This is a genomic window from Pseudomonas sp. MF09156, from assembly GCF_059862305.1.
Map to the genome: position 1 here is coordinate 1 of NZ_JCBCUR010000011.1, position 114968 is coordinate 114968.

Annotated in this window: 95 protein-coding genes and 4 tRNA genes (1 of these 99 running past the window's edge); 49 read left to right on the forward strand and 50 right to left on the reverse strand. The window is 61.3% G+C overall.

What is annotated here, in order from left to right; genetic code table 11:
- Window positions 1–417 precede the first annotated feature (417 nt).
- The 6 genes from pqqA to AC19YY_RS21160 all read left to right on the forward strand — a co-directional run bounded on the left by pqqA (window position 418) and on the right by AC19YY_RS21160 (window position 8413).
- Complete coding sequence (gene pqqA / locus AC19YY_RS21135) at window positions 418–489, forward strand: pyrroloquinoline quinone precursor peptide PqqA (RefSeq protein WP_003243383.1); 72 nt, start codon at window positions 418–420, stop codon at window positions 487–489.
- Window positions 490–592: 103 nt separating this feature from the next.
- On the forward strand, window positions 593–1756 hold the full coding sequence (ercA, locus tag AC19YY_RS21140) for an alcohol dehydrogenase-like regulatory protein ErcA (RefSeq protein ID WP_169954417.1): 1164 nt from the start codon (window positions 593–595) through the stop codon (window positions 1754–1756).
- Entirely contained in the window at window positions 1740–3131 is a 1392-nt protein-coding gene (locus AC19YY_RS21145) for an ATP-binding response regulator (protein WP_169954416.1), read from the forward strand. The genes ercA and AC19YY_RS21145 overlap by 17 nt, the downstream gene beginning before the upstream one ends.
- Window positions 3132–3255: 124 nt before the next feature.
- Complete coding sequence (locus AC19YY_RS21150) at window positions 3256–4734, forward strand: DASS family sodium-coupled anion symporter (RefSeq protein WP_169954415.1); 1479 nt, start codon at window positions 3256–3258, stop codon at window positions 4732–4734.
- A gap of 869 nt (window positions 4735–5603) precedes the next feature.
- Entirely contained in the window at window positions 5604–7265 is a 1662-nt protein-coding gene (locus AC19YY_RS21155; protein ID WP_500604809.1) for an MFS transporter, read from the forward strand.
- Window positions 7262–8413, forward strand: a complete 1152-nt coding sequence (locus AC19YY_RS21160; protein WP_169954413.1) for an HlyD family secretion protein — start codon at window positions 7262–7264, stop codon at window positions 8411–8413. Before AC19YY_RS21155 ends, AC19YY_RS21160 begins: the two co-directional genes overlap by 4 nt.
- A gap of 43 nt (window positions 8414–8456) precedes the next feature.
- Here the strand turns inward: AC19YY_RS21160 and copD are convergent, their stop codons facing one another.
- Both copD and copC read right to left on the reverse strand, forming a co-directional pair.
- Window positions 8457–9314, reverse strand: coding sequence for a copper homeostasis membrane protein CopD (gene copD, locus AC19YY_RS21165; RefSeq protein WP_500604810.1), 858 nt, complete (start codon window positions 9312–9314; stop codon window positions 8457–8459).
- A gap of 3 nt (window positions 9315–9317) precedes the next feature.
- The gene (gene copC / locus AC19YY_RS21170) at window positions 9318–9683 is read right to left on the reverse strand and encodes a copper homeostasis periplasmic binding protein CopC (RefSeq protein ID WP_169954411.1); all 366 of its coding nucleotides are present in this window, start codon (window positions 9681–9683) and stop codon (window positions 9318–9320) included.
- Window positions 9684–9798: 115 nt separating this feature from the next.
- Between copC and AC19YY_RS21175 the strand changes: the two genes are divergently transcribed.
- Window positions 9799–10419 carry a TetR/AcrR family transcriptional regulator gene (locus AC19YY_RS21175; RefSeq protein WP_029298440.1) on the forward strand — a complete coding sequence of 207 codons (621 nt, stop codon included), beginning with the start codon at window positions 9799–9801 and terminating at the stop codon, window positions 10417–10419.
- Window positions 10420–10530: 111 nt separating this feature from the next.
- On the opposite strand, the gene preA is transcribed toward AC19YY_RS21175, so the two are convergent.
- From preA to hydA, 3 genes are all read right to left on the reverse strand, one after another.
- Window positions 10531–11805 (reverse strand): NAD-dependent dihydropyrimidine dehydrogenase subunit PreA, encoded by a 1275-nt coding sequence (preA, locus tag AC19YY_RS21180; protein WP_169954410.1) that lies wholly within the window; start codon window positions 11803–11805, stop codon window positions 10531–10533.
- A complete protein-coding gene (locus AC19YY_RS21185; protein WP_500604811.1) occupies window positions 11806–13173 on the reverse strand; it encodes an NAD(P)-dependent oxidoreductase in 1368 nt (455 codons plus the stop codon).
- A 147-nt stretch (window positions 13174–13320) separates the two neighbouring features.
- Window positions 13321–14760 carry a dihydropyrimidinase gene (gene hydA / locus AC19YY_RS21190; protein WP_500604812.1) on the reverse strand — a complete coding sequence of 480 codons (1440 nt, stop codon included), beginning with the start codon at window positions 14758–14760 and terminating at the stop codon, window positions 13321–13323.
- Window positions 14761–15362: 602 nt separating this feature from the next.
- On the opposite strand from hydA, the gene AC19YY_RS21195 reads away from it, so the two are divergent.
- Both AC19YY_RS21195 and AC19YY_RS21200 read left to right on the forward strand, forming a co-directional pair.
- Window positions 15363–16850 carry an NCS1 family nucleobase:cation symporter-1 gene (locus AC19YY_RS21195; RefSeq protein WP_500604813.1) on the forward strand — a complete coding sequence of 496 codons (1488 nt, stop codon included), beginning with the start codon at window positions 15363–15365 and terminating at the stop codon, window positions 16848–16850.
- Between the two features lie 155 nt (window positions 16851–17005).
- Complete coding sequence (locus tag AC19YY_RS21200) at window positions 17006–18286, forward strand: Zn-dependent hydrolase (RefSeq protein ID WP_169954406.1); 1281 nt, start codon at window positions 17006–17008, stop codon at window positions 18284–18286.
- Between the two features lie 38 nt (window positions 18287–18324).
- Here the strand turns inward: AC19YY_RS21200 and AC19YY_RS21205 are convergent, their stop codons facing one another.
- Window positions 18325–18486 carry a hypothetical protein gene (locus AC19YY_RS21205; protein WP_169954405.1) on the reverse strand — a complete coding sequence of 54 codons (162 nt, stop codon included), beginning with the start codon at window positions 18484–18486 and terminating at the stop codon, window positions 18325–18327.
- 212 nt (window positions 18487–18698) lie between these two features.
- Here AC19YY_RS21205 and AC19YY_RS21210 point away from each other — a divergent pair, with 212 nt between their 5' ends.
- A complete protein-coding gene (locus AC19YY_RS21210; protein ID WP_500604858.1) occupies window positions 18699–19385 on the forward strand; it encodes a peptidase C39 family protein in 687 nt (228 codons plus the stop codon).
- Between the two features lie 47 nt (window positions 19386–19432).
- Here the strand turns inward: AC19YY_RS21210 and pbpG are convergent, their stop codons facing one another.
- Together pbpG and folD are read right to left on the reverse strand one after the other, a co-directional pair.
- Window positions 19433–20356 carry a D-alanyl-D-alanine endopeptidase gene (gene pbpG / locus AC19YY_RS21215; protein ID WP_169954404.1) on the reverse strand — a complete coding sequence of 308 codons (924 nt, stop codon included), beginning with the start codon at window positions 20354–20356 and terminating at the stop codon, window positions 19433–19435.
- Window positions 20357–20562: 206 nt separating this feature from the next.
- A complete protein-coding gene (gene folD / locus AC19YY_RS21220) occupies window positions 20563–21417 on the reverse strand; it encodes a bifunctional methylenetetrahydrofolate dehydrogenase/methenyltetrahydrofolate cyclohydrolase FolD (RefSeq protein ID WP_169954403.1) in 855 nt (284 codons plus the stop codon).
- A 280-nt stretch (window positions 21418–21697) separates the two neighbouring features.
- Here folD and AC19YY_RS21225 point away from each other — a divergent pair.
- The 10 genes from AC19YY_RS21225 (at window position 21698) to AC19YY_RS21270 (ending at window position 31094) form a co-directional block, all read left to right on the forward strand.
- A tRNA-Arg gene (locus AC19YY_RS21225) sits at window positions 21698–21774 on the forward strand.
- A gap of 32 nt (window positions 21775–21806) precedes the next feature.
- Window positions 21807–21882: transfer RNA gene (locus tag AC19YY_RS21230), tRNA-His, on the forward strand.
- Between the two features lie 58 nt (window positions 21883–21940).
- Window positions 21941–22025: transfer RNA gene (locus AC19YY_RS21235), tRNA-Leu, on the forward strand.
- 77 nt (window positions 22026–22102) lie between these two features.
- Window positions 22103–22178, forward strand: a tRNA-His gene (locus AC19YY_RS21240).
- Window positions 22179–22579: 401 nt separating this feature from the next.
- Complete coding sequence (gene tig / locus AC19YY_RS21245) at window positions 22580–23890, forward strand: trigger factor (protein WP_500604814.1); 1311 nt, start codon at window positions 22580–22582, stop codon at window positions 23888–23890.
- A gap of 92 nt (window positions 23891–23982) precedes the next feature.
- Window positions 23983–24618 carry an ATP-dependent Clp endopeptidase proteolytic subunit ClpP gene (gene clpP, locus AC19YY_RS21250; RefSeq protein WP_029298421.1) on the forward strand — a complete coding sequence of 212 codons (636 nt, stop codon included), beginning with the start codon at window positions 23983–23985 and terminating at the stop codon, window positions 24616–24618.
- 112 nt (window positions 24619–24730) lie between these two features.
- Window positions 24731–26014 carry an ATP-dependent Clp protease ATP-binding subunit ClpX gene (gene clpX, locus AC19YY_RS21255; RefSeq protein ID WP_029298419.1) on the forward strand — a complete coding sequence of 428 codons (1284 nt, stop codon included), beginning with the start codon at window positions 24731–24733 and terminating at the stop codon, window positions 26012–26014.
- 160 nt (window positions 26015–26174) lie between these two features.
- Window positions 26175–28571 carry an endopeptidase La gene (gene lon, locus AC19YY_RS21260; protein ID WP_169954402.1) on the forward strand — a complete coding sequence of 799 codons (2397 nt, stop codon included), beginning with the start codon at window positions 26175–26177 and terminating at the stop codon, window positions 28569–28571.
- A 148-nt stretch (window positions 28572–28719) separates the two neighbouring features.
- Window positions 28720–28992 (forward strand): HU family DNA-binding protein, encoded by a 273-nt coding sequence (locus AC19YY_RS21265; protein ID WP_003174819.1) that lies wholly within the window; start codon window positions 28720–28722, stop codon window positions 28990–28992.
- 230 nt (window positions 28993–29222) lie between these two features.
- Window positions 29223–31094, forward strand: a complete 1872-nt coding sequence (locus AC19YY_RS21270; protein ID WP_500604815.1) for a SurA N-terminal domain-containing protein — start codon at window positions 29223–29225, stop codon at window positions 31092–31094.
- Window positions 31095–31157: 63 nt separating this feature from the next.
- Here AC19YY_RS21270 and AC19YY_RS21275 read toward each other — a convergent pair whose 3' ends face one another.
- Entirely contained in the window at window positions 31158–32333 is a 1176-nt protein-coding gene (locus AC19YY_RS21275; RefSeq protein ID WP_500604816.1) for an MFS transporter, read from the reverse strand.
- A 126-nt stretch (window positions 32334–32459) separates the two neighbouring features.
- On the opposite strand from AC19YY_RS21275, the gene AC19YY_RS21280 reads away from it, so the two are divergent.
- Together AC19YY_RS21280 and AC19YY_RS21285 are read left to right on the forward strand one after the other, a co-directional pair.
- Entirely contained in the window at window positions 32460–33404 is a 945-nt protein-coding gene (locus tag AC19YY_RS21280) for a LysR family transcriptional regulator (RefSeq protein ID WP_169954399.1), read from the forward strand.
- A 44-nt stretch (window positions 33405–33448) separates the two neighbouring features.
- The gene (locus tag AC19YY_RS21285) at window positions 33449–34237 is read left to right on the forward strand and encodes a DUF2242 domain-containing protein (RefSeq protein WP_500604817.1); all 789 of its coding nucleotides are present in this window, start codon (window positions 33449–33451) and stop codon (window positions 34235–34237) included.
- A 268-nt stretch (window positions 34238–34505) separates the two neighbouring features.
- Here the strand turns inward: AC19YY_RS21285 and AC19YY_RS21290 are convergent, their stop codons facing one another.
- Both AC19YY_RS21290 and AC19YY_RS21295 read right to left on the reverse strand, forming a co-directional pair.
- Complete coding sequence (locus tag AC19YY_RS21290; protein WP_169954397.1) at window positions 34506–35546, reverse strand: AraC family transcriptional regulator; 1041 nt, start codon at window positions 35544–35546, stop codon at window positions 34506–34508.
- 4 nt (window positions 35547–35550) lie between these two features.
- Complete coding sequence (locus AC19YY_RS21295; protein ID WP_169954396.1) at window positions 35551–36681, reverse strand: carbon-nitrogen hydrolase family protein; 1131 nt, start codon at window positions 36679–36681, stop codon at window positions 35551–35553.
- 211 nt (window positions 36682–36892) lie between these two features.
- Between AC19YY_RS21295 and AC19YY_RS21300 the strand changes: the two genes are divergently transcribed.
- Entirely contained in the window at window positions 36893–38932 is a 2040-nt protein-coding gene (locus tag AC19YY_RS21300; protein WP_500604818.1) for an oxidoreductase, read from the forward strand.
- A gap of 57 nt (window positions 38933–38989) precedes the next feature.
- On the forward strand, window positions 38990–39880 hold the full coding sequence (locus tag AC19YY_RS21305) for a 1-aminocyclopropane-1-carboxylate deaminase/D-cysteine desulfhydrase (RefSeq protein WP_500604819.1): 891 nt from the start codon (window positions 38990–38992) through the stop codon (window positions 39878–39880).
- Here the strand turns inward: AC19YY_RS21305 and AC19YY_RS21310 are convergent.
- From AC19YY_RS21310 to AC19YY_RS21320, 3 genes are all read right to left on the reverse strand, one after another.
- Window positions 39877–40422: a cytochrome b gene (locus AC19YY_RS21310; RefSeq protein ID WP_099169023.1), complete on the reverse strand. Its 546-nt coding sequence runs from the start codon at window positions 40420–40422 to the stop codon at window positions 39877–39879. The genes AC19YY_RS21305 and AC19YY_RS21310 overlap by 4 nt on opposite strands.
- A gap of 114 nt (window positions 40423–40536) precedes the next feature.
- On the reverse strand, window positions 40537–41364 hold the full coding sequence (gene phnX / locus AC19YY_RS21315) for a phosphonoacetaldehyde hydrolase (protein WP_500604820.1): 828 nt from the start codon (window positions 41362–41364) through the stop codon (window positions 40537–40539).
- A gap of 78 nt (window positions 41365–41442) precedes the next feature.
- A complete protein-coding gene (locus AC19YY_RS21320; RefSeq protein ID WP_500604821.1) occupies window positions 41443–42552 on the reverse strand; it encodes a 2-aminoethylphosphonate--pyruvate transaminase in 1110 nt (369 codons plus the stop codon).
- A gap of 112 nt (window positions 42553–42664) precedes the next feature.
- On the opposite strand from AC19YY_RS21320, the gene AC19YY_RS21325 reads away from it, so the two are divergent.
- Complete coding sequence (locus tag AC19YY_RS21325; protein WP_432755461.1) at window positions 42665–43525, forward strand: LysR substrate-binding domain-containing protein; 861 nt, start codon at window positions 42665–42667, stop codon at window positions 43523–43525.
- Window positions 43526–43679: 154 nt separating this feature from the next.
- On the opposite strand, the gene AC19YY_RS21330 is transcribed toward AC19YY_RS21325, so the two are convergent.
- From AC19YY_RS21330 to AC19YY_RS21345, 4 genes are all read right to left on the reverse strand, one after another.
- Window positions 43680–44195, reverse strand: a complete 516-nt coding sequence (locus AC19YY_RS21330) for a flavin reductase family protein (protein ID WP_170043131.1) — start codon at window positions 44193–44195, stop codon at window positions 43680–43682.
- 8 nt (window positions 44196–44203) lie between these two features.
- Complete coding sequence (locus tag AC19YY_RS21335) at window positions 44204–45232, reverse strand: methionine synthase (protein ID WP_076962641.1); 1029 nt, start codon at window positions 45230–45232, stop codon at window positions 44204–44206.
- A 26-nt stretch (window positions 45233–45258) separates the two neighbouring features.
- On the reverse strand, window positions 45259–46242 hold the full coding sequence (locus AC19YY_RS21340) for a DUF1852 domain-containing protein (protein ID WP_500604822.1): 984 nt from the start codon (window positions 46240–46242) through the stop codon (window positions 45259–45261).
- A gap of 276 nt (window positions 46243–46518) precedes the next feature.
- Window positions 46519–47397, reverse strand: coding sequence for a LysR substrate-binding domain-containing protein (locus AC19YY_RS21345; RefSeq protein WP_169954389.1), 879 nt, complete (start codon window positions 47395–47397; stop codon window positions 46519–46521).
- Window positions 47398–47663: 266 nt separating this feature from the next.
- On the opposite strand from AC19YY_RS21345, the gene AC19YY_RS21350 reads away from it, so the two are divergent.
- Window positions 47664–48989 carry an MFS transporter gene (locus AC19YY_RS21350; protein WP_170057941.1) on the forward strand — a complete coding sequence of 442 codons (1326 nt, stop codon included), beginning with the start codon at window positions 47664–47666 and terminating at the stop codon, window positions 48987–48989.
- A 118-nt stretch (window positions 48990–49107) separates the two neighbouring features.
- Entirely contained in the window at window positions 49108–49815 is a 708-nt protein-coding gene (locus AC19YY_RS21355) for a YebC/PmpR family DNA-binding transcriptional regulator (RefSeq protein ID WP_057441529.1), read from the forward strand.
- 133 nt (window positions 49816–49948) lie between these two features.
- On the opposite strand, the gene AC19YY_RS21360 is transcribed toward AC19YY_RS21355, so the two are convergent.
- The 4 genes from AC19YY_RS21360 to AC19YY_RS21375 are packed head-to-tail and all read right to left on the reverse strand — an operon-like array spanning window position 49949 to window position 53663.
- Complete coding sequence (locus AC19YY_RS21360; RefSeq protein WP_500604823.1) at window positions 49949–51253, reverse strand: protein kinase; 1305 nt, start codon at window positions 51251–51253, stop codon at window positions 49949–49951.
- Window positions 51254–51288: 35 nt separating this feature from the next.
- On the reverse strand, window positions 51289–52401 hold the full coding sequence (gene zapE, locus AC19YY_RS21365; protein WP_172314147.1) for a cell division protein ZapE: 1113 nt from the start codon (window positions 52399–52401) through the stop codon (window positions 51289–51291).
- Between the two features lie 12 nt (window positions 52402–52413).
- Window positions 52414–53160, reverse strand: a complete 747-nt coding sequence (locus AC19YY_RS21370) for an anti-sigma factor family protein (protein WP_172314145.1) — start codon at window positions 53158–53160, stop codon at window positions 52414–52416.
- Window positions 53157–53663: a sigma-70 family RNA polymerase sigma factor gene (locus tag AC19YY_RS21375; RefSeq protein ID WP_169954384.1), complete on the reverse strand. Its 507-nt coding sequence runs from the start codon at window positions 53661–53663 to the stop codon at window positions 53157–53159. Before AC19YY_RS21375 ends, AC19YY_RS21370 begins: the two co-directional genes overlap by 4 nt.
- 205 nt (window positions 53664–53868) lie before the next feature.
- On the opposite strand from AC19YY_RS21375, the gene AC19YY_RS21380 reads away from it, so the two are divergent.
- The 4 genes from AC19YY_RS21380 (at window position 53869) to AC19YY_RS21395 (ending at window position 58467) form a co-directional block, all read left to right on the forward strand.
- Window positions 53869–55476 (forward strand): amino acid adenylation domain-containing protein, encoded by a 1608-nt coding sequence (locus AC19YY_RS21380; RefSeq protein ID WP_500604824.1) that lies wholly within the window; start codon window positions 53869–53871, stop codon window positions 55474–55476.
- Window positions 55473–56750, forward strand: coding sequence for an FNR domain-containing protein (locus tag AC19YY_RS21385; protein WP_500604825.1), 1278 nt, complete (start codon window positions 55473–55475; stop codon window positions 56748–56750). The genes AC19YY_RS21380 and AC19YY_RS21385 overlap by 4 nt, the downstream gene beginning before the upstream one ends.
- A gap of 101 nt (window positions 56751–56851) precedes the next feature.
- Window positions 56852–57934 carry a catalase family peroxidase gene (locus AC19YY_RS21390; RefSeq protein ID WP_500604826.1) on the forward strand — a complete coding sequence of 361 codons (1083 nt, stop codon included), beginning with the start codon at window positions 56852–56854 and terminating at the stop codon, window positions 57932–57934.
- Window positions 57931–58467 carry a cytochrome b gene (locus AC19YY_RS21395; protein ID WP_170057948.1) on the forward strand — a complete coding sequence of 179 codons (537 nt, stop codon included), beginning with the start codon at window positions 57931–57933 and terminating at the stop codon, window positions 58465–58467. Before AC19YY_RS21390 ends, AC19YY_RS21395 begins: the two co-directional genes overlap by 4 nt.
- Here AC19YY_RS21395 and AC19YY_RS21400 read toward each other — a convergent pair.
- Window positions 58365–59630 (reverse strand): MFS transporter, encoded by a 1266-nt coding sequence (locus AC19YY_RS21400; protein WP_500604827.1) that lies wholly within the window; start codon window positions 59628–59630, stop codon window positions 58365–58367. The two genes, AC19YY_RS21395 and AC19YY_RS21400, sit on opposite strands and share 103 nt — an antisense overlap.
- 97 nt (window positions 59631–59727) lie before the next feature.
- Here AC19YY_RS21400 and AC19YY_RS21405 point away from each other — a divergent pair, with 97 nt between their 5' ends.
- Window positions 59728–60183, forward strand: a complete 456-nt coding sequence (locus AC19YY_RS21405) for a winged helix-turn-helix transcriptional regulator (protein WP_169954378.1) — start codon at window positions 59728–59730, stop codon at window positions 60181–60183.
- Between the two features lie 26 nt (window positions 60184–60209).
- Here the strand turns inward: AC19YY_RS21405 and AC19YY_RS21410 are convergent, their stop codons facing one another.
- Together AC19YY_RS21410 and AC19YY_RS21415 are read right to left on the reverse strand one after the other, a co-directional pair.
- Complete coding sequence (locus AC19YY_RS21410) at window positions 60210–61361, reverse strand: M14 family metallopeptidase (protein WP_500604828.1); 1152 nt, start codon at window positions 61359–61361, stop codon at window positions 60210–60212.
- 479 nt (window positions 61362–61840) lie between these two features.
- The gene (locus AC19YY_RS21415; RefSeq protein ID WP_169954376.1) at window positions 61841–62188 is read right to left on the reverse strand and encodes a DUF6124 family protein; all 348 of its coding nucleotides are present in this window, start codon (window positions 62186–62188) and stop codon (window positions 61841–61843) included.
- Window positions 62189–62318: 130 nt separating this feature from the next.
- On the opposite strand from AC19YY_RS21415, the gene AC19YY_RS21420 reads away from it, so the two are divergent.
- Window positions 62319–62963 carry a LexA family protein gene (locus AC19YY_RS21420; RefSeq protein ID WP_500604829.1) on the forward strand — a complete coding sequence of 215 codons (645 nt, stop codon included), beginning with the start codon at window positions 62319–62321 and terminating at the stop codon, window positions 62961–62963.
- Here the strand turns inward: AC19YY_RS21420 and AC19YY_RS21425 are convergent.
- Genes AC19YY_RS21425 through AC19YY_RS21440 form a run of 4 tightly spaced genes read right to left on the reverse strand, consistent with a single transcriptional unit; the run spans window position 62960 to window position 68512 of the window.
- A complete protein-coding gene (locus tag AC19YY_RS21425) occupies window positions 62960–64912 on the reverse strand; it encodes an acetyl/propionyl/methylcrotonyl-CoA carboxylase subunit alpha (RefSeq protein ID WP_500604830.1) in 1953 nt (650 codons plus the stop codon). The two genes, AC19YY_RS21420 and AC19YY_RS21425, sit on opposite strands and share 4 nt — an antisense overlap.
- On the reverse strand, window positions 64909–65715 hold the full coding sequence (locus tag AC19YY_RS21430) for a gamma-carboxygeranoyl-CoA hydratase (protein ID WP_170043118.1): 807 nt from the start codon (window positions 65713–65715) through the stop codon (window positions 64909–64911). The genes AC19YY_RS21425 and AC19YY_RS21430 overlap by 4 nt, the downstream gene beginning before the upstream one ends.
- Window positions 65716–65729: 14 nt before the next feature.
- On the reverse strand, window positions 65730–67337 hold the full coding sequence (locus AC19YY_RS21435) for a carboxyl transferase domain-containing protein (protein WP_170043117.1): 1608 nt from the start codon (window positions 67335–67337) through the stop codon (window positions 65730–65732).
- An 11-nt stretch (window positions 67338–67348) separates the two neighbouring features.
- Window positions 67349–68512, reverse strand: coding sequence for an isovaleryl-CoA dehydrogenase (locus AC19YY_RS21440; protein WP_038441790.1), 1164 nt, complete (start codon window positions 68510–68512; stop codon window positions 67349–67351).
- 171 nt (window positions 68513–68683) lie between these two features.
- On the opposite strand from AC19YY_RS21440, the gene AC19YY_RS21445 reads away from it, so the two are divergent.
- Window positions 68684–70369, forward strand: a complete 1686-nt coding sequence (locus AC19YY_RS21445; RefSeq protein WP_500604831.1) for an AMP-binding protein — start codon at window positions 68684–68686, stop codon at window positions 70367–70369.
- 671 nt (window positions 70370–71040) lie between these two features.
- Here the strand turns inward: AC19YY_RS21445 and AC19YY_RS21450 are convergent.
- From AC19YY_RS21450 to AC19YY_RS21460, 3 genes are all read right to left on the reverse strand, one after another.
- Window positions 71041–71940 (reverse strand): hydroxymethylglutaryl-CoA lyase, encoded by a 900-nt coding sequence (locus tag AC19YY_RS21450; protein WP_169954369.1) that lies wholly within the window; start codon window positions 71938–71940, stop codon window positions 71041–71043.
- Window positions 71941–71953: 13 nt separating this feature from the next.
- Window positions 71954–72355, reverse strand: coding sequence for a MerR family transcriptional regulator (locus AC19YY_RS21455; RefSeq protein WP_154220670.1), 402 nt, complete (start codon window positions 72353–72355; stop codon window positions 71954–71956).
- Between the two features lie 70 nt (window positions 72356–72425).
- Window positions 72426–73355 carry a LysR family transcriptional regulator gene (locus tag AC19YY_RS21460; RefSeq protein WP_169954368.1) on the reverse strand — a complete coding sequence of 310 codons (930 nt, stop codon included), beginning with the start codon at window positions 73353–73355 and terminating at the stop codon, window positions 72426–72428.
- A gap of 151 nt (window positions 73356–73506) precedes the next feature.
- Between AC19YY_RS21460 and AC19YY_RS21465 the strand changes: the two genes are divergently transcribed.
- Complete coding sequence (locus tag AC19YY_RS21465) at window positions 73507–74736, forward strand: acyl-CoA dehydrogenase (RefSeq protein WP_029298342.1); 1230 nt, start codon at window positions 73507–73509, stop codon at window positions 74734–74736.
- 104 nt (window positions 74737–74840) lie between these two features.
- Here AC19YY_RS21465 and AC19YY_RS21470 read toward each other — a convergent pair whose 3' ends face one another.
- The gene (locus AC19YY_RS21470) at window positions 74841–76181 is read right to left on the reverse strand and encodes a substrate-binding domain-containing protein (RefSeq protein ID WP_500604832.1); all 1341 of its coding nucleotides are present in this window, start codon (window positions 76179–76181) and stop codon (window positions 74841–74843) included.
- Between the two features lie 136 nt (window positions 76182–76317).
- The gene (gene xthA / locus AC19YY_RS21475; protein ID WP_169954366.1) at window positions 76318–77130 is read right to left on the reverse strand and encodes an exodeoxyribonuclease III; all 813 of its coding nucleotides are present in this window, start codon (window positions 77128–77130) and stop codon (window positions 76318–76320) included.
- Between the two features lie 187 nt (window positions 77131–77317).
- On the opposite strand from xthA, the gene AC19YY_RS21480 reads away from it, so the two are divergent.
- The 6 genes from AC19YY_RS21480 to AC19YY_RS21505 all read left to right on the forward strand — a co-directional run bounded on the left by AC19YY_RS21480 (window position 77318) and on the right by AC19YY_RS21505 (window position 86898).
- Complete coding sequence (locus AC19YY_RS21480; RefSeq protein WP_169954365.1) at window positions 77318–77968, forward strand: GNAT family N-acetyltransferase; 651 nt, start codon at window positions 77318–77320, stop codon at window positions 77966–77968.
- 64 nt (window positions 77969–78032) lie between these two features.
- Window positions 78033–79760, forward strand: coding sequence for an autotransporter assembly complex protein TamA (locus tag AC19YY_RS21485; protein ID WP_169954364.1), 1728 nt, complete (start codon window positions 78033–78035; stop codon window positions 79758–79760).
- Window positions 79757–83431 carry a translocation/assembly module TamB domain-containing protein gene (locus tag AC19YY_RS21490; RefSeq protein WP_500604833.1) on the forward strand — a complete coding sequence of 1225 codons (3675 nt, stop codon included), beginning with the start codon at window positions 79757–79759 and terminating at the stop codon, window positions 83429–83431. Before AC19YY_RS21485 ends, AC19YY_RS21490 begins: the two co-directional genes overlap by 4 nt.
- A gap of 220 nt (window positions 83432–83651) precedes the next feature.
- Window positions 83652–84125, forward strand: a complete 474-nt coding sequence (locus AC19YY_RS21495) for a MarR family winged helix-turn-helix transcriptional regulator (protein ID WP_169954362.1) — start codon at window positions 83652–83654, stop codon at window positions 84123–84125.
- 41 nt (window positions 84126–84166) lie between these two features.
- Window positions 84167–85369 (forward strand): HlyD family secretion protein, encoded by a 1203-nt coding sequence (locus AC19YY_RS21500; RefSeq protein ID WP_169954361.1) that lies wholly within the window; start codon window positions 84167–84169, stop codon window positions 85367–85369.
- Window positions 85369–86898: a DHA2 family efflux MFS transporter permease subunit gene (locus tag AC19YY_RS21505; protein ID WP_169954360.1), complete on the forward strand. Its 1530-nt coding sequence runs from the start codon at window positions 85369–85371 to the stop codon at window positions 86896–86898. Before AC19YY_RS21500 ends, AC19YY_RS21505 begins: the two co-directional genes overlap by 1 nt.
- Window positions 86899–87030: 132 nt before the next feature.
- On the opposite strand, the gene lpxH is transcribed toward AC19YY_RS21505, so the two are convergent.
- Window positions 87031–87780, reverse strand: a complete 750-nt coding sequence (gene lpxH, locus AC19YY_RS21510; RefSeq protein ID WP_170057959.1) for a UDP-2,3-diacylglucosamine diphosphatase — start codon at window positions 87778–87780, stop codon at window positions 87031–87033.
- A complete protein-coding gene (locus AC19YY_RS21515; protein WP_169954358.1) occupies window positions 87777–88280 on the reverse strand; it encodes a peptidylprolyl isomerase in 504 nt (167 codons plus the stop codon). Before AC19YY_RS21515 ends, lpxH begins: the two co-directional genes overlap by 4 nt.
- Before the next feature lie 247 nt (window positions 88281–88527).
- Between AC19YY_RS21515 and AC19YY_RS21520 the strand changes: the two genes are divergently transcribed.
- Together AC19YY_RS21520 and cysS are read left to right on the forward strand one after the other, a co-directional pair.
- Complete coding sequence (locus AC19YY_RS21520; protein WP_432755480.1) at window positions 88528–90228, forward strand: glutamine--tRNA ligase/YqeY domain fusion protein; 1701 nt, start codon at window positions 88528–88530, stop codon at window positions 90226–90228.
- 41 nt (window positions 90229–90269) lie between these two features.
- Complete coding sequence (gene cysS / locus AC19YY_RS21525) at window positions 90270–91652, forward strand: cysteine--tRNA ligase (protein WP_169954356.1); 1383 nt, start codon at window positions 90270–90272, stop codon at window positions 91650–91652.
- A 73-nt stretch (window positions 91653–91725) separates the two neighbouring features.
- On the opposite strand, the gene AC19YY_RS21530 is transcribed toward cysS, so the two are convergent.
- From AC19YY_RS21530 to AC19YY_RS21540, 3 genes are all read right to left on the reverse strand, one after another.
- Window positions 91726–92274, reverse strand: a complete 549-nt coding sequence (locus tag AC19YY_RS21530) for a dihydrofolate reductase family protein (protein ID WP_500604834.1) — start codon at window positions 92272–92274, stop codon at window positions 91726–91728.
- 227 nt (window positions 92275–92501) lie between these two features.
- Window positions 92502–92861 carry a DUF6124 family protein gene (locus tag AC19YY_RS21535; RefSeq protein ID WP_170057961.1) on the reverse strand — a complete coding sequence of 120 codons (360 nt, stop codon included), beginning with the start codon at window positions 92859–92861 and terminating at the stop codon, window positions 92502–92504.
- 322 nt (window positions 92862–93183) lie between these two features.
- A complete protein-coding gene (locus AC19YY_RS21540; RefSeq protein ID WP_500604835.1) occupies window positions 93184–95004 on the reverse strand; it encodes a sigma-54-dependent Fis family transcriptional regulator in 1821 nt (606 codons plus the stop codon).
- Between the two features lie 328 nt (window positions 95005–95332).
- Between AC19YY_RS21540 and AC19YY_RS21545 the strand changes: the two genes are divergently transcribed.
- Genes AC19YY_RS21545 through AC19YY_RS21570 form a run of 6 tightly spaced genes read left to right on the forward strand, consistent with a single transcriptional unit; the run spans window position 95333 to window position 101262 of the window.
- Window positions 95333–96427: an ABC transporter ATP-binding protein gene (locus tag AC19YY_RS21545; protein WP_169954354.1), complete on the forward strand. Its 1095-nt coding sequence runs from the start codon at window positions 95333–95335 to the stop codon at window positions 96425–96427.
- Window positions 96427–97524 carry an ABC transporter ATP-binding protein gene (locus tag AC19YY_RS21550; RefSeq protein ID WP_500604836.1) on the forward strand — a complete coding sequence of 366 codons (1098 nt, stop codon included), beginning with the start codon at window positions 96427–96429 and terminating at the stop codon, window positions 97522–97524. The genes AC19YY_RS21545 and AC19YY_RS21550 overlap by 1 nt, the downstream gene beginning before the upstream one ends.
- Complete coding sequence (locus AC19YY_RS21555; RefSeq protein ID WP_500604837.1) at window positions 97521–98387, forward strand: carbohydrate ABC transporter permease; 867 nt, start codon at window positions 97521–97523, stop codon at window positions 98385–98387. The genes AC19YY_RS21550 and AC19YY_RS21555 overlap by 4 nt, the downstream gene beginning before the upstream one ends.
- Before the next feature lie 10 nt (window positions 98388–98397).
- The gene (locus AC19YY_RS21560) at window positions 98398–99198 is read left to right on the forward strand and encodes a carbohydrate ABC transporter permease (protein ID WP_017735079.1); all 801 of its coding nucleotides are present in this window, start codon (window positions 98398–98400) and stop codon (window positions 99196–99198) included.
- Between the two features lie 10 nt (window positions 99199–99208).
- Window positions 99209–99481: a DUF2160 domain-containing protein gene (locus AC19YY_RS21565; RefSeq protein ID WP_029293327.1), complete on the forward strand. Its 273-nt coding sequence runs from the start codon at window positions 99209–99211 to the stop codon at window positions 99479–99481.
- 38 nt (window positions 99482–99519) lie between these two features.
- Window positions 99520–101262, forward strand: a complete 1743-nt coding sequence (locus AC19YY_RS21570; RefSeq protein ID WP_169954352.1) for an ABC transporter substrate-binding protein — start codon at window positions 99520–99522, stop codon at window positions 101260–101262.
- A gap of 233 nt (window positions 101263–101495) precedes the next feature.
- Here the strand turns inward: AC19YY_RS21570 and nuoN are convergent, their stop codons facing one another.
- The 11 genes from nuoN to nuoC form a co-directional block, all read right to left on the reverse strand.
- Window positions 101496–102959 carry an NADH-quinone oxidoreductase subunit NuoN gene (nuoN, locus tag AC19YY_RS21575; protein ID WP_029293335.1) on the reverse strand — a complete coding sequence of 488 codons (1464 nt, stop codon included), beginning with the start codon at window positions 102957–102959 and terminating at the stop codon, window positions 101496–101498.
- 7 nt (window positions 102960–102966) lie between these two features.
- Window positions 102967–104499 carry an NADH-quinone oxidoreductase subunit M gene (gene nuoM, locus AC19YY_RS21580; protein ID WP_029293337.1) on the reverse strand — a complete coding sequence of 511 codons (1533 nt, stop codon included), beginning with the start codon at window positions 104497–104499 and terminating at the stop codon, window positions 102967–102969.
- Window positions 104500–104538: 39 nt separating this feature from the next.
- Window positions 104539–106392 (reverse strand): NADH-quinone oxidoreductase subunit L, encoded by a 1854-nt coding sequence (gene nuoL / locus AC19YY_RS21585; RefSeq protein WP_500604838.1) that lies wholly within the window; start codon window positions 106390–106392, stop codon window positions 104539–104541.
- Window positions 106389–106697, reverse strand: a complete 309-nt coding sequence (gene nuoK, locus AC19YY_RS21590; protein WP_003219560.1) for an NADH-quinone oxidoreductase subunit NuoK — start codon at window positions 106695–106697, stop codon at window positions 106389–106391. The genes nuoL and nuoK overlap by 4 nt, the downstream gene beginning before the upstream one ends.
- Before the next feature lie 2 nt (window positions 106698–106699).
- Window positions 106700–107203: an NADH-quinone oxidoreductase subunit J gene (gene nuoJ, locus AC19YY_RS21595; RefSeq protein WP_017476146.1), complete on the reverse strand. Its 504-nt coding sequence runs from the start codon at window positions 107201–107203 to the stop codon at window positions 106700–106702.
- Window positions 107204–107212: 9 nt separating this feature from the next.
- Window positions 107213–107761, reverse strand: a complete 549-nt coding sequence (gene nuoI / locus AC19YY_RS21600) for an NADH-quinone oxidoreductase subunit NuoI (RefSeq protein ID WP_003174725.1) — start codon at window positions 107759–107761, stop codon at window positions 107213–107215.
- Between the two features lie 11 nt (window positions 107762–107772).
- Entirely contained in the window at window positions 107773–108780 is a 1008-nt protein-coding gene (gene nuoH / locus AC19YY_RS21605; RefSeq protein WP_017737147.1) for an NADH-quinone oxidoreductase subunit NuoH, read from the reverse strand.
- Window positions 108777–111491: an NADH-quinone oxidoreductase subunit NuoG gene (gene nuoG, locus AC19YY_RS21610; protein ID WP_169954351.1), complete on the reverse strand. Its 2715-nt coding sequence runs from the start codon at window positions 111489–111491 to the stop codon at window positions 108777–108779. The genes nuoH and nuoG overlap by 4 nt, the downstream gene beginning before the upstream one ends.
- A gap of 135 nt (window positions 111492–111626) precedes the next feature.
- Complete coding sequence (gene nuoF / locus AC19YY_RS21615; protein ID WP_169954350.1) at window positions 111627–112982, reverse strand: NADH-quinone oxidoreductase subunit NuoF; 1356 nt, start codon at window positions 112980–112982, stop codon at window positions 111627–111629.
- Window positions 112979–113476 carry an NADH-quinone oxidoreductase subunit NuoE gene (nuoE, locus tag AC19YY_RS21620; protein WP_029293358.1) on the reverse strand — a complete coding sequence of 166 codons (498 nt, stop codon included), beginning with the start codon at window positions 113474–113476 and terminating at the stop codon, window positions 112979–112981. The genes nuoF and nuoE overlap by 4 nt, the downstream gene beginning before the upstream one ends.
- 2 nt (window positions 113477–113478) lie before the next feature.
- Window positions 113479–114968, reverse strand: the 3' portion of a protein-coding gene (nuoC, locus tag AC19YY_RS21625) for an NADH-quinone oxidoreductase subunit C/D (protein ID WP_090402815.1). 295 nt of this gene lie beyond the right edge of the window; only the last 1490 of its 1785 coding nucleotides appear in the window; the start codon falls outside the window, past its right edge — the gene reads right to left on this strand; its stop codon occupies window positions 113479–113481.

Here is a 114968-nt window from a genome sequence, read left to right on the forward strand (position 1 = left end):
TGGGCACCCCGGCATGGATGCCGGGGTAGCCGCGACACGGCCAGGGATGGCCGATCGCGGCGGGCCCACGGAGCAATGCCTGACTGCGGGCATGCCGAGCCTAGGCGAGGCACCGAGTGGTGGGGCAGGAGCCCTTTTGGTTACTTTTGGGGCTCTTTTCCAAAAGTGACCCGCCGTAAGGGCGGAACCCTAAGTGGCCGTGACCGCAGCAACGGATATGTACACAAACCTAAGAGCCACGAAAGAGATATGTAGTTACCCATGGCCATCGCAGGCAAGCCAACTCCCCAGTTTGATCGATGTCCATCCGAGACTAACGTCTGCGACCGGCTCGTTCGAAAGTAGCATTCGCCCGCCAGCCCACCCATGCATTAATGCCTATACCGGACTTTCCCGGCATAACAAGAGGAACGCCCCATGTGGACCAAACCCGCCTACACCGACCTGCGTATCGGCTTTGAAGTGACGATGTATTTCGCCAATCGCTGAAATTTCAACGGGGATGTGGGCCACCCATTGGTCTGATTGCATTCGCCAGCGGATGCGTTAGTGTGGCCCGTATCTTCCAAAAACAATAAAAACAGGCTTACCAATGAGCCAGAGTCTCAGCCAACTGCGTAAATTCGTTTCCCCAGAAATCATCTTCGGCGCCGGTTCCCGGCACAATGTCGGCAATTACGCCAAGACCTTTGGTGCGCGCAAGGTCCTGGTGGTCAGCGACCCCGGCGTAGTGGCTGCCGGTTGGGTCGCAGATGTGGAGGCCAGCCTGCAGGCCCTGGGTATCGAGTACTGCCTGTACACCGCCGTGTCACCCAACCCGCGTGTGGAAGAAGTGATGCAGGGCGCCGAGGTCTACCGCGAGCACCATTGCGATGTGATCGTCGCCGTCGGCGGCGGCAGCCCGATGGATTGCGGCAAGGCCATTGGCATTGTGGTTGCCCATGGGCGCAGCATCCTCGAGTTCGAAGGGGTGGACACCATCCGCGTGCCCAGCCCGCCGCTGATCCTGATCCCGACCACCGCCGGCACCTCCGCCGACGTGTCGCAGTTCGTGATCATTTCCAATCAGCAGGAACGCATGAAGTTTTCCATCGTCAGCAAGGCGGTGGTGCCGGATGTGTCGCTGATCGATCCGGAAACCACCGCCAGCATGGACCCGTTTCTCTCGGCCTGTACCGGGATCGACGCGCTGGTGCATGCCATCGAGGCCTTTGTGTCCACCGGCCACGGCCCGCTGACCGACCCCCATGCGCTGGAGGCTATGCGCCTGATCAATGGCAACCTGGTGCAGATGATCGCCAACCCCAGCGATATCGCCCTGCGCGAGAAAATCATGCTCGGCAGCATGCAGGCGGGCCTGGCGTTTTCCAATGCGATCCTGGGTGCGGTGCATGCCATGTCCCACAGCCTGGGCGGTTTTCTCGATTTGCCCCATGGCCTGTGCAACGCGGTGCTGGTCGAGCATGTGGTGGCGTTCAACTACAACTCGGCGCCGGAGCGTTTCAAGGTGATTGCCGAGACTTTTGGCATCGACTGCCGGGGGCTCAACCACCGGCAGATCTGCGGGCGGTTGGTGGAGCACCTGATTGCGCTCAAGCATGCCATTGGCTTCCATGAAACCCTGGGCCTGCACGGGGTGCGGGTGGCGGATATTCCGTTCTTGTCGCAACACGCCATGCACGACCCGTGCATCCTGACCAACCCGCGCGAGTCGAGCCAGCGTGACGTCGAGGTCGTCTATGGCGAAGCTCTCTGACGATCAACAGCGGGCCCTGGCCGGGCTGCTGGGGCTGGGTGATCATTCGGCACGCAAGAGCCACTACCCCGAGCTGACGGCGCGGTTGGATGAGCTGGAGGCCGAGCGCAAACGCTATATCCGCCTCAACGATGAGCTGGAGCAAAGGGTCGCGGCACGCACCGATGAACTGCTCGACGCCAACCACAACCTGCAACAGCAGATCGCCCGGCGCGAGCGCATCGAACAGGACCTGCGCGACGCCCGCGACGCTGCCCAGGCCGCCAACCGCAGCAAGGACAAATACCTCGCCGCCGCCAGCCACGACCTGCTGCAGCCGCTCAATGCCGCACGCTTGTTGATCTCCACCTTGCGCGAGCGAGAGCTGCCCAGCGTGGAAAAGGTCCTGGTGGAGCGTACGCACCAGGCGCTGGAAGGGGCGGAAGACCTGCTGGCGGACTTGCTGGATATTTCCCGCCTCGACCAGGCGGCGGTCAAGCCGGACATTGCCCTGTATCGCCTCGACGAACTGCTGGCGCCGCTGGTTTCGGAGTTCCAGTCGGTGGCGGCGGCGGCCGGGTTGAACCTGCGTGTGCACATGGGCCGCTATGCGCTGCGCACCGACCTGCGCCTGTTGACACGCATCCTGCGCAATTTCCTCAGCAATGCCTGCCGCTATACCGAGCAGGGTTGCATCCTGCTGGGGGCGCGGCGGCGCGGTGATCGCCTGCGCCTGGAGGTGTGGGACACCGGCCGTGGGATTGCCGCCGACAGCCTGGAGTCGATTTTCCTCGAGTTCAACCAACTGGACGTCGGCCGGGCGGCGGATCGCAAGGGCGTAGGCCTGGGCCTGGCGATTGTCGAGCGTATCGCGAAGATCCTCGGCTGCCAGGTGAGGGTGCGCTCATGGCCGGGGCGCGGCTCGATGTTCAGTATCGAGGTGCCGCTGTCCGAGGAAATACCGCTGCCCATCAGCCTCGCGCCACCCCAGGCCGGTGCTGGCAACCCATTGCCGGGGCGGCGCCTGCTGGTGCTGGATAACGAAACCAGCATCCTGGAGAGCATGCGCGCGTTGCTTGGGCAGTGGGGCTGCGAAGTGGTGACCGCCACTGATCAGGCGGGCGCGTTGGTGGCGTTGCAGGGTAGGGCGCCGGAGCTGATCCTGGCCGATTACCACCTCGATCATGGTGTGGTCGGCTGCGAGGTGGTCAAGCAGTTGCGCGAGCATTTCGACCGCAGGATCCCTGCGGTGATCATCACGGCCGACCGCACGGACCAGTGCCGGCGTTCGTTGCAGCGCCTGGAGGCGCCGTTGCTCAATAAACCGGTGAAGCCGGGCAAGCTGCGGGCGGTGTTGAGCCAGCTACTGGGTGCCGCGCCTGACACGACGGCCTGAATGTGGGAGCAGGCAAGCTGCTCCCACAGGCTTAAATCGCGTGTGCCTTGATACCTGTCAAAACCCGCCGCGACGCTTTGCCTCATGCTGCAGGCCTTGATTGTCATGGCCGACGGAGATTTCCATGAGTGCCCCCGCAACACCTGCTGTTTCTTTCAAGCTGCCCATGGGCCTGGTGATCGCCGTGCTGGTGATGATCGGCGTGCTGTTGTTGCCGTTGCCCGCCGATTTGCCGGTAGCCGGCCACCGGATGTTGGCGATCCTGGCGTTTGCCGTGGTGGTGTGGATCACCGAGGCGGTGTCCTACGAAGCCAGTGCGATCATGATCACCTCGTTGATGGCCTTTCTGCTGGGCACCGCGCCGTCCCTGCAGGACCCGACGCACCTGATCGGTTCCAGCCCCGCCATCAGCATGGCGCTTACCGGGTTTGCCAACCCGGCCCTGGCCCTGGTGGCCGGTGCGTTGTTTATCGCCGCCGCCATGACCCACACAGGCCTGGACCGGCGTATCGCCCTGGTCACCCTGACCCGGGTTGGCACCAGCACCCGCGGGATTCTGGTGGGGGCGATTGCGGTGACCATCCTGCTCAGCCTGGTAGTGCCCAGCGCCACGGCGCGCAGTGCTTGTGTAGTGCCGATCATGATGGGGGTGATCGCCGCGTTTGGCGTGGACAAACGCTCCAATATCGCCGCCGGGATCATGATCGTCGTCGCCCAGGGCACCAGCATCTGGAACGTCGGGATCCAGACCGCGGCGGCGCAGAACCTGTTGACCGTGGGCTTTATGGACAAGATGCTCGGCCAGCGCGTGTCGTGGATCGACTGGCTGATCGCCGGGGCGCCGTGGGCGTTGATCATGTCGGCGGTATTGCTGTTGCTGGTGCTCAAGTTGCTGCCTCCGGAAACCAACAGCATCCCCGGTGGCAAGGAGGCCGTGGCGCAATCTCTGGCCGATATCGGCCCGATGACCGGGCCGCAGAAGCGCCTGCTGACGGTCTCGCTATTGCTGCTGCTGGCCTGGGCCACGGAAGGGCGCCTGCACAGCTTCGATACCACCTCCACCACCTACGCCGGCCTGGTGTTCCTGCTGCTGCCGGGGATTGGGGTGATGACCTGGAAAGACGTGCAGTCGCGCATCCCCTGGGGCACGGTGATTGTGTTTGGCGTGGGCATCAGCCTCGGTACGGCGCTGCTGACCACCCAGGCCGGGCAATGGCTGGGCGCGCAGGTGGTGGGGCATACCGGCCTGGATCAACTGGGTCCGCTGGGGGTGTTTGCGATCCTTGGGGCATTCCTGATTGTGATCCACCTGGGCTTTGCCAGCGCCACTGCGTTGACCTCGGCCTTGCTGCCGATCCTGATTGCGGTGCTGCAAACCCTGCCGGGGGACTTCAGCCGGCTGGGCATGACCATGTTGCTCGGGTTTGTGGTCAGCTATGGCTTTATCCTGCCGATCAATGCCCCGCAGAACATGGTGTGCCTGGGCACCGGCACCTTTACCGCGAGGCAGTTTGCCAAGGTGGGCTTGTTGGTGACCTTGATTGGCTACCTGTTGATGCTGGTGTTCGCCGCCACCTATTGGAGCTGGCTGGGCTGGATCTAAAAGCCCCAGTGTGAGCCCGCTCCCAAAGGGGGGGCTGGGTTGGGCATATAGTTTGTGCCACATCGCAAATCAAATGTGGGAGCTGGCTTGCCTGCGATGGCGGTGTGTCAGCCACTGGAAATAGCGCCTGAACCGCCGCCATCGCGGGCAAGCCCGCTCCCACAGGGGGACTGGGCTGGGCATATAGTTTGTGTCACATCGCAAATCAAATGTGGGAGCTGGCTTGCCTGCGATGGCGGTGTGTCAGCCACTGGAAATATCGCCTGAACCGCCGCTATCGCGGGCAAGCCCGCTCCCACAGGAGGGCTGGGCTGGGCATATAGTTTGTGCCCCATCGCAAATCAAATGTGGGAGCTGGCTTGCCTGCGATGGCGGTGTGTCAGCCACTGGAAATATCGCCTGAACCGCCGCTATCGCGGGCAAGCCCGCTCCCACGGGGGGGGCTGGGCTGGGCATATAGTTTGTGCCACATCGCAAATCAAATGTGGGAGCTGGCTTGCCTGCGATGGCGGTGTGTCAGCCACTGGAAATAGCGCCTGAACCGCCGCTATCGCGGGCAAGCCCGCTCCCACAGTGGGGCTGGGCTGGGCATATAGTTTGTGCCACATCGCAAATTAAATGTGGGAGCTGGCTTGCCTGCGATGGCGGTGTGTCAGCCACTGGAAATAGCGCCTGAACCGCCGCCATCGCGGGCAAGCCCGCTCCCACAGGGGGACTGGGCTGGGCATATAGTTTGTGCCACATCGCAAATTAAATGTGGGAGCTGGCAAGCCAGCTCCCACAAAGATGACAAGATGAACCCCGCTCAGGTCTACTACGCTCTGAGTCATGGTTTTACCGGCCTCGTGCGTCGGTCATCAAGGTCACGAATGGATAAATACACCCCGCATACCTGGCAACCCCACGAGCGTCCGAGCTTGCCGGGGTCGCCGTCGACGCCCCATCACCCCACGCTCAAACGCTGGGCCTTTGCCCTGGTTGGCGTGCTGGTGGCAATCACCGGCGGCCTGGGCAATGCACTGGTGATCGCCAACCTGCCGTATCTGCAAGGGGCATTGGGCGCGACCACCGCCGAAATGGCCTGGCTGCCCGCGGCCTATGTGATGACCAACGTGTCGATGAACCTGCTGCTGGTGAAGTTCCGCCAGCAGTTCGGCTTGCGCGCGTTTACCGAAGTGTTCCTGGTGCTCTACGCCCTGGTCACCTTTGGCCATCTGTTCGTCAATGATCTCAGCTCGGCGATTGCCGTGCGTGCGGCCCACGGCATGGTGGGTGCGGCCCTCAGTTCCCTGGGTTTGTACTACATGGTCCAGGCGTTTCCCGCAAAGTGGCGGCTCAAGGCCCTGGTCTTGGGCCTGGGCACCGCGCAACTGGCCCTGCCGATGGCACGGCTGTTTTCCGAGGACTTGCTGCAAATTGCCGAGTGGCGCGGCCTCTACCTGTTTGAACTGGGCATGGCGCTGACCTGCCTGGGCTGTGTCTTCCTGCTCAAGTTGCCACCGGGCGACCGCTTCAAGACCTTTGAAAAGCTCGACTTCCTGACCTTCGCCTTGCTCGCCTCGGGGGTGGCGTTGCTCTGCGCGGCACTGTCCCTGGGGCGTATCGACTGGTGGCTGGAAGCGCCGTGGATTGGCGTCGCTTCTGCCTGTTCACTGGTGCTGATCATGGCCGGCCTGGCCATCGAACATAACCGCGCCAACCCGTTGCTGATGACCCGCTGGCTGGGCGGCGGGGTGATGATTCGCCTGGCCCTGGCGGTGATCCTGATCCGCATGGTGCTGTCCGAGCAGTCCACCGGCGCCGTCGGCTTTTTGCAGGCGCTGAACATGAGCAGCGAGCAGATGCGCACCTTGTACCTGGTGATGCTGCTGGGGGCGATCAGTGGCCTGGTGATCAGCGCGTTGACCATCAACCCGGCACACCTGCTGATGCCGCTGGTGATATCCCTGGCCCTGATGGCCACAGGTTCGGTGATGGACAGCTTCTCCAGCAACCTGACTCGCCCGCACAACATGTACCTGAGCCAGTTTTTGCTGGGGTTTGGCGGTACCTTCTTCCTTGGCCCGACCATGGTGCTGGGCATGCGCAATGTGCTGGCCAACCCGCGCAACCTCGTGAGTTTCTCGGTGTTGTTCGGTATTTGCCAGAACCTTGGAGGGCTGATGGGGGCGGCGTTGCTCGGCACCTTCCAGATCGTGCGGGAGAAGTTCCACTCCAGCATGATTGTCGAACACCTGACATTGTTGGACCCGCGCGTAGCCGCCCGGGTGCAGAGCGGTGGCTCGGCCTATGGCTCGGTGATTGCCGACCCGGAACTGCGCAACCTGATGGGCATTCGCAGCCTGGCCACGGCGGCCACCCGTGAAGCCAATGTCATGGCCTATAACGACGTGTTCATGCTGATCGCGATCATCGCGATCCTCACCATGTTGTGGATTTTTACCCGCAGCCTGTGGCTGATGAGCACCACCAAGAAAGCTGCCGCCAGCGCAGCGCCTTCCGTTCAACCTAGCGGCGCACTTCCTTCATGAGCGAACCTACGGCTACCACCACGACCACCAATGCCATTGCTTCCACCCCGGAGGGCACCACGCCGCCTGGTGCCACGGTCACCGAACAGCGTTCGTTGGGGGTGCGTGTCGTCTCGTCCCTGGGCTTTGCCGCGATTGCGATCGTCGGCGTGTTGATCGTGTTGTACGCCTGGCAATTGCCGCCTTTCAGCAGTGCCGTCGAAACCACCGAAAACGCCCTGGTGCGCGGCCAGGTAACGATCATCGGCCCGCAATTGAGCGGTTATGTGTTCGAGGTGCCGGTGCAGGATTTCCAGTACGTCAAGGCCGGGGATCTGCTGGTGCGCCTCGACGACCGCATCTACAAGCAGCGCCTGGACCAGGCCCAGGCGCAACTGGCGGTACAGCAGGCGTCCCTGGCCAACGTGGTGCAACAGCGCAACAGCGCCGAGGCGACCATCAAGTTGCGCCAGGCGGCCCTGGCCGACAGCCAGGCTCAGGCGCGCAAAAGCACCGCCGACCTGCGCCGCAACGAAGAACTGATCAGCGACGGCTCGGTATCGCGCCGCGAACTGGACGTGACCCGCGCCGCCAACGCGCAGACCATCGCCGCCGTGGCCCAGGCCCAGGCCAGCCTGGAAATCGCCCGCCAGGATCTGCAGACGGTGATCGTCAATCGCGGCTCGCTGGAAGCCGCCGTCGCCAGCGCCGAGGCCGCCGTGGAGTTGGCGCGGATCGACCTGTCGAACACCCGTGTGCTCGCACCCAGGGACGGCCAGTTGGGGCAGATCGGCGTACGCCTGGGGGCCTACGTCAACTCCGGCGCGCAGTTGATGGCGCTGGTGCCGAACCAGCTGTGGGTGATCGCCAATATGAAAGAAACCCAGATGGACAACGTGCAGGTAGGCCAGCCGGTGACGTTCACCGTCGATGCCCTGAACCACCGCAAGTTCCACGGCACGGTGCAGCGTATCTCGCCGGCCACGGGAGCCGAGTTCAGCCTGTTGCAGGCCGATAACGCCACCGGCAACTTCGTCAAGATCGCGCAGCGGGTGCCGGTGCGGATCACGGTGGACCCGGATCAGGAACAAAGCGAACGCTTGCGGCCGGGGTTGTCGGTGGTGGTCAGTATCGACACGGCGGGGCGCTTGAAGAACAGCCCGCCCTGACCCCTGGCAGGAGCCGACTTGCCGGCTCCTGCAGAGGTTTTGTTTATGGGGTCATGAGCATCGGTGGCAGGGTGCCCAACAGCGAAACGGCCGCCACGGCCGCCGCGCCCAGCAGCCATTCCAGCAACACGCTGGCCTGCAATTGGCCCGGACGTTGCTGGCAACCCTTGATCCGTAGCCGGTTGAGCAATGCCAGGCCCAGCATGCCCGCCACCAGCAGCACCTTGATCAACAGGATCAAGGCAAACCCGCTGAACAGCGGGGTAGGCCACAATTGCCCGGTAAGCACGCGGACATTGATCAGCCCGCTGACCAGCAAACCCGCTACCAGCCCGTAACCGACACCACTGAAGCGCCGCAGGACCTCTTCCAGGTCGGTGCGCTGCGCTTGGCGCAGGATCAACACCAACAGCAGCAACCCACCGAGCCAGGCCCCGACGCAGAGCAGGTGTACCACCTGATTGAGGATCAGCAATTGGCCGTTCAGGCCACTGAGCATGGCGCCATGGCCCACCGGGGCCAGGGTTGCCAAAAGCAGTACCGTCAGTGGCAGGCGCAGGCGGCTCCAGGGCGTCAGCAAGCCCAGCACCAACAAGCCATTGAGCAGCAGGTGCGCGCTCCAGACCTGGCCGAAGAAGGTCTTGCCCAGCACCAATTGCACGGTGGCCAGGTCCAGCGCCAGCAGTTCCCTGCCGGCCATGCTGGCACTGATCAATAGCAACCACGCCACGCCGCTGCCCATGGCCAGCCAGGCCAGTAGCGTGGTGATGCGCGCCAATTGCCGATCCAGTGCCGGCTGGGGTTTGTTGCCCAGGAGCACGGGCCGGAACACACAAGCCCCGAACATCAGCAGCACCGCCAGAAAGTGCAGGAAACGGCACAGCACCAGCAGGGTTGCCATGGGTTATTGGCCGACCTTGAAGCTGTAGCTGCCTTCGCTCTTGTGGGTATCGACCGAGACCGCATGCCACTCCACCTTGTAAGTGCCGGCAGCCAACGGCGCGGCAGGGGTCACCACCAGGGTTTTCTTGTCGGCGTCCGGGGTTTCCAGGCCTTTGACCGCCACTTCGGTGCCGTCCTTGCTCAGGGAAACCTTGGTGAACGTGGCTTCGACACCTTCAGAGAACACCAGGCGCAGGTCGGCGGGCGCGGCGACGGTGCTGTCGGCCGCCGGCGTGGTGTTTTTCAGGTGGGCATGGGCAAAAGCCGCCGAAGCGCCCAGCAGCGAGGCCAGCAAGGTCACCGTGGTCAGGGTTTTCTTGATCAACATCGTGCACTACCTATCAATGGGAGGAGTGGGCAGTGTACGAAGTTTCCACTCGGGCTGTCGCCCCGATCTAGAGCGGATGGTAGTCTTCAAGGCATGTCGTTGTCAGGGAGCCCCTATGGGCAATCACAAGATCGGTATCCGTCGGGTCAACGTCGAAAAAATTCTGCTGGCGGCTGAGAAGGTCTTCGCCGAAAAGGGCTACGGCAGCACCGCCATGGCCGACATTGCCGAACAGGCGCAACTGCCGCGCTCCAACCTGCATTACTACTTCAGCACCAAGAGCGAGTTGTACAGCGCGGTGCTGTTCGACCTGCTGGAAGTGTGGAAGCAGGACGCCCTGTGTTTCGAGATGTTCGATGACCCGAGGGTGGTCCTCAGCAGCTACATCCGGGCGAAGATGCAGCATTCGCGCAGTCGCCCCTATGGCTCCAAAGTCTGGGCCAATGAAATCATCCACGGTGCGCCGACCCTCGGTGAAGCGTTGGATGCAAGTCTGTACGACTGGGCCAAGATGAAGGAAGCGAAAATCCGCCAGTGGGTGGAAGACAAACGCATCCTCGCGGTGGAGCCGTCGAGCCTGCTGTACATGATCTGGGCCTCGACCCAGCACTATGCCGACTTTGATCATCAGGTGATGATCCTCAACGACCATCAGGCGTTGTCGGATATGCAGTTCGAACGGGCGGTGCAGACGGTGACCAGTGTGATTTTGCGGGGGATTGGCTTGGAGCCCTGAGTTTGTGGTGCGGTTGAGGGCCTCATCGCAGGCAAGCCAGCTCCCACATTTTGATTGTGTGAACCCGATCAAATGTGGGAGCTGGCTTGCCTGCGATAGCGATTTAAAAGGCTACACCGCCTCTCGGTAGGGGTTGCGTGGGTCCTGCGTCCAATTCAAAAACGGCTTGCCGGTGTCCATCGGCACCATCTCGATGCAGTCCGCCACCGGGCAGGTGATCTGGCACAGGTTGCAGCCCACGCATTCGTCGTCGATCACTTGGTACACGTGGGTCCCATCGGCCTGCTTGAGGCTGGCAATGGCCTGGTGCGAGGTGTCTTCGCAGGCAATATGGCAACGCCCGCAGCCAATGCAGGCGGCCTGGTCAATTTTGGCGATGACCTGGTAGTTGATGTCCAGGTATTTCCAGTCCGTGGTGTTGCCCACGGCGCGCCCGGAGAAATCCTGCAGGCTGTTGTAGCCCTGGCTGTCCATCCACCGCGACAAGCCATCCTTCATCTCGTCGACAATGCGAAAGCCATGCAGCATCGCCGCCGTGCATACCTGCACCGCGCCGCAGCCCAGGGCAATGAACTCTGCGGCATCGCGCCAGTTGCCGATGCCGCCGATCCCGCAGATCGGCAAGCCCTGGGTCTGGGGGTCACGGGCAATTTCAGCGACCATGTTCAAGGCAATCGGCTTGACCGCCGAGCCGCAGTAGCCGCCGTGGGTACTCTGGGTGCCGACGATCGGCAGGGCGACCATGCGCTCCAGATCGACGCTGGTGATGGAGTTGATGGTGTTGATCAGCGATACCGCATCGGCGCCCCCGCGATACGCGGCACGGGCGGCCACGCGAATGTCCGTGATATTGGGTGTGAGCTTGACGATCACCGGCAGCGAACAATAGGTCTTGCACCAGCGTGTCACCTGCTCCACATACTCCGGCACCTGGCCCACGGCCGCGCCCATGCCCCGTTCCGGCATGCCGTGGGGGCAACCGAAGTTCAGCTCGATGCCGTCGCAACCGGTGGCCTCCACCAGCGGCAGGATGTTTTTCCATGACTCTTCGACGCACGGCACCATCAGCGACACGATCAGCGCGCGGTCCGGCCAGTCCTTTTTCACCTGGGTGATTTCCCGCAGGTTGATTTCCAGGGAGCGGTCGGTAATCAGCTCGATATTGTTGATACCCAACACTTCACGGTTGGCGCCAAAGTGCGCCGAATAACGGGACGAGACGTTGACCGCCGCCGGGTCTTCGCCCAGGGTCTTCCAGACCACACCCCCCCAGCCGGCCTCGAAGGCGCGCACCACGTTGTAGGCTTTGTCGGTGGGTGGTGCGGAGGCCAGCCAGAACGGGTTGGGGGCTTTGATACCGGCGAACACAATCGATAGATCGGCCATTTACGCAGCCTCCACATTGAGCATGAGTTGAGCGTGCATGGCCTCGGCGGCCAGCTTGCCGTGTTGCACGGCCTGGACGGTGAGGTCTTGCCCGAGGCTGACGCAATCGCCACCGGCATACACGCCGGGGATGCTGGTTTGCAGCTGCGCATCGACAAAGATCCGTTCGCCCTGGCGTTGCAGTTGCTGGGCCAGTGGGTCGTGCAAGGCCTGGTCGTCGAAGCCTTGGCCGATGGCCTTGAAGATCGCATCTGCCGCCAGCTCGAAAGTTTCGCCGGTGGGGTGCAGGCGGCCGTTTTCCAGGCGCGTGCGGGCAAAGCGCATGCCGCGTACCTGGCCCTGGTCGTCCAGCAGCACCGTGTCGGGTTGGGCCCAGGTCAGCAGGCGCACCTGGTTGGCCTTGGCGATATCTTGCTCATGGCCGGTGGCGCCCATGTCGGCAAGCCCACGGCGGTAGACCAGGTTGACATCGCGCGCGCCCAGGCGGGCCATTTGCACGGCCATGTCGATGGCGGTGTTGCCGGCACCCAGCACGATGCAGCGGTCGGCCAGGGGCAGTTGGCTGAGGTCGTCGGCCTGGCGCAGTTCGCGGATGTAATCGGTGGCGGCGAGCAGGCCGGGGGCGTCCTCATGGGGCAGACCCAGGTGTTTGCTGGCGGCCAGGCCCAGGCCGAGGAACACCGCGTCGAACTGCTGGTGCAGGTCGCTCAGGCTCAGGTTGTCACCCAGGCGCTGACCGTGGCGGATTTCGATGCCGCCGATCTGCAGGAGGAAATCCAGCTCCCTCTGGGCGAAGTCATCCACCAGTTTGTATTTGGCGATCCCGTATTCGTTGAGGCCACCGGCCTTTTCCCGGGCTTCGAAAATCACCACGTCATGCCCATGCAAGGCACTGCGATGGGCGCAGGACAAACCTGCCGGCCCGGCGCCGACCACCGCGATGCGCTTGCCGGTAGGGGCGGCGCGCTGGAACGGGTGTTGCTCGAAGTGCGCGTGGTCGATGGCATAGCGTTGCAACAGGCCGATCAGCACCGGGGCGCATTCTTCGCTGTGGTTGCGCACACAGGCCTGCTGGCAGAGGATTTCGGTCGGGCACACCCGGGCACAGCTGCCACCGAGGATGTTGGCCGAGAGAATCTTTTGCGCTGCGCCCTGGACGTTGTCGGTGTGGATGTTGCGGATGAAGGACGGAATGTCGATCTCGCTGGGGCACGCGTTGACGCACGGTGCGTCGTAGCAATACAGGCAGCGCGAGGCTTCGAGGTGCGCCTGGCGGGCGTTGAGGGGCGGTGCCAGGTCGGTGAAATGGCTGGCGAGGGTCGCCTTGTCTTCGTCGGGGTGGGGGAGGTGGTTCAGGGTCTGGATCACGGTAGTGTCCTCACGGTTTTTTTGCCTCTGGCGGGCATTGATTTTTTTGTTGTTTGCACTGGCCTCATCGCGGGCAAGCCCGCTCCCACATTTGAACTGTGTGAACCCGATCAAGTGTGGGAGCTGGCTTGCCTGCGATCGGCGATGTCAGCGTTTCACCGCGGCTGGCTTGGAATGCTCCGCACGCTTGCGCAACTGCTCGAACACCGCCGGATACGCCGGCCGCTCGACATAGCGCCCGGCACCGCGCTCGGCGCGCAGGTCGCCTTCGACCCAGACCAGCTTGCCCTGGCTGATGGTGTGGCTGGGCACGCCGCGTACGGTCTTGCCTTCGAAGATGTTGAAGTCCACCTGCTGATGGTGGGTCTTCGCCGAGATGGTTCGCGAGCCCTGGGGATCCCACAGCACCAGGTCGGCATCGGCGCCGACCCGGATCGCACCTTTGCGCGGGTAGAGGTTGAAGATCTTCGCCGTGTTGGTGGAGGTCAGCGCGACGAACTCCTGCATCGACAGTCGCCCGGTGTTGACCCCTTCGTCCCACAGCAGCGCCATACGGTCCTCGATGCCGGCGGTACCATTGGGAATCTTGCTGAAATCGTCACGCCCGGCGGCCTTTTGTTCGGCGCAGAAGCAGCAGTGGTCGGTGGCGGTGGTGTGCAGGTTGCCCGATTGCAGGCCGCGCCACAGCGCGTCTTGGTGCCCGCGTGGGCGGAAGGGCGGGCTCATCACGTAGCCCGCAGCGGTCTGCCAGTCGGGGTGCTGGTACACGCTGTCGTCCAGCAGCAGGTGCCCGGCCAGGACTTCGCCATAGACCGCCTGGCCCTTGGCGCGGGCGTAGGTGATTTCGTCGAGGGCTTCCTGGGTCGAGACGTGTACCAGGTACAGCGGCGTGCCGATGGTTTCGGCAATGCGGATCGCGCGGCTGGCGGCTTCGCCTTCCACTTGTGAGGGGCGCGACAGCGGATGGGCCTCGGGCCCGGTGATGCCCTGTGCCATCAGCTTGCGTTGCAGGTGATACACCAGCTCGCCGTTCTCCGCATGCACGGTGGGCACCGCGCCCAGTTCCAGGCAGCGCTCGAAGCTGGCGACCAGGGTGTCGTCGGCGGCCATGATCGCGTTCTTGTAGGCCATGAAGTGCTTGAAGCTGTTGATGCCGTGATGGCTCACCAGCTCGGCCATTTCCTCGCGCACCTGTTCGCTCCACCAGGTGATCGCCACATGAAACCCGTAGTCGGCCGCCGACTTCTCGGCCCAGCCACGCCACTGGTGAAAGGCTTCCAGCAACGACTGCTGTGGGTTGGGAATCACAAAATCGATGATCGACGTGGTCCCGCCCGCCAGGCCCGCTGCCGTACCGCTGAAAAAGTCCTCGCTGGCCACGGTGCCCATGAAGGGCAGTTGCATATGGGTATGGGGGTCGATACCGCCGGGCATCAGGTATTGGCCGCTGCCATCGAGTATCTCGGTGCCGGCGGGAATATCCAGATCAGTGCCAATAGCGCGGACTAGACCGTCTGCGCACAAGACATCGGCTTTATAACTTTCATCATGGGTAACAACGGTAGCGCCACGGATCAACAGAGACATGCCGAGTTCCTCAGAGGCTTGACCGGCTTATGCCAGTTCTAAGTGTTGTAGTGCTGCACACCGTGCAAGATTTATTCTTGTCAGTGGTGACAGGAATAGAAACTAGCCCGAGTTTTTCGAATGATCAAGATTATTTTTTATAAACATATATCCAGATTAAGTTGTTGAAATATATAGATAAAAATCTGAAATCACCAAAATGTAGCGTCCATTCACCATTTTGACGCACTTGACAGGTTCCCAATATGAGCAACATTTCCTATTGCAAATCAGACGCTTGAGAGTTGCCTCTTGACGGCGGGTAGTAATAAAAATAATTGTGTTGCACCAGATTGAGTCCTGATTGTTCGGACAACTTCTGCGTTATTTGGCCTGAGTAACGTTGAAAGTGCCGTGGGACTTTTCGGTAAATAAAATAAAGCTGATAAACATCAGCCAGTTATATAAGCGGTACGGATGGGGTGACGGCTTGCGGCACGGTAATTGAGTGCGCTGGCGGTTGGCCGGGTCCGTGATGTCATGTTGTCCATGCGGGACTACGGCCATCCAGCGTTGAGCGCCGGATGAGCAACAATAATTTTAAAAAAAACCGTGGAGCGGCCATGCAACAGAACAGATCGCAAGTCATAGAACGCGACGGCCTGTATGAACTCGACGCCGGCAGCGACGTCCTCGACAGTCCCCGCTACAACCACGACATGGCACCGACCAAGGTGCACGAACGAACCTGGAACAAGTGGCACATCACGGCGCTGTGGGTCGGCATGTCGATCTGCGTACCGACCTACACCCTGGGTGGGGTGCTTACCGCGTACTTCGGTTTGTCGGTGGGCGAGGCGCTGATGGCGATCCTGCTGGCCAATATCGTGGTGCTTATCCCCCTGACGCTCAACGCTTTTCCCGGGACCAAGTACGGCATTCCGTTCCCGGTGCTGTTGCGCTCATCCTTCGGCATCCTTGGTTCCAATGTGCCGTGCCTGATCCGTGCGCTGGTGGCGTGTGGCTGGTTCGGTATCCAGACGATGTTCGGCGGGCTGGCGATCCACTTGTTCCTCGGCTCGATTTTCGAGGGCTGGAAGAGCCTGGGCGGCACCGGCGAGGTGATCGGCTTCATGATCTTCTGGGTGCTGAACCTGTGGGTGGTGCTGCGTGGCGCCGAGTCGATCAAATGGCTGGAAACCCTGTCGGCGCCGCTGCTGGTGGCGGTGGGTATCGGCCTGCTGGTGTGGGCGTTGCCCAATGTGTCGCTCAGCGAGCTGATGGCGATCCCGCCCAAGCGGCCCGAAGGCGCGAGCCTGACGGGTTACTTCATGGCCGGGCTGACGGCGATGGTCGGGTTCTGGGCCACGTTGTCGTTGAATATTCCCGACTTCAGCCGCTATGCCAAAAGCCAGAAGGACCAGATCCTGGGGCAGATTTTTGGCCTGCCGCTGACCATGTTCCTGTTCGCCGCATTGGGCGTGATCATGACCGCCGCCTCGGTGAAGCTGGTGGGGGTCAGCGTCTCCGACCCGGTGACCCTGATCGGCCACATCCAGAGCCCGGTGTGGGTGGCGGTGGCGATGGCGTTGATCATCATTGCCACGCTGTCGACCAACACGGCGGCGAATATTGTCTCGCCCACCAATGACTTCCAGAACATCGCGCCCAAGCTGATCAACCGCACCACCGCCGTGGTGCTTACCGGCCTGGTGGGGCTGGCGTTGATGGCCCATGAACTGCTGAAAAAACTCGGCCTGATCGTGTCCGATGTCAGCCTGGAAACCGTGTATTCCAACTGGCTGCTGGGTTATTCGAGCCTGTTGGGGCCGATTGCCGGGATCATGGTGGTGGACTATTTCCTGATCCGCCGCCAGCAACTGGACCTGGCGGGGTTGTACCGCGATGACGTGTATCCGGCGTGGAATGTGGCGGGGTTTATCGCCTTTGGCGTGCCGGTGGTGCTGACCTTGCTGTCGCTGGGTAGCGATGCATTCAGTTGGTTCTACAGCTATGGCTGGTTCACCGGCTCGGCGTTGGGCGGGTTGTTGTATTACGGCCTGTGCGCCAAACGCAAAACCAGCCCGGTCGCTGCCAAGACATCCCTGTAAGCGATGTGGAATGCAATCAACTGTGGGAGCGGGCTTGCTCGCGAAGGCGGTGGGTCAGTGATGGATATATTGACTGATACACCGCCTTCGCGAGCAAGCCCGCTCCCACATCTGTACCGCGCCAATCATAAGAAATACTGCCCGAGGAGATCCCCATGAACGCTGCCATCGACGTTCTGCAATCGACCCATCAGCACATCAACCGCGACCGCCTGTGGCAGTCGTTGATGGACCTCGCCAAGCTTGGCGCTACCCCCAAGGGCGGTGTGTGTCGACTGGCCCTGACCGACCTGGATCGCCAGGCCCGCGATCTGTTTGTGCAATGGTGCGAGGATGCGGGTTGCACCGTGACCGTCGATGGTGTGGGCAATATCTTTGCTCGTCGCCCTGGGCGCAACCCGGCGCTGGCGCCGGTGATGACCGGCAGCCATATCGACACCCAGCCGACTGGCGGCAAGTTCGACGGCTGCTTCGGTGTATTGGCGGGAGTGGAGGTGTTGCGCACGCTCAATGACCTGCAGATCGAAACCGAGGCGCCGCTGGAGGTGGTGGTGTGGACCAACGAAGAAGGCTCGCGCTTCCCGCCATGCATGATGGGCTCCGGGGTGTTTGCCGAGAAATTCACCCTGGCAGACACCCTGGCCAAGACCGATGCCGAGGGCGTCACGGTGGGCGATGCGCTGAATGCGATTGGCTATGCGGGCACCCGGCCGGTCAGTGGGCACAAGGTAGGGGCTTATTTTGAAGCCCATATCGAGCAAGGCCCGATCCTTGAAGATGAGCGCAAAACCATCGGCGTGGTGCTGGGGGCGCTCGGCCAGAAATGGTTCGACCTGACCCTGCGTGGTGTCGAGGCCCACGCCGGGCCGACGCCGATGCACCTGCGCAAGGACGCCCTGGTCGGTGCTTCGGCAGTGGTGGCTGCGGTCAACGCCGCAGCCCTCGGCCATCAGCCCCATGCCTGTGGCACCGTGGGTTGCCTGCAAGCCTACCCGGGCTCGCGCAATGTGATCCCTGGCGAGGTGCGCATGACCCTGGACTTCCGCCACCTGGAGCCGGCACGCCTGGACTCGATGATTGCCCAGGTGCGCCAGGTGATCGACGACACCTGCGCCAAGCACGGCCTGACCTTCGAAATGGTGCCTACCGCCGACTTTCCACCGCTGTATTTCGACAAGGGGTGTGTCGATGCTGTACGTGAGGCGGCCAATGGCCTGGGGCTGTCGAACATGGATATCGTCAGCGGTGCCGGGCACGACGCGATCTTCGTTGCCGAATTGGGGCCGGCGGGGATGATATTCGTGCCGTGTGAGGGCGGGATCAGCCATAACGAGATCGAAAATGCGGCGCCGGATGACCTGGCGGCGGGGTGTGCGGTATTGCTGCGGGCAATGGTGGCGGCTTCGGCGGCCGTGGCCAACAAGCGGGTGGCCTGAACCTGTAGGAGCCGGCAAGCCGGCTCCTACATTATTTATCAGGCGTGATGGGCGACAGGCTTATGGGCCTTGGCGCGTGTCGCGGCCTTGGGCTGTGGATGATGATGCCGGCGGGTCACGCGCAATACCCCCCACAACATGGCGCCGGCGACGGCCAGCCAGCCAAGCACCAGCAGGAAAATCGTGGTTGTCAGGCTCATGAGTGCCTCCTTTTGCCCTGTGCAGGGCACACACTGTCTTTGCAATGGACAGTCTAGCTGCCTCCCGGTTGCGTGCTATTGACCAATGGTCGTGTCTGTCCAACTTGTTTGCTCTATCCCGGGCTTTTTACTACTGCCCAAGGCTATACCGGCGTTCAAGAGCGCCCTATGATCAACGCCCCAGCCCGCAGATGATCAAGAGAGTGAAGAAGTTGCGTTTACGGTCGAGTCTCAAAAAATCCTCGCTGGTGGCTGCCTGCGTCCTCGGATTGGCCGCGTGTGCCGGGCATCCCACCCCCTCGAAAATCCACGATCTGCCCGAACGTGTAGAGCTCAACGGTGTGCCGGCGTTTCGTGGCGACACCTACCAGGGTGGCCCAGCCGCCTTGGCCAGCATGCTGTCGCAACAAGGCATTGTGATTACACCGGGCTTGCTGGATAAGCCATTGCACCTGCCGGGTGGGGAAGCGGACCTTGAGCGCAATATGCAGATACTGGCGCGTGAGTACGGGATGCTGGTGTATCCGCTGGATGCCAAGCTAACCGCGCTGTTGGCGCAGGTGGCGGCGGGGTATCCGGTGATGGTGCGCATCACCGAGGGCTCGACACTCTGGGCTGAGCCGCGTTATGCGGTACTGGTGGGCTTTAACCAGCAGAACAGTACGGTATTGCTGCGAGTCGCAAGGGACCGGCGACGCCCGGTGGCGTTCAGCGACTTCGAGTCCGCCTGGAGCAGCGCCGGGCAGTGGGCGGTATTGGTCCAGCGCCCAAGCCAGTTGCCGGCCAATCTGGATGCGGGGCGGTGGCAGCAGGCCGCTAACGCAACCGCCCAGGCCGGCCAGGAGCAGGCGGCAGCCCAGGCACTCAAGGTATTGGCCGAAAGACCGAAGCAGCCATAAAGCAAACGGCGCCCGAGGGCGCCGTTTTTGTACCTGCCAATCGTGTATCAATGGGACTGGGCGACCCCGGTCTGGCGGGCCTTGAGATTCTTGTCGGCCTTGTATTGCAGGGCCACGTCCGGCACCGAGCCACTCTTGCCGGTTTCAATCCACTTGCGGATGCGGCTGGCATCGGCAAAGTGCGTGAACTTGCCGAAAGCATCGAGGATCACCAGCGATACCGGACGATTGCCCATGCTCGTCACCAGCACCAGGCAGTGGCCGGCCTGGTTGGTGAAGCCGGTCTTGGTCAGCTTGATATCCCAGTTGGCCCGGTTGACCAGGTGATCGGTATTGGAAAAGCCCAGGGTGTAGCTGGGCTTGCGGAACGACACGGTTTTTTCCTTGGTGGTGCTCAGTTGCGTGAGCAGCGGGTATTTGTGCGCGGCCTGCACCAGCTTGCTCAAGTCGCGGGCGGTGGACACGTTATGGATCGACAGGCCGGTGGGCTCGACATAGCGCGTGCTGTTCATGCCCAGGGCCTTGGCCTTGGCGTTCATCGCGGCAATAAATGCTGCATAACCGCCCGGATAGTGGTGGGCCAGGCTGGCAGCGGCACGGTTTTCCGAGGACATCAGGGTGATCAGCAACATCTCCTTGCGCGGCATCTCGCTGTTGAGCTTGACCCGTGAGAACACGCCTTTCATTTCCGGGGTGTCGCTGATGTTGATGGAGATGTACTCGTCCATGTTCTGCTTGGCGTCCAGCACCACCATGCCGGTCATCAATTTGGTGACGGAGGCAATCGGCACGACTACGTCGGGGTTGCTGGCGTAGATCACCTTGTTGGTTTGCAAATCCACCAGCATCGCGCTACCCGAAGCGATATGCAGCTGCGAGGTATCCCGTGGGGCCAGGGTGGTTTCACTGGCGTTGGCGACAGTGCCTGCGAATGCGAAGAACAGGCTGACGAGAGAGAGACGAATATTCACGCGGATGGACTCGCTAAAAGATAGAAAAATACCGGGTGCGACCGGCTTAATGAAAAATGACGTTACATATTATTAGTATGGGCCAGAAACTGTCGAATGTTCTTCTAATACCAGACGAAAGCTCTTAAAAACAAAGAAAAAACGACTTTTTTGCGGGCAATAAAAAACCCCGCCATAAGGCAGGGCTTCTTTAGTGCGGCGGGTTATTAGCTGTGCAGCGTTTCGGCCGCGTACAGGGTGTTTTCCAGAAGGCACGCACGGGTCATCGGGCCTACGCCACCCGGCACCGGAGTAATCCAGCCTGCACGGGGCAGGGCGGTTTCATACACCACGTCGCCCACCAGCTTGCCGTCTTCCTGGCGGTTGATGCCGACGTCGATCACGATGGCGCCTTCCTTGATCCACTCGCCCTTGACCAGGCCCGGCTTGCCGGCGGCGACCACTACCAGGTCGGCACGGCCGACGTGGCCTGCCAGGTCCTTGGTGAAGCGGTGGGTGACGGTCACGGTGCAGCCGGCCAGCAGAAGTTCCATGGCCATCGGGCGGCCAACAATGTTGGAAGCGCCAACGACTACCGCATCCAGCCCATACAGGTCCACGCCGGTGCTTTCCAGCAGGGTCATGATGCCTTTTGGCGTGCAGGGGCGTAGCAGGGGGATCCGCTGGGCCAGGCGACCGACGTTATAAGGATGGAAACCGTCGACGTCCTTGTCGGGGCGGATGCGCTCCAGCAGCAGGGAGGCATCCAGATGCTCCGGCAGCGGCAATTGCAGCAGGATGCCGTCGATGTTCGGATCGTCGTTGAGGCCGTCGATCAGGTCGGTCAGCGCCTGTTGGGTGGTGTCGGAAGGCAAGTCGTAGGCCTTGGAAACAAAGCCGACCTCTTCACAGTCTTTACGCTTGTGCGAGACATAAACCTGGGAGGCAGGATCGCTGCCGACCAGGATCACCGCGAGCCCCGGCGTGCGCAGGCCAAGCTTGCGACGTTCGGCGACACGTTTGGCGATCTGCTGGCGCAGGCTGGCGGCGATTGATTTGCCGTCGATAAGTTGTGCAGTCATTACGCGTGATTAACCATCGAGAGGGGGAGGAAAAGTGCGCGCATTCTCGCACGCCAGGACGTGAGGGCAAAGGCGCTTGGTCTGCAAATTCCCCTAACCCCTTAAATAAAATGAATTTTTTTCAAAAAAGATTTGACGGCCCCTGGGGGCGTCTATACTATTCGTCGCACTTGTCGGGCACAGCCTAGCACTGGTTAAGAAGGTCGAGCGCAATAGTGGTTTTATTGTGTGAGGCTGGAAGCATTTAGTTTGTAGTCCTCCAAGAGTACAGATTAATCAGGCGCCCGTAGCTCAGCTGGATAGAGCATCCGCCTTCTAAGCGGATGGTCGCAGGTTCGAGTCCTGCCGGGTGCGCCATTAGGCAGCTTTGGCACAAGTAGCGCAAGATGGTGGGCGTAGCTCAGTTGGTAGAGCACGGGATTGTGACTCCCGTTGTCGAGGGTTCGATCCCCTTCGTCCACCCCATATTTCAAAAGGCGCCAGATTTAACGGTCTGGCGCCTTTGTTTTAAAAGCTTCAAGCCGCGGATGTGGTGGAATTGGTAGACACACTGGATTTAGGTTCCAGCGCCGCGAGGCGTAAGAGTTCGAGTCTCTTCATCCGCACCAAATACAGCGTCACCCTTGCCATGGGCTGGGTTGGTGCTTAACAGAGAAGGCGATTGGCTTCTTTGTCACGCAATATGGTGGGCGTAGCTCAGTTGGTAGAGCACGGGATTGTGACTCCCGTTGTCGAGGGTTCGATCCCCTTCGTCCACCCCATATTCCGAAAGGCGCCAGATTTAACAGTCTGGCGCCTTTTTTGTTTTAGCGGTTTACGTATTCGGCGACTGCAGGTTCTGGGTCGCAGGGGTGGGCGTTTCGTCGTATTTTTGTTTCTCGATGATGCCGTTCTACCCGCCGGCCTTGTGCGCAAGGTTGGCAGCCAGGGAGATGGTTGGCAGCTTCTTCTATATATAGAAGGGTTGGTACAGAGCCCTGGCGTGATTGGCTGTATTTGTCACTGGGGCGAGGAGCATTCGTGCATTCGTACCTGTAAAATGCCTGCTGTTTTTTAACCCGTTTTCAGTAGGGTGACTTCTTGAGTTTGACCCACTAGAATGCATGCCCTTGATTCTTGGGTCGGAAACGGCCGGCTAACGTCTGTGCAACGAGGAATATCCATGCAAGTTTCTGTTGAAAATACTACTGCTATCGAGCGCCGCATGAGCATCACCGTGCCGGCAGAGCGCATCGAGACTGCGGTCAACAAGCGTCTGCAGCAGACTGCCCAGAAGGCCAAGATCGCTGGTTTCCGTCCAGGCAAAGTGCCGATGAGCGAAATCAAGCGCCGCTTTGGTGCTGACGCGCGTCAAGATGCCGTAGGTGACGTGATCCAGGCTTCCTTCTACGAAGCTGTTGTCGAGCAAAAGCTGAACCCGGCTGGTTCGCCTTCCATCGAGCCTAAGTCCTTGGAAGCTGGCAAGGACCTGGAATACGTTGCCGTATTCGAAGTGTTCCCAGAGTTCACCGTCGCTGGCTTCGAAGGTATCGAAATCGAGCGCCTGAGCGCCGAAGTGGCTGATGCCGACCTGGACAACATGCTGGAAATCCTGCGCAAGCAGAACACCCGTTTTGAGGTGGCCGATCGCGCTGCCCAGAACGAAGACCAGCTGAACATCGATTTCGTAGGCAAGGTTGACGGCGAAGTCTTCGCTGGCGGCTCGGCCAAAGGCACCCAGTTGGTACTGGGCTCCAATCGCATGATCCCGGGTTTTGAAGACGGTCTGGTTGGCGCTAAAGCCGGTGAAGAGCGTGTTCTGAACCTGACTTTCCCTGCTGACTACCAGAACCTGGACCTGGCTGGCAAAGCCGCCGAGTTCACCGTGACTGTCAACAGTGTTTCCGAGCCTAAGCTGCCAGAACTGAACGAAGAGTTCTTCGCCCAGTTCGGCATCAAGGAAACCGGTATCGAAGGTTTCCGCGCCGAAGTTCGCAAGAACATGGAGCGTGAGCTGCGCCAGGCCATCAAGTCCAAGGTCAAGAACCAGGTCATGGACGGTCTGCTGGTCGCCAACCCGATCGAAGTGCCTAAGGCTCTGCTGTCCAACGAAGTGGACCGCCTGCGCGTACAAGCTGTTCAGCAGTTTGGTGGCAACATCAAGCCTGACCAACTGCCGGCCGAGCTGTTCGAAGAGCAAGCCAAGCGCCGCGTCGTGCTGGGCCTGATCGTGGCTGAAGTGGTCAAGCAGTTCGACCTCAAGCCTGACGAAGACCGCGTTCGCGAAATGATCCAGGAAATGGCTTCGGCCTACCAGGAGCCTGAGCAGGTCGTGGCTTGGTACTACAAGAATGACCAGCAGTTGAACGAAGTCCGTTCGGTTGTGCTGGAAGAACAAGTTGTGGATACTGTTCTGCAGAAGGCTAAGGTGACCGACAAAGCGGTCTCTTACGAAGAAGCAGTCAAGCCGGCAGAAGCAGCACAAGCCGACTGATTGTCCAACTCGTTTGAAAATACACCCATAAGCCAGCCTCGCGCTGGCTTATGCGTATTCAAGACATGACTATTTGGGAGTAACTGCAGAGCATGTTCCGTAATTCGTATATTCAGCAGAACTCTGATATCCAGGCCGCAGGCGGCCTGGTCCCGATGGTTGTCGAGCAATCTGCTCGTGGCGAACGCGCCTACGACATCTACTCGCGCCTGCTCAAGGAGCGAGTGATCTTTCTGGTTGGTCCGGTAGAGGACTACATGGCCAACCTGATCTGTGCGCAGCTGCTGTTCCTTGAAGCGGAAAACCCGGACAAGGACATCCATCTCTACATCAACTCTCCAGGCGGTTCGGTGACGGCGGGCATGTCGATCTACGACACCATGCAGTTCATCAAGCCGAACGTATCCACCACGTGCATTGGCCAGGCCTGCAGCATGGGTGCATTCCTGCTGACCGCAGGTGCTGAAGGCAAGCGTTTCTGCCTGCCTAACTCGCGCGTGATGATTCACCAGCCACTGGGCGGTTTCCAGGGCCAGGCGTCGGACATCGAAATCCACGCCAAGGAAATCCTGTTTATCCGTGAGCGTCTCAATACGCTGATGGCCAAGCACAGCGGGCACACCCTGGAAGAAATCGAGCGCGATACCAACCGCGACAACTTCATGAGTGCCGAAGCCGCGCGTGAATACGGGCTGATCGACGCCGTGATCGACAAGCGCCCCGCTTAATATAAGCCGCTCAAAATAGGGCTGGTCGGCATGTCCGACCACCGGCGGGCTTGAAAAAGCCCGCATAAGCCTTCATCTTGTGTTGCAAGCCTATCGGATTTGGATCGAACGAATGACTGACACCCGCAACGGCGAGGACAACGGCAAGCTGCTCTATTGCTCCTTCTGTGGCAAAAGCCAGCATGAAGTGCGCAAATTGATTGCCGGCCCCTCGGTCTTTATCTGCGACGAGTGCGTCGACCTGTGCAATGACATCATCCGTGAGGAGGTGCAGGAGGCACAGGCCGAAAGCAGCGCGCATAAATTGCCTTCGCCTAAAGAAATCAGCGGCATCCTTGATCAGTACGTGATTGGTCAAGAGCGTGCAAAGAAGGTTCTGGCCGTAGCGGTGTACAACCACTACAAGCGCTTGAACCAGCGTGACAAGAAAGGTGACGAGGTCGAACTCGGCAAGAGCAACATCCTGCTGATCGGTCCTACAGGCTCGGGTAAAACCCTGCTTGCAGAAACCCTCGCTCGCCTGCTGAACGTTCCGTTCACCATCGCCGACGCCACCACCCTCACCGAGGCTGGCTACGTGGGTGAAGATGTCGAGAACATCATTCAGAAACTGCTGCAGAAGTGCGACTACGACGTAGAGAAGGCCCAGATGGGTATTGTCTATATCGATGAAATCGACAAGATTTCGCGCAAGTCCGACAACCCGTCGATCACCCGGGATGTTTCCGGTGAGGGCGTGCAGCAAGCCCTGCTGAAGTTGATTGAAGGCACGGTCGCTTCCGTACCGCCCCAAGGCGGCCGCAAGCACCCGCAGCAGGAATTCCTGCAGGTTGATACGCGTAACATCCTGTTTATCTGTGGCGGTGCGTTCTCCGGCCTGGAAAAGGTTATTCAAAACCGCTCCACCCGTGGCGGCATCGGTTTCAGTGCAGAAGTGCGCAGCAAGGAAGAAGGCAAGAAGGTGGGCGAGTCCCTGCGTGAAGTCGAGCCTGACGATCTGGTCAAGTTCGGTCTGATCCCGGAATTCGTTGGCCGTCTGCCGGTCCTGGCTACGCTGGACGAGTTGGACGAGGCTGCTCTGATTCAGATCCTCACCGAGCCGAAAAACGCCCTGACCAAGCAATACGCCAAGCTGTTCGAAATGGAAGGTGTAGACCTCGAGTTCCGTGCCGATGCGCTCAAATCGGTGGCCAAGCGGGCACTGGAGCGCAAAACTGGCGCACGTGGCCTGCGCTCGATTCTCGAAGGCGTACTGCTCGACACCATGTACGAAATCCCCTCGCAGTCCGAGGTGAGTAAAGTGGTGATCGACGAAAGCGTTATAGAAGGTAAGTCCAAGCCACTGTATATCTACGAAAACAGTGAGCCGGCTGCCAAGGCTGCGCCAGACGCGTAAGCGTTTCGCAGTTTCGGTACAAACAAGGGGCCTCTAGGGGCCCCTTTGTTTTTCATAGGGATTTTTACTGTGTGTAACTGCCAGCATTGAGCTTGTTTTTTTTACACGCAGCCCCCATCTTGGTTTCAAGCTTACTTTCATCTGTCATAGAGGCGAAATCATGAAGACAACCATTGAATTGCCTCTCCTGCCATTGCGTGATGTGGTTGTGTATCCGCACATGGTTATCCCGCTGTTCGTGGGGCGCGAGAAGTCTATCGAAGCCCTCGAGGCCGCGATGACGGGCGACAAGCAGATCCTGCTGTTGGCCCAGAGAAATCCGGCTGACGACGATCCAGGCGAAGACGCCCTGTATCGCGTCGGCACCATTGCCACCGTTCTGCAATTGCTCAAGCTGCCGGATGGCACCGTCAAGGTGCTGGTCGAGGGTGAGCAGCGCGGTGCGGTCGAGCGCTTCATGGAGGTGGACGGCCACCTGCGTGCAGAAGTGGCGTTGATCGACGAAGTCGATGCGCCTGAGCGCGAATCCGAAGTGTTCGTACGCAGCCTGCTGTCCCAGTTCGAGCAATACGTGCAACTGGGCAAGAAAGTCCCGGCTGAAGTCCTGTCCTCCCTCAACAGCATTGATGAGCCAAGCCGTCTGGTCGACACCATGGCCGCACACATGGCGCTGAAGATCGAGCAGAAGCAAGACATCCTCGAAATCATCGACCTGTCGACCCGGGTCGAGCACGTCCTGGCCCTGCTGGATGCCGAGATCGATCTGTTGCAGGTCGAGAAGCGCATTCGCGGTCGCGTCAAGAAACAAATGGAGCGCAGCCAGCGCGAGTACTACCTGAATGAGCAGATGAAGGCCATTCAGAAAGAGCTCGGCGACAGCGAGGAAGGTCACAACGAAATCGAAGAGCTGAAAAAGCGCATCGATGCCGCAGGCCTGCCAAAAGATGCGTTGACCAAAGCCACCGCCGAGTTGAACAAACTCAAGCAAATGTCGCCGATGTCGGCCGAAGCCACCGTGGTTCGCTCCTACATCGACTGGCTGGTGCAGGTGCCGTGGAAAGCCCAGACCAAGGTGCGCCTGGACCTGGCGCGTGCCGAAGATATCCTCGACGCCGATCACTACGGCCTGGAAGAGGTCAAGGAACGCATCCTCGAATACCTCGCCGTGCAAAAGCGCGTGAAGAAGATTCGTGGCCCGGTGTTGTGCCTGGTCGGTCCTCCGGGCGTGGGTAAAACCTCGCTGGCCGAGTCGATTGCCAACGCCACCAACCGAAAATTCGTACGCATGGCCCTCGGTGGCGTGCGTGATGAAGCGGAAATCCGTGGACATCGCCGGACTTACATCGGTTCGATGCCGGGAAGATTGATTCAAAAGATGACAAAGGTTGGCGTGCGCAATCCGCTGTTCCTGCTCGATGAAATCGACAAAATGGGCAGCGACATGCGTGGCGATCCTGCATCAGCCTTGCTCGAAGTGCTCGACCCCGAGCAGAACCACAATTTCAACGACCATTACCTGGAAGTCGACTACGACCTGTCCGACGTAATGTTCCTGTGCACCTCCAACTCGATGAACATCCCGCCAGCCCTGCTGGACCGGATGGAGGTGATTCGTCTGCCGGGTTACACCGAAGACGAGAAGATCAATATCGCCGTCAAGTACCTCGCGCCCAAGCAGATTGCGGCCAACGGGTTGAAGAAGGGCGAGATCGAATTTGATGTCGAGTCGATCCGCGACATCATTCGCTACTACACCCGCGAGGCCGGTGTACGGGGCCTTGAGCGTCAATTGGCGAAGATCTGCCGTAAGGCAGTCAAAGAACATGCCCTGGAAAAGCGCTTCTCCGTGAAGGTCACGGCCGATGCGCTGGAGCACTTCCTGGGTGTGCGCAAATTCCGCTATGGCCTGGCCGAGCAGCAGGATCAGGTCGGGCAGGTGACTGGTCTGGCGTGGACCCAGGTGGGCGGCGAATTGCTGACCATCGAGGCCGCGGTGATCCCGGGCAAGGGGCAACTGATCAAGACCGGTTCCCTGGGTGACGTGATGGTCGAGTCCATCACGGCCGCGCAGACCGTGGTGCGCAGCCGCGCCCGCAGCCTGGGGATCCCCCTGGACTTCCACGAGAAGCACGACACCCACATCCATATGCCGGAAGGGGCGACCCCCAAAGACGGCCCTAGCGCTGGCGTAGGCATGTGCACGGCCCTGGTATCGGCCCTGACCGGCATCCCCGTGCGCGCCGATGTGGCCATGACCGGGGAAATCACCCTGCGTGGTCAGGTACTGGCCATTGGTGGCCTGAAGGAAAAACTGCTGGCTGCACACCGTGGTGGTATCAAGACGGTGATCATTCCTGAAGAGAATGTTCGCGACTTGAAGGAAATTCCTGACAATATTAAGCAGGATCTGCAGATTAAACCGGTTAAATGGATTGACGAGGTCCTGCAAATTGCGCTGCAATACGCGCCGGAGCCCTTGCCGGATGTGGCTCCCGAGATAGTCGCGAAGGACGAAAAACGCGAGACTGACTCTAAGGAAAGAATTAGCACGCATTAATACGTTTAAGCTTGGTGGCTTCCTTGACAGCTTTTTAGAGCCCTTGTTATAAAGCGGCTCTTATAAGTGCCTGTAGGCCATTCAGCACTGGTTTTTGCTTTCACCAAAAAACTTAGAATCATACTCAATAGATATAAGGGGACTTAGAGTGAACAAGTCGGAACTGATTGATGCTATCGCCGCATCTGCTGATATCCCGAAAGCCGCTGCTGGCCGTGCGCTGGACGCAGTAATCGAATCCGTCACTGGCGCTCTCAAGGCCGGCGACTCCGTGGTACTGGTAGGTTTCGGTACTTTCTCTGTGACCGATCGTCCAGCCCGCACTGGCCGTAACCCACAGACTGGCAAAGCACTGCAAATCGCTGCTGCCAAGAAACCAGGTTTCAAAGCCGGTAAAGCCCTGAAAGAAGCCGTCAACTAAGCTTCGTTCAAGCCTTTGCCTATCCGGGCTGGACGCAGGTCTGGCCTGGCAGCGGAGCGGCAACTGACCTGAGTATCCATTGGGTCGCGACGCCGGGGGGCGGGTTCAACACCCGTCCGTTCCGCCAGTTACGAGAAGGCGCATCCTCGGATGCGCCTTTCTTCTATCCGGATTCTACCCACGCTCCACGGTTGCCTAATTTTTGAAGTTCAACCGTTTCTGGGGGACGCATGCTGCAGAATATCAGGGACAATTCACAAGGCTGGATTGCCAAGACCATTATCGGGCTCATCGTTGTATTGATGGCCTTCACCGGTATCGAGGCCATTTTCCAGGCCACGACCAACAGCCAGGACGCGGCCAAGGTCAATGGTGAAGAAATCACTCAAAACGAGCTGAGCCAGGCCGTCGACATGCAACGTCGGCAGCTGATGCAACAACTGGGCAAGGACTTCGACGCGTCCTTGCTGGATGAAAAAATGCTGCGCGAGGCGGCCCTCAAAGGCCTGATCGATCGCAAGCTGCTGCTGCAAGGCGCGGCCGATTCGAAGTTCTCTTTCTCGGAAGCTGCACTGGACCAAGTGATCCTGCAGACCCCGGAGTTTCAGGAAGACGGCAAGTTCAGCGCTGAGCGCTTCGACCAGGTGATCCGTCAACTGGGCTACAGCCGTATGCAGTTCCGGCAGATGCTGACCCAGGAAATGCTGATCGGCCAACTGCGCGCAGGCATTGCCGGCAGCGGTTTTGTCACCGACCAGGAAGTGCTGAACTTTGCGCGTCTGGAAAAACAGACCCGTGATTTCGCCACCGTCAGCATCAAGGCCGACCCGGCAGCCGTGAAACTCACCGACGACGAGGTCAAGGCTTACTACGACCAACACGCCAAAGAGTTCATGACTCCGGACCAGGTCGTCATCGACTACCTGGAGCTGAAGAAGTCTTCGTTCTTTGACCAGGTAGCGGTCAAGGACGATGAGCTGCAGGCCCTGTACGAGAAAGAAACCGCCAACCTCGCTGAACAGCGTCGTGCCGCGCACATTCTGATCGAAGTCAACGACAAGGTCACCGAGGCCCAGGCCAAGGCCAAGATCGAGGAAGTCCAGGCGCGCCTGGCCAAGGGCGAAAGCTTCGAGGCCCTGGCCAAGGAGTTCTCCCAGGATCCGGGTTCGGCCAACAGCGGCGGCGACCTGGGTTTTGCAGGCCCTGGCGTCTACGATCCTGAGTTCGAAAGCGCCCTGTACGCCTTGAACAAGGACCAGGTCTCGGCACCGGTACGTTCCAGCTTCGGCTGGCACCTGATCAAGCTGCTGGGTGTTGAAGCGCCAGAAGTGCCTTCGTTCGCCAGCCTGAAAGACAAGCTGACCCGCGAGCTGAAGACCCAGCAAGTGGAGCAGCGCTTCGTCGAGGCAACCAAGCAACTGGAAGATGCGGCATTCGAAGCCTCCGACCTGGCCCAGCCAGCTTCGGACCTGAAGCTGACCGTACACACTTCGGCGCCGTTTGGCCGTGAAGGTGGCGAAGGCATCGCGGCCAACCGTGCTGTGATCCAGGCGGCTTTCAGCCCTGAAGTGCTGGATGAGGGTGCCAACAGCACCGCCATCGAGCTGGATCCGGAAACCATCGTGGTCCTGCGCGCCAAGGAGCACCGCAAGCCGGAGCAACTGCCGCTGGAAAGCGTGGCGGCCGCCATCCGTGCCCAGTTGACCAAGGAGCGTGCAAGCGCTGCAGCGAAGACCCATGCTGACGAGCTGATCGCTAACCTGCGCGACGGCAAGCTGGCATTGGACCAGGCGGTTGATGGCCAGGCCTGGAAAGTCACCGAAGCTGCTACCCGTGGCCAGGAAGGCGTCGAGCCTGCCGTGCTGCAAGCGCTGTTCCGCATGGCCAAGCCGGCGGCGAAGGACAAACCGACCTTCACCGACGTGACCCTGCCAGATGGCAGCTTGATGATCCTGCGCCTGAACAACGTCAACGAAGGCGCTGCGCCAACCGATGAAGAGAAGGAGCAATATCGTCGCTTCCTCGCTTCGCGGGTCGGTCAGCAGGACTTCGCCGCGTTCCGCAAGGAGCTGGAAACCAAGGCTGACATCAAGCGGTTCTGATGTAGTAATACCGTTTCAAAAAAACACCCCGGCCTGAAACCGGGGTCTTTTTTTGCCTGTTTGTCAGGTGCGGCGAGGCTGCAGGGTGGTGATCAATGCCAGCGTAGCCAAGGCGGCAACGACCCAGGGAAACCACATGACGCCCCATCCCTGAAGCAGTATGCCGCCCAGCAGCCCACCGCCGGCAATCCCCAGGTTCCACACCGTCACCAGCATCGACTGGGCTGCATCCGCCGAGTCACCGGCCGATTTGGCCAGCGCGGTTTGCAGCAAGGCAGGCAAGCCGCCAAACGCCAGGCCCCAGATGGCGACTGACAGGTAGACGACCTCGGTAGAGGCGATCCACAGCCCCAGGGCCAATGCTGCAGCGGCAAACAGGGTGCAGCTGCTCACCAGTAGGACCTGCAGCAGGCGGTCAATCAACAGGCCGACGATCCAGATCCCCATCAGCGCGGCCAGGCCAAATACCAGCAACACCCGGTCGATGTCGGCGGTAAGCCCGGCGGGCGCCAGGAACGGCGCGATATAGGTGTACAGAATGTTATGCGCCAGCACGTAGGTAAAGGTCACCCACAGCACCGGTCGCACCCCCGGCAAACGCAGGACCTGGCGCAAGCCCAGGCGCTGTTGCGCACGTTGCCCGGCAAAGTCCGGCACCTGCCAGCGTACCCACGCCAGTAGCAGCACTGTCAGCCCGGTCATGATCGCAAAGCTCAAGCGCCAACCCACTGCAGTGCCCAGAAACGTTCCGGCAGGCACTCCAAGGGATAACGCCAGGGGCGCGCCCAGCATTGCCACGGCAATCGCCCGGCCCTGTAGGTGCGGGGCCACCATGCGGCTGGCATATCCTGCCAGCAGTGCCCAGAGCAAACCCGCGAACACCCCGGCCAACAGCCGTGCGACCAGGGTCAGCCAATACACGCTTGATAGTGCCGTGACACTGTTGACTAGCGCGAAGCCACCAATGGCTAGCATCAGCAAGGGGCGGCGGCGCCAGCCACGGGTGGCGATGGTCAGGGGGATGGCGGCCAGCAACGAGCCGAGGGCATACAGCGTGACGAGCTGGCCGACCAGCGCCTCGCTCACCCCAAGGCCGGCGCTCATCTGGGGCAGCAGACCTGCGGGCAGCGCCTCGGTGAGGATGGTGATGAAGCCGGCGGTGGCCAGCGCCAGCAAGCCCGCCATGGGCAGGCGTTCGCGCTGGCTGGGCAGGCATTGCGGTGTACTGCAGTCATTCATGTGGCTCGGCTCCGTATTCAAGGCATCAGGACATCGGGGCAGAGTAGGGGGCTGAACCACTTGGAAAAATGGGCTAAGGTTCCGAACTTATCGGACGTTTATGTCCGCAATTCGCAGGAAGTGACAATGGACAGTCTGGGCAGTATGTCGGTGTTTGTGCAGGTCGCGGAGACCCGCAGCTTTACCCAGGCCGGTCGGCTGCTGGGGGTGTCGTCCTCGGCTGTGGGCAAAAGCATTGCGCGCATGGAGCAGCGTCTGGGGGTGCGGCTGTTCCATCGCAGTACCCGCAGTATCACGCTGACGGCCGAGGGCGCGCTGTTTCTCGAGCGTTCACGGCGGATCCTGGCCGAGGTTGAAGCGGCCGAGCAGGAGTTGACTGAAGCAGCGACCACCCCCCGTGGCAAATTACGCATCAGTTTGCCCCAGGTCAGGGGCCTGTTGATGCCGGTGCTGACCGAGTTTATGCGGTCCTATCCAGAGATTGAGCTGGACGTGGATTTTTCCGACCGCATGGTGGATGTGATCGAGGAAGGCTTCGACGCTGTGGTGCGCACCGGCAAGCCCGAGGACTCGCGGCTGTCGGCGCGGCTGCTGGGGCACTATCGGTTGGTGCTGGTGGGAGCGCCGCAGTACTTCGCCTTACACGGCGTACCGGCCTGTCCTACGGACCTCAACCATCATGCCTGCCTACGTCACAAGTTTTGCGCCACCGGCAAGCTGGAGAGCTGGCCCCTGCGCCATTTACCGGGCGAACCCGAACCGGTGCTGCGTGCACCGTTGGTCAGCACGACCATCGAGTCGCTAAAGCACGTCGTGCACGAAGGCCTTGGGATCGCCTGCCTGCCGGACTTCATGGTCCGCGAATCCGTCGAGCAGGGCCGCCTGCAGCGGGTGCTGGACGATTACCTGGAGCACAGTGGCAGCTTCTGGATGCTCTGGCCGTCGAGCCGACATGCCTCGGCCAAACTGCGGGTGTTTATCGATCATATGAGCGCCAGGCTTTTTCCTGCACCGCGCGTCGAGCCGGCTGGTGACGTTTTACCGACAGGAATCCGCGCGCGCAGCCGGTGATCTGTTGCACAATACCGCCCTGACCGTTTTCCTCAGGATGATCAATGTCAACTTCATTTCACTTGCGTGGCCTCGCGCTCGCGCTGGTGCTGGCAGGCGCCACGGGCTGCTCGTCGCCCAAGACCGCTATTTACGAACATGAGAACTTCGACGACTCCGGTACGTTTTCGCGCAATTACCCGGTCAGCGATATCGCGGCCTGCGAAGCGGCACGCCGGGCGTTGCTCAGCCAGGGCTACATCATCACCAGCAGCGACCCGAAGCTGGTGAGCGGTAACAAAAGTTTCCAGCAGACCGGTGAGACCCATCTACAGATCAGTTTCAACGTGGTGTGTGCCGAAGATGGCAGCGGCGAGCATCATGCCACCATGTTTGCTAACGCCCTGCAGGATCGCTACGCGCTGAAGAAAGTCAACAACTCCGCCAGCCTGGGGGTGGGCGTGCTCGGTTCGGTGTCGATGCCGATCGGCTCCACCGACGACTCCATGGTCAAGGTGGCCAGCGAGACGGTCACCTCGCCCAAGTTCTATGACCGCTACTTTTCCTTGGTGGATGTGTTCCTGCCCCAGGAAGTGAAAGCCGCCGAGCACATTCCCGAAGCGCCAAAGGCCGATCTCGGCGTACCGGAGCCCAAGCCCGCGCCGGCGGTGGACAAGGTAGAAGCGCCGAAAGAAGTGCCGCCGGTACCTGTCGCGCCAGCGGTCTCGGAACCGCTTGCACCGCCGGTAGAGGCCGTGCCCATTACCCCGCAAGCTCCAGCAGAAGTGCCGACTACGCCTGTGCTGCCGGCACCGACAGAGGTGATTCCACCGCTGCCGGCTACCGGCGAATAATTACGCGCGGGCCGAGAAGGTCAAGTTTGATGAATTAAATCCGTTGCCCGTCGCTACGTTTAATCTTGGAGCGCAGGAATGTCATGACCCTGTCTTTTTTTCGTCACCACGGCACTTTAGGCTGGTGATGCAGGTCACTTGAACAACCTGCTTTGATGACACAAGGAGTCGACGATGGACGATTATCAAGAAGAGCTGCTGGAATACCAGGCATTTGAACTGGACCCTTCGCACCCGGCCGACGACGCCACCGAGCTGTAGGCAGGCGTCAGGCGGAATGCCGCTGACTGCGGCGAAATTCCCCTGGGGTCTGGCTGTTCCAGCGCTTGAAGGCCCGTTGAAAGGCCTCCGCTGAGGCAAAACCGAGCAAGTAGGCAATTTCCCCAAACGCCAGTTCCGTGTCGCGAATGTAGGTCATGGCCAGGTCGCGGCGGGTGTCGTTGAGAATCGCGCGAAACTGCGTGCCTTCCTCGGCCAGCTTGCGGCGCAAGGTCCAGGTTGGCAGCTTCAGGCGCGCCGCCACTTCTTCCAGGTCGGGTTCCCGGCCGCCATTGAGCATCGGCCCCAGCAAACGAATGATGCGCTCGCGCAGGCTGCGGGTGCGGGTCAGTTGTTCCAACTCCCGTTCACACAATTGCACCAGCAAGTGCCAGGTACTTGGGCAGTGCTGCGGGTTGCGCAGGCCCAGGCTGTACTGGCTCAGCCGCAGTTGGTTGAGCTCGGCGCCGAACTGCACCGGGCACTCGCCCAGCACGCTGTAGCTGGCGCTGTAGTCCGGTGCGGCGAATTCGATTTCGATGCGCTCGGCCAGCACCGGCTGCTGGCACAAGTTCGCCATCTGATGCAGCCAGCCGGCCAGAATCGAGTCCACCACGAAGCGGTTATAAGCGTTGTACGGGCTGATGGAATAGAAGCGCAGCCAAGCGCCCTGGGCGTCTTCATGAAAGCTCGACTGGCCACGATAGTTGGCGCCGTACAAGGCTTCGAAGCGCGTCAGGGTGCGTGCCGCTTCGCGCACGTTGGGAGCCTGGGCGGCGGTGACGCCGGCCAGGCCAAGTTGATTCATACGGCTCAACTGGCCCATGCGCAGGCCCAGGCCGGGGTCGCCGGTCAGTTGGATGGCCGCATGGCCCAGGCGCATATAGCGCGGGATCGACAGGCGCGCGCCGGGTTCACTCAAGCGCGCCGGGTCCAGGCCGTATTGCAACAGCAACGGCTGCGGGTCCAGGCCATGGCTGAGGATGGCGTCGGCCAGGGTGTGCACGATGCCCACCGATAAGTCCCCGAGGCGCATCGGTGCCGGCTTCATGGGTTTATAGCCACACGTTCAGCAGGCGCGCACCACGTGCGTTGCCGTCGGCGAAGACTTGGCCGTTGGCACTGAGAAAGCTCTGGCCGCTGGTGCCCTGGTCCCAGAACTGCCCGCGCATGAATACGCTCATGCCGGCACCGGCCAGGCTGATGGGGGCCTGGCTGATCAGGCTCAGGCGATGCCAGGCTTCGCCTTCACTGAGCTCTTCGGGCTTGAGGCTGACTTCCGGGGGCGTGGACACACTTTTGAAGCCGCGCCATGGCTTGTCCCAGGTGTCTCGGCCAATCACCAGTGCCGGCACGGCCACCAGTTGCGCGCCTTGTTCGTTGAGCTTGCGGTAGTTGTCGGGGTACCAACTGTCGCTGCCGATCAGGATGCCCAGGCGCCCGGCCGGGGTGTCGATCACGCTGACCGCGTTTTCGTCGCCCGGGGCGATAAAACCGCGCTCATCGAAGATCGGGTAGAGCTGGCGCTGGGGTTGGCCCAGCGGCAGGCCATCGCGGTCGAACACCAGGCTGGTGTTGTACAGCGCGCCATGGCCGACCTGCAGTTGACCCTGGCTGATACTGGGGTTGGGCAGGGCGATGGAGCCGGCAACCAGGGTCACCCCGAACTCCTTGGCCAGGCCACCAAACAGCACCTGGTAATCGCGGGCCATGGCCGGCGCCTTCATGCGCAGGTAGGCATCGTCCAGGCGGTTATCGCCCTGGGCGCTGATCAATGCGCGCAGGAACAGCAAAGGGTTGCTCGCCGACAGCCAGTTCATCGCCTCCTTGAAGTTAGTCGCCTGATACAGCTCGTTTTTTTCGCCACTGACCATCAGCCAGGTGCCGACATGTTCGGGCAGGACCACGATGGTTTTATCGTTGAGCAGGCCTAGTTCCTGGGCATTGCGCAGGTAGGCCGAGAGCTTGAGGTGCAAGCGTTCCAGGCTCTGGTAGTCAGCGGGGAACAGCTCCGGCTGGATGCCCAGCAGGTTGCCGTGATCGGCGGGAGTGCCCTCGTTTACAGCCAGGTTGATCCGCAGGTCCGACAGGTAATGCCCCACGGGGCGCTCCTGGGTCCAGACCAGATAGGCGGAAACGGCGGCGACCAGGGCCATGGTGAGGGTCAAAGCAAGTAATTTACGCATGGGGGAACAGACAACAGGCCGTGTGCAGGGTTCGCCCCTAGGGTAGGGCGCGTCGCCACGCTTGCCAAGGGGCGTTGCGCATTTGGATCAATAAGTTGTCAGTTTCAGTCATTGAGCGCTAACGGCGTGGCTCTTAGTCTGTGGAACATAAACCGATGGCCGGCCATTCGAGCCTGTCACGTCCCGTGATGATCCGTTGTGGAGCTGTACCATGACCGCTGCTGCCTACCCGCACCTGCTGGCCCCGTTGGACCTGGGTTTTACCACCTTGCGCAATCGCACCCTGATGGGTTCGATGCACACCGGCCTTGAAGAAAAGCCTGGCGGCTTCGAGCGCATGGCGGCGTATTTCGCCGAGCGCGCCCGTGGCGGCGTGGGCCTGATGGTCACCGGCGGTATTGGCCCGAACGATGAAGGCGGGGTGTACTCCGGGGCAGCCAAGCTGACCACCGAAGCCGAGGCGCTCAAGCACAAGATCGTCACCCAGGCCGTGCACGAGGCCGGTGGCAAGATCTGCATGCAGATCCTCCACGCGGGGCGTTATGCCTACAGCCCCAAGCAGGTCGCCCCCAGCGCGATCCAGGCGCCGATCAACCCGTTCAAGCCCAAGGAGCTGGACGAGGAAGGCATCGAGAAGCAGATCAGCGACTTTGTCACCTGCTCGGTATTGGCCCAGGTCGCCGAGTACGACGGCGTCGAAATCATGGGGTCCGAAGGTTATTTCATTAACCAGTTCCTCGCCGCCCACACCAACCACCGCACCGACCGCTGGGGCGGCGCCTACGAAAACCGCATGCGCCTGCCGGTGGAAATCGTGCGCCGGGTGCGCGAAGCCGTGGGGCCGAATTTCATCATCATCTTCCGCCTGTCGATGCTCGACCTGGTGGAAGGCGGCAGCACCTGGGAAGAAATCGTCCAGTTGGCCAAGGCCATCGAACAGGCGGGCGCGACGATTATCAATACCGGTATCGGCTGGCACGAAGCGCGCATCCCGACCATCGCCACCAAGGTGCCGCGCGGTGCGTTCAGTAAAGTCACGGCCAAGCTGCGTGGCGCGGTGCAGATCCCGTTGATCACCACCAACCGTATCAACACCCCGGAAGTGGCCGAGCAGATCCTCGCCGAGGGCGATGCCGACATGGTGTCCATGGCCCGGCCGTTCCTCGCCGACCCGGAGTTCGTCAACAAGGCCGCCGCTGGGCGCGCCGATGAGATCAATACCTGCATCGGCTGCAACCAGGCCTGCCTGGACCACACCTTCGGCGGCAAGTTGACCACCTGCCTGGTCAACCCGCGCGCCTGCTACGAGACCGAGCTCAATTACCTGCCGGTCCAGCAGATCAAGAAAATCGCCGTAGTCGGCGCCGGCCCAGCCGGACTGGCCGCTGCCACCGTGGCGGCGGAGCGCGGGCACCAGGTGACCCTGTTCGATTCGGCCAGCGAGATCGGCGGCCAGTTCAATGTGGCCAAGCGCGTGCCGGGCAAGGAAGAGTTTTTTGAAACCCTGCGGTACTTCAAGCGCAAGCTGCAGACCACCCATGTCGAGCTGTGCCTCAACACCCGGGTCGATGTAGCGCAACTGGTGGCCGGCGGCTATGACGAGATCATCCTCGCCACCGGTATTGCGCCGCGTACCCCGGCGATTCCTGGCGTGGAACACCCCAAGGTGCTCAGCTACCTGGACGTGCTCCTGCAGCGCAAACCGGTGGGCAAGCGCGTTGCCGTGATCGGTGCCGGTGGTATCGGCTTTGACGTGTCGGAGTTCCTCGTGCACCAGGGCGTGTCCACCAGCCTGGACCGCGAAGCGTTCTGGAAGGAGTGGGGCATCGACACCCTGTTGCAGGCCCGCGGCGGCGTGGCCGGGATCAAACCCCAGCCCCACGCCCCGGCGCGCGAGGTTTACCTGTTGCAGCGCAAAGCTTCCAAGGTTGGCGACGGCCTGGGCAAGACCACCGGCTGGATCCACCGTACCGGCCTGAAGAACAAGCAGGTGCAGATGCTCAATAGCGTTGAATACCTGAAGATCGACGATGAGGGCCTGCATATCCGTATTGGTGCCGAGGGCGAGCCGCAGGTGCTGGCGGTGGACAACATTGTGATCTGCGCCGGCCAGGACCCGCTGCGCGAACTGCAGGACGGCCTGGTCGCCGCTGGCCAGAACGTGCACCTGATCGGCGGTGCCGACGTGGCCGCCGAGCTGGATGCCAAGCGCGCCATCAACCAGGGCTCGCGCCTGGCCGCCGAGTTGTAAGGGCCGCGCAGGGGCGGTGTTAGACTACCGCCCCTTTTTTCATGCAGACGTGCCCTGATGGGTCCTTTCGATTGGCTTCCCCACGCGCCCCTTGAACCCTTGCAGTTGGATTGGCTGAACGGGGTCGAGGTGGCCGTGCTGCGCCTGGACCGCATCGACCCGCTGATCAGCGGCAACAAGTGGTTCAAGCTCACCGGGCACCTGGCCCAGGCGCGACAGGCGGGTGCCAGCGGCATCATCAGCGTGGGCGGCGCCTACTCCAACCATCTGCATGCCCTGGCGGCGGCCGGCAAACGCTTCGGTTTTGCCACCGTCGGCCTGTTGCGCGGGCACCCGCAAGACACCCCGACGGTCCTCGACCTGCAAGCCTTCGGCATGCAACTGCACTGGCTGGGCTACGGCGGTTACCGTGCGCGTCATGCGCCGGACTTCTGGTTGCCCTGGTGCGAGCGGTATCCGCACCTGCATCCCGTACCCGAGGGCGGCGGCGCCATGACAGGGGCGTTGGGCTGTGGCGTGTTGGTCGAGCAGGTGCGCAGGCAGTTGCCCGCCCTGGGGTGGGCCGACTACGACGCCTGGTGGCTGGCAGCCGGCACCGGTACCACCCTGGCGGGTTTGGTGCTGGCGGAGGCGGGCGCGCATCCTGTTTACGGGGCCATGGCGGTGCCGGATGACCACGGTGTCGTGCAGAACGTGCGGGCCATCGTGCAGGGCGGGTATGAACTGTTGGACGCCAGTCGTGGCGGTTTTGCGAAAGTCGATCCGCCATTGCTGGCCTTCATCGACGCCACGCAGCAGGCCAGTGGCTTGCCCCTGGAGCCGCTCTATACCGGCAAGGCGCTGCTGGCGCTCAAGCAGCAGATCGAGGCCGGGCGCTTTGCCCCCGGCACTCGCCTGGTCTTTGTGCATACCGGCGGCTTGCAGGGCCGCCGGGGTTTTGTGGATTAACGCTTGGGCAACATGCGCAACACGGTGTTATCCCGCATGAAGTAGTGGTGGTACAGACCCGCCGCCGCATGCAGGCCGATCAGCCAGTAGCCGATAGTGCCGCCCAATACGTGCCAGCCTTCGATCTGCTTGGCCAGGTCCTTGTTTTCACCGATCAGCGGTGGCAACTCGATCCCGTAGAACCACACCGAATGCCCTTCGGCACTGACAATCAGCCAGCCAAAGATCGGCATGCCGATCATGAACACATACAGCGCCACGTGCATCAAGGTCGCCAGTAGCGCTTGCCATTGCGGCGGCGCGGGCAAAATCTTCGGCGCCACGCCAAGGCTGCGGGCAAACAGGCGCAGCCAGACCAGTACGAATACGGTCAGGCCGAACATGAAGTGCAGTTCCTTGATTAACGTGCGTCCGCCACTGCCTTTGGGGAAAATCCCGCGAAATTCAATGGTGACGTAGACCGCCACCAGCAGCACTAGCATCAGCCAGTGCAAGGCGATGGACATCGTACTGTAACGGGACTCGCTGTTTTTCCACGGCATCGCGTCTTTCCTCACTCATCAGGGGCAAACCTCCGTTCTTTGGCGACGGAGTCCCTAAAGCCTAAACCTGTTATGCAAGGTTTGCCCGAGTGAGGGGCGATGTATTGATCTCGATCAGGCGCTTTGCGGCATTTCACCACGTGCCAGGCGCTGATTGATGTCGGCGATCACGCCGGGCAGGTCGGTGATCGTGTCGATCAGGTAGTGCGGGCGCGAGCCGGCGAACATCGTTTCGATACGCTTGCGTTCGCTGGTCAGGGTCGCCGGGTCCAGGGCGCGGAACTGCTCGTAGGTCAGGCCCAGGGCGTTGCCCGAGCAGGTCAGCGCCACGGTCCACATCCCGGCGCGGCGGCCTTCGAGGATGCCCGGCACGGTGTCGTCGATCTTCACGCAGGCCGCCACGTCATCGATGCCCAGCGCGATCACGTTGGCCAAGGCCTGGGCCGGCCATGGGCGGCCATTGGGCACTTCGTCGGTGGCCACGACATGGTCGGCGATGTAGCCGTTGGTAGCCGCCAGTTCGACCACCTTGTCCATCACTTGCTTGGGGTAGCCGGAGCAGGAGCCGATCTTGATCCCTTGCGCACGCAGCGCGGCGATGGTCTCCAGGGCGCCGGGAATCAGCGCCGAGTGTTCGGCGATCTTCTCGATCTGCAACGGCATGAAGCGCTCGTAGATGGCGGTCACGTCATCATCGGTCGGCGTGCGGCCGAAGGCCTTGCGATAGCGCTCGGCCACTTGCGGCTGATCACACAGGGTGCGGATGTGGTCCCACTTGCCCATGCCCATCGGGCCACGGGCTTCTTCGATGGAAACCTGCACGTCGAACTCGGCAAACGCCTCGACAAAAATCTGCGTGGGGGCAAACGAGCCAAAGTCGACCACGGTACCGGCCCAATCAAGGATGGCGGCCTGCAGGGTGTTGGGGTTCTGATAGTTCATGGTTCAAATCCTGTAAATAATGTGTAGGAACCGGCTTGCCGGCGATAGCGGCCCTGAAGGCCCCATCGCCGAAGGGAGTCAGATTTCGAGCACTTCCATCTCTTGCAGCGCCTGGGCAATCGCCGCCACCGCCGCTTGCATCTCGGCCTGATTGACGTGACCGATGCAGCCCACGCGGAAGGTTTCTACCTGGGTCAATTTGCCCGGATACAGAATGAAACCCTTGGCCTTGACCCGCTCGTAGAATTCCTTGAACTGGTAGCGCGGATCGTTTGGCGCGTGGAAGGTGACGATGATCGGCGCCTGGATCGCGGCCGGCAAGAAGCTGCGCAGACCCAGGTCGGCCATGCCGTCCAGCAGCGTCTTGCAGTTGGCGGCATAGCGCTGGTGACGGGCTGGCAGGCCGCCTTCTTCGTTGTATTGCAGCAGCGCTTCATGCAGGGCGGCTACCACGTGGGTCGGCGGGGTAAAGCGCCATTGCCCGGTCTTGGCCATGTAGGCGTGCTGGTCGAACAAATCCATGGCCAGGGAATGGCTGTTGCCCTGGGCGGCGGCCAGTGCGTCTTTTTTGGCAAAGACAAAGCCCATGCCGGGCACGCCTTCCAGGCATTTGCCGGAGGCAGCGATCAGGGCGTCAAACGGCACTTGGGCGGCGTCGATGGGCAGCGCGCCAAAGGAGCTCATGGCGTCGATGATCAGGCGCTTGCCATGGCGCTGGATGACCTGGGCGATCTCCGGCAGCGGGTTGAGGATGCCGGTGCTGGTTTCGCAGTGGATCAGCGCGATATGGGTGATGCTGCTGTCAGCCTGCAACAGACGGTCGACATCGGCGGCGGTGGTGGGCTGGTCCTCAGCGGTCTCGAAGGTGCTGAACGGGCGGCCCAGTACTTCGCAGATCTTTGCCAGGCGCTTGCCGTAGGCGCCGTTGATCAGCACCAGCACTTTGCCATCGCGGGGCACCAGGGTACCGATGGCGGCTTCGACGGCGAACGTGCCGCTGCCCTGCAAGGGCACGCAGTGATGGCTGTCGCCACCGTTAATGATCACCAGCAGTTGCTCGCAGAGGCTGGCGGTCAGTTGGTTGAAGCGGTCATCCCACGAACCCCAGTCAACCATCATCGCCTGGCGGGTGCGGGCAGAGGTGGTCAGGGGCCCAGGTGTGAGCAGGATCGGCGCGGCAGTACTCATTCTCTTGTCCTCGCAAAGCAGTGGGATGACGCTACGGGACATAAATTGCAGTTTGGCTTGTCATCAATCAAATTGTTTGTTGTTATGCCAGCCATCAGTGAGGCCGATAGCTATGAATCTTTTCCAACTCCGTGCATTTGACGCCGTGGCCCGGGACGGCAGTTTTACCCGTGCCGCCGCGCGCCTGTTTATCAGCCAGCCAGCCGTGACCGGGCATATCAAGGCGCTGGAAGAGCATTACCAGATCACCCTGCTGCGGCGTACCGCGCGGCGCGTGGAGTTGACGGAGGAGGGCATCAAGCTGGCGGCCATCACCCGCAGCATCTTCGGCCTGGTGGATGAAGCGCAGACCCTGCTCGAAGCCAACCGCCAATTGCTCACCGGACGCCTGGAGGTGGCGGCGGATGGCCCGCATATGGTCATGCCGATGTTGGCAAAGCTGCGTGCCCGTTACCCGGGGATCACCGTCAACCTGCGCCTGGGCAATGCCCAGGAAACCCTGGCGGCGCTGCTCTCCGAGCATGCGGATGTGGCGGTGTTGACCGAAGTCGAGCCGCGCAAGGGCGTACACCTGCAGCCGTTGAACGAGTCACGTATTTGCGCGTTGGTACCGGCTGGCCACCCGTGGCTGGCGGACCCGGCGGGTATTCGCCTGGAGCAGTTGGACCAGGTGATCATGGTGCTGCGCGAGCCCAGTTCCATCACCCGCCGCACTTTCGACGAGGCGTGTGCCAAGGCCGGCGTGCAGCCCAAGGTGTTGCTGGAACTCGATAGCCGCGAAGCGGTGGCGGAAGCGGTGGCCGCCGAATTGGGGGTGGGGGTGGTGTCCTCCATGGAAGTCAGCCGGGACCCGCGGGTGCATGCGATTGCGATCCGTGGCGATGGGCTGCTGAACCAGCACATGCTCGGCTGCATGGAACGACGCCGCGAGTTGCGCTTGATTCAGGCGTTTTTCGAGTTGGCCGCAAGCTGATTGGGACGTTGCACCCCGTTTGACCAGTCGTTTGCATTCGACTTCGAGTTGGCCCCGTACCCCTCTCGCAGGGCTGTAGGTGTCTAGTGTGCGTTAACGCAACATAACGCAGTGGCTTGTGGCCAGTGCGTTTACGCAGGAAAACCCTCGTCGCTCAAACTGCGCCATGCGCCGCCAGGTTGCGATACTGCCCTTTGAAATACAGCAATGGCTGTGCGGTATCGGCCTTTTGCAGATCCATGGCTTTCACCTCACCAATCACTATCACGTGATCGCCTGCGACGTGCTCAGCGTGGATTTCACAGTCGAGCCAGTGCAGGCTGTCGGCAATGACGGGGTTACCTAGCGGTGATTCCTGCCATTCGATTCCATGCCACTTATCCGTGCCTCGACGAGCGAACTGGTTGGAAATCCCAACCTGTTCACCGGACAGAATATTGACTGCGAATCGACCTGCCTCACGAATCTTCGGATAGCTGGCCGAGCTGCACATGACGCTGAACGAGACCAGTGGCGGGTTCATCGATACGCTATAAAACGACTGGCAAGTAAAGCCAATCGGCTCATCACCGGTGTGCGATGTAATCACCGTGATACCGCAAGCGTAGTGCCCGAGCGCCTGACGAAAACTCAGGGGCTCGATGGAAGTAGCAGTGGTAGTGAGTGACATCGCGGTTCCTAGTTCGACAGCTCTTTTCGAATGATCTCTGCGCCTGCGCTCAACGCATTCAACTTGCCCCTTGCCACCTGGCGAGGCAACGGAGCCATACCGCAGTTGGTGCAAGGATAGAGCTTGTCGGCATCTACGAACTGAAGTGCCTTGCGTAGGGTATTGGCGACTTCCTCGGGCGTCTCGATGGCATGGTTTGCCACATCAATGGCGCCCACCATCACTTTTTTACCCCGGATGAGCTCGATCAGATCCATCGGGACGTGAGAGTTGTGACATTCGAGCGAGACGATATCGATGCTGGATTTCTGCAACTTGGGGAACGCTTCTTCATACTGGCGCCACTCCGAACCCAGCGTTTTTTTCCAGTCGGTGTTGGCCTTGATGCCATAGCCATAGCAAATATGCACGGCGGTTTCGCATTTGAGCCCTTCGATTGCTCGCTCCAAGGTGGCCACACCCCAGTCATTCACCTCGTCAAAAAACACGTTGAATGCAGGCTCATCGAACTGGATGATATCTACCCCGGCAGCCTCCAGCTCTCTGGCCTCCTGATTGAGAATCTTCGCGAATTCCCAGGCCAGTTTTTCACGGCTTTTGTAGTGAGCATCGTAGAGGGTGTCAATCATCGTCATGGGGCCGGGCAGGGCCCATTTAATCGGCTGCTTCGTCTGCTGGCGCAAGAATTTGGCGTCTTCCACGAACACCGGCTTTTTCCGAGAAACGGCACCCACAACCGTCGGCACGCTGGCATCGTAGCGATCACGAATCCGGACGGTTTCACGATTCTCGAAATCGACCCCTTCGAGATGCTCGATGAAGGTCGTCACAAAATGCTGACGGGTCTGTTCGCCATCACTGACGATATCAATGCCGGCCAACTGCTGCTCCTGCAAGGCGAGGCGCAAAGCGTCCTGTTTACCTTCAACCAGTTCTTCATCCTGCAATTTCCAGGGCGACCAAAGCGTTTCAGGTTGTGCAAGCCAGGAAGGTTTAGGCAAGCTCCCAGCGGTCGAAGTAGGCAACAGCTTTTTCATTAAAGAAGACCTTGATTTGAAATTAATTAAAGCGCGCAGCTAACAGACCATTGATCAAGAATGACCTTGTAGGGCTTGATGAATTGCTCTTCGGCAAACTTGCCCTGTTCAGTAGCCAGTCGGCTTCGCTCTTCTCGATCATAAATAATTCGAGTCAATGAATAGTCCTGATGCTTCAAACTAGGCTGGTAGGACTTTCCAGCTACGGAGTTTGCATTGTAAATCTCAGGGCGGTAGATTTTCTGGAACGTATCCATGGTGCTAATGGTGCCAATCAACTCAAGATCGGTGTAATCACCGAGCAAATTCCCCGAGAAGTAGAAAGCCAGTGGCGCGGCACTGTTCGGCGGCATGAAATAACGAACCTTCAAGCCCATTTTCCTGAAGTACTCATCTGTCAAAGAGTAGGCATCTTGCTGGTACTCAAAGCCCAACACAGGGTGCTGGTTCTCGGTTCGAAGGTATGTCCGGGTACTGGATACGCTCAGGCAGATGACCGGTGGCTTGTCGAAGTGCTCTTTGTAAGCGCTGGAGTTGACGAAGCACTTGAATAGTTTACCGTGCAAATCGCCAAAGTCGTGTGGGGTGCTGAATTGTGACTGGTTCTTGTTGTGCTCCAGCAGCCGCACACTGAAGTCATAGTCTCGCACGTAGGATGAAAAGTTATTTCCCACTATGCCACTGATGCGTTGATTGGTTTCTCGATCAACAATCGTGGTCTTCAAAATCTCAATCAAAGGAATAGCGTGGCCGCGACCTTCAGTATCAATTTTCATTTCAGCGGAAATAATATCCAACTCGACCGTGTAACGATCACCCGTAGGATTGTCCCAGTGCGCCAATGCATTAAAGCGATTATCAATCATCTTCAACGTGTTGCGCAGATTCTCCTGACGACTCTCCCCCCTCGCTAGATTGGCAAAGTTGGTCGTGATGCGCGTAGTGTCTGAAGGAAAGTAATTCTCATCAAAACAAATGCTCTTGATAGCAAATGTGAATTCGTTGTTCATCGTGACCTGCACCCGTATTTTGGACAAACCTGAAATGGCGCCTGGCCTCTTTCAGATTTGATCAACATGCTGTTTCTTCACTCGACGGTTTGTAGATCGGCCAGCGTGAAGAGCTGCACGTATTTTAAGCAAGGAGGCTACATGAACAAAAACGAATTGATTTCAAAAGAGTATTAGTCACGCTCATGATGACGTGCAGGCTCAGGAACGAGGTTGGGTCGAGTCTGGCCAGTCATCGAGAGCCTGTGCACGGGTCAACTCAATGCAATTACTCAGCTAATCGTCGCGCAGGCTTTCCCGGACAATCTCCAGGAAAGTCGCCACTACCCGCCGCGAACTCTGCTCCTTGAGGCACACCAGCGTTTCCTTCATACGCTGGGTGCAGTCGCGGATGGGCATGGCATACACCCGTGAATCCGCGCCGAACTCCGACGCCGAGACCACCCCCACGCCAATCCCCACCACCACCGCCTCACGCGCGGCTTCGCGGCCTTCCACCTGGATCGCCGGGCGGATGCGCAGCCCGGCCTGGTGCATCTCGCGCTCCAGGGTCTGACGGGTCACCGAGCCGATTTCCCGCAGCACCAGGGGCGTGTCGTCCAGGTCCGCCAGGTCGATAGACTCACGCCCGGCCCATGGGTGGTTACGTGCGACAAACGCCAGCATCGGGTCATCGCGCAGGGGGATCGAGAGCAGGCGCTCATCGTCGACATCGCGCCCCACCAGCGCCAGGTCAGCCTGATAGTTGTGCAGGCGATACAGCGCATCATCGGTGTTGCCGGTCTCGATCCTTACGGTGATCCCCGGATAGCGTTCGCAAAACCGCGCGATCTGCGGCAGCACATGCACCGGCGCGTCCACGGCCAGGGTCAGGCTGCCGGTCTGCAGGGCCTTGGAGTCTTGCAGCAGTTCCTCGGCTTCGGCGGCAATCACGAACAGGCGCTGGGTGATACTCAGCAGGCGCTCCCCCAGGTCGGTCAGGCGTACCGAACGCTTGTTGCGATGGAACAGCAGCACGCCAAAACGCTCTTCAAGCTTGCGCACCTGATCGGAAATGGCCGGCTGGGTGAGGAACAGCCGCTGCGCCGCCGCGGTAAAGCTGCCGTGGACGGCCACCGCATGGAAGGCTTTGAGTTGGGCATGGGAAACCGACATGGCACGACCTCTTACAAGCTGAGCTTATATTTGAAATACGATAAATCGATTTTACCTATTAGTCAGCCATTGCTTTGATAGCGCTCAGTCGCCGTAGGTTGAGTCCTACAACTTCGGCGATCATGGGCCCTTGCGTGCACCCTTGCAGGACTCATCTGACCAGTACCCAGCGCCCTGCGCCCCGGTACTGCAGTGCAAAACAATAAAAACACAGGCAATTGCTTCTCGATTCTGCCGGCACACTCACACCTGAGGTCAGAACCACCATGAATATCCCTATGGGTAGCATCAAGCGTTGGCGCATGCAGATTTTCGCCATCACCTGGCTGGCATATGCCGCCTTCTATTTCACCCGCAAAGCGTTTTCCGTGGCCAAGTTGGGGCTCGTCGACGACCCCAGTTTCCCGCTGGACAAGATGATGATGGCCAACCTGGATGGCCTGTACCTGGCGGCCTATGCCGTTGGCCAGTTCACCTGGGGCATGCTTGCCGACCGTTTTGGCCCAAGGGTGGTGGTGTTGGGCGGGCTGGTGATTTCGGCGGCCGCCGCCCTGGTCATGGGCACGTTTGCCACCTTGCCGATCTTTGTCACCTGCATGTTGATCCAGGGGCTGGCGCAGTCCACCGGCTGGTCGGGGCTGTGCAAGAACCTTGGCAGTTTCTTCCCGGCGCAGCAGCGCGGGCGGGTGTTGGGGTTGTGGAGCTCGTGTTACGCGTTTGGCGGGCTGGTGGCATCGCCATTTGCCGGCTGGTGGGCCTACACCCTGATTGGCAGCTGGCACGCGGCATTTATCTCCAGTGCCGCGGTGGTGGCGGTGGTGGCGGTGCTGTTCTTTATTTTCCAGCGCAACACGCCTCAGGACGTCGGCCTGCCGCAAGTGGAGCCCGAGCCGGCAATGAGCGCTGAAGAGCAGGCAGCGGCGAAAAAAATCAGCATCCTTGAGCCGTTGCGCGAGATCTTGCGCAACCGCACGGTGCTGACCCTGGGCCTGGCGTACTTCCTGTTGAAACCGGCGCGCTACGCGATCCTGTTGTGGGGCCCGGTGATTGTCTATGAGCAGATGCCTTCGGTGGGCAAGGTCGGCGCAGCGATTGTGCCGACGGCGTTCGAGCTGGCGGGGTTGTTGGGGCCGATCATGATTGGCCTGGCGTCCGACAAACTGTTCGGCGCCCGGCGCATGCCGGCCTGTGTCCTCAGCCTGCTGGCGCTGACGGTGTCGCTGGCGCTGTTCATGGGGGCCTTGCATACCGGTAGCGTGCTGTTGGTGATGGCCTTGCTGTTTGTGATGGGCCTGACCCTGTACGGGCCGGACTCGATGATCAGCAGCACGGCGGCGATTGACTTCGGTACGGCCAAGGCGGGCGCCACGGCAGCGGGCTTCGTCAACGGCTGCGGTTCGGTGGGGGCGATCCTCGGTGGCCTGCTGCCGGGCTACTTCGACACAGTGACGGTGTTTATCGTGTTCGCCGGCGCCGCGTTGTTTTCGGCGCTGGTGCTGATGCCCTATTGGAACGCGCGGCCTGCGGTTCTGGCGCAAGTGGGTGACTTTGTGCCGGATCGTTCCGTCGCGATCAAACCCCTGCGCACCTGAGGCCCCTGCAACGCTGGCCGGTTTTTTGGTGGAACGATGGGTTCTTGCCCTATAAACTCTGCGGCCAAAGCGCCGGCCAGTAGACGTCTCGGCGCCACGGATATCAAGAGAGTGAGTCATGGGCGCACAGTGGAAGGTTAAACATAAAGAAGCGGCATCCAATGCCAAGGGCAAGATTTTCGGCAAGCTGGTGAAGGAAATCACCATTGCCGCCCGTAACGGTGCGGACACCGCGACCAACGCCCACCTGCGTCTGGTGGTCGAGCAGGCCAAGAAGGCCTCGATGCCCAAGGAAACCCTCGAGCGCGCGATCAAGAAAGGCGCGGGCCTGCTGGGCGAGACCGTGCAGTACCATCGCGTGACCTACGAAGGGTTTGCCCCGCACCAGGTGCCGTTGATCGTTGAGTGCGTGACCGACAACATCAACCGCACCGTAGCGGAAATCCGCGTGGCGTTCCGCAAGGGGCAACTGGGGGCTTCGGGCTCCGTGGCCTGGGACTTCAACCACGTAGGGCTGATCGAAGCCTCGCCGGATACCCCGGACGCCGACCCGGAAATGGCCGCCATCGAAGCCGGCGCCCAGGACTTTGAAGAAGGTGAAGAAGAGGGCACGACCCTGTTCATCACCGAGACCACCGACCTGGACGCGGTGCAGAAGGCTTTGCCGGAGCAGGGTTTTACCGTGTTGTCGGCCAAGTTGGGCTACCTTGCGAAAAACCCGGTCAGCGGCTTGAGCGATGAGCAGATGGCTGAAGTCGAAGCCTTCCTCGAAGGCCTGGACAACCATGACGACGTGCAGGATATGTTCGTCGGCCTGGCGGGCTAAACCCGGCCTGGAATTATGGGCGCAGACTTGTGTGGGAGCGGGCTTGCCCGCGATAGCGGTGTATCAGATGGCACATCAGCTGGCTGACCCACTGCTATCGCGGGCAAGCCCGCTCCCACATTTACAGGGCGTTTCAGAGTGAGGACAGCAGTGCCTCGATCTCTTCGAACGCCGGACGCGCCAGCACCTGCGGCTGGCAGCAACTGTCACCCAGTGTCTCCAGCACCTGGCGCTGTTCAGCGCTCAAACCCGCGTCAATCCGCTCCAGCAACTCCCCCAGCAACACCCCGAACGCCCGCACTTCAATGCGCTGCAATGCCCTGGTCTCCAGGGTGTCGGCCGTGGCATGGAACGACGCGGCGCCAAAGTCCCCAAGCAAACAATCACCCTGGGCATTGCACAAAATATTGTGGCCATACAGGTCGCCATGGGTGATGCCGTGCCGGTGCAGGTGCGCGGCCACGGAGGCGATGCCGCGCGCCATGCGCAACGCTACCTCCACGCTGAAACGGGTGGCGGGGTCGTAGATGTCCCGGGTGCAGGACGCCAGGCTGGGCAGGCCGGCGAGGTTGCGGTAGCTCGGGTCGATCAGGTCCATCACCAGCGCGGCCTGGTCATCGGGGTGGCCGACCACGCGGCCTTGCACTTTGATCAGGTTGGGATGCAACCCGGCGGCAATGCAGGCCTGCATTTCGTGCAGCGGCGAGCCGTCGCTGGTGATGGTGCCCTTGTAGAGTTTGACCGCGACTGGCTCGTTCGACGGTTTGCGCAGTGCCTTGCGAATCACCCCCGAGGCGCCTTCGCCCAGCACCTGGCCCAGTTCCAGTTCGGCCCAGGGAATGTTCGGCGTCGCGTCATCAGTTGCCACGTCCACCGCGCTTTCCACCGGGTTGCCGGCATAGGCCAGCCAGGTCAGGCGCGGCAGTGTCAGCAGCCAGTGGGGTAACTGAGTCAGGCGGTTGGAAGCGATGCGCAGCAGTTCGAGGTTATGGCACTGGGCCAGGCTCGCGGGCAGTTGCTCCAGGCGGTTGCCGGCCAGCATGAGTTTTTGCAGCAGTGGCCGTTCACCGAGGGCGTCCGGCAACTGGTGGATGCGGTTATCGGTGAGGATCAGCCAGCGTAACTGCGGTGGCAGCGCGGCGGCGGGCACCTGCTCGATCTGGTTGGCCTTGAAACCGACCATGCTCAACTGCGGGCACAGGCCCAGGCACGAGGGCAGCTCGGTAAAGGCGTTGTCCGAGCAAAACAGCACGCGCAGGTGGGGCAGGCGATGCAGGTCGTCCGGCAGGCTGCGCAGGGCATTGCCGCTCAGGTTGAGGATTTCCAGGGAGTCGGCCAGGTCGAAGATTTCCCGGGGGAACTGCGTCAGGCCGCAGGACAGGTCCAGGCGCTTGATGCCAGCCAGTTGGCCGGCCTTGAGTTGGGCAAGGGTATCCATGAACAGCGTAGGTCACTCGACAAGGTCAAAGGCGCTCATGATAGCGACTTGAGCGCCAGCGGGCTGACTTGTTGCAACTGCCCCAGGCGGCTGCGGGTGCGCGCCAGGTCAATCGCCTGGCCTTGCAGGGCGTCGTCCAGTGGCTGTTGGCCCAGCAGGGTCAGGTGCTTGTCCTGGTCGTACAGCACGTCGATCAGGTTGATAAAGCGCTGTTGCACGGCAATCGGGCAATCGCCGAGCAGCGGCAGGTCGTCGATGATCCAGTGGTCGAAATCCTCGCACAGCAACAGGTAGTCCATCACGGCGGTGGGCTGTTCGCACAGGTCGTTGAAGGTCAAGGCCAGGCTGCGCACCTGGTGCCAGCGCACTTGCAGTTGCCGCGAGCCGACCGCCAGCGCCAGGGGCGGGCCAGCGGTGGCGGGCAGCGCCAGTTCGCGGCGCTGGGCCGGGGTTCCGGGCCACACGTATTGGCCGTGGGTGAAACGCTGCTGCTGGTGGTTCTGCGCCAGGCCCCGGTAGTCCTGGGGCGCGCTGACTTGCATGACGTCCATGTGCGCGCCGATCAAGTCGATCACCGGTTTGAAACGCTGGTGATACAGCGGGTTGGGCAGCAAGCCCTGGGGCGGGTAATTGGAGGTGACCAGTACCAGGATGCCCCGTTGGAACAGGGCCTTGAACAGACGAGTGATCAACATCGCATCGCCAATGTCATGCACATGGAATTCGTCGAAACACAGCACCCGGCAGCCGTCGAGCAACTGGTCCAGGGTGGCGCCCAGGGCATCGGCCTGTTGGCGGTGGGCAAACATGCCACGGTGCAGGCGGGCGAAAAAGTCGTGGAAATGCACCCGCTGCTTGTCAGGCAAGGGCAGGGCCTGGAAAAACCCGTCCAGCAGCCAGCTTTTGCCTCGGCCGACGGCGCCGTGCAGGTACAGGCTGCGGGTCGGGCGCCGGTCCAGCAGGTACGAGGTCTGCCGGGCCATGGCGTCGATCACCTGTAATTGGCTGGGGCTGAGGGTGTAGCCCTGTTGCCGGGCCTTGTCCGCGAAGAACCGCTGAATGGCTGGCGCGCTGTCACTGGCGGTTGTTTTGCCGAACAGGCGTCTGAGCAAGGGCAGGCGACGCGGGCGGCTATCTCGAAAAGGCATGGCGGTGGCGTCCTAGAACCGAGTGGTCTGCTTGAGCAATGGGGTGGTCGGCTCGTCCTCTTGGCTGACCATCGCATAGTTGTAGCCGGGGCTGGACCAGTACTCGGCCTGGAGCCCCTCGGCGCTGCGGCTGCCCCTTGGCAGCAGGGTGTTCTGCGGGCCCGGCGGGCGAATGTAGAAACTGATGCGCCGGCCTTGTGGGTTCTCGTAGAGCACCATCGCCGCCGCACCCTGGTCGGTGCTGAGCAGCCGCGCGCTGACTGGGTTGAAGCCGGCCTGGCTGAGGTCTGGCAGGCGATGGGCCTGGGCGAAGTAGCGGTCGAGCCAGGCTTGCATATCGCCATTGCCCTGCACCTGGTAGTCGGCGGGCATGATCGGGTTCTGGGCAAACAGGCGATAGGCCTGCATGGCGTCGGTCATCGGCAGGCTGCTGGCGAGCAGGGTGGCCTGCCGCGCTTGCCAGCCACCCAGGCCGCCCAGGCCGATGGCGACCAGCAACATGGCGGCAGTGGCCAGGTGGCGGCGCGACTGGCGCTTGAGGCGCTGGCGAAGCAGCGCCGGATCCAGCTCGGGGTTGACCGCTGGCGGCGCACCGATGGCCGCGCGCAGGTGCTGGGCATCCTGTTGCCAGGCGTGGACCTGGGCCGCGACCTCGGGGTGGGCGGCGAGCCAGATCTGCAATTGGCGGCGATCCGGCTCGCTGAGTTGGTGATCGACGTACGCGTGCAGGTCGCGTTCATTGGGGGGCAGGCTGATCATTTGAGTATCCGCAGGGTAGGGCGGGTGATATCGCCGTCGCTGAGCTGGCGCAAGGCCTGGCGGGCGCGGGACAGGCGTGACATCACGGTGCCAATGGGCACGTCGAGGATATGGGCGACTTCCTTGTAGCTCAAGCCTTCCACCGAGACCCATAGCAGCAGGGCGCGTTGCTCGCTGCTCAACTGGTCGAAGGCCTGCAGGGTCGATTGCGCGATCACCGTGCGTTCGACTGACGGTTGCGCGTCATCGCGGCCGGTAAAGAACTCCAGCATCCGCGCATAGCGCCGCGAACGCCGGTGCGCGTCGAGGAACTGCCGGTAGAGGATCGAAAACAGCCAGGCGCGCAAATCCCCGTCGACGCGCTTGTGGCGCCAGCTGACGATGGCGCGCTCCAGGCTGGCCTGCACCAGGTCGTCGGCGCTGCTGGGGTTGCGCGTCAGGGACAGGGCAAAGCGCCGCAGCCTGGGGAGGAGTTCACGCAACTGGTCGTCGAGCTCGTGCATGGAGGGCCTGCGTGTCGTGGGCGGTGTTGAGGAAGACGCCTAGGGGCAAAGGTTATTCCATCTGTGGGAAAAATAAGCGCTGTAGATAGCCTCGGTCTCTATCGTTTGTAAGCTCCCGTAGCCCTGTAATGTCGTGAATCGTCCTCAGTCCAGCCCCCTGCCTGCCCGAACAGTGTGAGGCAGGGGCCAGTTGAGGAGTTGACCCATGATATCGACGACAGCAGCGGATAGCGGTTTTGCTTGCACCAAGGCACTGGGCCATTTGCCCATCATCCAACGTCATACCCTTCAAGCCTGGGGCTGCGGGCCGGCGCGGGCGCTGCCTTACGCGTGTATCCACCAGGCATTCGAGGCGCACGCCGCGGCAACCCCCCATGGGATCGCCGCGCTCTGCTCGGGCCAGAGCATCAGCTATGAGCAGTTGAACCGCCAGGCCGATCGGCTGGCCCGGCACCTGCTCGCGCAAGGGGTGATGGCGGGCGATACGGTGGCGCTGTTTGTCGAGCGGTCGATCCCCATGCTGGTGGGGATGCTCGCGGTGTTGAAAGTCGGCGCGGCCTATGTGCCGCAGGATGCCAGGATCACTCCACCGGCGCAGTTGGCGATGATCCTTGAGGCGCTGTCGAGTGCAGTGGTGCTGACCTTGTCGGGGTTCAAGGACCAATTGCCGCTGGCAGCGGGCCATTTGTGCGTGTGCCTGGACGAGTTCCTGGCGCAACAGCCGTGGGTGGCGCAGGCCTGCGAGCTGAACGTCGCCGCGCCAGACCCCGCCAGCCTGTGTTTTGTGCTGTTCACCTCCGGCACCACAGGGCGGCCCAATGGGGTGCGGGTGACGCACCGCAATGTGTGCAACATCCTGCTGACGGCACCGGGCAACCTGGGCATCAAGCCGGGCATGAGTGTTGGGCAAATCCTCAATATCGCGTTTGACATGGCCGCCTGGGAAATCCTCGGCTGCCTGGCCCACGGGGCGACGTTGTATATCCGTCAGCAAGATATCGGCGAAACGGCCCGCCATTGCCAAGTGCTGATCGCCACCCCGTCGATTCTCGCCACCCTGGACCCACGGCAGTGCGCCACGCTTGAGGTGGTCGCAGTGGCGGGCGAGCCATGCCCGCAGGCCCTGGCGGATCGCTGGGCGGCCCATTGCACGTTCTATAACGGTTGCGGACCCACGGAAACCACCATCGTCAACACCTTGCACCGGCACGTACCGGGGGCGCCGTTGACCATCGGCCAACCGACGCCCAACAACACCGTATATGTGCTGGATGAACACGGCCAGGCCTGCGCGCCGGGGGAAGTGGGCGAGATGTGGGCCGGGGGCGACGGGGTGACGGCGGGCTATCTGCATGACCCGTTGTTGACGGCGCAGCGCTATCGGCCTGATCCGTTCCTGGGGGCGGGGCGGATGATGTTCCGTACCCGCGACCTGGGGCGCTGGACGGACGATGGGGCGCTGGAGCATCTGGGGCGGGTCGACGATCAGGTCAAGGTGCGCGGTTTTCGCGTGGAGTTGGACGCGCTGGCCAGCACGCTGGAGGCCAGTGGCGCCTGTAGCCGGGCGGTGGCGTTGAAGTTCGACAGTCAGCACCTGGTGGCATTCGTCACACCGGCCACGGCGGACATTGCGGCAGCCAGGCAGTTCTGCGCGCAGCGGCTGGCCTACTACTGTGTGCCGGCGGTGATTTTTGCCCTGGAGCACTTGCCCCTGACGGCACGCGGCAAGATCGACAAGACCCTGCTGCGGCAATGGGCCTGTGACAGTGAGGAGGGTCGCCAACTCGCCCTCAAAGCAGGGGGCCGAGCATGATTGAGCGGTGGATGGCGACGGTAGTGCCCGCCTTGCCTGGCGGGTGGCGGCGGTGGCGTGGCTTGCCGATTTTTTCCCATTACAACCGGCTGGTGGCGTTGGTGCTGCTGGGCAACGGGTGGTTTGCACTGTCTGGCTTGAAGCTACCAGTGATCGACGCGCAGCAGCTGTCGATGCTGGTGATGATCAACCTGTCCATGGCGATCCTGGTGCGCCAGCAGTACGTGATCAACGGGCTGTTTTGGCTGGCCACGCGCATCCCGCTGAGCTGGCCGCTGTACCTGCGTCGCCATGCTGCCAAGGTCTATCACCTGGGCGGGCTGCACAGCGGCGGTGCGCTGGCGGCGACGCTGTGGTTCGCGCTGCTGGTCGCCAGCCAGGGCTGGCGTTACCTGCAACAGCCGCAGAGTGTTTCTGCGCCGTGGTTGTTGGTCAGTGCGGCACTGTTGGGGGTGTTGCTGTTGATGGTGGTCATGGCGCAGCCGGGGATTCGCAGGCGTTTTCACAATGGCTTTGAGCGCGTGCACCGCTTTGCGGGGTGGGCGGCCTTGCTGTTGTTCTGGGTGCAGGCACTGCTGGCCGAGGCTCATCTGGTTGCATTCGGGATGCTGCTGGTGCTGACCTTGAGCATTGCCCTGCCTTGGTTACGCTTGCGCAAAGTGGCAGTCAGTCATCAGCGGCCTTGCGCTCATGCGGTGATCACCACATTGCGCCACACCACGCCCTTTGCCGGCTCGTCGACGGCGATCAGCCTGCAGCCGCTGCTGGAGTGGCACTCGTTTGCCAATATCCCGACCCCGGGCCAGCCGGGCTTTCGCCTGATTATTTCCAGGGCCGGGGACTGGACGGGGCGTTTTATCGAGCACATGCCATCCCATGTCTGGGTCAAGGGCATTACCACGGCGGGCGTGGCGAATATCGAGACGTTGTTCAAGTCGGTGGTGTATATCGCCACCGGCAGCGGGATTGGCCCGGTGATGCCGCACTTGCTGGCCGGGCAGGTGCCGATCCAGTTGGTGTGGTCCACCCGCAGCCCGGCAAAGACCTATGGTGAAGAGCTGGTCGCCGAAATCCTGCGGGCGCAACCGCACGCAGTGATTTGGGACACCGACGTGCGCGGCAAGCCAGACCTGGTGCAGTTGGCGTACGCGGCGGTGCAGGATTTTGGTGCCGAAGCGGTGATCTGTATCGCCAACCAGGCGTTGACGCGCCGGGTGGTGGCGCAAATGGAGGCGCGGGGGATCCCGGCCTATGGCGCGATCTGGGACTCCTGAATCACCCGCTGCGAAAAAGCCTACGGCCTTGGTGGAATAAGCCTGCGTGAGCGGCGTCTCATTGCACCTTCCACCTGTGGCCGTTGGCCTCGGAGCACTTCATGCCAGATCATCCATCGCCACCCCGCACGCCGTTGGGGCGCGCCAGCCTGGTGCTGCGCCTGGCCGCTATCGGCGTGGTCGTCGGCGTCGTTGCCGGGGCCTTTGCCTACGTCAACGGTACCCTCGACCCACAGCGGTTGCGTCCCAAGACCCTGGTCAATGCCCTGGAAACCAACAACGGCCTGCACCCTGGCTACCGGCGCAACCATGCCAAGGGCGTATGCGTGGCGGGTTATTTCGAAAGCAGCCCTGCGGCGCGTGCCTATTCCAGCGCGCAGGTATTCAGTGAAGCGCGCACCCCGGTGATCGGGCGTTTCGCCCTACCCAGCGGCAACCCCTATGCCCCGGACAGCAGCGTGCCGATCCGCAGCCTGGCGGTGCAGTTCAACCAGGCCAACGGCCAGCAATGGCGCAGCGGGATGAATAGCATGCCGGTGTTCCCGGTGGGCACCCCCGAGGCCTTCTACCAGATGCTCAAGGCGGGGGCTGCGGACCCTGCGACCGGCAAGCCCAACCCGGCCAGTCTGCCGGCGTTTTTTGCCAGTCATCCCGAGACCGCGCCGTTCCTGGCCTGGGTCAAGACCGCCAGGCCTTCGGCCAGCTATGCCAGCGAAAGTTACAACGGCATCAATGCGTTTTACCTGGTCAGCGCCAACGGGCAACGCCAGGCCGTGCGCTGGGGCGTGGTGCCGATGAGCCAGGACGCCAGTGGCGCCGTTGCGCCAGGAGGGGCGGATTTTCTCCAGGCCGACCTGGAGCAGCGGTTGGCGGCCGGACCCTTGCGCTGGCAATTGCAGATCACCCTGGCCAACCCCGCGGACCCGGTGGATGACGCCAGCAAGGCCTGGGCCGGCGCGCACACGGTGCTGAACGCCGGCACCCTGGTGCTCGAACGTAGCCAGCCGCAGTTGGACGGCGATTGCCGCGATATCAACTTTGACCCGCTGATCCTGCCCAGCGGTATCGAAGCCTCCAATGACCCGCTGCTGGCGGCACGTTCCGCTGCCTATGCCAGTTCATACCTGCGCCGTACCGGTGAAGTCAGCCAGTTGCCCAACCCCCCTCAGGAGTCCCGGCCATGAATGCCCAACCGCGGTTTTTCGCCCCGCTGGCGCGCCTGCTGCACTGGCTGATGGCGCTGATGGTCATCGCCATGCTGTTTATCGGTGCTGGCATGGTGGCTTCGGTGTCCCAGCGCCATGAATGGTTGTTGCACCTGCACAAGCCGTTGGGCATTGCGATTCTGCTGTTGGTGATCGTGCGCCTGGCGGTGCGTTTTTCTACCCGTCAGCCAGCGTTGCCTGCCGATTTACCGGCGTGGCAGGTGTTGGCGGCCAAGGCGTCGCATCTGCTGCTGTACGGCTTGATGCTGGTGCTGCCGCTACTGGGCTGGGCGATGATTTCGGCGGCGGGTGACCCGGTAATGCTGTCCAGTACGCTGCAGTTGCCTTCGTGGGTGCCGGCCAACGCGCAGTTGTTCGCGGTGCTGCGCACGGCCCATGGGTATCTCGCTTATTTGCTGTTCCTCACGGTGCTGCTGCATTTGGCGGCGGCGTTGTTCCATGGTTGGGTTCGCCGGGATGGCGTGCTGCAAAGCATGCTCGGCAAGGACTGAGGCCCCAGGGTCGCCCGCCAGTACACCAGCGCCAGCAGGTTGATGGCGGCGCCCAAGGCACACACGCCGAGCCAGCCGGCCCAGGCGTACATCAGGGTCGCGCCGAGCGAGCCCAGGGCGCTGCCCGCCGAGTAGAACAGCATGTAGCCGGCTGCCAGGCGGCTTTGGGCTTCGGGGCGTACGCTGTAGATCAGGCTTTGGCTGGTGACATGCACGGCTTGCAGGCCGAGGTCGAAGGTAATTACCCCAAGCAGCAGCGCCCACAACGAAGACTGGGTCAAGGCGATGGCCAGCCATGACAGCAGCATCAGCACCAGGGCCGCGCCGCTGGTCCACTGGGCGAGGCCGCGGTCTGCCAGGCGCCCGGCATGGGCCGCGCCCAATGCGCCGGCGGCACCGGCGAGGCCGAACAGGCCGATCTGGGTGTGGGACAACGACAGGGGTGGGGCGCTCAAGGGCAGCACCAGCGGGGTCCAGAGCACGGTACCCGCGGCAAAAATCAGAAACGCCAGCACTGCGCGGTCGCGTAGCACTTTTTCCTCACGCAACAGGCTGAACACTGAAACCAGCAACTGGCGATAGGAGCCTGACGCCCGAGGCTGCTCGGTGGTAGGCAAGACACGCCAGAGCAGCAGTGCCATCAACAGGGTCAAGCCCGCCGACAGCAGGTACACCGAACGCCAGCCGGCCAGGTCCGCCATGATCCCGGACACCGTGCGCGCCAGCAGCAGGCCAACCACGATGCCACTGGTCACCAGGCCCACCACATGCCCCCGTTGCTCGGGCCGCGCCAGGTTGGCGGCGTAGGCCACCAACACCTGGGCCACCACGGCGAGCAGGCCCGTCAGCAGCAGGCCGGCCAGAAACCCGACGCGGCTGTTGGAGAGGCCGACCAGCAACACCGCACCGGTAGACAGCAGTAACTGCCCGACGATCAAATGCCGGCGATTGAGCAGATCGCCCAGCGGCACCAGCAGTAACAGGCCAACGCCATAGCCGACCTGGGTCAGGCTGATCACGATGCCGACGGTGGCGGGGTCCATGGCGAACGTCATGGCCATGGCATCGAGCAGGGGTTGGGCGTAATAGACATTCGCCACCGACAGGCCACAGGCAATGGCAAACAGCAGCACCACGGCGGCGCTTAACGATGATGGGGGCATGCTCAATTCTCAATGTGGTTGCTAAATGAAACTGGTTGTACGGTAGGTATTGCGGTTTTATATTGCAACTATATTTTTTGTCAGGCAGGCGTTACCCATGGTCAAACTCACCCGCTTTGAAACTGCCGAATGCCCGGTGGCGCGCTCACTGGAGGCGATTGGCGATGGTTGGGCGCTGCTGATCATTCGGGATGCATTCGATGGCATCCGCCGCTTTGGCGAGTTCCAGCGCAGCCTGGGCATGGCCAAGAACATACTGGCCACGCGCTTGCGCAGCCTGGTCGGCCACGGAATTTTCGAGATTGTCCCGGCCTCGGATGGCAGCGCTTATCAGGAGTACGTGTTGACGGAAAAGGGCAGGGGGCTGTTTGCGGTGATCATTGGGTTGCGGCAATGGGGCGAGGGTTTTTTCTACGCCGAAGGCGAGGCCCATTCGGTGCTGTTGGACCGTGAGCACGGTCAGCCGCTGCAGGCTTTGCAGGTGCATGCGGCGGATGGCCGGGTGCTCGGACCGCAGGACTGCCTGCGGGTGGCGGCGCAGTCCGAGGCTTAGGGTTAGCGATACTGATTGGGGCAGGGTCAGCGCAGTACGTTGACCATGTCCGCCACGGTGCTCAACACGTCCTTGCCCAGTTGCCGGGAGCGTTTGCCAGACCAGCCGGTACGCGGATCGGGCGCATCGTCGTTGTCCTTGAAGGGCATTTCCAGGGTCAGGGACAGGCAGTCGAATTTCTCGCCCACGCTGTTGCACGCCAGGGTCATATTGGCCTGGCCAGGCAGGTCGCGGGTGTAGCCATGGGTGGTCTGGAAGTCGCAGGTCAGCTCGCTCAAGTGGCTGCGAAAGTGTTTTTCCAGGCCTTCGATACGCGGGGTGTAGCCGGGGTTGCCTTCGCACGCTGCGGCGAACACGTAGGGGATTTCCTCGTCGCCATGGATATCCAGGAACAGGTCTACGCCGTACTTCTCCATCTGCTGCTGGACGAACAGCACTTCCGGGCTCAGTTCCTGGCTTGCGCTCTGCCAGGCGCGGTTGAGGTCCTGGCCCATGGCGTTGGTGCGCAGATGGCCATGGAACGCGCCATCCGGGTTCATGTTCGGCACCAGGTACAGGTCGGCGGCGGCCAGGAGTTTTTTCAGCTCATCATCACCGTCCTGTTGCAGGCGTTCGATGATGCCTTCCATAAACCACTCGGCCATGTGCTCGCCGGGGTGCTGCTGGGCAATGATCCACACTTTGCGCTGCCCCGCGTCCCCCTTGCCACGGCGGAGCAGGGGGATATCACGGCCCTCGACACTCTTGCCGGTGGCCAGCAGTTGCGTACCGGCGCGGTTCAGCGCCTGGTCGATCAACCAGGCGTGGCGCGCGCGGCTGTAGGGCTCGAAGTAGGCGAGCCAGGCGTGTTTTTGCTCGGTTTGCAATTCGATGTGCAAGGTTTCGCCATCAAAGCGCGTCGGCACCCGGAACCAGTTGATATGGTCATAGGACGCCACGGCGTTGTAGCCGCTCCAGGCATGTTTGTAGGAAGACTGGCCAGCGTTGCTCAGGCGGAAGGTATGGGTATGACCAATGTGCATCCCTTCGGCCTTGAAGTGGAACCATTGGAAGTGCTGGCTGCGGGTATCCGGCTTGATTGCCAGCAGCAACTGATGGGCATCGCTGGTGTCGAGCACCTGGATATTGCCGCTGTCGAAGTCGCTGCTGATTTTGATGGAGGTCAAGGCCACGGTCATAGTCTGCTTGCCTGAATTTAAATGGTGTGGCGGGCAGTTTACACAGGCGCGGGGTAAAATCTGGACGCAAATTAATGCGAAAAAGAAGGGGGCGTCATCCTTGACGCTGCAGCAGCTTAGAGTCTATGAGATTGATTCTCAAGTGCTAATTTGGAAAGATCCGGGCTAGAGCGCTTTATCGGCTTTCTTTCGGCGATGGTCTTTTGCTACCATGCGCGCCATCAAGCAACACACAGTCTTCATTAGCCTGAAGCCACGCCAGAATAACTGGCAAAAAAAAGACCCGGCCAAAGAGCCGGGTCAAAAACCGTGATTAGCCTGATGAGGAGATATTCCAAGAGTCCGACCTAAGGTCCCTTGGTCTATCGACTGATCTCGCGATCAGCTGCATGCAATAATAATCATTATCATTTGCAAGTCAAATGTTTTTATCTGCCAGATAGAAATATTTTTCCTTCTGTTCCTGCACGCCTACCGGGTCAAGGGGTTTTCCCGCCGACCAGTTGCAGTGGACGCTCCAGCATGGCCTTGGCCATATCAATCAGATACACCACCGAAAACGCCAGGTCCCGGGTGCCCCCCAGCTTGTTGTTCGCCAGCTCATACGCGATGGCGGCGGCGCTGCGTAGCAGGTCCGAAGCGTGGACCAGGGCTTCTTCATGGCTGACAGTGGGGCTGGCCTCGAACCAGGCCACATCGTCCGATGTGGGCTCGGCGTCTTCTTTGAAGTAGTAGTCCAAGGCGCGCCGGGCTGCGTCGCTGCCTTGCAAGCACTTAATTTCATCGTCATCAGGTGTACCAGGCAGGTGATCCGGGGTTGTGGTCATGAGGTCGGTGCTCTGGGTGGGAAGGTGAACAGGTGGAGCTGATAATAATACGATCTGTATTTATGTCATTTGATTGATTACTACAAACTGTTTATTGTCGCCGCGAATACACCCGGTATTGTCATGCCCCATGGATAAATGGATAGCGTTGGTCAAAGCCAACATGAAGGCCCGTCAGGTCACGCAAAACCAATTGGCCACGCGCCTGGGCATGTCCCAGGGCGGTGTTGCCCATTGGCTGGGCAAGCGCCGGGTACCGAGCCTCGACGACATGAACCGGGTGCTCGAGGAACTGGGCCTGGGTTACCTGGAAGCGGCACTGGTAATCCGCGAGAAGGGCGAGGCCCCGGCCGACGAAGCCGCGCCGGCCGTTCAATACAACCCGTATTTTCGCTACCCCGTGAGGGACTGGAAGCAGCCCGGCCGGGTCCATGAATCGCGGCCGGCCTACTGCCCTGCGCGTTTTGAGGCGAGCGACTACGACGCCGATGGCGAGGCGTTCTGGCTGCAGGTGAGCGGTGATGCGATGACGGCACCGAGCGGGCCGAGCATCGCCGAAGGGATGATGATCCTGGTGGACCCGGCTCTCGCCGCCGAGCCCGGCAAATTGGTGGTAGCCCAATGGGCCGGCAGCAGCCAGGCGACCTTTCGCAAGTTGATCGAGGAAAGCGGCCAGCGTTACCTGATGCCGCTCAACCCGACCTACCCCAAGGCCCTGCTCACCGATGACTGTCAGATCATCGGCGTCGTGGTACAGGCCACGGTGAAGTTCTAGGCCAGGGCCTCCAGCTCCACCAAGGCGCTGCCTTCGCCGACCATTTCGCCTTCCTGGCAATACAGCGCCTTGACCACCCCCCCATGGGGCGCGCGGATGCTGTGCTCCATCTTCATGGCCTCGAGCACCACCAGTTGTGTGCCAGCCTCGACCGTCTGCCCGACTTCCACCAGCACCCGCACGATGCTGCCGTTCATCGGCGCAGTGAGGCCGCCCTGATGGGCCTGTCCGGCATCGACGGCGGCGATCGGATCAAACAGCGTCACGCCGCGCATCTCACCCTGCCAGCGCAGGAACAGCGTCTGCCCATGGCGCACGGCCAGGTGCGAGCGGCGGATTCCGGCATTCTCGATCACCAAGTGTTCGTCGCGCAGTTGCGGCACAGCGTGCGTTTGCAGCGTTACCAAGCGGTCCTGGCCGTCGCAGCTCAGGTGCAGTGAAGTCTCGGCGGGCAGGCCCGCACGAAAGCCCTGCGTCGCAGCCCACGGCGAGGCGGGGTCGTCGTCCCGCAGCCGAGGCAGTTGGCTTTGCATAAACGCGTGCCCAGCCGCGTGCCAGAACTCATCGCTCAAGGCGCTGGCTCCTGGCAGCAATTGCTCCTGATAGCGCGGGATGAAGCCGGTATCCAACTGCGCCGCAGCGAATGCCGGGTGGCCGATGATGCGCCGCAAAAAGCCCAGGTTGGTCTTCAAACCGCCGACTGCAAACTCGTCGAGCATGCTCAACAGACGCAGGCGCGCCTGTTCGCGGTCCTCGCCCCAAGCAATCAGCTTGCCGAGCATCGGGTCGTAGAAGGGCGAGACGTCGTCGCCCTGCTCGACGCCACTGTCGACCCGGCGTCCCGGGCCTGGCGCCGATTCACGGTACAGCGCCAGATGCCCGGTGGCCGGCAAAAAGTCATTGGCCGGGTCTTCGGCATACAGCCGCACTTCAATGGCATGGCCGCGCAACGGCACCTGCTCCTGGGTGATTGGCAGCGGCTCGCCTTGCGCCACGCGAATCTGCCAGGCCACCAGGTCCAGGCCGGTGATGGCCTCGGTCACGGGGTGTTCCACCTGCAAGCGGGTGTTCATCTCCATGAAGAAGAATTCACCGCGCGCATCCAGCAGAAACTCCACGGTGCCGGCGCCCACATAGCCAATCGCCTGGGCGGCACGCACCGCTGCCTCGCCCATGGCCTGGCGCAGGGCAGGGCTGAGGCCGGGGGCCGGTGCTTCTTCGACAACCTTTTGATGGCGACGCTGGATCGAGCAGTCGCGTTCATTGAGGTACAGGCAATGGCCGTGCTGGTCGGCGAATACCTGGATCTCTACGTGGCGCGGCTTGATCAGGTATTTCTCCACCAGCATCTGCGCGTTGCCAAACGACGACAGCGCCTCGCGCTGGGCCGAGGCCAGGGCTTCGGCCAGTTGGCTTTCGTCCTCGACCACTTTCATGCCCTTGCCGCCGCCGCCGGCCGTGGCCTTGAGCAGCACCGGGTAGCCAATGCGCGCGGCGGCCTGGCGGAAGGTTTCCAGGTCCTGGCCGGCCCCGTGGTAACCCGGTACCAGCGGCACGCCGGCGGTTTCCATCAATGCCTTAGCCGCCGACTTGCTGCCCATGGCATCAATGGCCGAGGCAGGTGGGCCGAGGAAAATCAGCCCAGCCTCTTCAATCGCCCGCGCAAAACCCGGGTTTTCGGAAAGAAAGCCATAGCCGGGATGAATCGCCTGGGCGCCGCTGGCCTTGGCCGCGGCGATCAGTTTGTCGATCTGCAGGTAACTGTCGGCGGCCTTGCTGCCGCCCAGGTCCACCCGGATATCGGCTTCGCGGCTGTGGCGCGCATCGCGGTCCGTAGCGCTGTGTACGGCAACGGTGGTCATGCCCAACGCCTTGGCCGTGCGCATGACCCGGCAGGCGATTTCGCCACGGTTGGCCACCAGTACGCAGGTAATCAACGGTGCACTCATGAGCGCGGCTCCTGGGACTGCCAACTGGGCGCACGCTTGTGCAAAAACGCGCGCAGGCCTTCCTGGCCTTCGGCGCTGACGCGGATGCGTGAGATGGCATTTTCGCAGTAACGGCGCAACGCCGGGGTGAGTGCGCCGTTACCCACTTCGCGCAGTAGATCCTTGCTGGCGCGCATGGCGGCCGGGCTGTTGAGCAACAGGTTGGCGGTCCATAGTTCGACTTGCTGATTCAGCGCCTCAAGCGGGTAGCTTTGCGCCAACAGCCCGATGGCTTGCGCCTGTTGGCCGTCGAAGCGTTCTGCGGTCAAGGCATAGCGGCGTGCCGCACGCTCGCCAATCGCCTGCACCACAAACGGGCTGATGACAGCCGGTGCGAGGCCGATGCGTACTTCTGACAGGCAGAACTGCGCATCATCGGCGCCAATGGCCATGTCGCAGCAACTGATCAGGCCCAGGGCGCCGCCATAGGCCGCGCCCTGGACCACCGCCAGTGTCGGGATCTTCAGCTTGGCCAGGTTGTACATCAACTCCGCCAGCTCGCGGGCGTCGTCGAGGTTGGTGTGGTAGTCCAGCTCGGCCGACTGCTGCATCCAGGCCAGGTCCGCGCCGGCGCTGAAATGCTTGCCGCGCCCGCGTACCAGTAAAAAGCGCAGGGAGGCATCGGCCTGCACCTGGTCCAGGGCAATGATCAGCTCGCGGATCATTTCGGCGTTGAACGCGTTGTTCTTGTGTTCCCGGCTCAACCACAGCGTGGCAAAGCCACGGGGGTCGTTGACCAGTTCAACGGTGTTGAAATCGCTCATGGGTGCAGCTCCAATTACATGCGGAACACGCCGAAGCGGCTCGGCTCGATGGGGGCATTCAGCGCGGCGGACAAGGCCAGGGCCAGCACGTCACGGGTCTGCAAGGGGTCGATGACGCCGTCATCCCACAGGCGGGCGCTGGAGTAGTAGGGGTGGCCTTGAGTTTCGTACTGGTCGAGGATCGGCTGCTTGATCTGCGCTTCGTCCTCGGCGCTGAACGCCTGGCCACCGCGTTCGGCCTGCTCGCGCTTGACCTGCACCAGCACGCCGGCGGCCTGTTCGGCGCCCATCACGCCAATGCGGGCGTTGGGCCACATCCACAAAAAGCGCGGGTCATAGGCGCGTCCGCACATCCCGTAGTTACCGGCACCAAAGCTGCCGCCGATGATCACCGTGAATTTCGGCACCTTGGCGCAGGCCACCGCCGTGACCAGCTTGGCGCCGTGCTTGGCGATGCCACCGGCTTCGTACTTCTGCCCGACCATAAAGCCGGTGATGTTCTGCAAGAACAACAGGGGAATCCCGCGCTGGCAGGCCAGTTCGATAAAGTGCGCGCCTTTTTGCGCAGCTTCAGCGAAGAGGATCCCGTTGTTGGCGAGGATCGCGATGGGGTAGCCATGCAAATGGGCAAAGCCGCAGACCAGCGTGGTGCCGAACAGCGCCTTGAACTCATCGAAGACCGAGCCGTCCACCAGTCGCGCAATCACTTCGCGCACATCAAAAGGTTGCTTGGCGTCGGCCGGGATCACCCCGTACAACTCGTCGCTGGCGTACAGCGGCGCGACCGGCGTGCGCTGTTGCAACTGCCCCTGCTTGCGCCAGTTGAGGTTGGCAACGCTGCGCCGGGCCAGGGCCAGGGCGTGTTCGTCGCTGTCGGCGTAGTGGTCGGCCACCCCGGAAATCTTGCAGTGCACGTCGGCCCCGCCAAGGTCTTCGGCGCTGACCACTTCGCCGGTGGCGGCCTTCACCAGTGGCGGGCCGGCGAGGAAGATAGTCGCCTGCTGGCGCACCATGATCGCTTCATCGGCCATCGCCGGCACATAGGCGCCGCCAGCGGTGCAGGAACCCATGACCACGGCGATCTGCGGGATGCCTTGCGCGCTCATGTTGGCCTGGTTGAAGAAGATCCGCCCAAAGTGCTCGCGGTCGGGAAACACCTCATCCTGGCGCGGCAGGTTGGCGCCGCCGGAATCCACCAGGTAGATGCACGGCAGGCGGTTCTGTTCGGCGATGGTCTGTGCGCGCAGGTGTTTTTTTACGGTCAGCGGGTAGTAGGAGCCGCCTTTTACCGTGGCATCGTTGGCGACGATCATGCATTCCACGCCTTCAACGCGGCCGATCCCGGCGATCACGCCAGCAGCCGGTACGTCTTCACCGTAGACCTGATACGCCGCCAGTTGGCTGAGCTCAAGGAACGCCGAGCCCGGGTCGAGCAGGCGGTTGATGCGCTCGCGCGGCAGCAGCTTGCCACGGGAGGTATGACGCTCCTGGGCCTTGCTGCCGCCGCCTTGCTGGACCTGGGCGAGCAGGGTGTGCAAGGCATCGACCTGTTTGAGCATCGCCGCGCTGTTGGCGGCGAATTCCGCCGAACGCGGGTTGAGTTGGGTGTGCAGGGTGGCCATGGTGCACTCCCTCAGCGGGTTTCGTTGAACAGTTCGCGACCAATCAGCATGCGCCGGATCTCACTGGTGCCCGCGCCGATTTCATACAGCTTGGCATCGCGCAGCAGGCGGCCTGCGGGGAATTCATTGATGTAGCCATTGCCGCCGAGAATCTGGATTGCATCAAGGGCCATCTGTGTTGCGCGTTCGGCGCTGTACAGGATCACCCCGGCGGCGTCCTTGCGCGTGGTTTCGCCACGCTCGCAGGCCTGTGCCACGGCATAGAGGTAGGCGCGGCTGGCGTTGAGCTGGGTGTACATGTCGGCGACCTTGCCCTGGATCAGCTGGAATTCGCCGATGCTCTGGCCGAACTGCTTGCGGTCGTGGATGTACGGCACGATCAGGTCCATGCAGGCCTGCATGATCCCGGTAGGGCCACCGGAGAGCACCACGCGTTCGTAGTCCAGGCCGCTCATCAGCACTTTGACCCCGCCGTTGAGCGCGCCGAGGATGTTTTCTTCGGGCACTTCGACGTCATCGAAAAACAGCTCGCAGGTGTTGGAGCCGCGCATGCCCAGCTTGTCGAACTTGTTGCTGCGGCTGAACCCTTTGGCGTCGCGCTCGACGATAAACGCGGTAATGCCGTGGGCGCCTTTTTCCAGGTCGGTCTTGGCGTAGATCACATAGGTGTGGGCATCGGGGCCGTTGGTGATCCAGGTCTTGCTGCCGTTGAGCACGTACACGCTGCCACGCTTGTCGGCGCGCAGCTTCATCGACACCACATCGGAACCGGCATTCGGCTCGCTCATGGCCAGGGCGCCAATGTGCTCGCCGCTGATCAGCTTGGGCAAGTACTTGAGTTTTTGCTCGTGGTTGCCGTTGCGGTTGATCTGGTTGACGCACAGGTTGGAGTGCGCGCCGTAGGACAGCGCCACCGAGGCCGAGCCACGGCTGATTTCTTCCATGGCCACCACGTGGGCCAGGTAACCCAGGCCGGCACCGCCGTATTCTTCCGGCACGGTGATGCCCAATAGGCCCATGTCACCGAACTTGCGCCACATATCCACGGGGAACAGGTTGTCGATATCAATCTGCGCTGCCCGTGGCGCCAGCTCCTTGGCCACGAAGGCCTGCACCTGGTCGCGCAGCATGTCGATGGTTTCACCGAGGGCGAAGTTCAGGGTCGGGTAACTCATGGGAGGGCACCTATAAACATTATTGTTGTGGGGCTGGCGACGCCATTGGGCGATCACCTTTACGTTAACGTAAACTTGCGTTGCATGACTGTCAATCGTAGCTTACGTTAACGTCAAGCTCGCGCCTGACCGGCGCACCGTCCACCTACAAAAAAGACAATAGGGGTCGTCATGGATCAACCGAATCAGAGCTACAGCCGTGGCCCACAGGACAAGGCCCTATTGGCCATGACCATCGGCCAGGCATTTGACCGCACCGTGGCGCAGCACCCGGAGGGCGAGGCCCTGGTGGTGCGCCATCAGCAACTGCGCTACACCTGGCGGCAACTGGCCGAAGCCGTGGACCTGCATGCACGCGGGCTGCTGGCCCTGGGGTTACAGGCCGGGGATCGCCTGGGCATCTGGGCGCCGAACTGCGCCGAGTGGTGCATCAGCCAGGTGGCCAGCGCCAAGCTCGGGGTGATCCTGGTCAACATCAACCCGGCCTACCGCAGCAGTGAACTGGAATACGTGCTCAAGCAGTCGGGTTGCCAGTGGTTGATCTGTGCCGGCGCGTTCAAGTCCTCCGACTACCACGGGATGCTGCAGGCGCTGGTGCCGGAACTGGCGGAGCAGGGCATCGGCCAGTTGCACTGTGATCTGTTGCCGCAACTGCGCGGGGTGATCAGCCTGGAGGCGCGACCGCCCTCGGGGTTCCTGCCCTGGTCGCAATTGTCGGCTCTGGGGACGGGTACCCCCCCGGAACAATTGCACCACCGCGAGGCCAGCCTGCACTTCGATCAAGCCGTCAACATCCAGTACACCTCCGGTACCACGGGCTTCCCCAAGGGCGCCACCCTCAGCCACCACAACATCCTCAACAACGGCTACATGGTTGGCGAAAGCCTGGGCCTGACCGCGCAGGATCGCCTGGTGATCCCGGTGCCGCTCTATCATTGCTTTGGCATGGTCATGGGCAACCTGGGCTGCATCACCCATGGCACCACCATGATCTATCCCAATGACGGCTTCGACCCGCTACTGACCCTGGCCGCCGTGGCCGAAGAACGCGCTACCGGCCTGTACGGCGTACCGACGATGTTTATCGCGGTGCTCGATCATCCGCAACGCAGCACGTTCGACCTGTCGACCCTGCGCACCGGGGTCATGGCCGGCTCCACCTGCCCGATCGAGGTGATGCGCCGGGTGATCAGCGACCTGCACATGAGCGAAGTGCAGATTGCCTACGGCATGACCGAGACCAGCCCGGTGTCGTTGCAGACCGGTGCGGATGACGACCTGGAGCGGCGCGTGACCACGGTCGGGCGCACCCAGCCCCAGTTGGAAAGCAAGATCATCGACGAAGCCGGCAACACCTTGCCGCGTGGGCAGATCGGCGAGTTGTGCACCCGAGGCTACAGCGTGATGCTCGGCTACTGGAACAACCCCGAGGGCACCCGCGAAGCCATCGACGACGCCGGCTGGATGCACACCGGCGACCTGGCGACCATGGATGAGCAGGGTTACGTGTGCATCGCCGGGCGTAACAAAGACATGATCATTCGCGGTGGCGAAAACGTGTACCCACGGGAGCTGGAGGAGTTCTTCTTCACCCACCCGGCGGTGGCGGATGTGCAGATCATCGGCATTCCCGACGAGCGTTACGGCGAAGAGATCGTGGCCTGGATCAAGTTCCACCCGGGGCAGGTGGCCAACGAGCTGGAACTGCAAACCTGGTGCAAGGGGCGCATTGCACACTTCAAGACGCCGAAGCATTTCCGCTTTGTCGAAGAGTTTCCGATGACGGTGACGGGGAAGATCCAGAAGTTTCGCATGCGTGAGATCACGATCGAGCAACTGCGAACGCTGAAACCCTGATCGCCCCGATCTAAAGGGTGGGAGCTGGCTTGCCTGCGATTGCGGTTTATCAGTCAACAATTAAGTAGCTGACACACCGCTATCGCAGGCAAGCCAGCTCCCACATTAACGGTGGAGTGTCAGTAGGTATTGTTTTCATCCAGACAGCACAAAGGGGAGCCGAAGCTCCCCTTTAATTTGTTGTTACGTGCTCTTTTTTTATTATTGAGGGGCGGTCTGTTGTTGTTTTTGGCAACCGTGGCCCTTTACCGCTGTTTTTGGCGACCCCCATCCGGGGTCAAGAGCAAACGTATTTTTTTGAGCGCTGATCTGCTTCTTCGCACGCGATCCAACCAGTGGGTAGCTACCTTGAGGTAGTTTTATTGTTCTCTGCCCGGTTGCGAGTGGCGGCTTGCGCCGTACCCTGCGAAGCACATCTTCTCCAAAAAAATCTGTTAGCTGCGTCTCTGCCGTGTTGTTTTTGTTATGTCAGAGTCGTTACGTCTTATTTTTATTAGGTTTGGTGCTTTTTATTCTTGTTATGCAATAGAGAAAGCAGAAGCCGTGCCAACTTTTAAAAGTCCTTTAAAATCAATGGCTTGATTTTTATGGGGGAAATTTACTTCAGAAAATGCGACAAGATATGTTCCCGTGTTACCCGATGTGTAGCCGCGAGGTAACACAAGCGCTACTCAATGGGCATTGCGGGCCCTGGCCACGCGTGAGCCGGTAGGGCGGCCCAGGACCGTACAGATCTGCTGGCCCGCCACAATCAACTGGTCCATGTCGATACCGGTCTCGATGCCCAGGCCATCGAGCAGGTACAGCACGTCCTCGGTGGCCACGTTACCGCTGGCGCCCTTGGCATAGGGGCAGCCGCCAAGGCCGGCGATAGAGCTGTCGAACACCTGTATACCTTCCAGCAGGCTGGCATAGACATTGGCGATGGCCTGGCCGTAGGTGTCATGGAAATGCCCGGCGAGCTTTGCCCGTGGCACGTCCTTGCCCACCACCTCGAACATGCGCCGCGTAGCCCCTGCGGTGCCGGTGCCGATGGTGTCGCCCAACGACACCTCGTAACAGCCCATGGCATACAGCTCACGGGCCACGGCGGCCACTTGCTCCGGCGCAACCCGGCCTTCGTAAGGGCAACCCAGCACACAGGACACATAGCCGCGCACACTCACACCATGCTGCTGCGCCGCGGCCATGATCGGCGCAAAGCGCTCCAGGCTCTCGCTGATGGAACAGTTGATATTGCGCTGGGAAAACGCCTCGGACGCCGCCGCAAACACCGCGACTTCCTTGACCCCGGCCGCCAGCGCGTCCTCGAACCCACGTAGGTTCGGCGCCAGCGCGCCGTAGATCACGCCGGGCTTGCGCTGGATCTGTGCAAACACTTCGGCGGAGCCGGCCATTTGCGGCACCCACTTGGGCGAGACAAAACTGCCGACTTCGATGTAACCCAGGCCTGCCGCACTGAGGGCATCGACCAGTTGCACCTTGTCGGCCACGCTGATCGGCTGTGCTTCGTTTTGCAGGCCGTCGCGCGGGCCGACCTCGACCAGGCGCACATGAGAGGGGAGAGACATGGGATCTACCTTTTTATTGGGGTTGGCCGACCTGGCTCTGGATCGTCTGTTCCAGGGCCTGGGTGCAACGTTCTTCGGCGGTGTCCAGTTCCAGCTTCATCTGTTCGATGTCCAGCAACTGTTGTTCCAACTGCTCACGGCGTTCGCTGATCTTCGCCAGCATGCTGTGCAATTGCTTTTGATTGCCGCTGCTGGGGTCGTAGAGCTCGATCAGTTCGCGGCATTCGGCCAGGGAAAAACCGATGCGCTTGCCACGCAGGATCAGCTTGAGGCTGACTTTGTCCCGGGGCGAATAGATACGCTCCTGGCCTCGGCGTTCAGGGCTCAAGAGGCCTTGTTCTTCATAGAAACGAATGGCCCGGGTGGTGATGTCCAACTCGCGGGCCAGGTCGGAGATGCTGTAGGTCGTGCTCATGGTCGCGCTCAAGGAGGGTCTTGGCGCTACGCTAATGGCTGCTTGACGTAAACGTCAAGCAAATCACCACCTACGCGTTATCCAACTTCTTCTCGCGCGCCGTGACCTGCTGGCACAACTCGATCATCTGCTCGCGCATCCAGCGGTTGGCCGGGTCCTGGTCGGTACTTTCATGCCAGTACAGGTGGGTTTCCACCGGCGGCACATCATTGACCGGCAGGTTGAATGAGTGCAGATCGTTACGCCGTGCAAAGCGCTCGGGCACGGTCATCACCATATCGGTCTGCTGCAGGACCTGGGAGGCCATCAGGTAATGCTGCGAACGCAGGGCGATCTTGCGCTGGATCCCCATTTTGCCCAGGGCCAGGTCGACGTGGCCCAGGCCATTGCGCCGGCTGGAAATATGGATATGGGTCAGCGCCAGGTAGTCATCGAGGCTGAATTTTTCCTTGCCCGCCATCGGGTGGCCCTTGCGCATGGCACACACGTAGCGGTCTTCCATCAGCTTGACGTGGCGCACTTGCGGGTCGGTGTTGAGCGGCGCGTCCACAGCAAAATCCAGGCGGCCGGCGGCCAGTTCCTTGGTGGTTTCCCGACGTTTGGACAAAAAGCTCTCGATGATCACCGTGGGCGCCAGGCGGCGCAGGCGCTGGAACAGCGGCGGCAGGATCACCGCTTCAGTGAGGTCGGTCATGCTGATGCGGTAGGTCTTGGCCGCCTGCAACGGGTTGAAGATCCGGCTTTCCTGCACCGACACCCGCAGCAACGACAAGGCGTTGCGCACCGGGCCAATGATGTTCTGGGCCATGGGAGTCGGCACCATGCCCTGGGCGGTGCGCACGAACAACGGGTCGTTGAAGGTCTCGCGCAGGCGTGCCAGGGCGTTGGAAACCGCCGGCTGGGTGATGCCGACGATCTGCCCGGCGCGGGTCAGGTTGGCTTCGGTGTAGATCGCGTCAAACACGATGAAAAGATTGAGGTCGACCTTGCTCAGATTCATTTCGTTGCGCTCTTCTTGTTAGGTTTTCATGCGCCGATCATATATCGGTGATGAATGTTAATACACGCCGAGAATAGGCTAGGTAAATTATCAACGCTGTTCTAGCATCGATTGCATGACCTAAACAACCTCTCCAAGAAGGGAGCTGCTCATGGATTTTGCCTATTCGCCCAAGGTTCAGGAACTGCGTGAACGCGTTACCGCGTTTATGGATGCTTACGTGTACCCCGCCGAGCCGGTGTTCGAGCGCCAGGTCAGCGAAGGTGATCGCTGGCAGCCCACCGCCATCATGGAAGAGCTCAAGGCCAAGGCCAAGGCCGAAGGCCTGTGGAACCTGTTCCTGCCGGAGTCCGAACTGGGCGCCGGCCTGACCAACCTGGAATACGCGCCCCTCGCCGAAATCATGGGCCGCTCCCTGCTGGGGCCGGAGCCGTTCAACTGCTCGGCGCCCGACACCGGCAACATGGAAGTGCTGGTGCGCTATGCCAACGAAGAGCAGAAGCAACGTTGGCTGGAGCCGCTGCTGCGCGGCGAGATCCGCTCGGCATTCGCCATGACCGAACCGGATGTGGCGTCTTCCGACGCCACCAACATGGCCGCCCGCGCCGAGCGCCAGGGTGACGAGTGGGTGATCAACGGGAAGAAGTGGTGGACCTCCGGCGCGTGCGACCCGCGTTGCAAGATCCTGATCTTCATGGGCCTGAGCAACCCGGATGCGCCGCGCCACCAGCAGCACTCGATGATCCTGGTGCCGGTGGATGCACCGGGGGTGAAAATCGTCCGGCCGCTGCCGGTGTTCGGCTACGACGACGCGCCTCACGGGCATGCCGAAGTCCTGTTCGACAACGTGCGTGTGCCGTACGAAAACGTCCTGTTGGGTGAAGGTCGCGGCTTTGAAATTGCCCAGGGGCGCCTTGGCCCGGGCCGTATCCACCACTGCATGCGCTCCATCGGCATGGCTGAGCGCGCCCTGGAATTGATGTGCAAACGCTCGGTCAGCCGCACCGCCTTCGGCAAGCCGTTGGCACGCCTGGGTGGCAATATCGACAAAATCGCCGACTCGCGGATGGAAATCGACATGGCGCGCCTGCTGACGTTGAAGGCGGCCTACATGATGGATACGGTCGGCAACAAAGTGGCGAAAAGTGAAATCGCCCAGATCAAGGTGGTGGCGCCGAATGTGGCCTTGAAGGTGATTGACCGGGCGATCCAGATCCATGGCGGTGCCGGGGTCTCCAATGACTTCCCGCTGGCCTATATGTACGCCATGCAGCGCACCTTGCGCCTGGCCGACGGCCCGGATGAAGTGCACCGCGCGGCCATTGGCAAGTTCGAGATTGGCAAGTATGTGCCTAAAGAGCTGATGCGCAGCGGCCAGTAGGACCGCGTCGCCTGCATCGCGGGCAAGCCCGCTCCCACACTGACCTCTGTGGGAGCGGGCTTGCCCGCGATAGCGGTGGGCCTGTCAACCCCCGTCTGCAGGCTTCAATAAACCCAGACCTCCACCCGGCGATTCTTGATCCGCCCCTCATCCACGGTGTTGGCCGCTACCGGCATCTCGGCGCCAAAGCCGCGAATATCGCGCAACACCACGCCACTCTTGACCAACTCCCGGCGCACTGCCATCGCCCGCAGCTTGGACAGCAGGTCGGCGCGCTGCGGGTCATCCTTGGCATCACCAAACCCCACCAGCGTGACCCGTTTGTCCCGTTTGTCGTGGCTGCCTATATAAGCCACCACCCGCGCCAGATCCTGGCGTGCCTTGTTGTCCAGGCTGGCACTGCCTTCTTCGAAGCGAAAGTTCACGCTCAGGCGCTGCGCCTCGCGGGCGATGGCCTGGTAGGCCTCGGGCATCGGTGCCCGAGGCTGCACGGTGATGGCCTGGACCTGTTGGGCGATAAAGCCATTGGCGGCCACGATGGCCTGGCCCTGGGCGCTTTGGGCAAAGTCCACCAGGGCCTCGGCCCAGGGGTTGCTGTTATTGGGCGGCAGGTAGAAAAACAAGCGGCGCGACAGCGGATAGTCCTCGGTGGCGATCAGGCTGCTCTGCGGCAACATGGCTTGGGAGTCACCGTCAATGATGGCTGCGGCCTTGGCCTGGCGCACGTAGGGCAGGCCGATAAAGCCGATGCCTTGCGGGTCTTGGCTGACTGCATCGGACAATTGCTCGCTGGACTCAAAGCGCTTGGCGGTGCTGTCGAGGGTTTTGCCGCGACGGCTGAGCACCAGTTCCTTGAAGGTGTCGAAGGTGCCGGATTGATCATCGCGGGCATATAGTCGGATCTTCCCGCCGCTGGCGCCCAAGGCTTCCCAGGTGCTGATTTCGCCGCTGAAAATCCTCGCCAGTTGGTCGGTGGTCAGCATCTGCAGTGGGTTGCTTGGATGCAGGATGATCGCCAGGCCATCGATGGCAATCACCTGTTCGGCGTCGGGGCTTTTCAGGTCGCCCAGGGGTTCAAGCTCGACCAGCTCGCGGTCCTTGATCGGGCGCGACGCGGCGGCCAGGTCGGCTTCGGCATTTTTCAGCGCGGCGAAGCCGGTGCTGGTGCCGTGGGCGGCGATTTCCACCAGCACTCGCTTGCCCTGGGGGCTGGTGCCGACGAGGCGCTGTTCGTTGGGGCGGCTGGCCGGTTCACGGTGCACGGCCTTCAGGCCCTGTTGCTCCATCAGGCCCTTGACCAACGCCGGGCCCAGCGCCGCGCCAATGGTATTGGAACCCTGGATGCGCAAGGCCGGGCCATGTTCGGGAAAGGGTAGGGGCGTTGCAAGCGCCGCAAGAGGAAAAGCGCCGCAGAGGGCCAGCAGGTACAGAACGCGCAGCATCATGCCGCCACCTTCTCAAGCCAAAGGAAGTGCGGGCAGATTAAGTCAGTAAGGTTGCCAAAATATGACTGAGACCCAGCCCATCCAAATGTGGGAGCTGGCAAGCCAGCTCCCACATTTTATGGTGTCGGCGCAAAGATCAGCTCAGTTCCAGCCAGATCGGCGCATGGTCCGATGGTTTTTCCAGGCCGCGCAGCTCGTAGTCCACACCCGCGTCCTTGACCCGTGGCAGCAGGCCATTGGAGGCCATGATCAGGTCGATGCGCAGGCCCCGCTTGGGTTCATCTTCAAAACCGCGGCTGCGGTAATCGAACCAACTGAAGCGATCGGCCACATCCGGGTTCAGGTGCCGGAAGCTGTCCGTCAGGCCCCAGTTCTTCAGGCGCGCCATCCATTCGCGCTCTTCCGGCAGGAAGCTGCATTTGCCGGTCTTCAGCCAGCGCTTGGCGTTGTCGGCACCGATGCCGATGTCGCAGTCCTCGGGGGAGATGTTCACGTCGCCCATCACCACCAGCGCCTGGTCATTGCTGAACTGGGTTTGCAGCAGGTTTTGCAGGTCTTCGTAGAAGCGCTGCTTGGCCGGGAACTTGGTTGGGTGGTCGCGGCTTTCACCCTGTGGGAAATAGCCGTTCATGATGGTGATCGGGTTGCCGTGTTCATCAGCAAAGGTGCCCCAGATAAAGCGGCGCTGGGCATCTTCTTCGTCGCTGGCAAAACCCTTGTGCAGGGCCAGTGGTTCCTGGCGCGAGAGCAGGGCGACACCGTAGTGGCCTTTCTGCCCGTGGTAGTACACGTGGTAACCCAGGGCCTGGACTTCGGCCAGCGGGAACTGGTCGTCGTGGACCTTGGTTTCCTGCAGGCCGATCACGTCCGGTTGATGTTTGTCGATCAGGGCCGCCAGCTGATGAGGCCGGGCGCGCAGCCCGTTGATATTGAAGGAGACGATTTTCATGGTCGGCAGTCCAGTCTGGCAAAAGGGCGATGCTAGCCGACAAGTCGGACGGGGGCCAGCGTGGCGGTAGGACAGATGCACTGCTAATGTCTCTCAAGGAGCCGATGGCAGGGAACGACTCAGTTGCCCCGGGCTCGTAACAATAAGAGCGCGGCCTTTTGAGTTGCGCCGAGGGGAGATACACCGGATGCCTGATACCTCGACCGCCATTGCCCAGGTTCATATGCTCGACCGCGGCTATTCGCGCGAAGCGCGTTCGCTGCTGTACCACGCCTATCGCCATGAGCCGACCTTCGCCTATCTGTTCGAAGCCGAACGCTCCGGTTATGAGCAGCGGGTCAGGGCCACCGTGCGCGAGCTGGTCAAGCAGCATTTTCTCCAGGAACTGCCGGCGATCGGCCTGCTGGTCAATGACCGGCTGATCGGCATCGCCCTGATTGCCCCGCCACAACGGCGCCTGGGCATCACGGAAAGCTGGGCCTGGCAATTGCGTATGTGGCTGAGCACCGGTGTGCGCTGCACCCGGCGTTACCTCGAATATCATCAGGCGGTGTTGGCTTGCCTGCCGTCCGAGTCGGTGCATGTGTTGCCGCTGCTGGGGATCCACCCGCAATTCCAGGGCAAGCACTACGGTGAACAACTGCTGGAAGCCGTGCATAACTGGTGCGCGCAGGACCCGCATTCACAAGGGGTGGTGCTGGACACTGGCAATCCGCTCTACCTGGAGTTCTACAAGCGCCAGGGCTATGACGAAGTCGGAGAGGTGGCTGTAGGACCCATCCTGGAGCATGTGTTTTTTCACCCGAATCCCCAGGTGTTACAACCTGCAACGCCTTAACACAGAATTATTCAGACAATTCCCGGTTCTAAGGTGCTCCCCAGCTCGTGTAGCATCCGCGCCTATGAAGTTTTCAAATAGATTTACCAGCGGCTTGATTCTGCTGTTCACAAGCTGCGGCGCCCTGGCGCAAAGCGAGTTGGACGTGCGGGTCAAACCTTCAAACGATGCGCTGAAGGCCAATATCGAAGGCTATATCGGCGGGGTTGGCGAGCGTGACGAGGAGGCCTTGCTGCGCTTTAGCCGCGGTGCCGAGGAGCAGGCGCGCAAGGCCGCCCAGGCACTGGGCTATTATCAGCCGCAGATTGCCAGCGAGGTGAAGCCCGGCAAGAACCCGCGCCTGATCCTCAGTATCGACCCCGGCGAGCCCGTGCATTTGCGTAATGTCACGATTCGGGTGGACGGCCCGGCGGCCGAGCTCAAATCCTTTCGCGTACCCGACAGCCAAGACCTCAAGTCCGGCGCCGTGCTCAACCATGGCCATTACGAAGACGCCAAGCGCCTGATCCAGAACCAGGCCTCGCGCTTCGGCTATTTCAGTGGCCGCTTCACGCGTCAGACCCTGTCCGTCGACCCCCAGGCGGGCGTGGCCGATATCGAACTGGTCTACGACAGCGGCCCGCGCTACACCCTCGGCAAGGTCAACTTTGCTGGCGATACCCCGTTTGATGAAGAACTGTTGCAGCGCATGGTGCCGTTCCAAAGTGGCACCCCCTACGATTCCGAATTGATTGCCGAGCTGAACCAGGCCCTGCAATCGAGTGGCTATTTCGAGGGTGTGCGGGTGGATGCCGCCCCGGCCGCGGCGGCCAATGATGTGATCCCGGTGGCGGTCCAGCTGGAAACCCGCAAACCGCGAACCATGGGCCTGGGCCTGGGTTTTTCCACCGACGTCGGCCCGCGTGGCAAGGCCAATTGGACGCGGCACTGGGTCAACCCCCAAGGGCACAGCTATGGCTGGGAGGCCGAGTTGTCGGCGCCCCGGCAGAACGTCGGCCTGTGGTACGACATTCCCCTCGATCCGCCGCTGACTGACAAGCTGCGTTTTGCCGGTGGCTACCAGAACGAAGAAATGGCCAACACCGACACCCTCAGCAAGTTGCTCACCCTCGGCCCGGAATGGCACAGCAAGTTGCCCAGCGGTTGGACACGGGTGATCTCGCTCAAATGGCAGCGCGAAGAATATCGCCTGGGGGACGACTCCGGCTTGAGCAATCTGCTGATGCCCGGAATCAGCTATTCCTACCTGCGCAGCGACAACCGCATCGACCCCCATAACGGCTATCGCCTGCAGTTCGATACCAAGGTGGCCAAGGAAGGGCTGGGTTCGGACACCAACTTGCTGTACGGCACGGCGATGATCAAGGGTTTGACCACGGTGTGGGACAAGCACCGCTTCCTCGGCCGTGCGCAGTTTGGCGGCAGCGCCACCAATGGCTACAAGTCGGTGCCGCCGTCCCTGCGCTTTTTTGCCGGTGGCGACCAGAGCGTGCGCGGCTACGAGTACCAGACCCTGTCCCCGGAAAACAACAAGGGCGACCGCATCGGTGGCCGCTACATGGTGGCCTTGAGCGCCGAGTATCAATATTCCATCGCCGAAAAATGGCGGATCGCGACCTTTGTCGACCAGGGCAACTCCTTTAACAGCCTGGAATTGCCGAGCCTGAAAACCGGGGTCGGGGTCGGCGTGCGCTGGGTGTCGCCGGTCGGCCCGATTCGCCTTGACCTGGCCCATGCCCTGGAAGATCCGGGCGGCATTCGTTTGCACTTTTCCATGGGGCCTGAGCTGTGAAGCGTGGTTTGAAAATAGCGGGTCTGAGTGTGGTGGCGGTTGCAGCCCTGGTGCCGCTGGCTGTCTGGAGCGTACTGGGTACGCAAGTCGGCAGTCGCTGGGCCCTCGGCCAAGTCCCGGGGTTGACCGTGGACAACTTCCAGGGCCGCTTGGGCGGGCAATGGAGCGCCGACCAGGTGCTGTGGCAACAAGACAGCAGCCGCGTGGAGCTCAACGCGCCGAAGTTCGATTGGTCACCGGCGTGCCTGTTGCGAATGACCTTGTGCATCCGGCAACTGGATGTGGAGCAGGTCAGCCTGCAATTGCCACCCAGCACCGAAGACAGCAGCGGCCCGATTACCCTGCCGGACTTGAACCTGCCCGTGGCCATCGAACTGGGCGACGTGCGCGTCGGCAGTCTGCTGTTCAACGGCAGCGAAGAACTCCAGGGCCTGCAACTGGCCGCGCACTGGACGGCCGCGGGGATGCAGATCGACGCGGTGCACCTGCAACGCGAAGGCCTGGTGCTGGACCTCAACGGCGTGCTGCAACCCACCGGTGACTGGCCGCTGACGGCGAGCGGTAACCTGAGCCTGCCCTACGCCCCGGGCGGCGCGCCGTGGGCGGTGGCGCTGAACGTCACCGGTGATTTGCTCAAGACCCTCAAGCTCGACGCCGACAGCACGGGCTACCTGCCCGCCAAACTCAGCGGCGAACTGCAACCCCTGGTCGAGAACCTGCCCGCGCAGTTGCGCATCACCGCCGATGGCTTCAAACCCGCCGCCGACCTGCCGGACACCTTGCAACTCAACCAACTGGACCTGACTGCCAAGGGCGACCTGGGCAAGGGCTATCAGCTGCTGGGCAAGGCTGTATTACCCGCAGAAAAAGGCCCGGTTGACCTGTTGCTGCAAGGCCGGGTCGATGCCAAGGGCGCGCAGATCGCCGGCCTGGACCTGAACGCCGGGGACAAGCAAAGCCTCAAGCTCACTGCCCAACTGGATTGGCAGCAGGGTTTGAGCGCAGACGCAAAAATCGACTGGCTGGACTTCCCCTGGCATCGCCTGTATCCGCTGATTGACGAGCCGCAAGTGGTGTTGCGCACCTTCAACGGCGAAGTCTCCTACAAGGACGGCAACTACCTGGGCAATCTCAAGGCCGACCTCGACGGCCCGGCCGGCAAGTTCAGCCTGGTCACGCCGTTCAGCGGCGACCTCAAGCAAGTGTTCCTGCCCGAGCTGAAATTGACCGCTGGCCAGGGCAAGGCCGAAGGCCACCTGAACCTGCAATTTGCCGAGGGCATCGCCTGGGACACGGCGCTGGACCTGTCGGCCCTGAACCCGGCGTACTGGGTCGCAGAGCTGCCGGGCACCCTGGCTGGGCCGCTGCGCAGCAAAGGTGAGTTCAAGAACGAACAACTCAAGCTCAACGCCGACCTCGACCTCAAGGGCCGCCTGCGCGGCCAGCCTGCGGTGCTGGCGGCCAAGGCCGAAGGCGCGGGCGAGCAATGGACCCTGGCCAACCTGGATATCCGCCTGGGTGACAACCGCATCAATGGCAGTGGCAGCCTGCAACAACGCCTGGCCGGGCAGATCGACATCAAGCTCGCACGCCTGGCCCAGCTGTGGCCGCAGTTGCGTGGGCAGGTCAACGGTCGGCTCGATGTGGCCGGTACGTTGAACGCGCCCCAGGGCAAGCTAGACCTCAAGGGCCAGCAACTGGTATTTGAAGAAAATCGCCTGCAAGCCCTCAGCCTGGACGCGACGCTCGATAGCGCACAGCGGGCGAAGATCGACCTCAAGGGCAGCGGCATCCAGGCCGGTGACACCCAGCTCGGTACCCTGACCGCCAGTGCCCAGGGCGATATCAAAAGCCAGAAAGTCCAACTGGAGCTGATGGGCCCCCTGGTCAAGCTGGCCCTGGCCCTGGACGGCAATCTTGACAAGGGCAACTGGCGCGGGCGCCTGGCCAGTGGCGATGTGCAGGCCGGTGGCCAGGACTGGAAACTGCAGGCCCCGGCAAAAATCGAGCGCATGGCCGACGGCAAGCTCACGTTCGCCGCCCACTGCTGGGTCTCCGGGCCCGCCAGCCTGTGTGGCGAAGACCAGCGGCTGATGCCTGATCCCAAGCTGCGTTACCACCTCAAGCAGTTCCCCATCGACAGCCTGGCGCAATGGCTGCCCAAGGATTTTGCCTGGCAGGGCAAGCTCAACGCCGATATCCAACTTGACCTACCGGCCAGCGGCCCCAAAGGCCTGATCGCGGTGGATGCCAGTGGCGGCACGCTGCGGGTCAAGGACAAGGACCAATGGCTGGATTTCCCCTACGACACCCTCAAGCTGGAAACCACGCTCAACCCCACGCGCATCGATACCCAGCTGAATTTTCGCGGTGGCAAGCTGGGTGAGTTGCTGTTACAGGCGCAGATCAACCCGGTGGCGAAAAACAAGCCGATCTCCGGCAACTTCAGCCTCACCGGCCTGGACCTGGCGGTCGCGCGGCCGTTTGTGCCGATGGTGGAAAAACTCAATGGCAAGCTCAATGGCAGCGGGCGCATCTCCGGCGGGTTGTTGGCGCCGCAGGTCAACGGCAGCATCAACCTGATCGCCGGCGAGATTTCCGGTCCCGAACTGCCCATCAGCCTTGAAGGCCTGAACGTGCAGGCCCTGATCGCCGGCGAAAGCGTGCAGCTCAACGGCGGCTGGCGCAGTGGCAAGGCCGGGCAGGGCAGCCTCAAGGGGCAGATCGACTGGGGGCGGGCGCTGGTCGTTGACCTCAGCCTGCAAGGTTCCCAGTTGCCGGTGACCGTCGAACCCTACGCCAAGCTGGAAGTGGCGCCCGACCTGAAGATCACCCTCAAGGACGACAAGTTGGCAATTGCCGGCAATGTGCACATCCCGCGCGGCGATATCACCGTGCGCGAACTGCCGCCGTCCACGGTCAAGGTTTCGGATGACACGGTGATCGTTGGCAGCCAGACCGAAGAGGGCAAGCCGCCGATGGCCATGGCCATGGATATCAACGTGGTGGTGGGCGAGGATCAGCTCAACTTTGCCGGCTTCGGCCTGACCGCCAAGGTCCAGGGCCGGGTGCACATCGGCGACAACCTGGACACCCGTGGCGAACTCTGGCTCAACGATGGCCGTTACCGCGCCTACGGCCAGAGGCTGGATGTACGGCGTGCGCGCCTGCTGTTCGCCGGGCCGCTCGACCAGCCGTACCTGGATATCGAAGCCATCCGCAAGACAAACGACGTAATCGCCGGTATCCGCCTGAGCGGCAGTGCCGAGCAACCGACCACGCAAATCTTTTCGGAACCGGCCATGAGCCAGGAGCAGGCGTTGTCCTACCTGGTGCTGGGCCGCCCGTTGAGCACTACTGGCGAAGATAACAACATGCTGGCGCAAGCGGCGCTGGGCCTGGGGTTGATGGGCAGTGCCGGGGTGACCTCGGACATTGCCAAGAACCTGGGGATCCAGGACTTTGAACTGGACACCCAGGGCAGTGGCAACAACACCGCCGTGGTGGCCAGCGGCAAGATCACCGAGAAACTCAGCCTGCGTTACGGGGTCGGGGTATTCGAACCGGCCAGTACCATCGCCTTGCGTTACCTGCTGAGCAAGCGGGTGTACCTGGAAGTGGCCAGCGGCGTAGCCAGCTCCCTGGATATCTTCTACAAACGGGATTTCTGACGTTTAGCCCACACCAACCTGTAGGAGCTGGCTTGCCAGCGATATCGGTCTGTCAGGCACTGGAAATAGTGACTGAACTACCGCTATCGCTGGCAAGCCAGCTCCTACAGTTGTGTCGTGGGGTATACCAAGCAACCTAACTATTTGTTTGACATTCGCTGCCTAGGCAGTAATATTTGGTCACATATTCACTGCCTAGGCAGTAATAAGGTGACTTTCGATGAAACACTTCACCCCGGAAAACTTCCACAACTGCCATCTCGGCCTGTTGCTGGGGCGCGCCGCGATTCTCAAAGACCGCATCATCGACACCCATATGGAACCCCACGGCATCACTGCCGCGCAGTTCAAGGTGTTGATCATCATGGCCCAGTTCGGCGTCGATACCCCGGCGGAGCTATGCCGCAACCTGTCCCTGGACAGCGGCTCGATGACCCGCATGCTCGACCGCCTGGAGCAAAAAGACCTGCTGGCGCGCAAGCGTTCTGAACAGGACCGGCGCCAGGTGCAACTGGTGCTGACCGCAGAAGGCCAGCGCCTGGCGGACATGTTGCCGCAGATCGGCGCCCAGGCCCTCAACCAGCTGGCTGGGGTGCTGGAGCCGGGGGAGTTGCAGACCCTGGAATACATCCTGAAGAAAATCCTGATCGCCGCCGGTGACCCCATCACGCTGCAGCGGGTCGGGACTCAATGAACACGCCAGTCACGCGCGCTGAATAACGCAAGGTACTTGTCATGGCTACTGCCCAAGCAAACAACACCGCTCAAACCCAACCCGACGACAGCAACCCGCGCAAACGCAAAATCATGTTGCTGGGCCTGGCGCTGATCGTCGTGCTCTGCGTCGTGGGCGTCTGGGGCTGGTACGAACTGTATGGCCGCTGGAGCGAAAGCACCGACGATGCCTACGTCAACGGCAACGTGGTGGAAATCACCCCGTTGGTCACCGGCACTGTGGTCAGCATTGGCGCCGACGATGGCGACCTGGTCCACGAAGGCCAGGTGCTGATCAACTTCGACCCCAACGACGCAGCCGTCGGCCTGCAAAGTGCACAGGCCAACCTGGCGCGCACGGTACGCCAGGTGCGTGGCCTGTACAGCAATGTGGATGGCATGAAAGCCCAGGTACAGGCGCAAAAAGCCCAAGTGCAGACCGCCCAGGACAACTTCAACCGCCGCCGAATCCTCGCACAGGGTGGCGCGATTTCCCTGGAAGAACTGTCCCATGCCCGCGACGCCCTGAGCGCGGCGAGCAACTCATTGGCCAACCTGCAACAGCAACTCAATACCTCCACCGCGTTGGTGGATGACACGGTGATTTCCTCCCATCCGGATGTACAGGCCGCTGCCGCGCAACTGCGCCAGGCCTACCTGGCCAATGCGCGCAGCACCCTGATCGCACCGGTTACCGGCTACGTCGCCAAGCGCACCGTGCAACTGGGGCAGCGGGTCGAGCCGGGTACCGCGTTGATGGCGGTGATTCCCCTGGACCAACTGTGGATCGACGCCAACTTCAAGGAAACCCAACTGCGCCAGATGCGCATTGGCCAGCCGGTGGACATCGAGGCCGATCTCTACGGCAGCGACGTGAAGTACAGCGGCACCGTCGACAGCCTCGGCGCCGGTACCGGCAGCGCCTTTGCCTTGCTGCCGGCGCAGAACGCCACCGGCAACTGGATCAAGATCGTGCAGCGGGTGCCGGTGCGCATTCACATCAACGCCCAGGAGTTGGCCGAGCACCCATTGCGGGTGGGGCTGTCGACTCAGGTGCAAGTCAACCTGCATGACCAGAGCGGCCCGGTGCTGGCGCAACAACCGCCGCAAAAAGCTTCGTTCAGCACCACTGTGTATGACCGCCAGTTGGCCGAGGCCGACGCGATGATCACCCAGTTGATCCATGACAACAGTGTGGCCGCGCCGAAGGCTGCGCAACGCTGATGAGCAATAACGCCTCCTTCACGCCGCCCAGCTTGCTGATGGCCACCATTGGCCTGTCCCTGGCGACCTTTATGCAGGTGCTCGACACCACCATCGCCAACGTGGCGCTGCCGACCATCTCCGGCAACCTGGGGGTGAGTTCGGAGCAGGGCACCTGGGTCATCACCTCATTTGCCGTGAGCAATGCTATTGCGCTGCCGTTGACCGGCTGGTTGAGCCGGCGCTTTGGCGAGGTGAAGCTGTTTTTGTGGGCCACCATTTTGTTTGTGCTGGCCTCGTTCCTGTGTGGTATCTCCACCTCGATGCCCGAGCTGATCGGCTTCCGGGTCCTGCAGGGCTTGGTCGCGGGGCCGTTGTACCCGATGACCCAGACCCTGTTGATCGCGGTCTATCCGCCTGCCAGGCGGGGCATGGCCCTGGCATTGCTGGCGATGGTCACGGTGGTCGCTCCAATTGCAGGCCCGATTCTTGGCGGTTGGATCACCGACAGCTACAGCTGGCCGTGGATCTTCTTTATCAACGTGCCCATCGGGATTTTTGCGGTGATGGTGGTGCGTGCGCAGCTCAAGAAGCGGCCGGTGGTCACCAGCCATCAGCCGATGGATTATGTTGGCCTGTTGAGCCTGATCGTCGGGGTCGGTGCCTTGCAGATCATCCTCGACAAGGGCAATGACCTGGACTGGTTCGAGTCCAATTTCATCATCATCGGCGCGGCCATCTCGGTGATCGCCCTGGCGGTGTTCGTGATCTGGGAAATGACCGACAAACACCCGGTGGTCAACCTGCGCCTGTTTGCCCACCGCAACTTCCGCATCGGCACCATCGTGCTGGTGCTGGGCTACGCCGGGTTCTTTGGTATCAACCTGATCCTGCCGCAATGGTTACAGACGCAGATGGGCTACACCGCCACCTGGGCCGGGCTGGCCGTGGCGCCGATCGGTATCCTGCCGGTGCTGATGTCGCCCTTTGTCGGCAAGTACGCACACAAGTTCGACTTGCGGCTGCTGGCCGGCCTGGCGTTCCTGGCGATTGGCCTGAGCTGCTTTATGCGCGCCGGCTTCACCAATGAAGTGGACTTCCAGCACATCGCCCTGGTGCAACTGTTCATGGGCATCGGCGTGGCGCTGTTCTTCATGCCGACCTTGAGCATCCTGATGTCCGACCTGCCGCCGCACCAGATCGCCGACGGCGCAGGCCTGGCGACCTTCCTGCGGACCCTGGGTGGCAGCTTTGCGGCATCGTTGACCACCTGGATCTGGATTCGCCGGGCTGACCAGCATCATGCCTACATGAGCGAGAGCATGAGTGTGTACGACTCGGCCACCCGCGATGCCCTGAACACCCTGGGCGGTGCGGGCCACAAGGCCTATGCGCAACTGGACCAGGTCCTCACCAGCCAGGCATACATGATGTCTACCGTGGACTACTTCACCTTGCTGGGGTGGATGTTCATGGGCTTGATCCTGCTGGTGTGGCTGGCCAAGCCGCCGTTTACCGCAAAGGCGGGGCCGGCGGCGTCGGGTCACTGATCTTGAATTGCAATGCAGTAACTGTAGGAGCTGGCTTGCCTGCGATGGCATCACCTCGGTGTGACTGATGTACCGAGGTGCCTGCATCGCAGGCAAGCCAGCTCCTACATATTGATCGGTGTTGTGTCTGGGTTATGCGCCAGGCAACGCCAATTGCGGATTGACGAAGTCAAACGCCGCCAGCTGGAAACCTTGCTCATCCACCTGCAACGCCCAACCCTGCTTGTCCCAATCCCCCAGCACAATGCGTTTGGCCGCCTGCTCGCCAATCTGCAATTTGTGAATGGCCGGGCGGTGGGTGTGGCCGTGGACCAGGGTGTGCACGCCATGGGCCTGCATTACCCGTGGCACTTCCTCGGGCGTTACATCGACAATATCGTTGGCCTTCATGCGCGTCTGCGCGCGGCTTTCACTGCGTAGCTTGCGCGCCAGCTTATGGCGGGTGCGCAAGGGCAGGTGGCGCAGGATAAACAGCACAAGGGGGTTACGCAGGATGCGCCGCAGCTTCATATAGCCGAGGTCGCGGGTACACAGGCTGTCGCCGTGCATCAACAGCACGGGCTCGCCATACATCTGCACGACGCTGGGGTCCTTGAGCAAGGTCGCGCCTGCTGCTTTGCAGAACGCCTTGCCGATCAGGAAATCGCGGTTGCCGTGCATCAGGAATATTTGGGTGCCGCTGTCGCTCAGCTCACGTAGAGCCGCGCATATCGAACGCTGGAACGGGGTCATGCCATCGTCGCCAATCCAGGCTTCGAAAAAGTCCCCCAGGATGTACAACGCTTGCGCGCCACGGGCGCGGCCGTGGAGTAAATCCAGAAACGCCCGGGTAATGTCCGGGCGCTCCTCTTCCAGATGCAAATCTGAAATCAGCAATATCACGCAATGATCTCGGCTTTCTCGATGATCACGTCTTCTGCTGGTACGTCCTGGTGGCCGGACTTCATGGTGGTGGAAACACCCTTGATCTTGTCCACGACGTCGGTGCCTTCGGTGACTTTACCGAATACCGCGTAACCCCAGCCCTGTACGGTCTTGGCGCTGTGGTTCAGGAAGCTGTTGTCGGCCACGTTGATGAAGAATTGCGCGGAGGCCGAATGCGGCTCCATGGTGCGGGCCATGGCGACGGTGTACTTGTCGTTGGAGAGACCGTTGTCCGCTTCGTTCTGGATGCTTGGACGCTTGTCTTTCTTTTCTTTCATGCCTGGCTCGAAACCGCCGCCCTGGATCATGAAGTTGCCGATGACACGGTGGAAAACAGTGTTTTCGTAGTGGCCGGCTTTAACGTATTCGATGAAGTTGGCGACGGTGGTCGGCGCTTTCTCGGCGTTCAGCTCGATGACGATGTCACCGTGGTTGGTGGTCAGTTTGACTTGAGTCATGTTCATTACTCTTTTCAGGGAATTCGTGGGTTCGGCCGCCTGGGCACCTTACCGGGTTGGCTAAATTGCGGCCAAGGCGCGCAGTTTAGCGTGCCCTGCAGGAATTTCGAGGTGGTTTTTCACCGCCCATGCAATAAATGCAGCAGTTTTTGGCCATGCCCTGTCAGGTGCTTGACAGCATCGGCTATGATAAGCCCTTTGTTTGTCTGGCCCGACCCGGCCACGTACCTGTCTGTTCAAGGATCCTATGAGCAAGCCCACTGTCGACCCTACCTCGAATTCCAAGGCCGGACCTGCCGTCCCGGTCAATTTCCTGCGCCCGATCATCCAGGCGGACCTGGATTCGGGCAAGCACACGCAGATCGTCACCCGTTTCCCGCCTGAGCCCAACGGTTACCTGCACATCGGCCACGCCAAGTCGATCTGTGTGAACTTCGGCCTGGCCCAGGAGTTCGGTGGCGTCACGCACCTGCGTTTCGACGACACCAACCCGGCCAAGGAAGACCAGGAATACATCGACGCCATCGAAAGCGACATCAAGTGGCTGGGCTTTGAATGGTCCGGTGAAGTGCGCTACGCCTCCAAGTATTTCGACCAGTTGTTCGACTGGGCCGTGGAGCTGATCAAGGCCGGCAAGGCCTACGTCGACGACCTGACCCCGGAGCAGGCCAAGGAATACCGTGGCAGCCTGACCGAGCCTGGCAAGAACAGCCCGTTTCGCGATCGTTCGGTAGAAGAGAACCTGGACTGGTTCACCCGCATGCGCGACGGCGAGTTCCCGGACGGCGCCCGTGTACTGCGGGCCAAGATCGACATGGCCTCGCCGAACATGAACCTGCGCGACCCGATCATGTACCGCATCCGTCATGCCCATCACCACCAGACCGGTGACAAGTGGTGCATCTACCCCAACTACGACTTCACCCACGGTCAGTCGGACGCCATCGAAGGCATCACCCACTCCATCTGCACCCTGGAGTTCGAAAGCCATCGCCCGCTGTACGAATGGTTCCTCGACAGCCTGCCGGTACCGGCGCACCCGCGTCAGTACGAATTCAGCCGCCTGAACCTGAACTACACCATCACCAGCAAGCGCAAGCTCAAGCAACTGGTCGATGAAAAACACGTGTTCGGCTGGGACGACCCACGCATGTCGACGCTGTCGGGTTTCCGTCGTCGCGGCTACACCCCGGCATCGATCCGCAACTTCTGCGAGATGGTCGGCACCAACCGCTCCGACGGCGTGGTTGACTACGGCATGCTTGAGTTCAGCATCCGCCAGGACCTCGACGCGAACGCCCCGCGCGCCATGTGCGTGCTGCGTCCGTTGAAAGTGGTGATCACCAACTACCCGCAAGACCAGGTCGAGAACCTCGAACTGCCGCGTCACCCGCAAAAAGAAGAACTGGGCGTGCGCAAGCTGCCGTTTGCCCGTGAAATCTACATCGACCGCGATGACTTCATGGAAGAGCCGCCCAAGGGCTACAAGCGCCTGGAGCCGAACGGTGAAGTGCGTCTGCGCGGCAGCTACGTGATCCGTGCCGATGAAGCGATCAAGGACGCCGAGGGCAACATCATCGAACTGCGTTGCTCCTACGATCCTGAAACCCTGGGCAAGAACCCTGAAGGCCGCAAGGTCAAGGGCGTGGTGCACTGGGTGCCGGCGGCTGCCAGCGTCGAGTGCGAAGTGCGCCTGTACGATCGCCTGTTCCGCTCGCCGAACCCTGAAAAGGCCGAAGACAGCGCGAGTTTCCTCGACAACATCAACCCTGACTCCCTGCAAGTACTTACGGGTTGTCGCGCCGAGCCATCGCTTGGCGACGCACAGCCGGAAGACCGTTTCCAGTTCGAGCGCGAAGGCTACTTCTGCGCGGATATAAAGGACTCCAAACCTGGTCATCCGGTATTCAACCGTACCGTGACCTTGCGTGATTCGTGGGGCCAGTGATGCAGCCGTGAGCGGCTTGCATAGAGAGAAAAGGAAGCATCGTGCTAACGATCTACAACACGCTGAGCAAAACCAAAGAAGTCTTCAAGCCGCTGGATGGCAACAAGGTGCGCATGTACGTGTGCGGCATGACCGTGTACGACTACTGCCACATCGGCCACGGCCGCAGCATGGTTGCCTTCGACCTGGTGACCCGCTGGTTGCGTTTCAGCGGCTACGACTTGACCTATGTGCGCAACATCACCGATATCGACGACAAGATCATCAATCGCGCCAATGAAAACGGCGAGTCGTTCGACGCGCTGACCGAGCGCATGATCGCCGCGATGCACGAGGACGAGGCGCGCCTCAACATCCTCAAGCCGGACATGGAACCGCGCGCCACGGACCACATCCCGGGCATGCACGCGATGATCCAGACCTTGATCGACAAGGGCTATGCCTACGCCCCGGGTAATGGCGACGTGTACTACCGCGTCGCCAAGTTCATGGGCTACGGCAAGCTGTCGCGCAAGAAAATCGAAGACCTGCGCATCGGCGCCCGCATCGAAGTCGATGAAGCCAAGCAAGACCCGCTGGACTTCGTGCTGTGGAAAGGCACCAAGCCTGGCGAGCCGAGCTGGGAGTCGCCATGGGGCGCCGGGCGTCCGGGCTGGCACATCGAATGCTCGGTGATGTCCACCTGCTGCCTGGGCGAGACTTTCGACATTCATGGCGGCGGCAGCGATCTTGAGTTCCCGCACCACGAAAACGAAATCGCCCAAAGCGAAGCGGCCACCGGCAAGACCTACGCCAACGCGTGGATGCATTGCGGCATGATTCGCATCAATGGCGAGAAGATGTCCAAGTCCTTGAACAACTTCTTCACCATCCGCGACGTGCTGGAAAAGTACCACCCAGAGGTTGTGCGTTACCTGCTGGTATCCAGCCATTACCGCAGCGCCATCAACTACTCGGAAGACAACCTCAAGGACGCCAAGGGCGCCCTGGAGCGGTTCTACCACGCATTGAAAGGCCTGCCGGTTGTGGCGCCGGCCGGTGGCGAGGCGTTTGTCGAGCGCTTCACCACGGTGATGAACGATGACTTCGGCACCCCCGAAGCCTGCGCCGTGCTGTTCGAGATGGTCCGCGAGATCAACCGCCTGCGTGAGAGCGATCTCACCGCTGCGGCCGGCCTGGCGGCCCGTCTCAAGGAACTGGCGAGCGTGCTGGGCGTGCTGCAAATGGAAGCCGACGACTTTCTGCAAGCCGGCGCCGAAGGGCGTGTGGATGCAGCCGAAGTCGACGCACTGATCCAGGCCCGCCTGAATGCCCGTGCCAACAAGGACTGGGCAGAATCCGACCGCATCCGCGACCAACTCACCGCCATGGGCGTGGTGTTGGAAGACGGCAAGGGCGGGACGACGTGGCGCTTGGCTGACTGACGGCTGATGGCTGCACGCTGAATAAAAACGCCCCGACTGGTTCGGGGCGTTTTTGTGTGTGCTGGTTTATCAGTCAACGGTGCTCAACTGCATACCGGCTCTGGACAAAGCCATTGTCCGAGGCGCAGGTATCGATGTGGCGAAGGTCATATTCACGACCGTCTTGACTGAACAAGGGAACCCCCTGGCCCAGCAGGATCGGGATGCGAGTGATGATCAACTCATTGAGCAGGCCTGCTTCAAGAAATGCCTGGATGGTCTGGCCACCATCGATATACAGATGCTTCATACCGCGCTCGGCAAGCTGTTCGACGAGTGTGCTCACATCGACGGCCAGCACTTCTACCTTGCCCTGGAGGTGCACAGGAATCTCCAAGGTCTTGTGAGAAAGCGCAATGACCGGCGTGCCCTCATAGGGCCACTCGGGAAAGGACAGTACTTTATCCAGGGTTTTGCGTCCCATGACCAACGCGTCAACCGTTGCGATGAAGCTGTCATACGTGATGCCGTTCAAGCCCGAACTTTCATATTTCGGTCGGTGCAACCACTCAATATCACCGTCCGGGCGGGCAATAAAACCGTCGATACTTGCCGCGATAAAGACGGAACATTTGATCTTCATGGGTGGTAACACTCCTTTTTTACCAAGTGGAATCAGGAAGGTATCACTTTGACGCCTACAAACGGCGGCGGATGGCGCAACGACAGGGCGGTTGGCCGACTGATGGCTCACACTGAATAAAAACGCCCCGCCTGGTTCGGAGCGTTTTTGTGCGTGCTGGTTTGAAAATCAGCACCGCTCAACTGTAGGAGCTGGCTTGCCAGCGATGGCGGACCGGCGATTGCAGACTAATCTGGATGGTGAGTCGGCCTTCCTCTTTCTTGCTCTGTTCCATATTGAACGACGGCGTTGTTTACCAATAGCTCAACGCCTTCGAGCATCCGACAAATTCCTAGTGCCACACGCCGTGCAGTGCCGTCTACTTCAAAAGCCAAATGGGTTGCTAATACTTGAAGCGATGCAAGGTCTTCCGAAGCGTTAATCAACAACACCTCTGCATCTAACCCTTCGCGCACGGTGAAAAGGCGGTGATCTTCAGCAGGCCGCTTGGTTTCGGCAGGAGGGTTCAGGTAGTAGTCAATCGCTCGTTGAGCAGCCCCCTGAAGCGAGGTTGAGTCTAACGGCGGGTTTGGACTGTGTTTGATCATGGTAAAGCTCCCAGAGTTATGGAGCCGCTACCCATCGCTGCGAAACGATACCCGGGTGGCAGCTGTACGCAGGTTCGCAGACCGGGACTCTAGGAACCCGGCATACCCAAAGGTATCCCGCGCACAGCCGCCATAACATCAGGCATAAAAAAGCGCCCGTTATCTTATGGTGGACGCTGTGCGTCTAGAGTTTAACCGGGCTGCGAAACCCGGTCGCTGAATTTGCAGCGACTGCCGAAGATTATTGGGGCATCTTCCGAGCAGCAACCCTAAAACGCTGTCGGATAAATCTGAGGGTAGATGCATGTTGGGGCGGTTACCGTTACGTAGCGGCGCGCAACCGCTTGTATAGCGTATTGCGGCTAACCCCCAGCTCCCGCGCCAGATGGGAGATATTGCCGCCGACCGCTGCCAGTCTTTGCTGAAGGTTTTGCCTATCGTCCAGATCGCCCATCACCACCGGCTTGCTGGGTGAGGCGTGCCCCAGGTCGACAAAAAAATCATCCGGCAGGTGCTCGGGGCGGATCGGGTGGTCTTCGGCCATGGCCAGTGCCACCTGCATCACGCTGCTGACCTGGCGCAGGTTGCCCGGCCAGGGATGTTGCTCGAACAATCCCAGCACTTCGGCGCTGAGCCCGGCCCACTGCGTGGGTTCGCGGTGCTGTTGCCACAGTTGCTTGAACAGCGCCTGCTTGTCACTGCGCTCGCGCAGGGGCGGCAGCTCCAGGGTCAGGCCGCCGATGCGGTAGTACAAATCCTCGCGAAACCGTCCGAGCTGCACCTGTTCGCGTAGCGAACGGTTGGTGGCCGAGATAATGCGCAGGTCCACGGGGAACAATTCGCTGCTGCCCACCGGTTGCACGCAACGCTCCTGTAAGACCCGCAGCAACCGGGCCTGGGTAGGCAGGGGCATGTCGCCGATTTCATCGAGAAACAGTGTGCCTTTGTCCGCCTTGCGGATCAGGCCGATGCTGCCTTTTTGATTGGCGCCGGTGAACGCGCCTTTTTCGTAGCCAAACAGTTCCGATTCCACCAGCTCCGCCGGAATCGCCGCACAGTTGACCGCGATAAATGCCTGCTGGCTGCGGGAACTGGCCTGGTGCAGGGCTTTGACGAAGACTTCCTTGCCTACGCCGGTTTCGCCGTGGATCAGCAGCGGGATGTCTTTTTCCAGCAGACGCTCGGCCTGGCGCACGGCTTTTTCCACGCGGCTGTCGCCAAAGTGCAGGGTCTTGAGGCCGATGGGCGCGGGGGCTGGTTCACTAAAGACCCTGGCCTGCACCGGCGCCTGCCTGGGGCGTTTGAGCAGGCATTGGAAACGGTTGCGCCCGGCGGCTTGCAGGGCAAAGGGTAGGCCTTCGGGCTGGTTGAGCAGCTCCAGCAGCGAGACTTGGAACAGGCTGTCGATCATCACCCGTGACAGGCTGATGCCCAGTAGGTTGTCGGCGCGGCGGTTGGCCGACAGCACCTGGCCACTTTCATCGAAAATCAGCAGGCCGGCCCACTGGCTGTCGAGGTTGTTCAGGCCGGTATTGAACGTCAGTTGGAAGTGTTCGCCGCCAAACAGGTTGAGGATCAGGCGGTTTTCCACGGTCTGGCTCATCATCTTGACCATGCCCAGGGTGTGGGAGGGCGGCAGGTAGCTGTCGCTGGACACATCCAGTACCGCAATGATTTCGCGGTTGGCATCAAAGATCGGCGCGGCCGAACCGGTCATGAACCGGTTGGCCTTGAGGAAATGCTCGTCATGCTCGATATGCACTGCCTGGGCGCAGGCCAGCGCGGTGCCGATGGCGTTGGTGCCGGTGGCGCGCTCCATCCAACTGGCCCCGGCGCTGAAGCCACGGGCGAGCTTGGGTTCGATAAAACGCTGGGTGCCCCAGGAAGTCAGGACCTGGCCCTGATTGTCGGCGAGCATGATCAGGCAGTTGGAATTGCTGAGGATGTTCTCGTAATAGGGCAGCACTTCCTGGTGGGTGGTCTGGACTAGCGCGTGCTGGCTCTCCAGCAACTGGCTGATGCCCTCGGCGGGCAACTGGTCGAAGCTGGGGGGGCTCTGGTGATCCAGGCCAAAGGCGCGGCAGCGGCGCCAGGAGTCCTGGATGATGGTGTCGTGGGGCAAAAGCGGGGCAGGTGCGGCCATGGTGGTGACCTTCTTTTTATTGTTGTTATGAACCGTGCACCGCTCACCTTGTGGGAGCTGGCTTGCCTGCGATGGCGTCCGTGAGATCGCTATCGCAGGCAAGCCAGCTCCCACAGGTTGAACGGTTTTACTGGGCTTACTCAGTGTTGTTCAGAACTGTTCATTGTCAACCCGCTGGTTGTTCATTTGTTCAGTTGTGAATGTTCATTTCTGTTCAGCACCGAGCACTGGTTTCGCTCAAGTCGCTGGTAAATCGACACTTTTTATTATTGGCACGAAACTGGCTCTACCCCTGAAAGAACAATTCCAATAAGAAAAAGGGCGTGTCATGTCATTGACCCTGGAACATGTGACCCGTGTCGTCGAAGGCCAGACCTGGATCGATGACGCCAACCTGCGCTTTGAAGCTGGCTCTTTCAATGTGTTGCTGGGCCGTACGCTGTCCGGTAAGACCAGCCTGATGCGCCTGATGGCCGGCCTGGACAAGCCTGATGCAGGGCGCATCCTGATGAACGGCGTCGACGTCACCCATAAACCGGTGCGCTTGCGCAATGTGTCGATGGTGTACCAGCAGTTCATCAACTACCCCACCATGACCGTGTTCGAGAACATCGCCTCGCCTCTGCGCCAGGCCGGGGTGAGCAGCGAGCTGATCCACAGCAAAGTGCTGGAAACCGCGAAGATGCTGCGCATCGACAAGTTCCTGCAACGTCATCCCCTGGAGCTGTCCGGTGGCCAGCAGCAGCGCACGGCCATGGCTCGGGCGCTGGTCAAGGATGCCGAACTGATTTTGTTCGACGAGCCCCTGGTGAACCTGGACTACAAACTGCGCGAAGAGCTGCGTCAGGAAATGCGTGAGTTGTTCAAGGCCCGCAACACCATTGCCATCTATGCCACCACCGAACCCAACGAGGCACTGGCGCTGGGTGGCACCACCACCATCCTCCACGAAGGCCGGGTGATCCAGAGCGGCAAGGCCGCCGAGGTCTATCACCAACCGCAGACCGTGCTGGCCGCCGAGCTGTTTTCCGAGCCGCCGATCAACCTGATGCCGGGGCGCATCAGCGGCAACGAAGTGAGTTTCGCCAACGATGTGCACTTCCCGTTGAACGTAGACCTGCGGCCGGTCGGCGAGGGCGAGTTCCGTTTTGGCGTGCGTCCCAGCCATATCAGCCTGGTGCCCAGCAACGACGATGACCTGGAACTGGCGGTCACCGTGGAAGTTGCGGAGATCAGCGGCTCGGAAACCTTCCTGCATGTGCGCAGCGAGCATTTTTTGCTGGTGTTGCACCTACCGGGGGTACACGAGTACGACGTGGATGCGCCGATCCGCATCTACATACCGACCCATAAACTGTTTGTGTTCGATGGCCAGGGTCGTTTGGTCCAGGCTCCCGGGCGCCGTGTCGCGAGGGTTGCCTGATGGCCGAGATCCATTTGCAGAACCTGGCGCATAGCTACAGCCCTACACCCACAGGGCCTGAAGACTACGCCATTCGCGAAATGAACCACATCTGGGAGCAGGGCGGTGCCTACGCATTGCTCGGTCCTTCGGGGTGTGGCAAATCAACCCTGCTCAATATCATCTCCGGCCTGCTCAGCCCTTCGGAAGGCCAGGTGCTGTTCGACAGCAAGGTGGTGAATGACCTGACCCCGGAAAAGCGCAATATCGCCCAGGTGTTCCAGTTCCCGGTGGTCTACGACACCATGACGGTGTTCGATAACCTGGCATTCCCCCTGCGCAACCAGGGCATGGCCGAGGCGAAAGTGCACAGCAAGGTGCAGGAAATTGCCGAGGTGCTCGACCTGCAGAACCTGCTGGGTAAAAAAGCCCGCAACCTCAGTGCCGATGAAAAGCAAAAGGTCTCAATGGGCCGTGGCCTGGTGCGCGATGACGTGTCGGCGATCCTGTTCGACGAACCGCTGACGGTGATCGACCCGCACCTGAAGTGGAAACTGCGGCGCAAGCTCAAGCAGATCCATGAGCAGTTCAATATCACCATGGTCTACGTCACCCACGATCAGTTGGAGGCCTCGACCTTTGCCGACAAGATCGCGGTGATGTACGGCGGGCAGATTGTGCAGTTCGGCACGCCACGGGAATTGTTTGAGCGTCCCAGCCATACCTTTGTCGGCTATTTCATCGGCAGCCCTGGGATGAATCTGATTGAGGTGCAGGCCGATGCCGGTGGGGTGCGGTTTGCCGGGACACATCTGGCGTTGTCCGAAGTGCAGCAACGGCAGATCTCGGAAAAGGACTACAAGAAACTCCAGGTCGGCATACGTCCCGAGTTCATTCATGTGTGGGATGAGCCCAATCCCGACGCGTTGCAGGCCGAGGTCATGCATGTCGAAGACCTGGGCACCTACAAGATCCTGACCCTCAACCTCGACGGCGCGCCCTTGAAGGTGCGCCTGGCCGAAGACAAACCGGTGCCCGAAGGGCGGGCGTCGATCAGCTTCCCGGCGCAGTGGTTGATGGTGTATGCCGACGATTACCTGCTGGAGGCGCGGCCATGAACAAGGTGAAGAACAACAAGGCCTGGTGGCTGGTGTTGCCGGTGTTCCTGCTGGTGGCGTTCAGTGCGGTGATCCCGATGATGACTGTGGTCAACTATTCGGTGCAGGACATTTTCGACCAGTCCAGCCGCTATTTCGTCGGGGCCGATTGGTACAAGCAGGTATTGCTGGACCCGCGCCTGCATGACTCGCTGTTGCGCCAGTTCATCTATTCCGCGTGTGTGCTGCTGATCGAGATCCCGCTGGGCATCGCCATCGCCCTGACCATGCCCACCAAGGGCCGCTGGTCCTCCCTGGTACTGATTGTGATGGCTATCCCGCTGCTGATCCCGTGGAACGTGGTCGGCACCATCTGGCAGATTTTTGGCCGTGCCGATATCGGCCTGCTGGGGTCGAGCCTGAATGCCATGGGCATCAACTACAACTATGCCGCCAACACCATGGACGCCTGGGTCACGGTGCTGGTGATGGATGTATGGCACTGGACCTCTTTGGTGGCGCTGCTGTGCTACTCGGGGCTGCGGGCCATACCGGATGTGTACTACCAGGCTGCGCGGATTGATCGGGCATCGGCCTGGGCGGTTTTCCGACATATCCAGTTGCCGAAGATGAAGAGCGTGCTGTTGATCGCGGTGATGCTGCGCTTCATGGACAGTTTCATGATCTATACCGAGCCGTTTGTCCTGACGGGAGGCGGGCCGGGTAACGCAACGACCTTCCTCAGTCAGACCCTGACCCAGATGGCGGTAGGGCAATTCGACCTGGGGCCTGCGGCCGCGTTTTCCCTGGTGTATTTCCTGATCATCCTGTTGGTGTCCTGGCTGTTCTACACCGCCATGACCCACTCCGACGCCAACCGCTGAGGTCGCCAACATGAGCAAGCGCAAGGTCATTCCGCTGCTGATCTACATCCTGTTCCTGCTGGTGCCGATCTACTGGCTGCTGAACATGTCCTTCAAGAGCAACACCGAAATCCTCGGCGGCCTGACGCTGTTTCCGCAGGACTTCACCCTGGCCAACTACAAGGTGATCTTCACCGACCCCAGTTGGTACACCGGGTATCTGAACTCGCTGTACTACGTGAGCCTGAACACCGTGATTTCCCTGACGGTGGCACTGCCGGCGGCCTACGCGTTTTCGCGTTACCGCTTCCTGGGCGACAAGCACCTGTTCTTCTGGTTGCTGACCAACCGCATGGCGCCGCCGGCGGTGTTCCTGCTGCCGTTTTTCCAGCTGTATTCGTCCATCGGCCTGTTCGATACGCATATCGCCGTGGCCCTGGCCCACTGCCTGTTCAACGTGCCGCTGGCGGTGTGGATCCTGGAAGGCTTTATGTCCGGGGTGCCCAAGGAGATCGACGAAACGGCTTACATCGATGGCTATAGCTTTCCGAAGTTTTTCGTGAAGATCTTTATCCCGCTGATTGGCTCGGGGATCGGTGTCACGGCGTTTTTCTGCTTTATGTTTTCCTGGGTCGAACTGCTGCTGGCGCGCACCCTGACGTCCGTGAATGCCAAGCCGATTGCCGCCGTGATGACCCGCACCGTGTCCGCTTCGGGGATTGACTGGGGCGTGCTGGCGGCCGCCGGGGTGCTGACCATCCTGCCGGGCATGCTGGTGATCTGGTTTGTGCGCAACCATGTGGCCAAGGGCTTTGCCCTCGGCCGGGTCTGAGGAAACGATGATGGAATGGATGGCCTGGACCACCCCGACTGCGCTGTTTTTTGCGGCGATTGCCCTGTTGCTGGCGGGCATGACCACGTGGGAATTGCGCTCGCCGAGCATCCCTCGGCGCGGTTTGTTACCGATCAGCACCACCCGTGGTGATCGCCTGTTTATCGGTCTTCTCGGGAGCGCCTACCTGCATCTGCTGGTGATTGGCGTAACCGGCTGGAGCATCTGGGTGGCGTCCGCGCTGTCTGTGGTGTGGCTGTTGTCTGTGATGCGTTGGGGATAGCCACAGGCATCCCTTTTGATCCCAACCAGGAGGTCTCTATGTTCGATAAAAACAATAAGCTGCGACATAGCATTTCATTGGCCGCAGTCTTGGCACTCAGCGGCCTGAGTGCTGCAGCCTGGGCCGATGCCTATGAAGATGCCGCGAAAAAGTGGATCGGCAGCGAGTTCAAACCGTCCACCCTCAGCGAAGCCCAGCAACTTGAAGAGTTGAAGTGGTTTATCAAGGCCGCCGAGCCGTTTCGTGGGATGAAGATCAATGTGGTGTCGGAAACCCTCACCACCCACGAGTACGAATCCAAGGTACTGGCCAAGGCCTTCAGTGAAATCACCGGGATCAAGCTGACCCACGACCTGCTGCAGGAGGGGGACGTGGTGGAAAAACTGCAGACCCAGATGCAGTCGGACAAGAACATCTATGACGGCTGGGTCAACGATTCCGACCTGATTGGTACGCACTTTCGCTATGGCAAGACCGAATCCATCACCGACCTGATGGCCAATGAAGGCAAGGACTTCACCTCGCCGACCCTGGACCTCAAGGACTTTATCGGCATCTCGTTTACCACTGCGCCGGACGGCAAGATTTACCAGTTGCCCGACCAGCAGTTCGCCAACCTGTACTGGTTCCGCGCCGACTGGTTCGAGCGGGCCGACCTCAAGGCCAAGTTCAAGGAGAAATACGGCTATGAGCTGGGCGTGCCGGTGAACTGGTCGGCCTATGAAGATATCGCCAAGTTCTTCAGCGAAGACGTCAAGGAAATCGATGGCAAGCGCGTGTACGGCCATATGGACTACGGCAAGAAGGATCCGTCCCTGGGCTGGCGCTTTACCGATGCCTGGTTCTCCATGGCCGGAGGCGGCGACAAGGGCCTGCCCAATGGCTTGCCGGTGGACGAGTGGGGGATTCGGGTCGAGGACTGCCACCCGGTGGGTTCCAGCGTGACCCGTGGCGGCGATACCAACGGCCCGGCTGCGGTGTTTGCCACGCAGAAGTATGTCGACTGGATGCGCGCCTATGCGCCACCGGAAGCGGCGGGCATGACCTTCTCCGAGTCCGGGCCGGTGCCGTCCCAAGGCAACATCGCCCAGCAGATCTTCTGGTACACAGCCTTTACCGCCGACATGACCAAACCCGGCCTGCCAGTGATGAACGCCGATGGCACGCCGAAGTGGCGCATGGCACCGTCGCCCCGGGGTCCGTATTGGGAGGAGGGCATGAAGCTGGGGTATCAGGACGTGGGCTCCTGGACCTTCCTCAAGTCAACGCCTGAGAAGCAAAAACTGGCGGCCTGGCTGTATGCGCAGTTCGTTACGTCGAAAACCGTGTCCTTGAAGAAAACCATCGTCGGCCTGACGCCAATCCGCGAATCGGACATCAACTCCCAGGCCATGACCGACCTGGCCCCGAAACTCGGCGGCCTGGTGGAGTTCTATCGCAGCCCGGCGCGGGTGCAATGGACGCCGACCGGCACCAACGTGCCGGACTATCCACGCTTGGCCCAACTGTGGTGGAGCCACATCTCGGAAGCCGCCAGCGGCGAGAAAACCCCGCAACAGGCGCTGGATGGCCTGGCCAAGGACCAGGACGCCATCATGACGCGCCTGGAACGCTCCAAGGTGCAGCCGATCTGTGGGCCGAAGATGAACCCCGAGCGTGATGCCCAGTACTGGTTCGATCAGCCGGGCGCGCCCAAGCCGAAACTGGCGAACGAAAAGCCCAAGGGTGAAACCGTGAACTATGCCGACTTGCTCAAGTCCTGGGAGGCGGCACGTAAGTGAGGTAGGGCAGATAGCACAACGGCACCGTGAGGTGCCGTTTTTTGTGGTGTCTTTGCTGCCGCCATCGCGGGCAAGCCCGCTCCCACATTGATCCGGTTTCATCATGAGAACAGGGTCAAATGTGGGAGCGGGCTTGCCCGCGATGGCGACGCCAGTGGCACCGCACATCTGCCCCCAGGAACGCAAAACGGCACCCAAGGGTGCCGTTCTGTTTACTGCTTGAGCCTAAGCGATCAACCCGCCATCACCGCATGCTGCACCAGGGTGAGCAACGGTTGTGGGTAGACACCCAGGAAAAACGCCAGCAGGGCAATGGCCAGCAGCATCACGCCACCGGCTTTCTGTTCCCAGTGCAGCTCGGCGTCCACACGGCGCAGGTTTGGCTCGATCAGGTACAGGGTGACCATCACGCGCAGGTAGTAGAACACGCCGATGGCGCTGCCCAGTACCAGGGATGCCACCAGCCACCATTCGTGGGCTTCGACACCGGTCGCGACGATGTAGAACTTGCCGATAAAGCCTGCGGTCAGCGGGATACCAGCCAGGGACAGCATCATCACGGTCAGTACGGCGGTCAGGTACGGACGGCGCCAGAACAGGCCGCGGTATTCGTACAGGGCGTCGGCGTCACGGCCTTTGTAAGGCGAGGACATCAGGGTGATCACGCCGAACGCGCCGAGGCTGGTGATCACGTAGGTGACCAGGTACACGCCGATGGCTTCCACCGCCAGGCCCTTGCTCGCCACCAGAGCGATCAGCAGGTAGCCGAAGTGCGCGATGGACGAGTAACCCAGCAGACGCTTGAGGTTGTTCTGGGTCAGGGCCAGCAGGTTACCGAACAGGATCGAAGCAATGGCGATCACGGTCAGTACGTCGCTCAGCACACCGGTGTTGGCGGCGGGGGAGATCTGGAACAGACGCACCATCACCGCAAACACTGCAACCTTCGACGCGGTAGCCAGGAACGCGGCTACCGGCGCCGGGGCGCCTTCGTACACGTCCGGGGTCCACAGGTGGAAGGGTACCAGCGACAGCTTGAACGCCAGGCCGATCAGCATCATGGCCAGGCCCAGTTGGGCGATTGGCGCAGGCATGCTGGTGGTGGCCAGGGCGTGACCGATACCGCTGAAGCTCAGGCTGCCGGCTTCGGCGTAGAGCAAGGCCATACCGAACAACAGGAACGCGGAACCTGCGGCCGACAGCACCATGTACTTGATGCCGGCTTCCAGGGAGCGCTTGTTGAAGAAGGCGTAGGCCACCAGGCCGTAGGTCGGGATCGACAGCAGTTCCAGGCCGATGAACAAGCCGGCCAGGTGCTGCGCGCTGACCAGCACGATACCGCCGGCCGCAGCCAGCAGGATCAGCAGGTACAGCTCTTCGCGGTTGCCCGGGTAGCCGGTGCCGCCTTCGCCGAGGTAGGCGTGGGCGAGGGTGACGCAGGCCAGTGTCGCAACCAGGATCAACGCGGTGTACAGCAGCGCGAAGTCATCGATCATGACCAGCGGGGTCACCGCCAGCGGGGCTACCTTGAGTGCCGGGATAATCGACAGCAAGGCCAGGTTCAGGCCTGCGGTGGACAGCAGGAACGTCTGTGAGTGATTGCGGCGCCAGGCGATTGCCAGCATCACCACCACAATGGTGAGGCTGGTAATCAGCAGCGGCGCAAGCGCGATAAAGTGTTGGATCGTGAATTCCATAGCGCTCTTACCGGGCCGAAGCGAGTTGAGTGAAGGCGGTGCTCAACCACTGCTGCACGCCATGCATCGTGGCGGCAGAGGTGTCGAGGAACGGTTGCGGATACACGCCGATATACACCAGCAATACCGCAAGGCCGAGCACCATGATCAGTTCGCGAGCATCCATCCCTTTGAGGACAGCGTCCGACTTGGTCGGGCCGAAGTAGGCACGGTGGATCATGATCAGCGAGTACACCGAACCGAACACCAGGCCGGAGGTGGCGATCGCGGTGATCCATGGCGCACTGACGAAGCTGCCCATCAGGATCAGGAACTCACCGACGAAGTTACCGGTGCCCGGCAAGCCCAGGGAGGCGGCTGCAAAGAACAGGCTGATCGCCGGCAAGTAGGCGATACGCGACCAGATGCCGCCCATTTCACGCATGTCACGGGTGTGCAGGCGCTCGTACAGTTGGCCACTGAGGATAAACAGTGCGGCTGCCGAAACACCGTGAGCCAGCATCTGGATCACCGCGCCTTGCAACGCCAGTTGGCTGCCGGAGTAGATGCCGATCAGTACGAAACCCATGTGGGAAACGGACGAGAAGGCAATCAGGCGCTTGATGTCGGTTTGGGCGAAGGCGAGGAACGCACCGTAGAAGATCCCGATCAGGCCCAGGGTCATGGCAATCGGCGCGAACTCGGCCGAAGCATTCGGGAACAGCGGCAGGGCGAAACGCAGCAGGCCATAGGCCGCCGTCTTCAACAGGATACCGGCCAGGTCCACGGAACCTGCGGTGGGCGCCTGGGCGTGAGCGTCAGGCAACCAGGAGTGGAACGGCACCACCGGCAGTTTCACCGCGAAGGCGATGAAGAAACCGAGCATGAGGATGTACTCGGTGGTCATCGACATCTTGGTTTTCAACAGGTCGGCGTAGTTGAAGGTAATCACGCCGGTGTTGTTGAAGTTGACCAGGACCAGGCCCAGGATCGCCACCAACATGATCAGGCCGGAAGCCTGGGTGAAGATGAAGAACTTGGTCGCCGCGTAGATCCGGGTTTTCTTGCCGTCCGAAGAACTGTGACCCCAGAGCGCGATGAGGAAGTACATCGGCACCAGCATCATTTCCCAGAAGAAGAAGAACATGAACAGGTCCAGCGCAAGGAACACGCCGACAACGCCGCCCAGGATCCACATCAGGTTCAGGTGGAAGAAGCCCACGTGACGCTCGATTTCTTTCCAGGAGCAGAGTACCGAGAGGATACCCAGCAGGCCGGTCAGCAGGATCATCAACAGCGACAGGCCATCGAGGGCCAGGTGCACGTTGATGCCGAAGCGTTCGATCCAGACGTGCTTGAATTCAAGCGCGAAGGTTGGATCGACACCCGGTGCCGGAGCAAATGAATAGTCGCCATGGGCCCACAGCCAGAGGCCGAGTGCGAGTTCCAGGGACATGGTCAGCAACGCAATCCAGCGGGGCAGGGTAGCGCCGAAGCGCTCGCCCATCCAGCAGAGCAGGCCGCCGATAAAGGGGATCAGGATTAGCCAGGGCAGAATCATGACGGGCTCGTTTCCTTTCGCAAGTTCGCAAAGTTCATATCAGACCGCTACCACTACGATGGCGCCGATCACCAACACGGCACCGGCCGCCATGGAAGCTGCATACCAACGCAATTGGCCGGTCTCGGTGCGGCTCAGGGCGGTGTGACCGGCCTTGGCGGCACGCGGGATCAAACCGATGGTCTGGTCGAGCGGGTCTTTGCGCAGTACATGGCTGATCGCAAGGTAAGGCTTGACGAACAGTTTGTCGTAGATCCAGTCGAAGCCCCAGGCGGCGAACCACCAGGCCGAAAGGAAGCGGCCAATGCCACTGTTGGCCACGGCGGTCACGAAGCGACGCTTGCCGAGGAACAACATGGCCGCCAGCAGGATACCGGCGATGGCGATGGCGCCCGAGGCGATTTCCAGGCTGTGCTTGGCGTCGCCGCCGGCATGCCCGACGCTTTGTGGCAGTACGCCAGCCAGTGGCGGAGTGATCATGGCGCCGACGAAGGTCGACAGGATGATCAGCACCGACAGCGGCAGCCAGTGGGAAATGCCGTGGCCTGCGTGGGCTTCGGTCTTGGCTTCACCATGGAATGTGATGAAGATCAGGCGGAAGGTGTACAGCGAGGTCATGAATGCGCCAACCAGGCCGGCGTACAGCAGGCCCTGGTTACCGCTGGCAAAGGCTTCCCAGAGGATTTCGTCTTTGGAGTAGAAACCTGCGGTCACCAGTGGCAGGGCTGCCAGCGCGGCACCACCGACGATGAAGCTGGCGTAGGCCAACGGCAGTTTCTTCCACAGGCCGCCCATCTTGAAGATGTTCTGCTCGTGGTGGCAGGCAACGATCACCGCACCGGACGCAAGGAACAGCAGGGCCTTGAAGAAGGCGTGGGTCATCAGGTGGAAGATCGCGCCGTCCCAGGCGCCGACGCCCAGGGCCAGGAACATGTAGCCGATCTGGCTCATGGTCGAGTAGGCGAGGATCCGCTTGATGTCGGTCTGCACCAGCGCGGCGAAGCCGGCCAGCACCAGGGTCACGCCGCCCACCAGGCCCACCAGGTGCAGGATTTCCGGCGCCAGGGTGAACAGGCCGTGGGTACGGGCGATCAGGTAGACACCGGCGGTCACCATGGTGGCGGCGTGGATCAGTGCCGACACCGGGGTAGGACCGGCCATGGCGTCTGCCAGCCAGGTTTGCAGTGGCAGTTGCGCCGATTTACCGACAGCGCCGCCCAGCAGCATCAGGGTCGCCAGGGTGATCCAGAAGTCGCCGACCTGGAATTTCTGCGGTGCCAGCACCAGCAGTTCCTGGATGTTCAGCGTGCCCACCTGTTGGAACAGGATGAACAGGCCGATGGCCATGAACACGTCGCCGATCCGGGTCACGACAAAGGCCTTGAGGGCCGCGTTCCCGTTGTTGCGGTTGCTGTAGTAGAAACCGATCAACAGGTACGAGCACAGGCCCACGCCTTCCCAGCCGAAGTACAGGAACAACAGGTTATCGCCCAGCACCAGGAACAGCATGCTGGCGATAAACAGGTTGGTGTAGGCGAAGAAGCGCGAATAACCGGCCTCACCGCGCATGTACCAAGACGCGAACAGGTGGATCAGGAAACCCACGCCCACCACCACGCCGAGCATGGTGATCGACAGGCCGTCGACGTAGAGGGCGAAGTTAGGCTTGAAGCCCTCGACCGCCATCCATTGCCACAGCACCAGGGTGTAGTGACCGGCTTCGGGCGGCGCCACGTTGAACTGCCAGATGACGTAGGCGGCGACAATCGCCGACAGGCCAATGGAACCCACGCCGACCAGGGCCGAGAGGTTTTCCGACCAGCGTCCACGGGAGAACGACAGCAGCAGGAAACCGATCAGGGGAAATACGAAAGTCAGAAAGATCATGTTCATCCGCGCATCTCACTGGCAGCGTCGATATCAAGCGTGTGGAAGCGACGATACAGTTGCAACAGGATCGCCAGGCCAATACTGGCCTCGGCAGCTGCCAGGCTGATCACCAGGATGAACATTACTTGCCCATCCGGCTGGCCCCAACGGCTGCCCGCCACGATGAAGGCCAGTGCGGCAGCGTTCATCATGATTTCCAGGCTCATCAACACGAACAGAATGTTGCGGCGAACCATCAGGCCGACCAGGCCAAGGCAGAACAGGATGCCGGCGACCGCCAGACCATGCTCCAAAGGGATAGCAGGCATCGTCATTGCTCCTTGGCTTCGTTGCGGCCCAAGTGGAAGGCGGTGATGGCTGCCGCGAGCAGCAGCATCGAAGCCAGTTCGACCACCAGCAGGTACGGGCCAAACAGGCTGATGCCCACGGCCTTGGCGTCTACGGTGGTGTGGCCGATGGCCTGGCCGCTCTGGTGAGCGAACAGCACATACAGCAGTTCAGCCAGCAGCAGCGCTGCCAGGATCACCGGGCCGAGCCAGATGCCGGGCTTGAGCCAGACGCGCTCCTGGGCGACCGAAGCCGGCCCCAGGTTGAGCATCATCACCACAAACACGAACAGCACCATGATGGCGCCAGCGTAGGCGATCACTTCCAGCACACCGGCGAACGGTGCGCCGAGGCTGAAAAAGGTCATGGCCACGGCGATCAGCGAAATGATCAGGTAGAGCAGGGCGTGCACGGGGTTGGTGTTGGTGATCACGCGAAGCGTGGACACCACTGCAATACCCGATGCGAAATAGAAAGCGAATTCCATCTTTCTTCCTTAAGGCAGCAAGCTCTTCACGTTGATCGGCTCGGCTTCGTTTTGTGCGGCGCCTTTCGGCTTACCGGCAACGGCCATACCTGCAACACGATAGAAGTTGTAATCAGGGTTTTTACCGGGACCAGAGATCAGCAGATCTTCTTTCTCGTACACCAGGTCCTGACGTTTGAACTCGGCCATCTCGAAATCCGGTGTCAGCTGGATCGCGGTGGTCGGGCAAGCTTCCTCGCAGAGGCCGCAGAAAATGCAGCGCGAGAAGTTGATGCGGAAGAAGTCCGGGTACCAGCGACCGTCTTCGGTTTCAGCTTTCTGCAGGGAGATACAGCCCACCGGGCACGCCACGGCGCACAGGTTGCAGGCTACGCAACGCTCTTCGCCATCGGGGTCGCGGGTCAGTACGATCCGGCCGCGATAGCGCGGCGGCAGGTACACCGCTTCTTCCGGGTATTGCAGGGTGTCGCGTTTGCGAAAGCCGTGACCGAACACCATCACCAGGCTTCGCAACTGGGTACCGGTACCCTTAACGATGTCGCCAATATATTTGAACATGGGTCAAATCCTCACTGAACCGCGCCCGCTGGCGTGTTCAACAACACAACGGCAGCAGTCACCAGCAAATTGATCAGGGTCAGCGGCAGGCAGAAGCGCCAGCTGAAATCCATCACCTGGTCGTATCGTGGACGCGGAATGGAAGCGCGCAGCAGGATAAACAACATGATGAAGAACGCGGTCTTCAGGAAGAACCAGAAGAACGCCAACTGCGGCAGGATGCCGAACGGACCGTGCCAGCCGCCGAAGAACAGCGTGACCAGCAGGGCCGAGATCAAGATGATGCCGATGTACTCACCGACGAAGAACATGCCCCATTTCATGCCGGCGTATTCGATGTGGTAGCCGTCGGCCAGTTCCTGTTCCGCTTCCGGCTGGTCGAAGGGGTGACGGTGAGTCACGGCCACGCCAGCGATGAAGAAGGTACAGAAGCCGAAGAACTGCGGAATGATGAACCACAGGTTCTGAGCCTGGTACTCGACGATGTCGCGCATGTTGAACGAGCCCACCTGCACCACGATGCCCATCAGCGCCAGGCCCATGAACACTTCGTAGGACACAGTCTGGGCCGAGGCCCGCAAGCTGCCCAGCAGGGCGAACTTGTTGTTACTGGCCCAGCCGGCGAACAGCACCGCATAGACCGACAAACCGGCCATGGCGAAGAAGAACAGCAAGCCGATGTTCAGGTCCGCCACGCCCCAGGTCGGGGTGATCGGGATGATCGCGAAGGCGATCAGCAAGGCGCTCATGGCCACGACCGGTGCCAGGGTGAAGATCACCTTGTCGGCAAACGGCGGGGTCCAGTCTTCCTTGAAGAACATTTTCAGCATGTCGGCAGCGATCTGGAACATACCAAATGGGCCAACGCGGTTCGGACCGTAACGGTCCTGCCACCAGCCCAGCAGGCGACGTTCGACGAAGCTGAGCAGGGCGCCCGCGACGACCACGGCCAACAGGATCACGATGGCCTTGACGACCGAGATGATCACGTCGATCACTTCAGGGGTGAACCAGGTCATTGCGCTGCCTCCTGCAGACCGTCAACGGTTTGGCCAAAGATCGCAGGAGGAATCCCGGCGAGGCCTTTTGGCAGTGCAACCAGGCCAGCACCCAGCTCGTCGTTGATGCGCAGCGGCAGACGCAGGGTCTGGCCGGCTACGTTCAAGCTGAGCAGGGCACCGTCGTTGACGCCCAGGCGATCGGCTTCGGACTTGGCCACGGATACGTAGGCGGCGGGAATGCGCTCTTGCACCGGCGCGGCCTTGGAAGAGGTCTCTTCGCTGCCGAACAGGTGGAAGAACGGCACAACCTGCCAGGTGCCCTGGGCCGGGTTGAACGGACGCGGTACTGCAGCGAACCAGTTCAGCGAATCACCAGTGCTTTCGATCAGGCGGGTGCCCGGGTCGCCAGCGCGGATATGACCACCGACTTCGTCCTGGAACTTGTTCCAGGCCTGCGGCGAGTTCCAGCCCGGCGACCAGGCAAACGGCACCTGCTGACGGGGCTCGACCGAACCCGAGTAACCTTCCATGGAGAAGGCGAACGCGGTGTCGTTGTCTTGTGGGGTACGCGGTTCGTGCACGCTGATATCAGCACGCATGGCGGTACGCCCGGAATAACGCAGCGGTTCACGGGCCAGCTTCATGCCCTTGATACGGAACGCGGCGGACGGTGCGGCGTCGACGATACGCGCCAGTTGCGGTGCGCTCGCGGCGACGGCTGCGGTGACGTGGTCGAGCTGGGTCCAGTCGATCGGCTGGTTCAGCAGCGTTGCGCGCAGGGCGTGCAGCCAGCGCCAGCCTTCGTGAACCAGGATGCTGGCGTCCATGTACTTCGGATCGAACACCTGGAAGAAGCGCTGGGCGCGGCCTTCCTGGCTGACCAGGGTCCCGTCGCCTTCGGCGAAGCTTGCGGCTGGCAAGACCAGATGGGCACGGTCGCTGGTCGCGGTCTTTTGGTGATCGGCGACGATCAGCACTTTGGCAGCACTCAGCGCGGCATCGACCTTGCCCGCATCGGTGCGGGTGTACAGGTCGTTTTCCAGCACCACGATGGCGTCGGCACTGCCGTCGATCACGGCTTGCAGGGCGCTGTCCAGGGACTCGCCACCGAGCATGGCCAGGCCAAGGCTGTTGGCTTCCGGCACGACCAGGCTGATGGAGCCGTTCTTCTCGCGCAGCTTGAGGGCCTTGGCGATGTTGGCGGCGGCTTCGATCAGCGCCTTGGAACCCAACGAGGTACCGGCAATGATCAAAGGACGCTTGGCCGCGAGCAGCGCGTCGGCAATACGCTGGGCCAGGGCCACGGCTTCTGCGTCCAGGCCTTCGACGGCAGGGGCGCTGGCGTCGAGGGCGTGGGCCACGGCGAAACCGATACGGGCCAGGTCGTCAGGTGCTGCGTGCACGCATTCTTCAGCGATATCGTCGAGCTTGGTTTCGGCAAGGCTTGCGATAAACAGCGGGTTCAGCGCGTGCTGGCCGATGTTTTTCACCGCAGCGTCGAGCCAAGGCTGTACGCGCATGGCGTCGGCCATTTCTTCGGCCTTGCCTTTGACCGACTGGCGCAGGGACAGCGCGATACGCGCGGCGGTCTGGGTCAGGTCTTCACCGAGCACGAAGATTGCGTCGTGGTCTTCGATGTCGCGCATGTTCGGCACTGGCAGCGGGCTGTCATTGAGCACCTGCAGGACCAGGCGGATACGCTCCAGCTCGCCGGCTTCGATACCGCTGTAGAAGTGCTCGGCACCCACCAGTTCACGCAGCGCGTAGTTGCTTTCGAGGCTGGCGCGTGGCGAACCGATACCGACGATGTTGCGCCCGCGCAGCAGGTCGGCGGCTTTGTCCAGCGCCTCGTCCAGGCTTAGCTTGGCGCCATCGGCCAGCAATGGCTGGCGAGGACGGTCTTCGCGGTTGACGTAGCCATAGCCGAAGCGGCCACGGTCGCACAGGAAGTACTGGTTGACCGAACCGTTGAAGCGGTTTTCGATGCGACGCAGTTCGCCGTAGCGCTCGCCCGGGGAGATGTTGCAACCGCTGGAGCAGCCATGGCAGATGCTCGGCGAGAACTGCATGTCCCACTTGCGGTTGTAGCGCTCGGAGTGAGTCTTGTCGGTGAACACACCGGTCGGGCAGACCTCGGTGAGGTTGCCGGAGAACTCGCTTTCCAGGACGCCATCTTCAACGCGCCCGAAGTACACGTTGTCATGGGCGCCGAATACGCCCAGGTCGGTGCCGCCGGCGTAGTCTTTATAGAAGCGTACGCAGCGATAGCAGGCGATGCAGCGGTTCATTTCGTGGGAAATGAACGGGCCGAGGTCCTGGTTCTGGTGGGTACGCTTGGTGAAGCGATAACGGCGCTCGTTGTGGCCGGTCATCACCGTCATGTCTTGCAGGTGGCAGTGACCGCCTTCCTCACAGACCGGGCAGTCGTGGGGGTGGTTGGTCATCAGCCATTCGACAACGCTGGCGCGAAACGCCTTGGACTCATCATCGTCGATGGAAATCCAGGTGTTGTCGGTGGCCGGCGTCATGCAGGACATGACGATACGACCACGGGTGTCGTTTTCGTCGGTGTACTGCTTGACCGCACACTGGCGACAGGCACCGACGCTACCAAGCGCGGGGTGCCAGCAGAAATAAGGGATGTCGAGGCCTAGTGACAGACACGCCTGTAACAGGTTGTCCGCCCCATCGACTTCGAGCGCTTTGCCGTCTACGTGGATAGTGGCCATGGTTCAAAGTTCTTCGTTGGCCCGTTGTCAGCGGGCGTGGCTAATGGAATCTTGTTATTCATGTGCATCAACACAGCCTTCACGGCGTCAGCACATGACAAGGCGAAGGGCACGGACCCTTCGCCTATTGAAGCGTTACGCGCCGACTACGATCGGCTTTGCCAGAGGCGGGACGGCGGCGCTTTTGGGCGCGATGCCGGCTTCGAACTCCGAGCGGAAGTACTTGATTGCGCTGCCCAGTGGCTCCACGGCGCCCGGTGCGTGAGCACAGAAGGTCTTGCCAGGGCCGAGGAAACCGACCAGGCCCAGCAGGGTTTCGATATCCCCCGGCTGGCCTTCGCCTTTCTCGATCGCCATCAGAAGCTTGACGCTCCATGGCAAGCCATCGCGGCACGGGGTGCAGAAACCACAGGATTCGCGAGCGAAGAACTGCTCCATGTTGCGCAGCAGCGAGACCATGTTCACGGTGTTGTCCACCGCCATCGCCAGGCCGGTACCCATCCGGGTGCCCACCTTGCCGATGCCGCCGGCATACATCTGTGCGTCGAGGTGCTCGGGCAACAGGAAACCGGTGCCGGCGCCGCCTGGCTGCCAGGCCTTGAGGGTGTAGCCGTCGCGCATGCCGCCGGCGTAGTCCTCGAACAGCTCGCGGGCGGTCACGCCGAATGGCAGTTCCCACAGGCCAGGGTTCTTGACCTTGCCGGAGAAGCCCATGAGCTTGGTGCCCATGTCTTCGCTGCCTTCGCGGGCCAGGGATTTGTACCAGTCCACGCCGTCGGCGATGATCGCCGGCACGTTGCACAGGGTCTCGACGTTGTTCACGCACGTAGGCTTGCCCCACACGCCAACGGCGGCGGGGAAGGGCGGCTTGGAGCGCGGGTTGGCGCGGCGGCCTTCGAGGGAGTTGATCAGTGCGGTTTCTTCACCGCAGATGTAACGCCCGGCGCCGGTGTGCACGAACAACTCGAAGTCAAAACCCGAACCGAGGATGTTCTTGCCCAACAGGCCTGCGGCCTTGGCTTCGGCCACGGCACGGTTCAGGTGTTTGGCGGCGGTGGTGTATTCGCCCCGCAGGAAGATGTAGCCCCGGTAGGTTTTCAGCGCGCGGGCGCTGATCAGCATGCCTTCGATCAGCAGATGGGGCAGTTGCTCCATCAACATGCGGTCTTTCCAGGTGTTGGGCTCCATTTCATCGGCGTTACACAACAGGTAACGGATGTTGATGGATTCATCTTTTGGCATCAGTCCCCACTTCACACCCGTGGGGAAGCCTGCGCCGCCGCGACCTTTGAGGCCAGCGTCCTTCACGGTCTGGACGATATCGTCCTGAGCCATGTCGGCAAAGGCTTTGCGCGCAGCGGCGTAACCGTTCTTGGCTTGGTACTCGTCAAGCCATACAGGCTCGCCGTCGTCACGCAGGCGCCAGGTCAGCGGGTGGGTTTCGGCCGAACGCTTGATCAGGTTGGCCGGGCCAAAGGAAGTCAGGGTCATGGGTAGCCCTCGAGCAATTGGGTGACGCCAGAGGCCTGCACGTCGCCGAATGTGTCGTCGTCGATCATCAACGCCGGCGCTTTGTCGCAGTTGCCCAGGCAGCATACCGGCAGCAGCGTGAAGCGCCCGTCTGCAGTGGTCTGGCCCAGGCCGATGCCCAGCTTGCTCTGGATCGCGTCGACCACTGACTCGTGGCCACCGATGTAGCAGACCATGCTGTCGCACACGCGAATGATGTGGCGGCCGACCGGCTGGCGGAAGATCTGGCTGTAGAACGTCGCCACGCCTTCCACATCGCTGGCCGGGATGCCGAGGATCTCGCCGATGGCGTAGAGGGCGCCGTCGGGCACCCAGCCACGTTCCTTCTGGACGATCTTCAAGGCTTCGATCGACGCCGCGCGCGGGTCTTCGTAGTGATGCAGCTCGTGCTCGATGGCCGAGCGCTCGGTTTCACTCAAGGTGAAACGGTCTGTCTGGATAAGCGTGCTGTTCATGCTTAGCGGTCCACGTCGGCCATAACGAAATCGATACTACCCAGGTACGCAATCAAGTCCGCGACCATCTCGCCTTTGATCACCGAAGGGATCTGCTGCAAGTGGGCGAAGCTTGGGGTACGAATCCGGGTGCGGTAGCTCATGGTGCCGCCATCGCTCGTCAGGTAATAACTGTTGATACCCTTGGTCGCCTCGATCATCTGGAAGGACTCGTTGGCCGGCATCACCGGGCCCCACGAGACTTGCAGGAAGTGCGTGATCAGGGTTTCGATGTGCTGCAGGGTGCGCTCTTTTGGCGGCGGCGTGGTCAGCGGGTGATCCGCTTTGTACGGGCCTGCCGGCATGTTGCGCATGCACTGCTCAATGATCTTCAGGCTCTGGCGCATTTCTTCGACGCGCACGATGCAACGGTCGTAGGCATCGCCATTGGCTGCCAGCGGAACTTCGAACTCGAAGTTCTCATAGCCGGAGTACGGGCGCGCCTTGCGCAGGTCGAAATCGCAGCCAGTCGAGCGCAGACCAGCACCGGTGACGCCCCATTCCAGGGCCTCTTTGGTGTTGTAGGCAGCGACGCCGATGGTCCGGCCCTTGAGGATGCTGTTGTCCAGCGCAGCCTTTTGGTACTCGTCCAGACGCTTGGGCATCCAGTCGATGAATTCCTTGACCAGGCGCTCCCAACCGTTCGGCAGGTCGTGGGCTACGCCGCCGATGCGGTACCAGGCCGGGTGCAGGCGAAAGCCCGTGATGGCCTCGATGACCTTGTACGCCCGCTGACGGTCGGTGAAGGTGAAGAACACCGGGGTCATGGCGCCGACGTCCTGGATATAGGTACCCAGGAACAGCAGGTGGCTGGTGATCCGGAAGAACTCGGCCATCATGATGCGGATGGTGTCGACGCGGTCTGGCACCTTGATGCCCGCCAGCTTCTCGACCGAGAGCACGTACGGCAGGTTGTTCATCACGCCGCCGAGGTAGTCGATACGGTCGGTGTACGGGATGAAGCTGTGCCAGGACTGGCGCTCGGCCATCTTCTCGGCACCACGGTGGTGGTAGCCGATGTCCGGCACGCAGTCGACGATTTCTTCGCCGTCCAGTTGCAGGATGATACGGAAGGCACCGTGGGCCGAAGGGTGGTTCGGGCCCAGGTTGAGGAACATGTAGTCCTCGTTGGTGCCGGAACGCTTCATGCCCCAGTCTTCCGGACGGAAGCGCGCGGCTTCTTCTTCAAGCTGCTGCTTGGCCAGGTTGAGGCTGAACGGATCGAATTCGGTGGCGCGGGCAGGGAAGTCCTTGCGCAGCGGGTGACCTTCCCAGGTCGGCGGCATCATGATGCGCGTCAGGTGCGGGTGGCCCGGGAAGTCGATCCCGAACATGTCCCAGACTTCACGCTCGTACCAGCTGGCGTTCGGCCAGATACCGGTCACGGTCGGGATGCTCAGGTCGCTTTCCGAGAGGGCGACCTTGATCATCACGTCGCTGTTACGTTCCAGTG

Bases quoted from the DNA above. Each gene is read 5' to 3' on its own strand.
- ercA (WP_169954417.1), top strand. From the start codon at position 593: ATGAGCCAGAGTCTCAGCCAACTGCGTAAATTCGTTTCCCCAGAAATC.
- AC19YY_RS21145 (WP_169954416.1), top strand. From the start codon at position 1,740: ATGGCGAAGCTCTCTGACGATCAACAGCGGGCCCTGGCCGGGCTGCTG.
- AC19YY_RS21150 (WP_169954415.1), top strand. From the start codon at position 3,256: ATGAGTGCCCCCGCAACACCTGCTGTTTCTTTCAAGCTGCCCATGGGC.
- AC19YY_RS21155 (WP_500604809.1), top strand. From the start codon at position 5,604: ATGGATAAATACACCCCGCATACCTGGCAACCCCACGAGCGTCCGAGC.
- AC19YY_RS21160 (WP_169954413.1), top strand. From the start codon at position 7,262: ATGAGCGAACCTACGGCTACCACCACGACCACCAATGCCATTGCTTCC.
- copD (WP_500604810.1), bottom strand. From the start codon at position 9,314: ATGGCAACCCTGCTGGTGCTGTGCCGTTTCCTGCACTTTCTGGCGGTG.
- copC (WP_169954411.1), bottom strand. From the start codon at position 9,683: ATGTTGATCAAGAAAACCCTGACCACGGTGACCTTGCTGGCCTCGCTG.
- AC19YY_RS21175 (WP_029298440.1), top strand. From the start codon at position 9,799: ATGGGCAATCACAAGATCGGTATCCGTCGGGTCAACGTCGAAAAAATT.
- preA (WP_169954410.1), bottom strand. From the start codon at position 11,805: ATGGCCGATCTATCGATTGTGTTCGCCGGTATCAAAGCCCCCAACCCG.
- hydA (WP_500604812.1), bottom strand. From the start codon at position 14,760: ATGTCTCTGTTGATCCGTGGCGCTACCGTTGTTACCCATGATGAAAGT.
- AC19YY_RS21195 (WP_500604813.1), top strand. From the start codon at position 15,363: ATGCAACAGAACAGATCGCAAGTCATAGAACGCGACGGCCTGTATGAA.
- AC19YY_RS21200 (WP_169954406.1), top strand. From the start codon at position 17,006: ATGAACGCTGCCATCGACGTTCTGCAATCGACCCATCAGCACATCAAC.
- AC19YY_RS21205 (WP_169954405.1), bottom strand. From the start codon at position 18,486: ATGAGCCTGACAACCACGATTTTCCTGCTGGTGCTTGGCTGGCTGGCC.
- folD (WP_169954403.1), bottom strand. From the start codon at position 21,417: ATGACTGCACAACTTATCGACGGCAAATCAATCGCCGCCAGCCTGCGC.
- tig (WP_500604814.1), top strand. From the start codon at position 22,580: ATGCAAGTTTCTGTTGAAAATACTACTGCTATCGAGCGCCGCATGAGC.
- clpP (WP_029298421.1), top strand. From the start codon at position 23,983: ATGTTCCGTAATTCGTATATTCAGCAGAACTCTGATATCCAGGCCGCA.
- clpX (WP_029298419.1), top strand. From the start codon at position 24,731: ATGACTGACACCCGCAACGGCGAGGACAACGGCAAGCTGCTCTATTGC.
- lon (WP_169954402.1), top strand. From the start codon at position 26,175: ATGAAGACAACCATTGAATTGCCTCTCCTGCCATTGCGTGATGTGGTT.
- AC19YY_RS21270 (WP_500604815.1), top strand. From the start codon at position 29,223: ATGCTGCAGAATATCAGGGACAATTCACAAGGCTGGATTGCCAAGACC.
- AC19YY_RS21275 (WP_500604816.1), bottom strand. From the start codon at position 32,333: ATGAATGACTGCAGTACACCGCAATGCCTGCCCAGCCAGCGCGAACGC.
- AC19YY_RS21280 (WP_169954399.1), top strand. From the start codon at position 32,460: ATGGACAGTCTGGGCAGTATGTCGGTGTTTGTGCAGGTCGCGGAGACC.
- AC19YY_RS21285 (WP_500604817.1), top strand. From the start codon at position 33,449: ATGTCAACTTCATTTCACTTGCGTGGCCTCGCGCTCGCGCTGGTGCTG.
- AC19YY_RS21290 (WP_169954397.1), bottom strand. From the start codon at position 35,546: ATGAAGCCGGCACCGATGCGCCTCGGGGACTTATCGGTGGGCATCGTG.
- AC19YY_RS21295 (WP_169954396.1), bottom strand. From the start codon at position 36,681: ATGCGTAAATTACTTGCTTTGACCCTCACCATGGCCCTGGTCGCCGCC.
- AC19YY_RS21300 (WP_500604818.1), top strand. From the start codon at position 36,893: ATGACCGCTGCTGCCTACCCGCACCTGCTGGCCCCGTTGGACCTGGGT.
- AC19YY_RS21305 (WP_500604819.1), top strand. From the start codon at position 38,990: ATGGGTCCTTTCGATTGGCTTCCCCACGCGCCCCTTGAACCCTTGCAG.
- AC19YY_RS21310 (WP_099169023.1), bottom strand. From the start codon at position 40,422: ATGCCGTGGAAAAACAGCGAGTCCCGTTACAGTACGATGTCCATCGCC.
- phnX (WP_500604820.1), bottom strand. From the start codon at position 41,364: ATGAACTATCAGAACCCCAACACCCTGCAGGCCGCCATCCTTGATTGG.
- AC19YY_RS21320 (WP_500604821.1), bottom strand. From the start codon at position 42,552: ATGAGTACTGCCGCGCCGATCCTGCTCACACCTGGGCCCCTGACCACC.
- AC19YY_RS21325 (WP_432755461.1), top strand. From the start codon at position 42,665: ATGAATCTTTTCCAACTCCGTGCATTTGACGCCGTGGCCCGGGACGGC.
- AC19YY_RS21330 (WP_170043131.1), bottom strand. From the start codon at position 44,195: ATGTCACTCACTACCACTGCTACTTCCATCGAGCCCCTGAGTTTTCGT.
- AC19YY_RS21335 (WP_076962641.1), bottom strand. From the start codon at position 45,232: ATGAAAAAGCTGTTGCCTACTTCGACCGCTGGGAGCTTGCCTAAACCT.
- AC19YY_RS21340 (WP_500604822.1), bottom strand. From the start codon at position 46,242: ATGAACAACGAATTCACATTTGCTATCAAGAGCATTTGTTTTGATGAG.
- AC19YY_RS21345 (WP_169954389.1), bottom strand. From the start codon at position 47,397: ATGTCGGTTTCCCATGCCCAACTCAAAGCCTTCCATGCGGTGGCCGTC.
- AC19YY_RS21350 (WP_170057941.1), top strand. From the start codon at position 47,664: ATGAATATCCCTATGGGTAGCATCAAGCGTTGGCGCATGCAGATTTTC.
- AC19YY_RS21355 (WP_057441529.1), top strand. From the start codon at position 49,108: ATGGGCGCACAGTGGAAGGTTAAACATAAAGAAGCGGCATCCAATGCC.
- AC19YY_RS21360 (WP_500604823.1), bottom strand. From the start codon at position 51,253: ATGGATACCCTTGCCCAACTCAAGGCCGGCCAACTGGCTGGCATCAAG.
- zapE (WP_172314147.1), bottom strand. From the start codon at position 52,401: ATGCCTTTTCGAGATAGCCGCCCGCGTCGCCTGCCCTTGCTCAGACGC.
- AC19YY_RS21370 (WP_172314145.1), bottom strand. From the start codon at position 53,160: ATGATCAGCCTGCCCCCCAATGAACGCGACCTGCACGCGTACGTCGAT.
- AC19YY_RS21375 (WP_169954384.1), bottom strand. From the start codon at position 53,663: ATGCACGAGCTCGACGACCAGTTGCGTGAACTCCTCCCCAGGCTGCGG.
- AC19YY_RS21380 (WP_500604824.1), top strand. From the start codon at position 53,869: ATGATATCGACGACAGCAGCGGATAGCGGTTTTGCTTGCACCAAGGCA.
- AC19YY_RS21385 (WP_500604825.1), top strand. From the start codon at position 55,473: ATGATTGAGCGGTGGATGGCGACGGTAGTGCCCGCCTTGCCTGGCGGG.
- AC19YY_RS21390 (WP_500604826.1), top strand. From the start codon at position 56,852: ATGCCAGATCATCCATCGCCACCCCGCACGCCGTTGGGGCGCGCCAGC.
- AC19YY_RS21395 (WP_170057948.1), top strand. From the start codon at position 57,931: ATGAATGCCCAACCGCGGTTTTTCGCCCCGCTGGCGCGCCTGCTGCAC.
- AC19YY_RS21400 (WP_500604827.1), bottom strand. From the start codon at position 59,630: ATGCCCCCATCATCGTTAAGCGCCGCCGTGGTGCTGCTGTTTGCCATT.
- AC19YY_RS21405 (WP_169954378.1), top strand. From the start codon at position 59,728: ATGGTCAAACTCACCCGCTTTGAAACTGCCGAATGCCCGGTGGCGCGC.
- AC19YY_RS21410 (WP_500604828.1), bottom strand. From the start codon at position 61,361: ATGACCGTGGCCTTGACCTCCATCAAAATCAGCAGCGACTTCGACAGC.
- AC19YY_RS21415 (WP_169954376.1), bottom strand. From the start codon at position 62,188: ATGACCACAACCCCGGATCACCTGCCTGGTACACCTGATGACGATGAA.
- AC19YY_RS21420 (WP_500604829.1), top strand. From the start codon at position 62,319: ATGGATAAATGGATAGCGTTGGTCAAAGCCAACATGAAGGCCCGTCAG.
- AC19YY_RS21425 (WP_500604830.1), bottom strand. From the start codon at position 64,912: ATGAGTGCACCGTTGATTACCTGCGTACTGGTGGCCAACCGTGGCGAA.
- AC19YY_RS21430 (WP_170043118.1), bottom strand. From the start codon at position 65,715: ATGAGCGATTTCAACACCGTTGAACTGGTCAACGACCCCCGTGGCTTT.
- AC19YY_RS21435 (WP_170043117.1), bottom strand. From the start codon at position 67,337: ATGGCCACCCTGCACACCCAACTCAACCCGCGTTCGGCGGAATTCGCC.
- AC19YY_RS21440 (WP_038441790.1), bottom strand. From the start codon at position 68,512: ATGAGTTACCCGACCCTGAACTTCGCCCTCGGTGAAACCATCGACATG.
- AC19YY_RS21445 (WP_500604831.1), top strand. From the start codon at position 68,684: ATGGATCAACCGAATCAGAGCTACAGCCGTGGCCCACAGGACAAGGCC.
- AC19YY_RS21450 (WP_169954369.1), bottom strand. From the start codon at position 71,940: ATGTCTCTCCCCTCTCATGTGCGCCTGGTCGAGGTCGGCCCGCGCGAC.
- AC19YY_RS21455 (WP_154220670.1), bottom strand. From the start codon at position 72,355: ATGAGCACGACCTACAGCATCTCCGACCTGGCCCGCGAGTTGGACATC.
- AC19YY_RS21460 (WP_169954368.1), bottom strand. From the start codon at position 73,355: ATGAATCTGAGCAAGGTCGACCTCAATCTTTTCATCGTGTTTGACGCG.
- AC19YY_RS21465 (WP_029298342.1), top strand. From the start codon at position 73,507: ATGGATTTTGCCTATTCGCCCAAGGTTCAGGAACTGCGTGAACGCGTT.
- AC19YY_RS21470 (WP_500604832.1), bottom strand. From the start codon at position 76,181: ATGATGCTGCGCGTTCTGTACCTGCTGGCCCTCTGCGGCGCTTTTCCT.
- xthA (WP_169954366.1), bottom strand. From the start codon at position 77,130: ATGAAAATCGTCTCCTTCAATATCAACGGGCTGCGCGCCCGGCCTCAT.
- AC19YY_RS21480 (WP_169954365.1), top strand. From the start codon at position 77,318: ATGCCTGATACCTCGACCGCCATTGCCCAGGTTCATATGCTCGACCGC.
- AC19YY_RS21485 (WP_169954364.1), top strand. From the start codon at position 78,033: ATGAAGTTTTCAAATAGATTTACCAGCGGCTTGATTCTGCTGTTCACA.
- AC19YY_RS21495 (WP_169954362.1), top strand. From the start codon at position 83,652: ATGAAACACTTCACCCCGGAAAACTTCCACAACTGCCATCTCGGCCTG.
- AC19YY_RS21500 (WP_169954361.1), top strand. From the start codon at position 84,167: ATGGCTACTGCCCAAGCAAACAACACCGCTCAAACCCAACCCGACGAC.
- AC19YY_RS21505 (WP_169954360.1), top strand. From the start codon at position 85,369: ATGAGCAATAACGCCTCCTTCACGCCGCCCAGCTTGCTGATGGCCACC.
- AC19YY_RS21515 (WP_169954358.1), bottom strand. From the start codon at position 88,280: ATGACTCAAGTCAAACTGACCACCAACCACGGTGACATCGTCATCGAG.
- AC19YY_RS21520 (WP_432755480.1), top strand. From the start codon at position 88,528: ATGAGCAAGCCCACTGTCGACCCTACCTCGAATTCCAAGGCCGGACCT.
- AC19YY_RS21530 (WP_500604834.1), bottom strand. From the start codon at position 92,274: ATGAAGATCAAATGTTCCGTCTTTATCGCGGCAAGTATCGACGGTTTT.
- AC19YY_RS21535 (WP_170057961.1), bottom strand. From the start codon at position 92,861: ATGATCAAACACAGTCCAAACCCGCCGTTAGACTCAACCTCGCTTCAG.
- AC19YY_RS21540 (WP_500604835.1), bottom strand. From the start codon at position 95,004: ATGGCCGCACCTGCCCCGCTTTTGCCCCACGACACCATCATCCAGGAC.
- AC19YY_RS21545 (WP_169954354.1), top strand. From the start codon at position 95,333: ATGTCATTGACCCTGGAACATGTGACCCGTGTCGTCGAAGGCCAGACC.
- AC19YY_RS21550 (WP_500604836.1), top strand. From the start codon at position 96,427: ATGGCCGAGATCCATTTGCAGAACCTGGCGCATAGCTACAGCCCTACA.
- AC19YY_RS21555 (WP_500604837.1), top strand. From the start codon at position 97,521: ATGAACAAGGTGAAGAACAACAAGGCCTGGTGGCTGGTGTTGCCGGTG.
- AC19YY_RS21560 (WP_017735079.1), top strand. From the start codon at position 98,398: ATGAGCAAGCGCAAGGTCATTCCGCTGCTGATCTACATCCTGTTCCTG.
- AC19YY_RS21565 (WP_029293327.1), top strand. From the start codon at position 99,209: ATGGAATGGATGGCCTGGACCACCCCGACTGCGCTGTTTTTTGCGGCG.
- AC19YY_RS21570 (WP_169954352.1), top strand. From the start codon at position 99,520: ATGTTCGATAAAAACAATAAGCTGCGACATAGCATTTCATTGGCCGCA.
- nuoN (WP_029293335.1), bottom strand. From the start codon at position 102,959: ATGGAATTCACGATCCAACACTTTATCGCGCTTGCGCCGCTGCTGATT.
- nuoM (WP_029293337.1), bottom strand. From the start codon at position 104,499: ATGATTCTGCCCTGGCTAATCCTGATCCCCTTTATCGGCGGCCTGCTC.
- nuoL (WP_500604838.1), bottom strand. From the start codon at position 106,392: ATGAACATGATCTTTCTGACTTTCGTATTTCCCCTGATCGGTTTCCTG.
- nuoK (WP_003219560.1), bottom strand. From the start codon at position 106,697: ATGCCTGCTATCCCTTTGGAGCATGGTCTGGCGGTCGCCGGCATCCTG.
- nuoJ (WP_017476146.1), bottom strand. From the start codon at position 107,203: ATGGAATTCGCTTTCTATTTCGCATCGGGTATTGCAGTGGTGTCCACG.
- nuoI (WP_003174725.1), bottom strand. From the start codon at position 107,761: ATGTTCAAATATATTGGCGACATCGTTAAGGGTACCGGTACCCAGTTG.
- nuoH (WP_017737147.1), bottom strand. From the start codon at position 108,780: ATGACCTGGTTCACCCCTGAAGTGATCGACGTGATCATCTCGGTCGTC.
- nuoG (WP_169954351.1), bottom strand. From the start codon at position 111,491: ATGGCCACTATCCACGTAGACGGCAAAGCGCTCGAAGTCGATGGGGCG.
- nuoF (WP_169954350.1), bottom strand. From the start codon at position 112,982: ATGACCCTGACTTCCTTTGGCCCGGCCAACCTGATCAAGCGTTCGGCC.
- nuoE (WP_029293358.1), bottom strand. From the start codon at position 113,476: ATGAACAGCACGCTTATCCAGACAGACCGTTTCACCTTGAGTGAAACC.